Source organism: Arthrobacter sp. SD76, assembly GCF_049726125.1.
Classification (GTDB): Bacteria; Actinomycetota; Actinomycetes; order Actinomycetales; family Micrococcaceae; genus Arthrobacter; species Arthrobacter nitrophenolicus.
In genome coordinates this window covers 2,982,586-3,095,578 of sequence record NZ_JBNBLR010000001.1, presented here as the reverse complement: position 1 = coordinate 3,095,578, position 112,993 = coordinate 2,982,586, and the positions used below count along the sequence as shown (strand labels likewise).

Below are 112,993 nucleotides of genomic sequence, written 5' to 3'. Positions count from 1 at the left end.
AGCCCGACCGCGTCCTGGCGGCCGGCATGGCGGTTCCCGCTCCGGTCCGTACGGACGGGCATGCCGTGGCCCTGGAGTCCTACCTGCCCGGGCTGGCGGCCCTGGATCTGCGATTGGCACTCCGGCCTGATTTCGACTGGCCCTTGCTGGTGGACAACGACGCCAACCTTGCCGTCGTCGCCGAGCGCTGGCTGGGGGTGGCACAGGGCATCGACGACGTCGTTGTGCTCCTGTCCGGCGAACGGCTGGGCGCCGGCATCTTCCTGGGCGGGAACCTGATCCGTGGGTGCGGCGCCGCCGGTGAAATGCGGTTCCTGCAGCTTGTGGAAGGCGTGGGAAACACTGACGCCATCGGCGGCATGTGCCGTGAGCTGGGAGCAGTTGCTGCCGCCGAGGTCGTGGATGGCGAGCGTCCCGCAGCGCCGGGCGGGAGCGACCTCGTGCGTCTCTGTGCCGGTGTCCCGGCCGACGTCACAGCCGAAATGGTGCTCACTGCCGCCCGGAACGGCGATGCGGCGGCGCGGGATGTGGTGGACGTCGTGACCGAGCGGACTGCGCGGGTGGTCGCAGTCGTCGCCACCCTGCTGGACCCCCAGATGGTCGTTCTCTCCGGCGGTCCGGCAGGAGCAGGCGACGTCCTCCTACCCCTGCTCGATCAGGCCTTGGACCAGTTCGACGCCCAGCATCCCCGCCTGGCGGCCTCGACGCTAGCAGACCGTGCGGCCCTGCACGGAACGGTGCGGATCGCTTTGGACCACGCCTTCGGGGCGCTGATCTGACGCTACGCGCCGCCCTTGATCTTCCGCCAGCCGCCTGCCCGGTTGTCCGCGATCACGGCCCGGAAGATGTCCAGCAGGGCTTCCTCGTTGACAGGATCGCCCTGGTGGAAAGCGATGGTCCGCCCCGTCTGGTTGCCGTGCCCGCCGGTGATGATGTGCTGCGGGTCCGGGGCCAGGCCGCCGTCGTACAGGAACACGTTGACGTGGTCCTTCGCGGCAAGGAGCGCACAGATATTGCCGTTCAGCACGAAGTAGGGCTGCACGGTGCGCTTGATGGTCTCCTCCACCTCGGGATCCGCGGCATGCACCAGGTCGCGGACCTTTCGGCAGACCTCCTGCTGCCACTCGGGGAGGGCGTCAATGTACTGGTCAACGCGCGGGTCCTTGGCGTAGTCCATGGCCAGGATCATCTCCTGAATTCGATGCGGACGGAGTTGTCGTCCGGAAGGACGATCACCGTTCCATTCTGCGGCGTCCAGCCGTCATGGAGGAAGAAGAAGCGCCCGCCGCTGAGCACCAGCAGGCGCAGGCCGTCATACCGGTAGAGGGCCGCGTCCGCGGTGCCAACGTTCACCTCCGAGACCGCGGCCGAACCGATGCCCAACGGCGTGGGTGAGTACACCTCGGCGCGGGGCATGAACTGCACGCCCTGTTCGTAGTCCACCGCCAGCCGCCGGCCCAGTGCTTGGGCGAAGTCGGCCGTGCCCCAGAAGAGCAGCAGCGTCACGATGCTCAGGACCAGAGTGGTTTCCACCGCGTGCTGCTCGGTGGTGAGGGCCGGACGTGTATCCTCCCGGCCCAGGCGGCGGAGATGGACGCACCAGGTGGCAACCAGCACGCCCAAAGCCATCAGATACGGCGTGTAAAGCGCAGCCCTGGCACGCTCCATGATGGCCACCAGCAGGCTGATGCCCACCAGGAGCCCGCTCAGCAGGGCCGCGATCCCGGCCGCCCGGACAATCACCGCCCTGCCGCTGTCCTCGGCGATGTGCCGGCGCAGCCAGCGGTCGAGTGCCAGCCACACCACGGCCAGGACCAGGATGGACACCAGCGGCACAAAGAGCGGGTTGATGCTGATCAGGAGGTAGTCCTGCACCGAGTACCCGAACAGGCTCACGTTCAAGCCCATGTACGCGGCCTGCGCCTCCGCCCGGGCCCAGCCGAAGTAGAAGAGCAGCGCCGTTGCCACCGTCAGCGGCGGGCCGACGGCGGAGATCACGCCAAAGGCGCGCGACCAGGAGGACCGCTCGTCGCCCTTGTCCTCGGTCATGATGCCGTGCCCGACGGCGGCAGGCACGTCTGCGGGTCCGCGTAGTCAAGGGTGACGGTCCCTGCACCGTATAGTCGGCGTCGGCCACGGCGATGCTGACCGTGACGGGGCCCGCCGCTTCGATGGGCGGGGCCAGGAAGTAGAGGTCGCCGGGCGGATAGTTGAAATCGTCCGGGCTGTTCCTGAATCCCACGGCTGCGATGGCCGTTCCCACGCTGACGGACCGGACCGAACCTGCCGGCAGGCCTTCAAGGGTTCCCACCAGGACCACCGGGGCGCCCGCGCACATGGGGGCGGGCGGGGAGTTCCGCGCATCGTCCTCGAGGAATTTGAGGTCCGGCGGGCAGGCCGTGCCCGGCCTCGGGGCCAGGGTGAAGGGGACGGCCGGGTTTTGCCGCCGGAACCCGGCGATGTCCTGCAGCACTTCAAAGGCAGCCACGGACCAGCAGTCGGATGTGGCCAGGGTTGGTGCGGGGATCGTGGCGAGGGCCGCCGCGCCGCTCTCCCAGGCGGCCTGGTCGCCGTTGAGACCCAGGCACAGCGTCGGCGCCAGTTCCAGCATGGTGGTGGCTGTGGCGGGATCTCCCTGGCTGGTGCAGTTCAGGCCTTTCAGGTCTACGTACCAGACGGGGTCGCCGCGTCCCACCGGGCCGATGGGAAGCCAGTCGAGGACCACGGCCTCCGGTGCGGGCGGCTGGTTGGGCGCGGGTGGACCGGGCGGCTGCGGGGGTGGCGGGTTCGGCGCCGGAGCGGCGGGCGCCTGGCCCGGCGCCGGGGGACCGGGCGGCTGCGGGGGTGGCAGGTCCGGGGCGGGAGCGGCGGTTGCGCTCGCGGATGCCGGTGAGCCTGCGGAACTTGTGGAGCCTCCGGACGCCGGGCCACCGCCGTCGTCATTGCTGCCGGCGAAGCACCCGGACAGAAGCAGCGCGAGGACCGCCGCCCATGCTGGGGCGGCCGCGCGGCGCAGGCCCTCGTTCACTGCGGCATTATGCCGCGGAAGGCGTTACTGCGCCGTTACTGGGTGGCGGCCGGTGAGTGGCGTGCCGTGAGCCGCCGGGCCAGGAGGGCAACGGGGATGATCAGGAACCACAGGAACGGGGTGTTACTGCCCAGCACGAACGCGGCCGGAATGCTGAGCAGGAACACCGCGGGGGCAGTGAGCCTGGCCAGGAACACGCGCCGGTGCTCGGTCTCGTTCACCGTGTCATCGGTCAGGCCCTTGCGCCACGCGTAGGTCCACATGCCGGCAAGCGTCAGGTAGACGCCGGAAATGGTGGCCGCATACAGCACGCTGGGCCACGGACTGGGGTTCCCGCCGTAATCGCTCAGGACGGCGGTGGGCGCGGGGAGCATCACGATGAAGAAAAGCAGCAGCATGTTCAGCCACGCCAGCTGCGGGTTGAAGTCCCGGATGCGGAAGAAATCGTTGTGGTGGGACATCCATACCCGCGCGATGATCAGGAACGAAAGGGCGAACGCCAGCAGCTCCGGAACGGCGCCCGCCAGCTCGGCGGTCAGGCGCTCGGAAGGGATGCCCAGGGGCAGTTTCAGGTCCAGGGCCAGGAGCGTGAGGGCGATGGCGAACACCGCGTCGCTGAAGAAAACCATGCGTTCGAGCGGCACCGATTTATCCACGCCAAGACCCCCTGAGCCGAAACACCGATGGCCACATTTTGCCCTATCCCCGCCGCCGAATCGGTTCCATAATGGCTACGTAAGCTTCGGGGACTCCCGCGCTGATGATGGCTGGCGCAGCGGTTCGGATCCCAGGTGGCCGCCCCGGCAGTCGGCGCAAAGGGCGGGCACGCGGCCTGTTCCGGAAACGGCACGGCCGGCACAGGGGGAGAGCATCGCCATCAAAAGCGCAGCAAGGAGATTCGCCATGCTCAAGGATCTGGACGCAATGGCTGTACTGCCCGCGAAGGACATCAGCCGGGCCCGGGAGTTCTACCGCGACAAGCTGGGCCTTGAACCGGTCCAGGAGATGGGCCCGGAGAACCTGATCTACAAGTCCGGGAACACCACGTTCCTCCTTTACCAGACGGACAATGCCGGCACCGCAAAGAACACCCAAATGGGCTGGGTAACGCAGGACTTCGACCGCGAGGTGGAGGAACTGCGCAGCCGCGGCGTGGTCTTCGAGGAGTACGACCAGCCCGGGCTCAAGACTGAAAACGGCGTCGCCACCATGGAAGACGTGGGCAAGGGCGCCTGGTTCCTCGACAGCGAGGGCAACATCCTCAACATCTCGTCCATGTAGGCATCCCGCCGCATAAGAGACGTACGACGCCGGCGCCTCGGGCCCGCAGCACCTCCCACCCAGGTGCCGGGCCGCGGAAGTCCGGCGTCGCCGTCGTGCGTTGAAAATTCCGCGGGCAGATGCATAAGCGGCCCTGCCCCGCACAACCGTTGCTTGGCAGCGCCGGTTATGCGGGGGAGGGCCGCTTTTGTGACCGGCCGGTGCTAGACGGCGGGCTCGCGCTTGCCGCTGAACGCGATCCGGAGGGCGCTGCGGAACGTCAGCCGGCTCCTGCGGCTGACCACCACCACCGCGGCCAGACCGGTCAGCAGGACCACAATGCCGCCCGCCGCCACGGACCAGCGGGCGCCGAATTCGCTGCCGATCCAGCCCATCAGCGGCGCGCCGACGGCGGTGCCGCCCTGCAGGATGGCCAGGTAGAGCGCCAGTACGCGGCCGCGGAACTGCGGCTCCACGGAGAGCTGGATGCTGGTGTTGCAGCTGTTGAGGAATGTGATGGACGCCAGGCCAACGGGGATCAGCACGGCGGCGTAGAGCCAGAACGACGGCGACACGCTGCCCAGGAGCGTGAAGGCACCAAGGCCCAGCGCCCCGCCCAGCAGGAACCGCAGCCGGGGGCCGGACCGGCGTGCGGCGAGCAGTGCGCCGGCCAGCGTGCCCACCGCCATGATGGAGCCGAGGAGGCCGAATTCTCCCGGCCCCACGCCGAACTCGGTGGTGGCCATCAGCGCGTTGGTGATGGGGAAGTTCATGCCGAACGCGCCCAGGATGCCCACCAGGACCATGATCAGCATCAGATCCGGGCGGCGCCGGACGTAGTTGATCCCTTCGGCCACCTGGTGTTTGCCGCGCTCGGCCCGGACGGACGGGACCAGAGCGGAGGTGTTGATCAGGAACAGCGAAATGATGACGGCGGCGTAGCTGGCGGCGTTGAGCAGGAAGACCGGTCCGGTGCCCACCCAGGCGATGAGGACGCCGGCGATGGCCGGGCCGGTGAGGCGGGCGGTGTTGAACGAGGCGGAGTTCAGGGCCACGGCGTTGGAGATGTTGTCCTGGCCCACGAGTTCGGACACGAAGGACTGCCGGGCGGGGGCGTCGATGGCGCTGGCGATGCCCAGGCAGAGGGCGGCCAGGTAGGCGTGCCAGAGTTCGGCGGTGCCAGTGACCACCAGGAGCCCGATGGCCAAGCCGGTGAGGCCCATGGCCAGCTGGGTCCAGAGCAGGATCCTGCGCTTGCGGTAGCGGTCGGCCAGGACGCCGCCGTACGGGCCGAGCAGCAGCATGGGCAGGAACTGCAGGCCCGTGGTGATGCCGACGGCGGCGCCGTCATGGTTGGTGAGGACGGTCAGGACCAGCCAGTCCTGGGCGATCCGCTGCATCCAGGTGCCGATGTTGGACACCAGCGCGCCGCCCGCCCAGATGCGGTAGTTGCGGTTTTCGAGGGCACGGAACATGGCGCTCATCGGCCGCTCATCTCCTGCATGATGCGGGCGGCGCGGCTGAGGATCCCGCGGTCCTCTTCGCTGAGTCCGGCCACGCGCTGCGCCAGCCAGGCGGTGCGCTGTTCCCGCGCCTCCGCGAGGACTGCCCGGCCGGCGTCGGTGATGTCCACGCGGACCTGGCGGCCGTCGTCGGGATGCGGTGTCCTGGTGACGAAGCCCTGGTCGGCGAGGGCGTTGACGATGCGGGTCATGGACGGTGCCTGCACGTGTTCGCTGTCCGCGAGGGCGCGGAGGGTGCTGGGGCCGTCGCCGTTGAGGAGGGCCAGGACGGTGTACTGGCCGGGGGTGATCACCTCGCCGGTTGCCTCGACGCGGAGCCGGCGCGAAGTGCGCATCACGGCGGTGCGGAGGTCGATGGCGAGGGTGTCGGGGGAGGTGGTGTGCTGGGCGCGGTTTTTCGTTTGGCTGGCGGTCATCTGGTCGGGTGCGCCTCCTGGCGGTGATCGTTAGCAGTGCTAATTAGTTCTGCTAACGATTATGCTCCTTCTTGGTTGCGCAAGGCAAGCATTCTGGAGTTGACGTCCGTCACCTGCGGGTCTGGCTGCTTCTGCCGCGCGGGCGTAGGCTCTGGAGGACCATGACCGAGCAGCAGCCCTACGAACTTGTCCGGCGCTACCCGCACTTCGAGTTGCGCCGCTATCCCGATTACGCCGTGGCCGAGGTGAGGGTCAGGGCAGCCTTCGACCGCGCGGGCAACGTCGCGTTCCGTCGCCTCTTCAACTACATCAGCGGGAACAACAGGGCCGGCCAGAAGCTGGCCATGACCGCTCCGGTGATCCAGGAGGGCGGGGCGCCGCAGAAGCTCGCGATGACCGCCCCCGTGCTGCAAAGCGGCCCCTTCGTCGGGGAGCCCAACGCACCCGCGGAATACGTTGTGGCCTTCGTGCTCCCTGCGGGTACGCAGGCGGAAACGGCTCCGCCCCCACGGACCCCAAAGTGATAGTGGGGGCAGTGCCCGGGTCCCTTGCTGCGGCGGCGCGCTTCTCCGGCAGCGGCTCACGCCGTGCGTTTGAACGCCATACGGAGGGGCTGCTGGCAGCGATCGCCCTGGCCGGGCTGGCTCCGGTGGGCCCTCCCCGGTTCGCCCGCTTTGATCCGCCGTTCAAGCCCTGGTTCCTGCGCCGCAACGAGGTGGTCCAGGACGTCGCGGGACCCTAGGCGGGGCGCGCTCCCGGGCGGGAAGAACCCTGCGAGACTTGAAGCCGATTCACCGACGAAAGCAGGATCCCTTGATCACTCTTCAGCAGGACGCGGACGGCTTCGTCCGGATGACCCGGCACTACCCGGCCAGCGTCCGCATCCGGATTGACTTCGCCGACGGCAGCACCGGGGAATTCTCGGGCAGGCACTCAACAAGGCCTATGACGCCGCACTCGCGGAATTCAGGGCGAAGAACGGCCTCGACGCGCGGGGATTCGACCGGACGAAGGCCGGGCGCAAGAACCCGGGCAACAAGGTGGACTTCGTTCCGGTGCATCCCGGCATGGGGAGTAGGGGAACGTGCCGCCGGTCCTCAACCAAGGGAGTAGCCATGGCACCAACCGCCGCTGCTGTCCTGCATGACGGCAGCACCATTCCCGTCACCATCCAGGGGACCGGGCCGGACCTCCTGCTGCCGGTGCCCCTGGCTGGACACTCGGCGGAGGAAGCCGAAACCATCCGGCAGTGGGGCGCGGACCCGGACTTGGGGCCGAACCTGGTCCAGGGGCTTTCCGCGGCGAACCGGGTGATCGCCGTGGACTACGAGGCGCACCGGATGGCCTTCCCGGCCCCGGACACGCTGACCCCTGGGAACGTGACCGCCGACCTTCTTGCCATCGCCGACGCCGCCGTATCAACCACCTTCGCCTACTACGGCTACTCCTGTTGGGACTGTGCGGCCTCCAGCTCGCCCTCCGGACCGACCGGCTCGGCGCTCTTGCCATGGGAGGGTTTCCGCCCCTCGACGGGCCGTACAAAAGCATGCTGGCCGTGACCCGTGCCGCCCACCAGGCAGCGGTACGGGACGCCGCGGCGCGGACAGCCGGGGAGCCGCCGGTGCCCGCCGCGGAGGTTGAACCCGGCGACTGGGACTCGGCCTCCATCCAAACCAACGCGGACCAGACCCGCCAGTTCCTCACCCTCTACGAGGCCCTGCATGATTTCGACGACGCCGCGGCCCCGGTCCCGCGCGGCCTGCCGCGGCTGGCCTTCGCCGGAGCGGAAGACCGGATTGACTACTCGCCGCAGTGGGGCGGGGTGCAGGTGCGGATCGGTGACCCGCTGGCCACCCATGAGCACGAGCTCGTCCAGGCCGGCTGGGACGTCCGGGTCCTGCCGGGCCTGGACCACCTCGGGGCGATGCAGAGCTCGGTTGTCCTGCCGCTTCTCACGGACTGGCTCCGGAAAGTGGGCTGGGCAGCCTGAACCGCCCCCGGCCCGCCGCCGTGGAACGCGCCAGTCCACTCGGTTTTGGTCAGGCGCGTTCCACCGGCATCCACAGCTCGCAGGTTGCGGTGCTGAAGTCGGCGGCGCGCTCCAGGACAGCCACGATGGAGGGTCCGGGCCTCAGCTGCCACGGGTTGGAGGGGAACCAGTCGGCGGCGGTCGCCGCCCACGCGGACTGCAGGGCCGCCGGGTAGGGTCCCGCAATGCGGAACACCGCCCAGGTGCCCGCTGAAACCTCGATTGCATCAAGGTCCTCCGGTACAGGCGTCGCAGTGCCCACGGCGACGCCGTGGAGGTAGGTCAATTCGCTGCCCTCCGTGTAATCAGGGTCCACGTCCGCGCTCACCTGGAGCAGCCCTGCCGGCTCGGTGTCGCTCAGTGCCTTGAGGCGGAGGTGCTCGGATGCTGGCAGTGAAGCGATGTGCTCCTGGATCCGCGGATTGACGCCGTGGTGGATGAGCGGAACGCGGGCCGAGTGGCCGACGAGCCGGAAGGCGGGGCGGTCTGTGATGCGGGTGTCCAACGGGTTGTTCCCTTCTACGATCAGGCGGAACCTGAGCTGCGGTTGTGTGCGAAGGGGGCCGCCGTTCCGGCGAACCTCGCCGGGGCCGGCACCATGTACCGCCCGGAAGGCCCGGCTGAATGCCTCCGTTGAGCCGTAGCCATAGCGGACGGCGATGCCCAGCAGGTCGCCGTCGCCCAGGACCTCGGCGGCGGCGACTGCCATCCGGCGCCGCCGGACATACTCTGACAGAGGCATGCCCGCCAGTGACGAGAACATCCGGCGCAGGTGGTACTCGCTGGTGCCGAGGCTGCCCGACAGGCCGGCGAGGTCCAGTTCCTCGGTCAGGTGGTCCTCAATGAGTCCTACCAGCCGGTTGAGAATTCCGATCACCGTTACCCCTTTCCCTTCAATCCTGTTCACGGGCACCGGCTCCGCCCGACTATCCGTGCCCGATTCAATCGGGTCGGCTCCTCGCCGTCCACTGTGCTGCAGCCCACAGGAAGTATTTACGACGGCGGGTGGTGGTTTGGGGGTTGTGGTGGGTGGTTTTGGCGCGTGTTTCCGGGGTTTTGGTGGTGTGGTGGGGCCGGGTTGCGGTGGGGTTGGCGGGGGTGTATTGTTTTCTGAGTCGCCGCGAGGGAGACAGCGAAGAGCTGGTTACCGCGGGCGGCCAAACCCCCCTAAAACTAAGACCAAAACTGGTGGCTCGTCAGGGCGCCGGAAACTGGTTGGGGGCGGTTTGAGAGGGACGCGGATCGCGGAAACGCTGATTTGCAAAGTTCTTTGAAAGCCGGTAACTTTGAAAAGTTGCTCCGGAGCGATCCGCTGGCTGTGATGCTGGTGGTGGTGCCGGGTGTGTCTGTTGTTTGAGAACTCAATAGTGTGCCAAGTTTGTTGATACCGATTATGTAATGTGATTGGTTGAATTGCCGGATCGTGCCGCCCCTGTGGCATTGGTTTGGTTTTACAGCTGGTTTCAAATTTTGTGCATCCTTTGCTGGTGTTATTTCCACTGGTTTTGGTTGTGTCTGTTTTTGTTTTTCTTCAACGGAGAGTTTGATCCTGGCTCAGGATGAACGCTGGCGGCGTGCTTAACACATGCAAGTCGAACGATGACCCGGTGCTTGCACCGGTGATTAGTGGCGAACGGGTGAGTAACACGTGAGTAACCTGCCCTTGACTCTGGGATAAGCCTGGGAAACTGGGTCTAATACCGGATATGACCTTCCATCGCATGGTGGTTGGTGGAAAGCTTTTGTGGTTTTGGATGGACTCGCGGCCTATCAGCTTGTTGGTGAGGTAATGGCTTACCAAGGCGACGACGGGTAGCCGGCCTGAGAGGGTGACCGGCCACACTGGGACTGAGACACGGCCCAGACTCCTACGGGAGGCAGCAGTGGGGAATATTGCACAATGGGCGCAAGCCTGATGCAGCGACGCCGCGTGAGGGATGACGGCCTTCGGGTTGTAAACCTCTTTCAGTAGGGAAGAAGCGAAAGTGACGGTACCTGCAGAAGAAGCGCCGGCTAACTACGTGCCAGCAGCCGCGGTAATACGTAGGGCGCAAGCGTTATCCGGAATTATTGGGCGTAAAGAGCTCGTAGGCGGTTTGTCGCGTCTGCCGTGAAAGTCCGGGGCTCAACTCCGGATCTGCGGTGGGTACGGGCAGACTAGAGTGATGTAGGGGAGACTGGAATTCCTGGTGTAGCGGTGAAATGCGCAGATATCAGGAGGAACACCGATGGCGAAGGCAGGTCTCTGGGCATTAACTGACGCTGAGGAGCGAAAGCATGGGGAGCGAACAGGATTAGATACCCTGGTAGTCCATGCCGTAAACGTTGGGCACTAGGTGTGGGGGACATTCCACGTTTTCCGCGCCGTAGCTAACGCATTAAGTGCCCCGCCTGGGGAGTACGGCCGCAAGGCTAAAACTCAAAGGAATTGACGGGGGCCCGCACAAGCGGCGGAGCATGCGGATTAATTCGATGCAACGCGAAGAACCTTACCAAGGCTTGACATGGACCGGACCGCCGCAGAAATGTGGTTTCCCCTTTGGGGCTGGTTTACAGGTGGTGCATGGTTGTCGTCAGCTCGTGTCGTGAGATGTTGGGTTAAGTCCCGCAACGAGCGCAACCCTCGTTCTATGTTGCCAGCACGTGATGGTGGGGACTCATAGGAGACTGCCGGGTCAACTCGGAGGAAGGTGGGGACGACGTCAAATCATCATGCCCCTTATGTCTTGGGCTTCACGCATGCTACAATGGCCGGTACAAAGGGTTGCGATACTGTGAGGTGGAGCTAATCCCAAAAAGCCGGTCTCAGTTCGGATTGGGGTCTGCAACTCGACCCCATGAAGTCGGAGTCGCTAGTAATCGCAGATCAGCAACGCTGCGGTGAATACGTTCCCGGGCCTTGTACACACCGCCCGTCAAGTCACGAAAGTTGGTAACACCCGAAGCCGGTGGCCTAACCCCTTGTGGGAGGGAGCCGTCGAAGGTGGGACTGGCGATTGGGACTAAGTCGTAACAAGGTAGCCGTACCGGAAGGTGCGGCTGGATCACCTCCTTTCTAAGGAGCGCCTCACAATTATCATTCTCTGCTGTATGGCGGGGTGTGGTGTTGTCAGGAGTACGCCCGTTGCGCAGACGCAAGTTCTGCGGCGGGTGCTCATGGGTGGAATATCAACGAATAGGTGCCTGGTGGCACGGACCGTTTTGCTAGTACGGATGCATCCCCCTCTTTTGGGGTGTGTGTCCTGGAACGCTGGTGGTCTGGTTGCTGGCGGGTAGTGTTTGGCACACTGTTGGGTCCTGAGGCAACAGGGCCGGGGGGGGTTTTGGTTCCCCGGGGTTTGTTTGTTTCTGGTTTCCCTGCCACGTCGTTTCATGCGCTGTTGGCCTCCTTTTTTGTGGGGGGTTGGTGTGTGGGGTGTGTGGTGTGGGGTTGTTGTTTGAGAACTACATAGTGGACGCGAGCATCTTCCATGAGGAGCCTTTTGGGGTTTTCTTGTGGGAAAGCAATTTCCAAGAATTGGAACCTGGATCTGGCCGCATTGTTTGAGACTCTTTCGGGGGTTGATGGGGTGTGGACGGTTTCTGTGGTTCTCTCGAGTGTTTTTGTTGTTGATCTTTTGTGGTCAAGTTTTAAGAGCACACGGTGGATGCCTTGGCATTAGGAGCCGAAGAAGGACGTAGGAATCTGCGATAAGCCTGGGGGAGTCGATAACCGGACTGTGATCCCAGGGTGTCCGAATGGGGAAACCCCGCCAAGCGCGCGAGTGACTTGGTGACCCGTACCTGAACACATAGGGTGCGTGGAGGGAACGCGGGGAAGTGAAACATCTCAGTACCCGCAGGAAGAGAAAACAATAGTGATTCCGTTAGTAGTGGCGAGCGAACGCGGATCAGGCTAAACCGTTCCATGTGTGATAGCCGGCGGGCGTTGCATGGTCGGGGTTGTGGGACTTTCCATACCAGTTCTGCCGGGCTGGTGGGGTGTGATGTGCGCGCATAGGTGAACGGTTTTGAAAGGCCGGCCAGAGAGGGTGTTAGTCCCGTAACCGTAATGCGTTTGTGCCGCCTGTGAGAGTATCCCAAGTAGTACGGGGCCCGAGAAATCCCGTGCGAATCTGTCAGGACCACCTGATAAGCCTAAATACTCCCTAATGACCGATAGCGGACCAGTACCGTGAGGGAAAGGTGAAAAGTACCCCGGGAGGGGAGTGAAACAGTACCTGAAACCGTGTGCTTACAATCCGTCGGAGCAGTCGCGAGTAATCGCATAGTAACTGTGACGGCGTGCCTTTTGAAGAATGAGCCTGCGAGTTAGTGTTACGTCGCGAGGTTAACCCGTGTGGGGCAGCCGTAGCGAAAGCGAGTCTGAATAGGGCGTGTGAGTGGCGTGATCTAGACCCGAAGCGAAGTGATCTACCCATGGCCAGGTTGAAGCGACGGTAAGACGTCGTGGAGGACCGAACCCACTTCAGTTGAAAATGGAGGGGATGAGCTGTGGGTAGGGGTGAAAGGCCAATCAAACTTCGTGATAGCTGGTTCTCCCCGAAATGCATTTAGGTGCAGCGTTGCGTGTTTCTTGCTGGAGGTAGAGCTACTGGATGGCTAATGGGCCTACAAGGTTACTGACGTCAGCCAAACTCCGAATGCCGGTAAGTGAGAGCGCAGCAGTGAGACTGTGGGGGATAAGCTTCATAGTCGAGAGGGAAACAGCCCAGACCACCAACTAAGGCCCCTAAGCGTGTGCTAAGTGGGAAAGGATGTGGAGTTGCTCAGACAACCAGGAGGTTGGCTTAGAAGCAGCCATCCTTAAAGAGTGCGTAATAGCTCACTGGTCAAGTGATTCCGCGCCGACAATGTAGCGGGGCTCAAGTACACCGCCGAAGTTGTGGCATTCACACATGTTCTAAGCCTTTGTGGTTCAGGAGTGTGGATGGGTAGGGGAGCGTCGTGTGGGCAGTGAAGTCGCGGTGGAAACCAGCGGTGGAGCCTACACGAGTGAGAATGCAGGCATGAGTAGCGAAAGACGGGTGAGAAACCCGTCCGCCGGATGATCAAGGGTTCCAGGGTCAAGCTAATCTGCCCTGGGTAAGTCGGGACCTAAGGCGAGGCCGACAGGCGTAGTCGATGGACAACGGGTTGATATTCCCGTACCGGCGAAAAACCGCCCATGTTGAACAGGGGATACTAACTGCCCGAAACCTGCCCGACACCCCTTGTGGGTGAAGGGTTTTGGTGGAGCGCAGGACCTGATCCTGGGAGGCAAGCGTATTAACAGGTGTGACGCAGGAAGGTAGCCGAGCCGGGCGATGGTTGTCCCGGTCTAAGGATGTAGGGCGAGTGGTAGGCAAATCCGCCACTCATAATGCCTGAGATCTGATGGGACCCCCGTTTGGGGGGATTTGGTGATCCTATGCTGCCGAGAAAAGCATCGACGCGAGGTTTTAGCCGCCCGTACCCCAAACCGACACAGGTGATCAGGTAGAGAATACTAAGGCGATCGAGAGAATTATGGTTAAGGAACTCGGCAAAATGCCCCCGTAACTTCGGGAGAAGGGGGGCCCCAACCTTGAACGGACCATGCGTCCGGGAGGGGGATCGGGGCCGCAGAGACCAGGGGGAAGCGACTGTTTACTAAAAACACAGGTCCGTGCGAAGTCGCAAGACGATGTATACGGACTGACTCCTGCCCGGTGCTGGAAGGTTAACAGGACCGGTTAGCCGCAAGGCGAAGCTGAGAATTTAAGCCCCAGTAAACGGCGGTGGTAACTATAACCATCCTAAGGTAGCGAAATTCCTTGTCGGGTAAGTTCCGACCTGCACGAATGGAGTAACGACTTCCCCGCTGTCTCAACCATAAACTCGGCGAAATTGCAGTACGAGTAAAGATGCTCGTTACGCGCAGCAGGACGGAAAGACCCCGAGACCTTTACTATAGTTTGGTATTGGTGTTCGGAGTGGCTTGTGTAGGATAGGTGGGAGACGTTGAAGCCCGGACGCCAGTTCGGGTGGAGTCATCGTTGAAATACCACTCTGGTCACTTTGGACATCTAACTTCGGCCCGTAATCCGGGTCAGGGACAGTGCCTGATGGGTAGTTTAACTGGGGCGGTTGCCTCCTAAAAAGTAACGGAGGCGCCCAAAGGTTCCCTCAGCCTGGTTGGCAATCAGGTGTCGAGTGTAAGTGCACAAGGGAGCTTGACTGTGAGAGAGACATCTCGAGCAGGGACGAAAGTCGGGACTAGTGATCCGGCGGTACATTGTGGAATGGCCGTCGCTCAACGGATAAAAGGTACCTCGGGGATAACAGGCTGATCTTGCCCAAGAGTCCATATCGACGGCATGGTTTGGCACCTCGATGTCGGCTCGTCGCATCCTGGGGCTGGAGTAGGTCCCAAGGGTTGGGCTGTTCGCCCATTAAAGCGGTACGCGAGCTGGGTTTAGAACGTCGTGAGACAGTTCGGTCCCTATCCGCTGCGCGCGCAGGAAATTTGAGAAGGGCTGTCCTTAGTACGAGAGGACCGGGACGGACGAACCTCTGGTGTGTCAGTTGTACTGCCAAGTGCACCGCTGATTAGCTACGTTCGGATGGGATAACCGCTGAAAGCATCTAAGCGGGAAGCTCGCTTCAAGATGAGATTTCCATACACCCTCGGGTGTGAGAGGCCCCCAGCCAGACCACTGGGTTGATAGGCCGGATGTGGAAGCGAGGACTAACGACTCGTGAAGCTGACCGGTACTAATAGGCCAACAACTTACACCACAAACAAAACACAACTGCTTGCGTCCACTATGTGGTTCCCAACCAACAACCCAACACAACGGGAAACGGTTGAAGGAACCAACCAATAATTGAATACAACACCACAGCTCCCTAACCGGAGCACGTTGTAACCACAAAAGATTTCCCACACCACCGTCACCGGTGGTGACGGGTCGAAGGGTTACGGCGGTCATAGCGTGGGGGAAACGCCCGGTCCCATTCCGAACCCGGAAGCTAAGACCCACAGCGCCGATGGTACTGCACCCGGGAGGGTGTGGGAGAGTAGGACACCGCCGGACAACACATCACGGTCGAGGCCCCAACCAAATGGTTGGGGCCTCCCGCGATTAAAACCACCAAACCCCCGGCGAGTGGGTTTTGAAACCGCCCGCAGCGCAGGATTGGCGCAGGAGTCGGGAAGATTTGGCTGAGGTCGGCGGAAAAGGGGCCCTTTCAGCCAATGCAGGCACGTAGGCTCGTCGCTGGCGTGAGCAGTCAAGCGAACTCCGCCGCCCATCATCGCGCACACAACCTGGGAAAATCCATGTCCAGCCACACCACCTTGCCCGCCGCCACGCTGCCGTCGCCCGCGCAACGCGGCTGGGCCGCCGTCGTGCTTGCCCTTGTCCTTGCATTCCTCACCCCAGGGATGCCGGCAGTTGCCGTTGACACCCAGGACGCCACAGCCGCGCAGCCGGCGGAGGGCGTTGACGCTGCGGACCTCCTCGCTACCCTGCCCGTCAAAGGCAGGGCGCCGAAGACGGGGTACGAGCGCTCCCTATCCGGGGCCACCTGGGCGGATGTTGACCAGAACGGCTGCGACACCCGTAACGACATCCTCAACCGGGATCTGACGGACATCACTTACGTGAACAGCGTGCCGTGCAAGGTGCAATCAGGACTGTTGGCCGACCCCTACACCGCAACCCTCATCAGCTTCGTGCGGGGACAACCACCAGCAGCGCCGTCCAGATCGACCACGTGGTCGCGCTCAGCGACGCCTGGCAGAAAGGTGCCCAGCAGCTCACCACGGAACAGCGGACAGCCTTCGCCAATGACCCGCTGAACCTGCAGGCAACGGACGGCGCCACCAACCAGCAAAAGGGCGACGGCGACGCCGCCACCTGGCTGCCGCCCAGCAAGGACTTCCGGTGCGAATATGTCGCGCGGCAGGTGTCGGTGAAGGCGCGGTACAGCTTGTGGGTGACACAGGCTGAACACGACGCGTTCGCCGGTATCCTTGCCGGCTGCCCCGGCCAGCTGGCACCCACGTCCGCCGGGACCGGCCCCGCTGCCATGTACTACGCCAGCTGCGCGGACGTGGTGGCTGCCGGAGCAGCACCGCTGTACGCCGGTTCCCCCGGCTACCGTTCCGGACTCGATGGCGATTCCGACGGCGTGGCCTGCGAGGGGTAGCGTTTGGCTGGCCCACCGCCTGCTGCCACGGGCCGCGATAGCTTGAGCAGCAGCAGTGTCCGCGGGACGGGCCAGGCGATGGCCAGGGCGAGCGCCGGCACCAGGAAGAGTCCGACGTCGGGAAACTGCCGGATCACCACCAGCAGGTGCGTATCGAACCTGGCAGGGGCGTAGTCCAGGCACAGCCAAAGGACGAAGGCGTCGAGGGCGAGGGCGGCCAGCACGTAGGCGACGGGGAAGCGCGCAGGTCGCTGCCGCAGCAGGTACCGCGCGCCCAGCCAGAGGCTCAGCAACTCCGCGAGCAGCAGGACCAGGGCCACCGCCCAGCTGTATCGCTGGAGCCAGTCCTCGTGGATGACGGCCGGCACCGGCTCCTGGCCGTGGAGGATGCGCAGGACATTTGTGTCGATGGCCTTCAGCCGTGACGGTGCGGCGGCGTCGTTGGCATTGATGACCAGCGCGACGCCCAGGCCCGAGGACGGGACCATGCCCAGATAGGTGTGGCTGTTGCCCCACTCGCCCTGGTGCTCAAGGAGCCGGGGCAGCGCCGTCTCGGGTACGGCCGAGCCAGGGCCAGCGGACTCCACCAGCGGGCGGGTGTACCAGCCCATCGCGTACTCCTTGGACCCTTCGACCTGCACACGCGGTTCGAACATCGTCTCCACGCTCCCGGGCCGAAGGACCTGGGCGGTACCGTAACGGCCGCCGTCGAGCAGTGCGATCAGCTCATGGCCCAAGTCCTCCGCGGATGAGTACAGCGTGGAGGAGGGCATCCCGGACGAGGGAGCGGGCACGTCCGTCTGGCGCCAGGAGGAGCCGAACCAGCGTGAGTAGCCGGCTGCGGCGTTTCCGGCGCGGGCGGCGGCGCGGGTCGGGTGGCTGTTCGCCATGTCCAGCGGCCCGAAGACGTGGTCCTCCAGGTACTGCCCGAACGGCTGGCCGGAGACCGTCTGCACCAGCAGGCCCAGGATGTTGTAGTTGGCGTTGGCGTAGTGGAAGGTCTCGCCCGGATTCCTGGCCAAGGGGGCATCGGCCAGGGCCCGGACGCTTTCCTCCAAGGCCTCCGGGCCCTGTTCGAGGGAGGCTTCGAAGGCGGTGTCCCTGGACGCCATGCCGCTGGCCTGGTGCAGCAGGTGCCGCACCGTGATGGACGCAGACCGGCTGTCATCAAGCGTGAACCAGGGCAGGTAGGTCTGTGCCGGCTCATCCAGCCGCAGCCGGCCGGCCTCCACCTGCTGCATCACCGCGATCGCGGTCAGGGACTTGCTGGTGGACGCGAGCAGGACCGGCGTCCGGACTGTCATGGGCCGTCCGGAGTCATCGGCGCGGCCGAATGCGGCCGAGTGCACCTGCTTCCCGTCTCTTACGACGGCGACGGCGGCACCGGGGATTCCGAGGGCATCGATTTGCTCCCGGAGGAAGGCATCGAGGGTTTTATGGGTCCGTTCCGCGGTGGCGGGCTCTGCGGCGGGAGCCGAGGCAGCAGGCGAGGGGGCGGCAAGACCGAAGCCCAGCAGGCACAGGAGGAGGCAGCGTGACCACACCCCATGAGTCCGCATGCCCGCACCTGCACTTCGGCCGCTTTTCCCTTCACGGTAGGGCGCACCAAAGGCGAAGACAAGCATTACCCGGCCCAGCGGATACCCCAATTGTTAAGCCCAAAAACCCAAGTGCGACAAGCAGGATCAAGATCAGCTCAAGGGCTGCTCAATCTTCAGCGAGGAAAACAGGAATACGGGAATTCCTTACGGCAGTGCCAATAGGCTCAACGGCGAATCATTTGTCGCGTTTAGCAGCAAGCCCGGCAATTGCGGGGCCTTTTCGGGCTCAGATAAATGGGGAAATGATGTCCGAATACCAGACCCTAAGGGGTCCTTATCAACCTGCGCCCAGACCGCCGCGCAAACCGCTCGCCTCCACGATCATTGTTGGAGTTATTACCGCCCTTTTTTATGCTGTTGGGGGCGCTGAGCAGTGGACTTGGCGGTGCTCTGGTGTTCCTGGCCATCTCGGTCGGGCTCACAGGCCTGTACGTCCTCCTGACCGGACGCCGTTCCTGGGCGTGGCTGCCTGCCACACGGAAGGCCGGCGCCGTCGCACTCGCCACGTCGTTCGCCCTCCTCCTCGCCGGCGGCGCAACCATGCCGCGTGTTTCCACCGAGGACCTGGAAGCTGCCGCCTCGGGAAGCACCGCGTCGGCCGCCGCAGCCACGGCGAGGCCAACCGCCACAGCCAGTGCGGCGCCGTCGTCCGTTCCCACTGCCCAGGAGACGGGCGCACCGCTGGATCCGGAGACGCCGTACCTGGTGGCGCACGGCGTGCCGGTCACCGCTCCGAAGGAGCAGCCCGCGTTCGCCACCCGGGCGATCGACCTGCTGGCCACCCTTCCCATCAAGGGCAGGGCGCCGAAGACGGGGTACGACCGGGCGCTGTTCGGCCATGCGTGGGCGGACGTGGACCGCAACGGCTGCGACACCCGCAACGACATGCTCAAGCGTGACCTCACGGCCCTCAGCTACGTGAACAGCGTCCCGTGTAAGGTGAAGTCGGGCATGCTCGATGACCCGTATACGGGCAGGAGCATCAGTTTCCTGCGCGGGCAGGCCACCAGCAGTGCCGTCCAGATCGACCATGTGGTGGCACTCAGCGATGCGTGGCAGAAGGGCGCCCAGCAACTGACCACGGAACAGCGGACTGCGTTCGCCAATGACCCGCTGAACCTGCAGGCGACGGACGGCCCCACCAACCAGAAAAAAGGGCGACGGCGACGCCGCCACCTGGCTGCCGCCGAACAAGGGCTTCCGGTGCGAGTACGTCGCCCGGCAGATTTCCGTGAAGGCCACCTACGGGCTGTGGGTCACCCAGGCGGAGCACGACGCCATGGCCCGGATCCTGGCCGACTGCAGCGGACAGCTGGCGCCGACCAACGCCCAGCCTCCAGCCCCTTCACCGGCACCGGTTCCGGCGGAGCCTGCACCGGCGGCTGCGGCACCAGCTCCCGTGGCTCCGGCTCCCGCACCCGTTGCTCCGGCTCCGGCTCCGGCTGCACCCGCACTTGCACCTGCCCCGGTTGCTCCCGCACCCGTTGTTCCGGCGCCCGCTCCTGCTGCCGCTTACTACGCCAACTGTGCCGCCGCCAGGGCAGCCGGCGCCGCGCCGCTGTACGCCGGCCAGGCCGGTTACCGCGCCGGGCTGGACCGCGACCTCGACGGCGTGGCCTGCGAGTAGCCGGCCCATCTGTTGTGGGGTTTCGCTCGCCCCAACTGCATCACCATCACAAACATTCCTAGGGGGAAAATGACACTCAATCCGCAGGCTCCGCGAGGAGCCGTGAAGAAGACGCTGGCAGTTGTTGTGCTTGCCGGCCTGATGCTGACGGGCTGCGGCAGCAAGCAGGAGGCAACAGAACCGGCGTCGGCGGCAACTGCTGTGGCCACGGCTGCGGCCAAAGTCACCGTTCCCGGAGTCGTGGGCCTGACCCTCGACAAGGCAACGGAGCAGTTGGAAGACCTCGGATTTGAGGTCGAGGCCAAGGACATCGTGGACGGCAAGTCGATCGTCAAGAAGAGCAACTGGCAGGTCATCTCCCAGGACCCGGCTGAGAATGCCCAGGCTGAAGAGGGCTCCACCGTGAAGCTCGGGGTCAAGTCCCTCGAGAAGATCGAAGCGGAAAAGGCTGCTGCCGAGAAGGCCGCTGCAGACAAGGCGGCCGCCGAGCTGGCTGCGGCCCAGAAAGCAGCAGCTGAAAAGGCTGCCGCGGACGCCGCTGCTGCAGCGCAGGCGGCAGCGGAGCAGGCTGCACGGGACGCCGCAGCCCGCCAGGCCGTCCCGGTACCGGCACCTGCCGCTCCGGTTGCACCCGCCCCGGCACCGGCTCCGGCGGCTCCGGTAGCTCCCGCTCCGGCTGCCGTCTACTACGCAAACTGCGCTGCCGCCAAGGCAGCAGGCGCAGCGCCTCTGTATGCGGGTCAGCCAGGCTACCGTCCGGCTATGGATGGCGACTCAGACGGGGTGGCCTGCGAGCGCTAGACAAAAACACGAATGCCGTGGATACCAGCAAAGGTATCCACGGCATTCGTGGTTTAAAGCCCGTTCCGCACTACCGCTCCCTGCGCCACCACCACCCGCACCTGCTCCAGCGCCGAGGCACTGGCCAGCGGATCGGCGTCGACCACGATCGCATCGGCCTGTGCGCCGCGGACCAAGCGGCCGACGTCGCGCACGCCCAGCAGGCGGGCTGCGTGGGTGGTGGCCGCCTGCAGCGCCTCCAGCGGTGACAGCCCGGCTTCGGCGAGCAGCCGCGCCTCGGTGCCGATCGGGGTGACATCGGTGCCGAAGGAGTCCGTGCCGGCCACGATGGTTACGCCGGCCTCCTTCGCCGCCAGCACTGCCGCCTGCAGGACGGGCGTGTATTCCTGGCCGCGGGCCGCCAGGACCGGGTTGGGCGAGGACGCCATGCTGGTGATCGCATCCATCGTGGGCGTGAAGTACGTGCCGCGGCGCGCCATCTCCGCGATGGTTTCCTCGGACACGAACACGCCGTGCTCGATGCTGCGCACCCCGGCCCGGACGGCGCCGTCGATCCCCTCGGCGCTGTACGCGTGGCACAGGACGCCCGCGCCGTTGGCAGCCTTGACCACGGCTGACAGCTGCTCCCGGTTGTACACCAGCTCGCGCGGGTCCTGCTCGGGAAGGCCTGCGCGCGGATTGGCGCGGGTCTTGATGACCTGCGCACCGCGGGCGAGGTTCACGCGCGTGAGGTACGCCAGGTCGGCCGGCTCGCGGACGCCCGCGGGCAAGGTGGCGAGCGGGGCGAGGTCCGGATCGGCCAGCAGCGAGTCGCCGAGGTCGGGGGAGACGAACAGCCCGGCCGGCGTCATCCGCGGCGAGACACCCGGCGCCCAGCCCGGCAGCGCCGCCAGCGCCACGTCCTGGTAGAAGCTGCTCGACCCGCTCCGGACACTGGTCGCGCCGCCCTGCAGGATGAGCCGGGCGTCGGCCAGCGCGTTGGCGTGGACGTGCACGTCCACCAGCCCCGGCAGCACCCAGCGGCCGGTGGCGTTCAGCACCCGGGCACGGCCCGCGACGGCGGCAACGGCCCTCCGCGTTTCGTCGCGCGTTCCGACGGCGGCCACCTTGCCGCCGTCGAGCACCAGCACGCCGTCCTCCACAGCGTCGCCGGTCAGGGGGTCGACGACGGTGCCGCCTTCGATGACCAGCGGCGGATAGGTGAGGGGCCGGCCGTGGTAGTTGGGACCGGCCGGCTGGCCGGCGCGTGCGGCGGAAGCACCGCCAAGCTGGGCAGCGACGCTGGCGACGGAAATGCCTGCGAGGGCTGCGGCGCCGGCGAGGATGCCGCGGCGGGGAAGCTTTGATGACGGCGTGGGCGCCGAAGTGTGGTCATGAAGGCACATCGTTGTCTCCTTTGGGTTGCCACGGGAAAGGCGGCTCCGGACGATGCTACTGGCTGGGCACTGGCGGCTGAAGGCCTACTCCCTGGTAGGCGGCCGAAGTCCGGGATACCAAACACCGGTTCTCTCCTGACCCGCCGGCCGCAGGCGCAGTGAACCCCGTACAGGGCTACCGCGGGCCCGGCGGGACTTCTAGGGTGGGGTCATGGCTGATACATTCGCGTCCCTGATCGAATCGTTCAAGAACATCGGCGTCGCCCGGGCGTATGGAGCCCCGGTCCAGCTCGGAGGGGAGGAGGTCATCCCGGTGGCCCTGGTGTCGTTCGGCTTTGGAGGCGGCGGCGAGGCCGGGCAGGAGGGCGCGTCCGGCGGCGGGGGAGGCGGCATGGTCCTGCCGCTGGGTGTGTACCGGAATGTCGGCGGGCAGGTGTCGTTCCGGCCGAACACCGTGGTGGCACTGTTCTGCCTGGTGCCGGTCATCACCGCGCTCGGCGGCGCGGTCCGCAGGGCAATCCGCGCGGCCAAGGCGTAAAGAGGGGGACCGATGAAAACCAGTGAGCTGCTGCTGGACGCGTTCGGCAGGATCCGGGAGACCGTGGAAGCCACGCTGGAGGGGCTCGACGGCGCTTCCCTCGCCCGGCGCCCGGCCGGTACGGGGAACTCATCGCCTGGCTCATCTGGCACCTTGGCCGGGTGGAGGATGCGCAGGTCGCTGACGCGGCCGGGCTGGAGCAGGTCTGGACGGGGCAGGGGTTCGTGAAGCGCTTTGGCCTGCCGCTGCCGGAACGGGACACCGGCTACGGCCACTCAAGCGAACAGGTGGACGCGGTGCAGGCGGAAGCGGAACTGCTGCTGGAGTACTACGACGCCGTGCACCGGCAGACCAAGGACTTCCTTGAAGGACTCGGCGACGGGGACCTGGACCGCATTGTGGATAGGCGCTGGGATCCGCCCGTCACGCTCGGCGTCCGGCTGGTCAGCACACTGGCCGACTGCCTCCAGCACGTGGGCCAGGCCGCCTACGCCAAGGGGCTCCGTTAGCACCGGTACGCCGGCGGCAGCCACAAAACAGCAACCAACCCCAGGAGACGTACATGGCAGCGATACGGCGTTTTGACCACATAGGCATCACCGTGGCCGACCTGAAGAAAGTCACCGAGTTCTTCGTCGGGCTGGGCCTCGAGGTGGAGGGCGGACCGATGGAACTCGAGGGCGCGTTCCTGGACACGGTGTGCGGCATCCCCAACTCCCGCACCGAGATTGTCATGCTGCGTCCGCCCGGCGGCGGAACCATGCTGGAGCTCGGAAGGTTCATCCGCCCCGGCCACCAGCCCGGATCACCTACGGCAATGGCCAACGAGCTGGGGCTGCGCAACATCTCCTTCGAGGTGGAGGACCTCAAAGGGACGGTGGACCGGCTGGCCGCGGAAGGCTACGGGCTGGTGGGCGGAATCGGCGAATACGAGAACACCTGGCGCATGGCCTACGTGCGCGGCCCGGAGGGGCTCATCGTCTCCCTCGCCGAACGGATCGGCTGACGAGCTACCACTGAACCGCGTACGCCTTCGGCAGCTTCAGCCCGCGTTCCTCCAGAAGCGTGCGTAGCCGCGTGGGGTAGTCGGTGATGATGCCGTCCACGCCCAGGTCCATCAGGCGCTCCATGTCCGCGGTGGTGTTGACGGTCCACGGGATGACGGGCAAGCCCAGTTCATGTGCCTCGGCGATCATCCCGGGGGTGACCGAACGGAACGTGGGGGAGACGACGTCGTACCCCTGCGCGGCTGCCGCCTTGGGAAGGGAACCGTCGTAGTCGTCGATGTCGATGCCGCCCAGGTTGCGGCTGGCGCCGGGCTGGCCGACGCCCATCCAGGCGTCCCCGCTGGAGAGGGCAACCAGCGGCAGTTCGGGTGCCAGTTCCTTGGTGAGGTTCAGCGATGACCAGTCGAAGGACTGCAGGGTGGTGCGGTCGGCCATGCCGGAGGCCTGGATCTCGGCCACCACGGCCCGGGTCAGGGACTCCATGCCGGCGCCGCCCACCTGGCTGCTCTCCACCTTGGTCTCCACGTTGAAACGGACCTTCGCGGCACCGGCGGCCTCGACCAGGTGGTAAACGTCCCGAAGTTCGGCGATCCGGTTGCCCTCGACGACGTCCTGCTCCGGGTAGCCGGCCAGCTGCACGTAACCGCAGTTGAGGGTCCTGATCTGCGCGAGCGACAGTTCAGCCACGCGGTCGCCGACGTAGGGGAACTCGGGGTCGCCGGCGCTGGCGGGTGCGGTGTCGATGCACTTGGCGGCCTGGATGGTGTCGTCGTGCCAGACGACCACCTTGCCGTCCTCGGTCAGGTGGGTGTCCAGCTCCAGGGTGGTCACGCCGAGCGCCAGCGAGTTGGCGAACGCGGCGAGGGATTCCTCGGTCCATTCGCCGCGGCCGCCGCGGTGGCTCTGCAGGTCGAACGAGCCGTTGCGTTCGTTCACCTGCAGGGCGGACGTGGCGGCTCCGGCAGCGTTCGACGGCGGCGTGCCGGCCTCGTCGCTCGGGGCGGCGACGGCGGGGCCCGCCATGGCGGCGATCAGCGCGGCGGCTGCCGCTGCGGTCAGGACTGTGCGCATGGGTGGTTTCCTCCAGCAAGAAACGGGGGCGGCCTGCAGGGCCGTTGACCCGTCCACGCTAGGGAGCGCAGATGGCACAAAAGGTGCGGGAAGTTGGAGGGGAGGTTAACACAGGATGGTTGCCTGGGGAGCCTAGCTGCTGCCCGTTTCCGGTGCGCGGCGGTGCTTGTGGTGCAGCGCGTAGCTGTCGAACACGTCCAGGGATGTTGTCCCCAAATGGCCGAACTTGCCGCGGAGCACTTCCGCCAGATCATCTAGGGCTGCCTGCAGCATCCGGCCCGCGAACTGGAGTTCGGCGTTGCCGGTGCCCTGGGCGTCGGACGCCAGACCGTGGGCATAAGCGATGGTGGCTGGAAGGGAACCCCGCTGCTCCACTTCGTGGAAATAGTAGCTTTCGTGGAACGAGACCAGGTCGATGCTCACCGACGCCACGTTTTCCGCCATGGATTCCAGCAGGGTCGCAGCATGCCCGGGGTCCAGCGCGCTGATGCCGTCGGTTCCCGCTGCTTCCCTGAACAGGTTCAGCTGGTGGGCGAGTGCCCGCCGTCGGCTCAGCGCCGGGTACATCTGGAGGATCCAGGACACCGTGGCGGTCAGCAGGCCGAATCCGGCCACGGCCTGGAAAGCCATGACCAGCCGGAGCAGCGGGTGCGCCGCAACGATCTCACCGAACCCGACCGTGGAGAGGGCGACGATCGAGACGTACAGGGCCTCGGCGAAGTTGCCGCCCCGGGGTACGCCGTCGCCGTAGATGAAGCCGTCCGGCAGGTGCGGCAGGTAGAGCAGCGCCCAGCCGATTGCCGCCAGGCTGGCCCAGGCGGCGATGACGGCGGCCATGGCCAGCGGTGCTGCGATGGAGGAGGCCCCGCCCCGGACTTTCCTGGTCAACAGCCAGAACCCCCGCATGATGGCCCTGCCCACCGGGCCAGACCCGTGGGGGTACAGCAGGGTGTGGAAGACATCTGCGAGCATCAGCAGAATCAGCGCGAGGCCCAGAAGCGTCCAGAGTGTGCCCTCGAAGTCCATGCCTCATCTTATGAGCGGGGTGACGGCTTGCCCGCTCCGGTTAGAACGGGCGGTAGGGTTTGGTTCCGGCATCAGGCAGTCCCGCGGACTGTGGCCGGGAGATGCCGGGCCGGGTCGAACGTGTCGTACGAAGACGCGCCTATGAGGAAGATACCGCGCTGCGGGATCCAGAAGTCCCCCAGCCGGGACTGGATGCGGAGGGGTGCGGGGGTGCCGAAATCTTCGCCGGCCAGTGATGCTGAGCTGCGCGCGACGAACCACAACCGGCGCGGTTCGGCCCGGAAGCCCTGCCCGTTGGGCACGCTTCCGGTGAGCCCGAGTTTGCCGGCGCGGAGGACCGGGCCCGCTGCGGCGCCCATGGCGCCGAGGAATGCCTTGCGCTCCAGCAGGGACTCGGGCATGGCAGTCAGCATCCCCGTCATGGCGTTGCTGATGGAGGTCGGCTCCAGTTCAAGGTCCCAGGTGAGGGCGGCATCGGCGACGGCGACAGTCAGGGCAGTGTCGCCGGTCCAGGTGACAGTAACGGGGCATTGGACGGATGCTTCCAGCGCAGCGCCAAAGTAGCGGGCGCAGGAGAGCTCGGGCGGCGCGTCGGCGTAGACGGTCCAGGCACCGGTAGGGCGTCGCAGCCACACGGATGTGTAACCGGGCCCAACGCTGGTGACGGGGAACCGGCGCATGGCCAGGACATGCCCGGAACTGAAGGGAAGCCCCATGACGCCGTAGCCGGAGAAGCGCTCGCCGTCGCCGGTGCCAAGCGTGGCATTCTGTTCGGCTTCAAGGACCTGGGCGCGGATGCTCTTCATGGATTCCTGACTCCCGGTCGGCGGTGCGGCTCAGTCTACGCCCGGGCCCCTGCGCCGACAACGGCGCCGGCATGGGTGGGCCCCGGAACCCTGAAAAGGGGCCCGGGGCCGTGCAGCAGGGGTTATGCCCTACTTATGCGAGCGTGGACTAGCCGGTGATCGTGATGTAGTTGCCGGTGTAGTCAATGAAGTGCAGCGTGTAGGTGAAGCTGCTGAGCGTGACGCTTCCTTCGAGCATTTCCTTGGTCCAGTTGCCGTTGGGGCAGGTCGCCAGGGCCTCGAAGTCTTCATCCGACGGGACGGGCGCCGAAGTCAGCTCTGGGACGGTGAGCCGGCCGTTCTTGGGCTCGAGTTTTCCGGTGGTCGACGGCACACTCTCGACCTGAGACTTGACCTCGACGATCTTGCCACCATGGTTGCGGCATTGGACCGTGGCCGTGTAAGTTGCGGTCAAGGTTGCCTGGGCGTTGGCGTTTCCGACGCCCGCCAATTCGTACTCGGAGCAAGTGACGGACAGGTCTGTTTCGTCGACGGTACATTCGATGGTTCCCGTCTGAAGATGCGTGCCCGTCGGGGCGGCAGCGGGATCAATGGTGGTGGCGGCCAGCGCCGGTGAAGTGAAGCCGAACAACAGCATCGCCAGCGCGGCGATGATTGTAAATAGTCGCTTATACATCTGTTTCTCCTGTAGCAAAAGTGGCAAGACATGGCCTCCGCTGATCAGCGGGATGAAGGGCCCCCAGCCAGTCCCCAAACGGACGGGCTGCCAGCAACGCTGTTGGCTGGCTTTTCCGGCATCCAGGAGATTAGTGCCGTTTCCGGCTATATTTTCTTACTGACATCTTGGATTCTTCCTACGCAGGCAACGCAAATTCGAACCCACCGCCTCCCAGCTAGTGGCAGGGCGCAATGCCGTCAGTAAAGGGCGACACGGAGGCCATTTCATCACCTCCCGGCGGGTACATTCTAAGTCCGGACAGTTTAGGGGGAGCCACAGCGGCGCCAAGTAGGGGAGGCCGGAGGGGGCATTAGGTAGGGGTTGGCGTCACGCGGATCCGGGCGATCCGCAGCCGGTCCATGGCGGTGACCGTCAGGACGTGCCCGTCCGCCTCCACCCGGTCGCCCACATGGGGCAGCCGTCCCAGCCGGTCGATCATGAACCCCGCCACCGTCTCGTACTGCCCTTCAGGCAGGGAGATCCCGGACGCCGACTCGAACTCCTGGAGGATCAGCCCGCCGTCGACGTCCACTGACCCCTCACCAACGGTGACGCTGTCCTCGTGGTCCGTGCCGGCGTCGTACTCGTCGTAGATCTCGCCCACCAGTTCCTCCACCAGGTCCTCGAGCGTGACGATCCCGTCCGTGCCGCCGTACTCGTCCACCACCAGGGCGATGTGGTGGCCCAGCCGCCGCATCCGGGACAGTGTGGGCATCACCTTGTTGGTGCCCGGCAGCGGCAGGATCTCGCGGACGATGGTCCGGACCGGGGCGGCGTCGTCAGTGCCGCTGCCCGGCATGAGGTCGCGGATGTGGACGAAGCCCAGGACCTCGTCGGGGCTGCGGCCGATCACCGGGTAGCGGGAGAACGGGCCGTTCCGTGCCAGCTCGCGGGCCTCCGCGACTATCAGGCCGCCGTCGATGAACGCCACCTCGGTGCGCGGCCGCATCACCTCCTGGAGGGAGCGGTTCCGGGCCCCGAACACGTCAGTAAGGATGTCGCGGCTCTCGTCCTCGAGCGTGTCGCTCTGGGCCACCATGTCCCGCAGTTCCTCCAGGCCCACGCTCTCCTGCGTGGCGCGGGGGTCGCCGCCGAAGAGCCGGACCACGGCGTCGGTGGACACGGAGAGCACCCAGACCGCCGGCCGCATCAGGTTGGACAGGACGTGCAGGGGAGGGGCCAGGACCCTGCTGAAGCCGACGGCGCTCTGCATCGCCAGCCGCTTGGGCACCAGCTCGCCCAGCACCAGGGACAGGTAGGCCACCAGCAGCGTCATGCCGATGAACGCCAGCGGTTCGGCCGCAGCGCCGAAGCCGGCGGCTTCAAGGAGGGGCTCGACGTCGGGCGCCAGCGTGGAGGCGCCGTACGCGGCGGAGAAGAAGCCGGAGAGGGTGACGCCGATCTGCACCGTGGAGAGGAACCGGTTGGGGTTGCCGGCCAGGGATGCGATCCGGGCGCCGTGCTTGCCGGCCTTTTCCATCCGGCGCACCTGGCTTTCGCGCAGCGAGACCAGCGCCATCTCCGTGCCGGCGAACACCCCGCCCAGCAGCACGAAGAAGAGGACCAGCAGGAAGTTGACCAGGGTGTCGGCGTCCATGGTCAGACACTACCGAAAAGCCGGCGGGACGCTACGCCGTGCTGCGCTTCCTGAGCCTCGACTTCAGGACGGTGGCCGTCAGCCAGGTGACGATGCTGCACGCGGCCGCGCCCCACAGGATGTCGGTGATGACGACGACGGCGGTGAAGTCCTTGAGCACGGCGAACCCGGTCAGGGCCCAGGTGGCGTAGGTGAAGACGCCGAACAGTGCCGCTCCCGTGACGCGCTGCCGCAGCGTGGCGTCCGGATCGTTGGGCCGCACGCCGTAGTGCACCACGCCCGCCACGAAGATGAGGTAGAAGAGGACGGCGCCGGCCAAGTTGGTGCTGGGCGCCAGCAGGTGGCCGATCTGGTTCTTGTACAGCGGGCTTGCCACCGTGAGGATCCACGCGACGTCCAGGACGGCGAAGATCACGGCGCCCACCACGTAGGCGGTCAGCCAGTTTCGAAGGCGGGGGTTCATGCTGCTCCTTGGCTCGGCGGGCAGGCGCACACGTGGTGCGTCCTACTCTGCGTTCGGAGCCGGAGGGGTGGGCAGATGGCCCTGCCCGCCGTCGCCTATGCCCGCGGCAGCCCGAGGTAGCGCGGCACGTTCCCGGCGTACTCCCGGTAGGAGGCCCCGAAAAGCCCGGCCAGCGTGGCCTCTTCTTCCAGGACAAAGGGGTGTTCCACCAGCAGTTCGGCCGGCATGGTCACCAGGACCCAGGACGAGCCGGCCAGCGTTCCCGCGCCCAGTTCGATCAGCCACCAGCCTACGTACATGGGGTGGCGGGTGAACGCGTACGGGCCCGTGGTCACCAGTTCTTCCGGCCGCTCGAGCGCGAAGGGGCCCGGCGAGCGGCGCCGCCGTTCGGCCAGCGCCCAGGCGTTAAGTCCGACGCCGGCCATCACCAGCGCGGTCCCTGCCGCCCGGTGCAGGGCACGCGGTCCGGGCAGCGGCAGGGGACGGAACCGGGCAAGGAGGAGGTCCGCGGCCATCGCAGCGACCACGGGGAACGGCAGCGGAAGGTTGTCGTACGTCGCCTTGGCCCGGCGAGCCAGGGAACCGATGGCGCCAGCCACGGTCAGGAGGGTTCCGCGGCGAAGCCCAGCCCGCGCTCGGCCAGGGCCGCTTCGAGGAGGCGGATGGCCCTGGGCCCGACCCCGTGCATGGCCAGGAGCTGGCCGGAAGGGTGTTCCGCCACCTGGGCCAGGGTGGTGATGCCGGCCAGGAGCAGGGCGCTGTTGGCCGGCCTGCCGAGGGGCGGCAGGTCGCCGATCTGCGCGGGCGTGTCACGGGTGCTCATGGGGATCAGGGTACTCGCGAGAGCGGGGGGTGCGCATTCCGCGTGCACACCCCCGCCTGATTACCTGGGCCCGCTCAGCCGAGGTCGGGGATGAGCAGGACTTTGCAGGCGTCTCCGGTGAGGAGTTCCACCGCTTCATCGATCTGGCTGAGTTTCATGCGGTGCGTGATGAGCCAGTCGAGGTCCAGTTTTCCGGAGTCGAGCAGCAGCAGGCTTTGTTCCCAGGTTTCCCAGAGCCGGCGGCCGAAGATGCCGCGGAGGGTGATGCCTTTTTTTGTTGATGTGGGCTGCGATATCGACTTCCGCGGGGCGGCTGGGGTGTCCGACGGTGATGACGGTGGCTTCGCGGCGGACGGCTTCGAAGAGGGTTGCCAGGGTGCCGGGGGCGCCGGAGCATTCGAAGGCGACGTCGAAGCCGCCGCGCCGGCCGGTGAGTTCGCGGCAGCGTTCGACGATGCCGTCGTTGGGGTGCAGTGCGACGGCGCCGAGCTTTTCGGCCTGGGCGCGGCGGTAGGGGTTGGGGTCGACGGCGATGACGTGGGAGGCTCCCATGAGCAGTGCCAGGTTGACGACGACGAGGCCGACCGGTCCTGCGCCGCTGACGAGCACGGCGCGTCCTGCGACGGAGTAGTTCGCGCGCTGGATGGCGTGGACGGCGACGCCGGCGGCTTCGAGCAGGGCGCCGGATTCCAGGGACAGTCCGGTGGGGAGTTTGACGCAGATGTCCTGGGGGACCGCTGCGTATTCGGCGAAGACACCGTCGATGTGCATGCCGAGGATGCCGGTCCGTTCGCAGGCGTGTGCATCTCCCGTGCGGCAGGGGAAGCATTGTCCGCAGGTCAGGTGGCTTTCGAGGGCGACCTGGTCGCCGACCTTCAATCCGGTAACGCCGGCGCCGACTTCGACGACGGTGCCTGCGCCTTCGTGGCCGAGGATGACGGGGAGGTTGAGGTTGAAGGCCTGGGCGGAGGGGGTCCATTCGTAGAGTTCCCGGTCGGTGCCGCAGAGGGACGCGGCCCCTACCTGGATGACGACTGACCCTTCCGTGGCTTTGGGGTCTCCGGCGTCGGTGACGTACTTAACGCCTCGCTCGGCCGCGTTCTTTACTACTGCCCGCATTGGGGGCCGCCTTTCGTTGGTTCTGGTGATGCGTGGAGCATTTGCTTGTGAGTGTTAGCCGGCGGTTTGGCCGGCGAAGCGGCGCAGGATGTCGGTAGGGCCCACCTGGCCGCCCTTGAGGACGAGCCGGCAGCCGGCAACGGCGGAAGCGCCATCGGCCTGCAAGATCGGTCCTGCGGTGACGAACTGGTCGGAGACCCGGAGTTCGCGGACACCCATGGCGATGAGTGCGTGGCTGGACGTATCGCCGCCACAGACTGCGATGTCGCGGGTGAGCCCGGCGCCTGCCATTCGTGCGGCGACGCCGCCGATCAGCGCGCCGACGTAGCCGGCGTCCAAGGGTGCGGCGGTTCCGTAGCGTGGGTCCGCAGCGCCGCGGGTGGTGTGGACCACGACGTTCCGGCCGGCCCGGAGGGCAGCGGAGACCTGTTCATCCAGGGCTGCCAGGGCCGCCGGGTCGTGGTGTTGCAGCAGCCCGGCAGGGACGGGGACGTCTTCCCAGCCGTGGGTGAGGGCGTCGTTGATCTGCTCTGCCGTGGTGCTGGAGGCTGAGGCGCTGACGGCAAGGACAGGTCCCGAAGGCCGCTGCGGTCCGGGGGCGCGTGGGGCGTGGTCGGAGACGGTCCGTGCCAGGGCCGCCATGATGCCGCCGGATCCTACGACGATGGAGGGCCCGTGGCCGTGCTCTTCCCGGGTGAGGGCTTCGGCGACGGCGTCCATGTGGTGTTCGTCCACGGCGTCGACGACGAAGGCCTGCGCGCCGGGGTCCCGCCGGCGGGCCGCCCAGGCGTCCTTGAAGGTGCCGTCGTCGTAGGCGGGCAGGTGGATCGCGTCCGGTTCCCGGGCGCCGCCGAGTTGTTCGGCGAGGACCCGGCGCAGGTCGGCTTCGGCCATGGGGGTGGAGGGGTGCCGGGACATAACGGGGTGGCGGTCCAGCCGGTAGGTCTTGCCGGCGTAGGTCGCGTAGTGGTTGCTGAAGGCGGTGTACCGGCCGAACCCCGGTTGGGCCGGGACCACGGGGATCGGGCCGTGCAGGGGGAACTGCTCATGGAGAAGCTGGATGCCGCGGCCGATGCTGCCGACGGTGGTGGAGCTGTCGAAGGTGGAGCAGACCTTGTAGAGCAGCACCTCCAGGTTCAGTGGTGCGATGCCTGCCAGGTCCCTGCGGACCAGGGTGTCGAAGGCTTCCCCGGCCAGGGACCTGGAGGGCCCGGCGATGCCGACGACGTCAGCATCGGCGGGCAGCGGCCCGTCCCCGATGACGAGGACAGCTTCGAGGCCGTAGCGGTGGGACTGGGCCAGGACGTCAGCGGCTCCGGTGAGGTCGTCGGCGACGAAACCGAAAGCGGGCATGTCAGGCACCTTTCGCGAAGGTTTGGACTGCGTGCAGGAGTGCATTGTCCCCCGTTGAGGCGAGTTTGTCGGCTGCCGCCTTGAGCGGGACTCCGTCCACGGCAGCTTCCCAGGCCTGGCGCAGGCTGCGCACCCCGGCGCCGGGGCCGTCGGGGTGGGCGGCGACGCCGCCGCCGGCGAGCATCATCAGGTCCGTTGAGCCGACGGCTTCGAAGGTGGGCCCTGGGGTGGTGACGTTTTGGCCGGAGGACAGGACGGGCAGCGGGGCGATCGTCTCACCGAGGGGTTCGAACAGGCTGCGGATGTTTGCGGCCACCTCTTCGTCCAGTTCGTAGAACTTGCTGCCCAGTCCGCTGGCGTGCAGGTGGTCGGCGCCTGCGAGGCGGGCCATCTGCTGCCAGACCCGGTAGTCCATGCCCAGGGCCTTGGACCGCATCGAAGCGGCGAGGCCGGCGCGGTGGCCGTGGATCGGGACTTCGGCGAAGCTGCGCAGCATGGCCAGGGCGGGCAGGCCCATGACGGGGATGTTCAGCATCACGCAGCGGCCGCCGGCTTCGACGACGAGGTCGTGGCGTTTGCGCAGGCCCGCGAGGTCGCCGGTGATGTTGAAGGCATACATGGTGGCGTGGCCGGTGACTTGCTCGGCGGCGCGGATCTCTTCGGTGGCGACAGCGACCCGGCGTTCCAGGGGCAGGTACGCGGGGTCGGTCATCAGTTCGTCGTCTTTGATCAGGTCAATGGAGGCCATCGCCAGGTCGCGGACCACGAGCCGGAATTCCTCTTCGGAGAGTCCGACGTTGGGCTTGACGATGGTGCCCACCATGACGCCCTGGACGTCGCTGATGAGTTTGCGGGTCCCTTCGATGCCGAATGCCGGGCCGGGGTGGGCGGCAACGAAGTCTTCGTGCAGGGCTATGTCCTGCAGGCGGCAGGCGTAGAGATCGCCCAGTTCGAAGAGGTTGCCGGCGATGGCGGTCTGCAGAGTGGCCAGGTCCGTGCCGACGTTCTCCATCGGGAAATCGACGGTGACAAGGGCAGCCCGGACCTTCTCGGGAGTTGACCGTGAAGGCAGGGAGGGCCGGCAAAAGCCGAGCTCCTGAACGTTCGAGATGCGCGCGGCGTGCCGCTCACGGATCCGGGCTGACTCGCCCGGTACCGGCAGGAACGTGCCGCTGGACTGCTCGCCGGCCATGATGGCTGCGGCCTTTTCGGGGTCGATTTCGGACTCTAGGTAATAGGTGCAGCGCACCGAGCGCGGGTCGCGCATGGGTTCTCCGTCCAGGAAGGGGATGTGCAAGGAAAGGTTCAGACTGCGGCGATGACCGGGTCGGCCGGCTGCAGGCCCCCGGCCCGCTTCAGGGCCCAGGACGCGACGATCGGGGCGAGCAGCGCTGTCACGAGGACGGCGGTGGCGGCCTGGGCTGAAGCGGAGGCGACGAAGGGTTCGAACCTTGGGTCGGCGACGGCGACTACTGCAGGGACGGCGACGGCGTTGCCGGCCGTGGTGCCGGCGGCGAAACCGATGCCGCTCTTGGAGCCCCGGCGAAGGATGAACCGGTACCCGAGATAGGTCAGGCCTCCGGTGAATACGACGACGATCAACCCGAGGAAGATCCCGGCGAAACCGCCGGTGAGCACGGTTTTGAGGTTGATGCCGGTGCCAACTGCGAAGGACATGAACGGGATCACGATGTTCGGCACGTGGTCCAGGGCCTTCGTCCACTCGCGGTCCACGGCGCCGATGATCAGGCCGATGATGAACGGGATCAATGCCGCGGCAAAGGCGAGTACCGGGATGTCGCCCAGCCCGGATGCGCCCAGGAAGATCAGGGCCAGGAACGGCCCGTCATCAAAGGCGCTGGCGACGTAGGCGCCCTCGTCCCGTTCGTCGCCGTACTGGCCGGCGAACGCCAGCCACAGGGCGCCGTTGCTGTTGCCGAAGATTGCCAGCATCGCCAGGATCGATACGCCTGCGATGCCGTCGATGCCGACCATCAGGCCCAGGATCACGGCAATCGTGGCCGGGATCAGGGTCTTGCAGACCAGCACCACGGTGGTGGTGGAGGCGGCGGCCTTGCCGCTGTGGCTTCCGGTGATCTGTGCGCCGGTGGCGAGGATCAGCACGGCGATCAGCGTCAGGGCGCCCTCCTTGAACAGCGCGGTGGTGAAGCCGCCTATTTTCAGGGCTTCGGGCGCGAAGGTGTTCATCAGCACGCCCAGTACGAGCGGGATCAGCATCATGCCTGCGGGGACCTTCTGGAGGACGGCAAACATTGGGAAGCGTGAGCGCCCGGTCCTCAAGTGCATCTGTGTCATTTACTCGACCTTTCTACGTCATTGTATGTTCCAGTCGACGGAGCAAGTCCGTACAATTAGTACGTACATTACCTGTGGTTTGGATCACCCGTCAAGCAGGGGAGGCCAGGCCCCGGGGCTAAGATGTGCTCAAGCGGCAAAGGAGTCAGAGTGGGTGTGCAACCAGCCGGGGCAGAGCCCCGGGAGCGGGTCAACGGCCTGAACCGGGAGGAAGGCCCGCCCCTTCATGCGCAGATCCGGGACATCCTGCACCGGCAGATCGTGGAACGGCCCCTGCTGCCCGGGTCGCCCCTTCCCACCGAAGAGGAACTCCAGAAACAGTTCGGTGTCTCCCGCAGCGTTGTACGCCAGGCGTTGTCCGGACTCTCCGACCTTGGACTGATCCGCCGCCAGCGCGGCCGCGGCAGCGTCGTGGCCGCCGCCCCGGTCCTGCGCCGGCATCTGCAGCGGGCCGGCGGGCTGGACGAACAGGCCGCCGCCCACGGCCAGCGCCTGCGGACGCACGTCCTTTCCGTCGAGCACGAGGCCCCGCCCGAGCCGGCGGTGAACGCCCTGAATACCACCAACACGTGGAAAATCGAACGCATCCGCTACCTGGAGGACGTCCCGGTGGCATTCATGAGGACCTGGGTGCCTCGCGACCTCTTTCCGCATTTCACCAAGGAACTGCTGGAGAACGCCTCACTGCTTGGCCTCATGCGCGAGCACGGCTACCATCCGGCGGGCGGGCCCAGGCAGGTCCAGGCGGTGGCCGCAGATGCCGACCTGGCTCACAAACTCAATTCGAACGTCCGCGAACCCCTGCTCCTGCTGCAAGGGGTGACACGCGACGCGCTCGGCCACGGCCTGGAATGGTTCAACGTCTGGCACAGCCCCAATACCGTCTTCGACGTGGATGCGCAGGTCACATCGCAGCCCGGACGCGTATCCGAAGAACACCTCCGGCGCCTGCGGAACCTGACCCGTCAGCTTGAATCGGAACTGGCTGATCTTGAACGGGGCGCCGGGTAAGGCACCCGGCGGGCGCCGCCGTCGTGCCTTCCCGCAACGGCCCATACAACAGCGTTCCTGCTCCGAAGACCTAGTGGGCAGTGTGCCACGTAGCTTTAGGGAAGAGGACGGATCGAATGAAGGACGCAGACCGCAAGGCGCTCATAATCCTGCTGGTTGCGGCGGTGGTGGGGGTGCTCGTCGCCGTCGCGGGTAGCCAGGGCGGCGCAACGGTGGGCGGCTTCCCCCTGTTCGCGCTGGGGGTGGCGGCCGCGTTCCTGATCCAGTGGCTGGCGTTCATCCCGGCGTTCAAGGCCCAGACCGAGACGTACTATGATCTCACCGGCGCCCTGACCTACATTTCCATCACCGTCCTCCTGGTGCTGCTGACCCCCGGCGTGGATGCGCGGGCGCTGCTGCTCGCGGCCATGGTGGTGGCGTGGGCGGCACGGCTGGGAAGCTTCCTGTTCCGCCGCGTCCGCAGGCACGGCAAGGACGACCGGTTCGACGAGCTCAAGCCCTCCTTTTTCCGCTTCCTGAACACCTGGACGCTGCAGGGTCTCTGGGTGGTCCTCACGGCCGCCGCAGCCTGGATCGCCATCACCTCCGCCACCCGCGTGGCCCTTGATGCGTGGGCGCTCGCCGGCTTTGTGGTGTGGGCCGCAGGCTTCGGCATCGAGATCGCGGCGGACAGCCAGAAGCGCCGGTTCAAGGCGGACCCGGCCAACGAGGGGAAGTTCATTTCGACCGGCCTCTGGTCCAGGTCCCGCCATCCCAACTACTTCGGTGAAATCGTGCTCTGGATCGGCGTGCTGCTGATTGCCGTGCCGGTCCTGGAGGGCTGGCAGTGGGTTGCCCTGCTGTCCCCGGTGTTCGTCGCATTCCTGCTCATCAAGGGCAGCGGCATCCCGCCCCTGGAGAAGAAGGCCGACAAGAAGTGGGGCGGCCAGCCCGACTACGAGGCGTACAAGAAGAACACCCCGGTGCTGATCCCGGCATTCCGCTAGTCCGGCGCCCCGGCGCAGATCACGGGCGCCGGTGCGTCAGCCTCTGTTCCCGGCCCCGCCACATGGGTACGGTGTCCGCATGCAGAAGATATCGATTGACGCCCTGGCCCGCCAGCAACTCGAGGCCGCCACGGCGGTCTCCAGCGGGCGGGCCTCCGACACCGTGTTCGGCGGCCACGAAAAGAGGCTGCGGCAGACCGTGATGGCCTTCCGCGCCGGCACCCAACTGAGCGAGCACCAGAACCCGGGCGAGGCCACTGTCTACGTGATCAAGGGATCCGTGTGGCTGAAGTCCGGCGGCGAGGCCTGGCAGGGCAAGGCCGGGGACCTGCTGATCGTCCCGGACGGGCTGCACAGCCTGGAGGCCGAGGAGGACTCTGCGGTCCTGTTCACGGTGGTCAAGACGGACCGGTGATTTCAGTACGACGGCGGCGCCGGGCGTTCGCCTATTCCACCACCGCTGCCGGGACCTTGCCGCTGTCCTGGACGGCAGGGGTGCCGCGGCGCCGCCAGTAGGCGGCCAGAAGCGCGCCGGAGACGTTGTGCCAGACGGAGAAGATGGCGCCGGGCAGCGCCGACTCGGGCGTCAGGTACTGCCGCGCCAGCCCCGCTGCCAGGCCGGAATTCTGCATGCCGACCTCGATCGCCGTCGTACGCCGGGACGGGACGGGCAGCTTGAAGAGGCGCGCGGCGGCGTACCCGAGGGCGTAGCCCAGGCCGTTATGCAGGATGACGGCGGCGAGGACCAGCAGGCCTGCCGCGAATATGGCCTTGGCGCTTGCCGACACCACGGCAATCACCACGACTGTGATGGCGAGCACCGAAATCCAGGGCAGGGCGGGCAGGGCCGTGTTGACCAGGCGCGGCAGGAAGACCCGGATGACGAGTCCCAGCAGGACGGGGAACAGGACTATCTGGACGATGGACAACGCCATGGAACCGGCGTCCACCGGCATGTACTGGCCGGCCAGCCACAGGGCAAGCAGGGGCGTCAGCAGCGGAGCGATCAACGTTGACACGGTGGTCATCGCCACGGACAGGGCCACGTCGCCCTTGGCCAGGTAGGACACCACGTTGGACGCGGTGCCGCCGGGGCAGCAGCCGACCAGGATGACGCCCGCGGCGAGCGCCGGAGGCAGTCCGAGTGCCGCGGCCACCAGCCAGCCGAGGAACGGCATGATGGCGTACTGGGCCACCACGCCGATGACCACCGGGACGGGCCGCTTGGCAATGACGGCGAAATCCGGGGGAGTGAGCGTCAGCCCCATGCCGAACATGATGAGCCCCAGGAGGGGGTTGATCCAGGGGCCCGAGCCGGAGAACGCGGCCGGCGCGGCAAGCGCGACGGCACCGCCGGCAAGGATGAGAAGCGGGAAAAGCGTGACGGCGATGCGGGCGCTGCGTTCTTCGGCTGATGACGTTGTGGCGGGTCCGGATAAAGGAGGCATACCTACCGGATTATCACGGGACGGGCCCGGTTCCAGAATCAGCCGTTCCCCGCCGTAACGGTTTGGCAATTCGATGGCGTTTGTGGACCGGATGCTTAGGGGTGGACGGGTACTCCGTTCTGGTCCACGGGGAAGCTGTCGATGACGTGGCCTGTGGCTGTCTCGATAATGACCACGGAATCCGCCGGCCAGGCAGGGTCGGGGACAACGGTATAGTCCACATCCGAGACATTGGTGACCTTGCCGGCGTCGTTCAGTGCGCGGTTGAAGGCGTCGACCACTTTGCCGGTCCTGACGTTGACGGCCACGGTTTCCTGCGGCAGTCCCGTGGCGTCACCGGACAGCGGCGTCGCATTCCACCAGCCCTCGTACCCGCCAATGGTCGTCGGCTGTTCAGGCACTGCCGCCGCTGCCGGCGCGTGGGCGGGTGCGGCGGTCTCTCCGCCGGCGCAACCCGCCAGCGCGATGGCTGCAACAATTCCTGTGAGCCCCAGTCCAACTTTCACAACTTCCCCCAGAGTTGGTGCGACAAAGTTTGCACCGGCCGCAGAGCCGGGCCGGTGCATATGCTCCTAAGCCTAGGGGAAGCTATTCAGCGGCCCGTCCAGCCACTGCTCCACCTCACTCTGCGGGCGCTAGCCGCAGGCCGGGTAGGATCGAACGGTTGCCGGACTGCGGCCACAGTTTTGGGGGAAACACGTGAAAACAATGTCTTTAAGGCGCGCCGCGAAGCCGCACCGGAAACCAGGCCGACGCCGGATGCGCCCGCCGCTGCGGGCGGCGGCCACCACGCTGTCAGCCGCCGCCGCACTCCTGCTGGCTCCCGCCGTCGTCGTGCTTCCTGCCCACGCCGACGCCGGACTCGTGGTAGGCCCCGGCGTCCAGCCGCTGGGCATAGCCGAAGGGCCGGACGGCACCCTCTATGTCAGCGACTACGACTTCCATGGCAGCATCAGCGTCTACCCGCCCGGGGAGACCAGGCCGTCCCGCACCATCGCGGCCCACTTCCCGACGTCGCTGGCCGTGACGCCGGACGGGACGCTGTATGTGTCCCAGTCCGGTGGATCCGGCAAGGGGGAAATCGGGATGGTGGCCCCTGGATCGGACAAAGCCACCCTGGCGATCAAGGTGTCCGGCGGGTCGCATTGGCTGGCGGTCGGACCGGAGGGCTCCCTGTACATGGTGGACTCGGCCGAAAATTCGGTGTCCGTCGTGAAGCCCGGTGATGCCCGCGTGGAACGCCACATCCAGGCCGGGCCGTCCCCGGTGGAGGCGGCCGTGGCCGTGGACGGGACCGCCTACATCACCAATCAGTTGGCCGGCACCGTCAGTGTGGTTCCGGCCGGCGCTCCGGCACCTTCACATACCATCGACGTCGGCACCAAGGCCCAGCCCCACGGGATTGCGGCAGCGCCGGACGGGACCGTGTATGTGGCCGGCATCCTCACGAATGACCTGGCGGTGATCAGAACCCGGCGGCACCGCCGTGGCACGGCGGATTCCCGTGGGCACTGCCCCGCAGGAGGTGGTGGCCGGTGCCGACGGGACGGTGTATGTCACCAACAGCTTGGACGACACGGTCTCCGTCATTCCCGCCGGAGCGGCCGCTGCCTCCCAGACCGTACCCAGCGGGGACGATCCCGGCCGGATGGCTGTCCGCCGCGACGGATCTGTTGTGGTGGTGAACAGGGGCGACAAGTCATTGACGGTGATAGAGCCTCCGACGGCGGCACCCGCCACAGCGGCTTCGCTGGAGCAAGGCGCGGCAGGCGGTGCCGGTCCCGGTGGCGCACCAGCAGCGGCAGAACCAGCCAACCCGGGTGCCGTGCTTAGCCTTCCGGTGATGGCCGGTGTGGTTGGCGGCCTGGTGCTGTGCGCCTCAGCCGCCGTTGTCTTGCTGCTGCGCCGCCGGACAGCGCTCTGACAGCAACGGGCAATACGGTTGGGCTCGAAGAGCATATGGGCGATTCAGGCTCCGCCGGTGATGACCGGCGGAGCCCTCAGGCCCTGCTCACGGGTTACTGCTGCGCCGGGCCCAGGGGATCGGGAGTGACCGGCTGGTCGTTGGCCGTCAGGTCGATGCCGAAGTCCTTGGCGAAGACCAGGCGGGTGGACTTGTAGATGCCGGTGTGGTTCTCGTCGAGCTCGAAGACGCGGGCGCCGCGGAGCCGGTTCCGTTCGGCGCCGGGCAGGCCGTACGCGCCGAAGCCGGTACCCGGGCCATAGCCGAGTTCAACGCCGTAGTAGTTGCCGACGTAGGTGTTGACGTGGTCGTGGCCCACAAAGTAGCCGCGCACGTCGCCGCGCTCCAGGAAGGCGTTGAACAGGCCTGAGTTGAAGGGGCCAGGGCACTCGTCCTCGTTCCGTTCACCCACGATGCTGTGTTTCTTCACGGCACGCTGGTGGTCGGCGTCCGTCCGGGAGTCCAGGCTCGCGAACCACATGTTGCGGTGCTCGTGCAGGGCGATGTGGCCCCACATCAGGGACGGGATCTTCCGGCCGTACTTCTGCTCGGTGGCGATGGAGAGGTTCCGGTACCAGGTGACCTGGTCCATCCGTACCCAGTCCCAGTCCGGGTACCCCTCGAAGTCCTGCCCGTTGATGCTGTCCGGGGCGTAGCGGCCGGTGTCGATGAGCCACAGTCCGAAGGCAGGATCCTTGGACTTTGAGGACTGCACCAGCAGCAGCGAGTTGGAGGTGCCGGTGACGCCATCGGTGGTGTCGCCGTTGACGTTGTACTCGTAGCTCTGCAGGAACTGCAGCATCCTGGCTTCGGTCATGCCGGTCTTCGCCGCGGAGTCCTCGTCGTGGTTGCCGAACGTGACGGCCCAGGGGATCTTCCGGCTCTCCATCGGCTTCACCACCTGGTTCAGCGCCTGCTTGACCTCCAGTTCGGTGTCGCAGCCGCCGTTGATGACGTCCCCGTTGATCACCACGAAGTCCGGCTTTTCCGCGTCAAGCGTGCGGTCCATGAGCTCGATGGTGCGGCGGTCGGTCTGCTCGTCGTCCTGCGTGTCGTTGAACTGGACCACTTTGAACCGGCCGTCGGGCCGGAATGCCAGGGTGGGTTTGGGGGCCTTGGCGCCCGGGGCGGCGGTGGCTCCGGTGCCCGCAGCCACTGCGGCGCCCAGGGCGCCGAGGGCGCCGGCGGTCGCCAGGGCAGCCCTCCGGCTGAACGTGTGCTGGTCGATCTTGATGGTCATCGCTGCCTCTTCCGCGTCATGCGCGGCGGGATTCCCGCCGCCGTCCCAGCGACTCTAGGAAGCCGCGGGAACCGGTTCCCAAACGCAGGGTGAACAGCTGCGGCCACTCGCCCAAAGGGACACGGGATGCCGCCCCGCTGGAGTGATCCTACGACGGCGGCGGGCGGCTTCAGTCGATCGCCTCGATGCCTTGGCGCTTCAGATCCTCCAGGTGGTTCAGCATGTGCTGCAGCGCCTCGGGGGAGTGCGGCTGCCAGTCCTTGACTTCGTCGAGCACCCGGAGGGGGTCGCGGGTGCGGTAGGACCGGGTGGGGTTGCCCGGGAACTTCTTGTCCGTCAGGTTGGGGTCGTTTTCGAACGGGCCGGTGGGCTCCACCTGGTAAATCCTGCCGGCTCCCTCGCCCGTGCTGAGTTCGGCGCCCCAGGTGGCCGCATCCAGGGTGGCCGTGAAGTAGATGTGGTTCGCGGTCTTCCGTCCCCCGTAGTTGGAGGCGTAGCCGGGAACCAGCAGGTCGCCGGGCTGCAGGTCTGCCCTGGTGCCGTGGAAGAAAGGTCCTGCATCATTGGGGTTGGCCGGGTGGGATTCCATGCTGCCTCCTTGAGTGCGGGCTTCCACCCTAGCCAACCCCGCACCAAACGTCAGCGAAGGTCCGCAGGCCGGGTGCCGCCGTCGTGCGCTGCATTTCAAGGGTGATGCGGGAGCAGTGCCCTTGCGAAAGGGGCCTACGCCTGGTGCTGGTTGCGGCGTAGTCTTCAGCGCATGACCAAGGACGGGGAACGGGCGGCGCTCATCGCGTTTCTGGTCCAGGCCGTGCTCGCCGGCGGAAACGCCATTGGCATCCGCTTCAGCAACCGCGAGCTCGAGCCATTGTGGGGGGGCCGGCCTGCGGTTCGCGCTTGCCGCTGCAATACTCCTAACTGTCATGGCGGTGCTCAGGCTGGCGCTGCCGCGCGGACGGGCGCTGGCCGGTTCCATGTTGTACGGCCTGTTCAACTTCGGCCTGTCGTTCGCCCTGATCTACTACGGCCTGGTCCGCGTGCAGGCCGGCCTCGCCCAGACCTTGCTCGCGATTGTGCCGCTCGCCACGCTGCTGCTTGCGGTCCTCTGGCGGCAGGAGCGCGTCCGCGCCGCGGCAGTCATCGGCACTCTGCTCGCGCTCGCGGGGGTAGCCCTGATGTCACGTGATTCCCTGCAGCGTGACGTGCCCCTGACCTCTGTCCTCGCCGTCGTGGGTGGCGCGTTCTGCTTCGCGCAGGCCCTGGTGCTCGTGCGCCGGTTCCCGGGGGCGCACCCGGTGACCATGAACGCAGTGGGCATGACCTCAGGAGCAGCCGTCCTGCTCACCGCCGCCATGGCCGCAGGCGACCCGCTGGTGATCCCGCAACGTATCGAGACGTGGCTGGCATTGGGCTACCTGGTGGTCATCGGGTCGGTTGTGGTGTTCCTGCTCTACCTCGTGGTCCTCCAGTCCTGGCCGGCCACGCGGGCTGCGTACGGGTTCGTCATCATCCCGTTCGTAACCGTCCTGCTCTCCGCATGGCTCGACGATGAACCGGTCACCACCAACCTGGTGCTCGGCGGTCTGCTGGTCCTTGCGGGTGTGTATGTCGGCGCGCTGCGCCCGGGAAGAACGCCGCCGCCAGAGGGGCAGAATTCCGACACTGACCGGTCCGATGGCCATTGAGGGCGACGTCTGCGGGGAAGGTTCGATTCCATCTCCCACCGTGCCAGCCGCAAATCAGCGTGTCACCGCGGGCTTCGAATGCCGCTGTAGGCCACCGCCACCCCTGCCAGGAAGACCAGGACGGCGAGGTAGACCGGACCCAGGTGCCCGAGCGTGGCCAGGCCCCACGGATAGTGCGCGGGAAGGGCGACGGCGAGCCCGACGACCGGGACGGCAACAGCGGTCGCGAACGCCCACCGTTCTCCCCGGCGCACGCCGTACCAGGAGAGGCCGGCGATGGCCAGGCCGGTCGCCGCGATAAAGCCGGCAAGGGCGATATGGATATGGCTGATGTAGTGCGACAGCTGCGGGCTGAACGCCTCGATCTCCGCTTTCCCCTTGTCCACCTGCTCCGGGCCGATGCCCAGTTCAAGGAAGGCGCCGGCGAAATTGAGTACCAGGAACACCGCGGCGTACCCCACGAAGGCCAGCCCGCCCAGCGTCATGAGGGCGGCTCCCGTCCGGAGGCGGGACTGGTTCGCGGGAGGATTTTGGATGGCGGCCATGGCCACCGCCTTCTTTCGGATGGACGCAGGTACTGGCATAAGACTCCCTGGCCGTGGGGCTGTCAAGAGAGATCTTTCGGCCGCGTGCCGCAAGCCGGGCGCCGCCGTCGTACGCTGAAATCCGGACCGTAATGGATGGGGAGGCAGACGTGGCGGAAACGACGGCGGACACGCAGCTGGACGAGGTGCTGGCTGAACTGGCCGGGCTCGAGGACGCGAAGATGCGCGCGGTGAACGAGAGGCACGGCGACGACCACGGCGTGAACCTCAGCCAGCTGCGCGCGGTGGCCAAGCGGCTGAAGACGCAGCAGGACCTCGCGGTAACGCTGTGGGGGACGGGCGATACCGCGGCGCGGCTGCTGGCACTGCTCATCTGCAAACCCAAGGCGTTTGGGCGGGACGAGCTGGACGTAATGCTGCGGCAGGCGGGCGCCCCCAAGGTGCAGGACTGGCTGGTGAACTACGTGGTGAAGAAGAGCCCGCACGCCGAGGAACTGCGCGTCGCGTGGCTGGCCGACCCGGACCCGGTGGTGGCCAGCGGGGGCTGGGCACTGACGTCTGACAGGGTCGTGAAGAAGCCCGAGGGCCTGGACCTGCCGGGCCTGCTGGACACCATCGAGGCGGAGATGAAGGACGCCCCGGACCGGTTGCAGTGGGCGATGAACACGTGCCTGGCGCAGATCGGGATCGAGCACGCCGAGCACCGGGAGCGTGCGCTCGCCATTGGGGAGCGGCTGGAGGTGCTCAAGGACTATCCGACGCCGCCAGGCTGCACGTCGCCGTTCGCGCCCGCGTGGATCGGGGAGATGGTGCGGCGCAAGGGGGAGTAAGGGGGCTCTTGCCCGTGCCGCGGTCACCCAAGCGCGCGCAGGAACGCCGTGGCGTCCGCGGCCACCCGGTCGGGGTGCTCCCACAGGACCAGGTGCCCGGCGTCGGGATAGACCTTCAGTACGGCGCCCGGAATCCGGGCCGCCAGGACCTCCTGGTCCTGCAGCGGCAGCAGGTCGTCCCGGCCGCCGTAGATGATCAGCGTGGGCGCCCGGACGGCACCGGCTTCCGTGGGCGGGGCCGCTGACGTCAGACCGGCCAGGATCTTCTTCCACGCGTGGGCAGGCATCCGGACGCCGTCCCGTACCCGATCCTCCAGGTACCAGGCGGGAACGGGCTGGTGCATCGTGAACCAGGAAAGCGACCCCCGGACCCAGTCCTCGTCGATGGGGTCTGTCAGCTGGTCCACCTCGTCGGCGAAGGCCGGCCGGCCCTGCAGACTCAGCGATGATCCCACCAGGACCAGCCCGGCCACCCGCCCGGGATGCGCCGCGGCCAGCTGCTGGCCAACATAGCCGCCGCTGGAGGACCCGAGGACGAACGCGGCATCCACGCCCACGGCGTCCAGGATGGCGGCGGCGTCCTCGGCCTGCTCCGCCAGCGAGTAGCCGTCCTCGGGTTTGTCCGCCTCGCCCTGCCCGCGGAGGTCCGGCGCGTAGGTCCGGAAGCCCGCCAGCCCGGGCAGCAGGCGGTCGAAGCAGCGGCGGGATTCGCCCCAGGCGTGCAGCAGGAGCAGCGGCTTGGCCTCCGCGCCACCCTGGATCAGGCACGGCACCGTGATGCCCGTGCGCAGGGACAGGTTCCGGACCTGGGACTCCATGGCATCAGCGTACGCCGTGACTTGAGCTGCGGCGTCCTTCAATGGCCAGGGCAACCGGAACCGGGACAGCCTTCGCGGTCACGGGGCGCTGCTGATAATCCCGGTTTCGATGGCATGCGTTGCCGCCTGCGTCCGGGAGTTCACACCGAGCTTGTCGAAGATGTTGCTGACGTGGCGCTGGACGGTCCGTTCGCTGAGGAACAGCTCCGCCCCGATTGCCCGATTGGTCAGGCCATGGACGATCAGCCCGAGCACCTGGACCTCGCGAGGCGAGAGGCCGTGCTGTGACGGACTGCCGGGGCGCAGGAGCATTCCGTCGACCACCTGCTGGTCGGGACGGGCGCCGAGGCGCGTGAAAACCGCGCGCGCCGATTCGAGCTCAAGGTCCGCCGCCTCGTCGTCCCCCACACCCCGGTACGCCGTGGCCAGGAGCACCGAGCAGCGCGCCGTCTCGTAGGGGACGTCAAGGTCCCGCCATAGTCCGGCGGCCCGCCGGAGCTCGGGAAGCGCCGTCGGCCACTCATCGTTGGCCAGAGCCAGCTCGCCACGGGCCCGGGCGTGGGCGGCACGCACGCTGTCGGAATTGAAATGCCCGGCCAGGCTTCCGAGCTCGGCTGCCGCGGCCACGGCTTCCGCGCCTGCCCCCGCCGCGAGGAGGACGGTCACTGCCGCAGGCAGCAGCTCCACCCGAGCGCTCGGCCCCACGGATTCGCCGAGCGCGCGCCGGATGCCCGCTGCCGCGGCGGGCACGTCTCCCAGGCAGAGCCTGAGCAGGGCCAGCCCCGGCTGTGTCGGGCCGCCGGCGAATGCCGCAGCCCGGTAGGCGGCCTCTGCTTCGGCGAAGTTGCCGAGCAGGCGGTGCGACTCACCGAGCTCGTAACGCGGATGGCCGATGAGGCGGGCACCTGCCCCCTCAGCCAGGCCCCGGCAGGCCTCCTCCAGCTGCGTGATGGCATCCGTCCACTGGCCTGCCAGGCGGAGGTGCGCGGCCCGGTAGGTCAGGCAGTTACCGTAGAAGGGCCCGCCGAATGGAGGGACAGTATCGAGCCAGGATCCGAGGGCAGCGCTCCATTCCCGGACCCGTGAGAGGTCGCGGGCCTCCACCTGGCAGGTGCCGATCGCTGCGCAGAAGAGCAGGCTGGTGGTCCGCGGGGTCGTCTCTCCTGCCAGGACGCGGAGCATCGCGTCGTCGAGGCAGTCCAGCCCCTCCGGAAGGCGGCCGGAGCGGACCAGGGCGCGGCCGGTGAGGAGCGTCGCGAAGGCGAGCTGGTCGCCGTCGTGCACTGCTGCGGCCCCCTCGCGGGCGCGGCCGAGGAGCCCCAGAGCCTCGTCAGTAGCGCCTGTTGCGATCCGGGCGTAGGCCGTGGTGATGAGCAGCCAGCCGGGTTCCTTGCCCGCGTCGTCCGGGCCGAGCTCACGGGCCCGTGCCATCCAGCCGTTGGCCTGGGCGAACTCGCCGTTGAGGTTGTACGCCTCCCACAGCCAGAAGGCAGAGGCCACCGCCGGACGGACCTGGCCCCTCGCCGCCCGCGCCTCGAAGGAATGCATCAGCGCGGCGATCGCATCGTCCCGCAGCCCTGCGATCTGGGCGCACTCGGCGAAGCATTCAACATCTTCAATATCAAGGCCCGTGGGCCCGCCGGCGGCGCGGAACTCGTCGCATGCCTGACGCCACGCGGACGCCTTGTGGAACGCCCGGGCCCGCGTGAGGTGATTTACGTCGTCGGCCACGTCAACCTCCTGATCACCACTATGCATCGTTGGACTGGGCATAACTACCCAGTGGCGGTCGCGGAAGGTGGCGGGACCTGCCGATGTTTGCCTCCCGCGCCGGCGGGATCCTGAAAGTGATCCACAGAGTGCGGATCACATGGTTCAGGAGGCCATCATGTACGAGCCGTTTGTCTACTTGAGCACCTATACCGTGCGCGACGGGCACTTCGATGAAGCTCTTGAGGCTTGCCGCGGAGTGGCGCGCCTGGTGGAAAACCGGAAGCCCAGGATGCTCGTGTTCCAGTTCTTCGCCGATGAACCGGGCCGACAGATCACCTGCCTTCAGGTCCATGCCGATGCGGAGTCCATGACCAACCACATGGCCGTGATCAGCGAGCACCTGGCACGGTCCGGGTCCTGGCTCGAATCGTTCAGCAACGCAACGGTCCTGGGCCAGCCGCCGGCGGTCCTGTCGCAGTGGTACCGGGAGGCGGGCGAGGCCCTTGACCAGTTCCCGCGGCATGTGGCCGGGGTTCTCCGGGTCGGCTCGCCTGTTGGGTGAAGGGATGCCGCCGTCGTGATGTACGACGGCGGCCCTCGCCTTGGGTGCGGCGGCTACGCCTCCCGCTCCTCCCGCTGGAACGCCCGCACCGCCTCGCTGGTGGTGGGGTAGAAGTGTTCGGGGGAGAAGCGTGCGCCCATCCCGTACCGCAGCAGCCTGTCCTTGACCGGGCCCTTCATTTCCGCGAACACCAGGTCCACGCCGTGCCGTTCCAGCCACTCGTCCAGCTGGATCAGCTCGTCCAGGGCGGTGGTGTCGATGTTGGTGACCGGCTCGGCGGCCAGTACCACGCGTTCGGTGCCGGGCGGGGCCTCGTCCATTGCGTTGCGCACGAAGGACCCCAGCAGCGCGCCGTTGCCGAAGAACAGCGGTGCGTCGAAGCGCAGGATCAGCAGGCCGGGGACGCGCTCGCCGTCGGGGTGCCGGGTCACGTCATGGTAGCCGGGCATGCCGGGCACGTCCACCAGTTCGGCCCGGTAGGGGTCCCAGGCCCGCCGCAGGAAGTCCAGGATGGCCAGGCCGACGGCGACCACGATGCCCGGGAGGACGCCCAGGATGGCGACCCCCAGGAATGCCGCGAGCATCACCAGCGATTCGCTGCGGCTCATGCCGAGCAGCCGGCGCACCCCGGCGGGGTCGGCGATTCCCGCGGCTGCGGCGATGACGATGGCGGCCAAGGTGGTGGACGGAAGGAACTCGGTGACCCCGGGCGCCGCGAGCATGAAGCCGAGCACCAGGACGGCGCCCACAACGCCCGTGAGCTGGGATTTCGACCCCGACTCCACCGCCACCGGCGTGCGGGACGTGCTGGCCGAGACGGGGAAGCCGCCCAGCAGGCCGCTGGCCGCGTTCGCCGCGCCCAGGGCCGCCATCTCATGGTTGCCGGAGACCTTGCCGTTCCGGGCAGCGGCCAGGGACTGGGACAAGGTTCCGGTGTCAACGAAGACGATCAGGGCGATGCCCGCGGCGGCGGGCAGCAGCGCCAGCACGTCGGCCCAGCCGATCCCGCCGAGGGCCGGCGCCGGCAGCCCCTGCGGGAGGGCGCCGGTGACCTTGACGTCGTCGCGGAGCCCCAGCAGGGCCACGGCGAGGCAGGACACGACGACGGCGATCAGCACCCCGGGGACCTTCCACTTCAGCCACCGCGGCACCAGGATGAGCGCCAGGGAAGCCAGCCCCAGCAACAGCGCCGTCATGTTCGTTTCGCCGGCGAGCACCTTCGGCACCGCGGCGAAGAGCTTGTCCCAGGGCGATTCTCCTTCAACGGAGATTCCCAGGAGCGTGGGAACCTGGGAGGCCACCACCAGCAGGGCGATGCCGTTGAGGTAGCCCAGCCGGATGGGCTTGGACAGCAGGCCCGTGACGATGCCCAGCCGCAGCACCGAGCCGACCAGCATGATGGCCCCGATCAGGATAGCCAGCAGGCCCGCGAGCGCCACGGATCTCTGTTCGTCGGCCGCGGCCAAGGGCAGCAGGGCGGCAACGATCATGGGGGCGAGGGCCGAATCCGGGCCCAGCACCAGCACCCGCGAGGGCCCCACGGCAGCGTAGACAATCAGCGGAACGATGGTGGCGTAGAGGCCGGTGACCGGCGGGAGGCCGGCGGCCTGGGCGTAGGCCATGCCCGCGGGGACCAGGACCGCGAAGAGCGCGGCGCCTGCCACCAGGTCGTGCCGCAGCCACTCAGTTTTGTACCCGCGAAGGGACGGCGGGATCCACCAGGATCGGGACAGACCGGAACGGCGCATGTTCAGATCATGGCCCATCCTGCCCTGACCCGCCATCAGCCGCGGCGCGAAGGCGGCGATTTGGTGTACCGGCATATTGACTGCCCGCAGCCGGAGGAATACCTTCTCCGGTAACAGGGCCAGTTGCCCTGTTTCTACGCGATTAGGGGCCGGATCTGGGCCGCTCCTGCATGGCAACGGAGCCAGGTGAGGAGGATTCTGCGCGGACGCCATCCTGCTTCACACGTGCCCGGGCTCCGCGGGTACTTTCCGGACGGCTACAGAAACCGGGTTAGGGATCCAGGGAAGGAAAGACCATGCCGAAGTATCTGTTTGAGGCGACATACGTGGGCCAGGGCATCAAGGGGCTCATGCAGGAAGGCGGCACCAAGCGGCGCGATGCGCTGGTGGAGGCGCTGAAGTCTGTGGGAGGAACGCTGGAGTGCTTCTACTACGCATTCGGCTACTACGACGTCCTCGGCGTTTTTGAGGCGCCGGATGATGCAAGTGCTGCAGCACTGTCGCTGCTGATCAATTCGACGGGGAACGTCAACGTCCGACTGAAGCCGCTCCTGAGCGTGGAGGACATTGATGAAGCCGCGAAGAAGACGCCGTCCTACCGGGCGCCGGGGCAGTAGGGGAGTTTGGAACCTTGAGCGACAGGCCCACCGGGTGCGGCAGGGATTGCCACTAACAACGCACCTTTATAAGGCCCGGCGCAGAACAGGCTTCCCGTTGGTACAGATCAACGGCGGCCAGCCGGTTGAGGCCATCCGTCAATGGCAGCAGCCTGGCTGACAGCATGATTCACCTGAGACGGCTGCAGCTGCCCGCCAACCTCGCCATCGGCAAGCACACCGCCACCGACGTGTACAGTCGGACGTTTACCGAGGCCCTGCTCTTCCGGGGCGTCGGCTAGCGAGTACGCGTAGGACCGCTACTCAGCGGACAGAAATGCCCTGACCCGACTTTATGTGCCAGGGCATTCCTGTGTTCGCGACGAACGACGGCGGGAACGGGGCGGAGGTCAAGGAAGAACGAACCGCTGCTTATTCCGACGGTCCAGTAGCCGGAAGCAATTCGCAGGCCCTCACCTGTGACTTGATTAGCGGACTACGCCAAGATTATCTAAGAGGCGAATTCGTTATACACAATAGAAGCCTCTTCAAGGTACATTCGGATAAATTGCTATAGTTCCCGAGGATGTCCCATGAGAAAACGCTTCAACCCACCGCCAAATTGGCCCAAGCCACCAGCTAATTGGGAACCTCCTCCCGGTTGGGCGCCTGACCCTAGCTGGGGACCGGTGCCCGAGGGTTGGCAACTTTCGGTCGATGACCAACCAGGCACCGGAGGAACCACTGTAAGGCCACCAGATGCTCCTGCTTACGGTGTCATTCAGGGTGCTGTTCAGCCGAGGAAAAGAGGGCGGGCACGGTGGGTTGTGATTCCACTACTGCTTGTGCTCGTTCTCTTCGTAGGCTGCACAATAGTCCTGTCTATGGCCGGTTCTCAGTCTGGGGGGAGTCAGCTTTCTTCAAAGAACATTGACCCTGTGTCCCAGGAGCAGGTTGATTCTGCTGCTGAACTCACGGAGCGTGACCTAGCTATGATCGTAAAAAGCCCTGACGATCAGGCAGGAAAAACGGTGGTCATCTATGCGAATATCACCCAGTTTGATGCAGCTACGGGTAACTGTATCTTCCGCGCCAATGTCTCACATCAGAGGATGGAGAATTCCTGGGAATATGACGAGAATGCGATCTTTACCGGAGAAGGCGGGCGGGCCGGTTGCGCTGCCCTGAAGGAATTTGTTGATGAGGACCAAGTTAGGATTACGGCGACTTCTCTGGGGTCCATCAGCTATGACACGCAAATTGGCGGGAACACCACTGTTCCGGCGTTTCGAGTCGAAAAAATTGAAGCGCTAACTCCCTAGAAAAGCTTCCGGGTCATCTGGTTGATTGGCATGTCCCCGTGCTGCAGAGACGCGACGAGCCGTCTGGTCCGCTCCGAATGTTGGGAACCCCCTGGCAGTTTGGGGCTGGCCACGGGGAGCACAGAAGGTTCCGCTGCAAGTCGGGCAAGGAAGAGCCCTGGCACGAGATATGTGCCGGGGCTCTTCCTTGCTTCGGACGTTCAGTGATGTGGTGTTTGAACGCACCAGGGGATGCTGTTGCTTGATCGATCGATGACGAATGTCCCTGACCTGGTAGCGGTGTGAATACCCAAGCCGCTGCCGTCCTGGTTCGCACTGGACTGCCAAGCGCTCAACAATACAACCGACTTGTAGCCTCTTCCGCTGCCTGGATGCTTTCCCACCCACGTCGGCCCGCTGCAGCCGTCTCCGGATCCATGTGCATCCCCTTGTTTTGCAGAACGGCAACCAAGGTTGCGTTGATGATGTCTTCTCTGAGTTCGTTGAGCCAGGGACCTCGAATGACCGGCATGACGGGCACCCGAGCACGGACGGTCAGGAAGTGGCCACCCATCAGGGCGGCCACAACGCAAATAACACCGACGACCAGGAGCTTCAGCAGGTTGTCCTGGTCTGTAGCCAGAACAAATGCGGGTGGTGCGAATAGCGCTGCCATGAGCCCTAGACGGAGAGCCAGGACTTCCAAGGCACGACCTGAGGCTTTACGCCTTGCCATCATTCCGGCCAACCGTTTGTCCCGGATGGCTTGCGCTTTGAATCTCCATTCACGCTGGGACCCCAGATGGAGCTTGACGAGCGCACGGGCGGCGGCAAGTTCCTCCGGATTTTCGTTCCGCAGTGCCATCAAGGCTGGGTCCTGCGCGTCCGCCCAAGAGCTGCTCAGGCGGCGATCGATGGCAGCTGCCAAAGTGTCTAAGCCAAGCTGTGCTGCACCGATCGCCGCCTCTTCAACACGGGGAGCGACCGCTGTCGGCTGCTGATTTTGGCCAGGACCTGTGCGACGGCCGTAACGTGGTGTGCCGTCGGCGAGGTTGTAACCGTTGCTCATGAGTTTCCCTTGGTGACTATCTGGCCACCACTACTTGGTCACGTGAACCACAACCGCCTTATCAACGGCTTGTTCCGCTCCCGCGTTATCAATCCCCGTGACTGTCCAGTTACTAAGAAGCAAAACCGTCTTTCCGGTGTCGGAGTTGTAAATGACTTTCTTGAAGCCGAGCAGCGAGAGTTCATCGTCAAGTGCTTCAGCATTCATCCCCACGACATTGGCAGGGATAACCGCGGTTGCAGGGATGATCGCAGCCGCGGTGGGCGCAGCAGCGGCCACTGGCGCAACAGGTTCGGCTGTAACAGTTGCAGTCGCCGTAACTGTGGCTGTTGCCGTCACTGTCTGCGTAACAGTGTGCGTCACGGCGGGGGTTGCTTCAGTGGTTCCTCCGGCACAGCCCGACATTGTCAAACACAAAAAGGCTCCTGCAATTGCCGCTTTGTTAGTCTTCAATTTGTCCCCCCTGGGAAGTTCTTGCCTTGTTTTCCGGTCACCATTCGCGACTGAAGTCCGTATGGTGGATTTGTGCGCCGGCTGCGATGGTAGCCCTCAGCTCAGCTTGCGAGCATGCGGCGAGCCAGCCCAGGAGCGTATGCGCGTCGATGGCGACACTCCTGGAATTGAGCGGGATTCTTAGAGCCCGGTTGTGCTCACGCCGTACTCGGCCTGCTCCGGCGTGTATCCCTCGTAAAGCAGCTGATCGACGAGACCGGAGCGCGAGAACGAGGTGTATTCGAGGTACTGCTTTGCTGCTTTAGCTGCTTGCACATTCCAGTCGACGGTCACACGGTCAACGGCCCACGTTGCATCATCGAGCGAGTACTTCTCGTACTCCAGTTGTTCGATCAGGCCCGTGCGGGAGAACGCAGTGTAGTCGAGGTAGTCAGCGGCTGCCCGCAGGGCGTTCTGCTGGCTGAGAGTCCCCCTCTTGGCTGCGGCTTCAGCTTCCGCTGCAGCCTTAGCGGCTGCGTCTGCTTCCGCTTTGGCTTTTGCCGCCGCGTCCGCTTCAGCTTTGGCAGCTGCGTCGGCGTCAGCCTTCGCCTTGGCGGCAGCATCGGCCTCTGCTTTGGCTTTGGCTGAAGCTTCTGCCTCGGCGGCGGCAAGAGCGGGATCTTTAGTGGGCGTTGGTGTAGCCGTTGAAGTCGGACCAACAGCCGCTACCTTCGGCCCGGAACTCGTCGGCGCAGTTTCTGTTGTGGCGCCGGCCCGAGTCGAATTGATGATGATGCTCAGCAGGACGAAAGCGCCTGTGACGATCAGAGCCACCTTCTTGTGCTTGTCATAGCCTGTCAGCGGGAGGCCATTTTTGTCCCGCATCCTATTGCTGAGCACCAGGATCAGGTCAACCAGAGCCCAGATCCCCAAGCCGCCGAAGGTGACCAGTTTCAGGATGCCGGTCCCCACCTTGCCCAGATAGAACCGGTCCACCCCGAAGACGCCAAGGATCAGCGACAGCAGCCATGTTGTTAGAAATGACTTGCTGCTCGTCTGCGGCGGAGCGTAGCCGTATGTTGGCGGATAGGGAGCACTGTAGGGGTGCTGGCTCATGAGAGTCCTTTCATTGGACACCTGACCGACCTGCGTTACGAATGTGCAGGGTGGGTGCGGTGATGGACGCGCATGGTAGGAAATGCAGCATGCAGTGCGGACCGCAATTTCAGCCCATAAAAAAGCATCTTCGCTTCCCCCAATAGCGTTGTAAGTGCCCTCAATTATGTTTCGAAAAAAAACCAGTAACAAGCTACTTGACGGAAAGCTGGGGAAATCCTGATGGTCACTTGATCCTCTTTGCAGATTCCTGTGAGTATTAACAGGTCGGCCGCTGGCTCGCCGCCGCCATCCCGTCCGCCTGCGGCCTGTGGCTCAAAGGCGTGGGACACACGTTCCCATACCCCGACATGCACGAGGTGATGACCGCGATCACGAGCCACCTCGACGCCACCGAAGCCTGCGTCTCCGGAACGGCGCAACAGCCGGGGTCCGGGCCACATGGCAGCAAGTGATTCAATTCGTCCGCCTGCCGATTTCGACAGAAGGCTGAGATGATTGAACCGCACTGCCTCACCATCCGATCATCACCAACCCCGAAGACGTGGCCGGGGCGCCCGCTCCTGCCGATAGGAGCACATCGTGTCCAGACCCGGACTGCGAGCGGCGGCTGCGGTGGTCCTCGCACTCGTTGTATCGTCTTGCGCAGGCAGCACTTCGAGCGAGGCCCCGGAAGTTACCCCGGCTCCGAGTGCGAGCACTACGGCACCGGAGAGCCCGCAACCCCCGGAGAGCCCGCAACTCCCGCCGAGTCTGCCATCCAGCGCGCCGGAGCCGGGCACCATGATCACCACAGCCCCGAGCGACTTCGGCCAGATGCTCTTCGATGCCAAAAACCAGGCCATCTATATCTGGGAGATTGAGGAGAGCAGCACGCCGGAGTGTTACGACGACTGCGCTGAAGCATGGCCACCCGTGCTGACCGACGGAGCGCCGGCCGCCAGCGGTGAGGTCGACTCAGCGCTGCTGGGGACGACGGAGCGGCGGGACGGCACCACCCAGGTCACCTACAACGGGCATCCGCTCTACTTCTACGCGCACGAGGGGCCTGGCGAGGTGAAGTGCCACAACGTCTCAACTCACGGGGGGGCTCTGGTGGGTTATAGATCCGGACGGGTCCGGGCCCCGTAGCCGCAGTGAAGGCGCCGCCGCATGGCTTTGAGTCAGGCCGGGGTCTGGCTCTCCGGGAACGACTACCCCGCCACCGCAGCCTTCGCCGCCTGGGAGGCCGCCATCCACTCCGTTAGCCACGGCGCCCGAACGCTAGACGTGATCCGGCAGTCGGCCACGAACGTGCCTTTGGCTCCGGCATCGATCCAGTCCTGCAAAGCAGAAAGGTCGGACAAGGACCGGATGACCGCGGACTCGGCACCCAAAGCCCGGGCAACGCCGCTGAAGTCCACCTCCGGGATCAGCATCGGCTTCTTGGCCAGACCTTGCGAGCCGTACTGGTGGATCTCTGCCCCGTAGGCCGCGTCGTTGTAGATCACCACAATCGCGCTGCTGGCCGCGCCGATCAGCGACTCGAGGTCGGCCAGGCCCATCAGGAACCCGCCGTCGCCCGAGGCGAGCACCAGGGTGCGGCCGTCCTCCAGTGCACGGGCCGCCCCGACGGCGCTGGCGAGGCCCAGCCCGATGGACTGGAACGCGGTCCCCACCATCACCAGGTCCTGAGGCCGCGGGATGTTCCAGTACATGGGTGCCCAGCCGATGAAGTGCCCGCCGTCCTGGATAACCGTGCGGCGCTCCGGAAGCACGGCGTCCAGCGCGATGGCGAGTGCGCGCGGGTCCAGCCGTCCGTCCTCGGCCACCTCGGAACCGGGGTGGTGGGCCGGGCCTTCGGCGAGGCGGCGGCGGGCTTCCGCACGCCAGGCGGCACCCGAAGACGGGGCGTCCAGCAGCTCGAGCAGACGTCCCGTTGCCGCCTTCACGTCCGCGCTGGCGAACAGGTCCACCCGCGGGTTGGTCGGCTGCAGGGCGGTGTCGATCTGGATGACTGTGGCGTCCGGGCCGAGCAGGTGCCCGAACCGCAGGGTGAACGGGCTCAGGCTCGCCCCGGCCACCAGGACGACGTCGGCCTCGCCCATGAGCCCGGCCGCGGTGTCAGTGCCGAAACCGCCGGCGACGCCCAGGTACCCCTCGCCATTGAGGAGGTTGAGCGCCAAGGCGGTTCCGGCGGTCAGTGCGCCGAGCCGGTCGGCGAGTTCGCGGAGTTCCGGGCCGGCGCCGGCGAGGTGCGCGCCGCGGCCGGCGAGGATCAGCGGCCGCCGGGCCCCGGCGAGCAGGCGGGCCACCTGCCCAAGGCCGATGCCGCCGTCGTGCGTCGCCTGGGATGCGGACGGCGCCGGAAGGTCCTCGTCCCCGGCCTCGAGCGCGGCGAGGTCGTACGGGATGGCAAGCACGACGGCGGTGCGCCGGGTGAGTGCGTACTCCACCGCCTGCCGGGTAACGGCGCCGGCGGCGTCGCGGGTTACGGTGAAGGTGGCCGCGCCGAGGCCGGCGGCGATGGCGGCCTGGTCCACGTCCCAGGGCCGGGCGCCGCTGGTGGGGGCGTCGCCGGTGACCAGCACCACCGGGATCTGCGCCTGGACGGCCTCGGCCAGGGCGGTGAGCGCGTTGGTGTAGCCGGGGCCGTAGGTGGTGGTGCCCGCGGCGAGCCGTCCCGAGGCCCGGTAGTAGGCGTCGGCCGCGGCAATGGCGGCGCCCTCGTGCCGGACGGGGAGAAGCGCAGGCCCAGCTGCTCCGCGGCGTCCAGGAAGTAGGCGTTGCCGTTGCCCATGACGCCGAAGACGTCGCTGACATAGCTGCTGAGAACCTGGGCCACGCGGCCGGAGACGGTAAGTGAAGTCATGCAGGAATCGTGCGCGTCTGCTTTCGGATCGGCAACACCCACAAATTTTGCTGGGACTTCTGGCAGCAAAAGCAGGAAGAAGTGACAATCTGCCCACTTGTGGCCTGCATCACCTGCTATTACTCGGAAGGGCGGCCTTCCTGCTCGGACAGGCGGCTGATGAGCCCGTCGTACCGGGGCGGCATGAGTTCCATGACGGAGATGGCGGTGCTGGTCCGCTGGATCCCGTCGATCTCCAGGATCTGATTGGTGATGCGGTAGAGGTCGGCGGTGCCGCGGGCCACCACCTTGGCCATGAGGTCGGCGTCGCCGGTGGTGGCGTGCACCTCGATGACTTCCGGGATCGCTGCGAGGCCGCTTTCCACCGAGCCGAACCGCGTCTGGCTGATTTCCAGGGAGAGGAAGGCCATGAGCTCGTAGCCGAGCGCGGCGGGGTCCAGCCGCCGACTGAAGGAGCGGAGTGCGCCGCTGCGCTCCAGCCGCGCCAGCCGGGCATGGACGGTGTTGCGCGCGACGCCGAGTGTCCGGGAAAGTGCCAGGGCGCTGGCTTCGGGATCCTTGTCGAGGGCCAGGATGATCCTGCCGTCGAGCGAATCGAGGGTGCGCGGGTTCGTGATGGTCATATTTTCACCAGAGCTACTAGAAGTTGAGCAGAAGTCCCAAGCACAAAAGAGTATCTTGCTATGTGGGCCGGGTCACAACCATGATCGGTGACCATGACCCCTGAACAACTCCTAACCCGGCCGGACACCGCGCTGCCCACCCTTCGCGGCGCTGTGGCCGGGCTTCCGTCCTACGTCCCCGGCCGCCGGGGTGCCGGCGCGGACATCGCTGCCCTCGCCAGCAACGAAAGCCACTACGAGCCGCTGCCCGCAGCCATCACTGCGGTGGCCGCCGCGGCCGGCACCATGAACCGCTACCCGGACAGCGCCGCCGTCGAACTCCGCGAACGGCTCGCCCGGCATCTGGGCGTCAGCGCGGGGGAGGTCGCGGTGGGGCCCGGCAGCGTGGGCGTCCTCCAGCAGATCATCACCGGGCTGTGCGACGCCGGGGACGAGGTGGTCTTCGCGTGGCGCTCCTTCGAGGCGTACCCCATCCTGGTGGAGCTGGCCGGCGCCCGGCCTGTCCGCATCCCGCTTGACGAGGCGGAGGGCCACGACCTGGACGCGATGGCCGCGGCCGTCACGGACCGCACCAAGGTGATCCTGCTCTGCACCCCCAACAACCCCACCGGCGTGCCGATCGGCCATGACCGCGTCGAGGCCTTTCTGCAGGCCGTGCCGTCCAGGGTCCTGGTGGTGATCGACGAGGCCTACGTGGAATACGCCGATGCCGGCAGCGGCCCCGACTCCCTGGCGCTCTACCGCCGGTACCCGAACGTCTGCATCCTGCGCACCTTCTCCAAGGCCTACGGGCTCGCCGGCCTGCGCGTCGGGTATGCCATTACGACGGCGGCCATCGCCGAGGGCCTGCGCCGCACCGCCCTTCCCTTCGCCGTGAGCGCGCTCGCCCAGAAGGCCGCCGTCGCGTCGCTGGACGCGGGGGAGGAGATGGAAGCGCGGGTTTCCCTGGTGAAGCAGGAGCGCGCCCGGATGGCCGCGCAGCTGGAGACCCAGGGCTGGAAGCTGCAGCCGAGCCAGGGCAACTTCCTGTGGATCCGCGCCGACGAGGACCTCCGGGCACGGCTGGTGGACGCGTTCGACGCCGCCGGCATCCTGGTCCGCGCGTACCAGGGCGACGGCGTGCGGATCACCGTTGCCGACCCCGCCTCCAACGACCGCGTCCTCCGGCTCCTCGCAGCCCACGCGGCCTGACAACTGACTGACCCTAAATCCCCAACCCCGTTCCACCTACTAACTAGAGGAATCCCCATGGAACAACAGACAAAGACGTCTACCCGCGCCCTCGGCGCGGCCCTCAAGCCCAGGCAGCTCACCATGATGGGCCTGGGCAGCGCCATCGGCGCGGGCCTGTTCATCGGCTCCGGCGCCGGCATCCAGGCCGCCGGCCCGGCGGTGCTGATCTCCTACCTCGTGGCCGGCACCCTCATCATCCTGGTGATGTGGGCCCTCGGCGAGATGGCCGCCGCCAACCCGGACAGCGGCGCCTTCTCCGTCTACACCGCCAAGGCCTACGGGCCGGTGGCCGGCGCCACCGTCGGCTGGCTCTGGTGGCTGCAGCTGGTGGTGGTCATCGCTGCCGAGGCGCTCGGCGCGGCAGGCCTGCTGGCTACCATCTTCCCGGCGCTGCCGGTGTGGCTGATGGCCTTCGTGTTCATCGTGGTGCTCACGGCCGTGAACCTCACCAGCGTGAAGAACTTCGGCGAGTTCGAGTTCTGGTTCGCCCTGCTCAAGGTCGTTGCGATCGTCGGGTTCCTGCTGGTGGGCTTTGCGCTGCTGTTCGGCTTGGTGCCGGGCGTGCAGTCGCCGGGCCTGGCCAACTTTATGGGCGAGGGTTTCGCGCCGAGCGGTTTCGCCGGGATTGCGACGGCGCTGTTCGTGGTGGCGTTCGCGTTCGGCGGCACGGAGATTGTGTCCGTGGCGGCAGCCGAAACTGCCGAGCCGGCCCGCAGTGTGAAGAAGGCCGTCCGGACCGTGCTGTGGCGGATCCTCGTGTTCTACATCGGCGCCATCTTCGTGATCGCTGCCGTGGTTCCCGTGGGTTCGGAGGGGCTGAAGAGCCCGTTCGCGGCGGTGCTCGACGCCGCTGGCATGCCCGGCGCCGGTACCGCCATTACCCTGGTGGCCGTGGCGGCGCTGCTCTCCGCGCTCAACGCCAACCTCTACGGCGCTTCCCGGATGGCATTCTCCCTGGCCGAGCGCGGGGAGGCACCTCGTGTTCTGGCCTCCGTGTCCAAGGCCCGGGTTCCGGTGGTGGCGGTCCTGGCCAGCGTCGCGTTCGGCGTTGTCACGGTGGTCTTGGAGATGGCCTTCCCAGAGATGGTGCTGGGCGTCCTGCTCAACATCGTGGGTTCCACCTGCCTGCTGGTGTGGACGTCCGCGCTCCTGGCCCAGCTGGCGCTGCGCCTCCGCGCCGACCGCGAGGTGACGGAGCTTCCCCTGCGGATGCCCGGGTTCCCGTGGCTCACTGTGGTCGGTCTGGTTATCCTCGCCGCGATCTTCACGGTGGGCTTCATTGGCGAGGATTCCCGTCCGCAGCTCCTGAGTACGTTTGGGCTTGTAGCGGTTCTTGCAGTGGGGTGCTGGGTGAATCACCGTCGGCGGGGTACTGCGCCGGTTTCTGAATCTGCCGACGTTGCCAAGTCCCCGGTTCTCGTCGACTGAACAGGCATTAGTCCAGCTCGCAGCTTCGTTGCGCAAAAAGGGCGCGTCCTGCTTTGGCCGGGCGCGCCTCTTGCAACTAGTGATACGCTGCCTGCCCCAAATTTCTGCCTTCCCGGACCAGGTGCTGGGGCCAGCTCGCAGCCCTGATTTCCGTTCCGTGTTTCCCAGCTTGGAGGGCTCAGCAGCAATGGAGTGCCACGCTCGGAGAGCGCGGCGCGGCGTGTCCGCTTAGGTCCCTCTGGGTACCATCACCGTATGGGTGGAGCGAAGAGGGAATGGGAAGCGCGTATGGAACGCGGATGGTCGTATAGTGACGCGAGAATCTGTGCTGAGTGTGTAATCGACTACGCGCTGAAAGAAGCGGTAAGGGCACAGGAAACAGAGGGTGAGGGTCGCTGCTCCTCCTGTGAGCGTGAGCTTTCCGCTCCGTTCGATGCTCTTACGGATGCGTTCGTGGACGGTCTCAACTTCCTCTATGACGACGCCTTGAACTCTGTCTCATATGTATCGTCGGAGGGTGGCTTCGTAGGAGCAAAGACTTGGGACACTTGGGACCTTTTGGAAGACTACTATGACTGCTTCGACGACAACGTAAGCGACAAAATTATCGGGGAACTCAGGGCATGCATGGACCCCAAGGATTGGGTTGATCGTGACGACCCTGACTACGGACCACAAGTTCTACTTGACCAGGCGTGGCTGCAATTCTGTTCAGCAATCAAGCACGATACAAGATTTGTGTTCTGGCTCGAGTCCAGCCCGGAGGGCGCCGAGCAGCAGACACCTTGGGATATCAGTCCAGGAAGCGCCCTGCACCATGTGGGCAACATGATCAATGAACTCGGCTTATTCAAGGTCTACGAGCAGGGCCACGCCTTCTTTCGGGCCAGGACATTCGCCCCGGATAGCCAAGCACCGTCGGACGCGAAAGGTTTAGGAACGCCTCCCTCGCACATATCGCTTCAAGGCAATCGGATGAGCCCAGCTGGAATCCCAATGTTTTATGCCGGCGAGTCCGAGGATGTTGCGCTGGATGAAGTAAGCGTGAGGACTGAGAATCGTGCGGCGGCGGTGGGAAAGTTCGCCTCGAACAAAGGGTTTTCGGTGGTGGACCTGACGGCCATCCCTCCGATGCCTAGTCCTTTCGACCAGGACCGACGACACCAAATGTGGAAGATTTCCTTTCTGAAGTCGTTTGTCGAAAAGATCTCAGAGCCCATACAAAAGGGTCGCGACCAAGTGGACTATGTCCCCACGCAGGTGATGACCGAATACCTGCTCCGCATACATTGGGGGCGCGAGAAAGTCCACGGCATACGATATCCGTCTGCCGCCCACAAGGGCGGCCAGTGCGTCGTGTTGGATGTATCGAGCAGCGACTGCCTAACGCCTGAAGACCTGGAGGAGCCGAAGAGGCTCCAGATGAGGCTTCTGAACTGCGCCTTGTTTGAAGCAGACCTAGCCTGGAAGCCGAGAGCGAATGACGTCAGATCTTCCTGACTTGGAAGGCCGACAAGTGGACAACTCGGGCGCTGGCCTCGGGGCCGCATGAGTTAGGGCGTTACAGTCGACGCCCAGGAGCTAGGGCAGGGAGCTTCGGCATTATTGCGGTGACTCGTGGCCCGGCCCCCGGAACGCACAGTTGTACGCGTCTTCCGCGAGCCATGCTGAGCACGGCGTCCCTCATGCATCGAGTCTCTTGGTGCGGCGACACACGGGAGGCCCTTCGACAAGAACTCCGCCCTGAAAAGTGAGGGTCCTTTCGCACGAGGGGTGAACCGAGGGTGAGGAAGTTCGCGCGGGGGCATGTGCCTCGCCGCATAGAATTGCTTGGTGCAAAAAGGACTGGGCGGATACGTCTAGCAATTTCAACGCAAGTTAGTGGGGGTACAAGATGAAAGATGACGGGAAACAGGACGAAAGTGCTCCTATTTTGCCGCGATGGGGCTGGACAGGCTTAATCGGCATTCCGATACTTGCCGGCGCTTGGTTACTGAACGAGGCCGGGCAGGGTTGGTGGAACAACACCTTGACAAACGTAGGTGTCACCTCGTTGTTCATAATTCCAGCGGCCTTTATCGGTCACTCATTTTCTGACTGGAAGAAGAGTGTAAACAAGAGGACTGAGGCGGCAGAGACAAAGGCCCAAGAAGCTGTGACAGAAGCCCAGACCGCCTCTCGGGAATCCCGGGCGGCCAAAGCAGACGTCGAGATTCTGAATAATGCCTTCGCAGTCAACGACGTAAAGCTGTCCAACATAGAAACGATCCGTGACGAGCTGATGTCGGAGCAGGTCGCTGAAGCCGATAAGGAACACCGCTTCTACGCCGACCTTGCGGAGCGAGGCGACCGGTTGAGTTTGCTGCGGGTTCTCCGCCACGGTCAGGAGACAGGGCTGATTAGCGACCTTGGGTTGCGCTCACCTATTTGGGAAACTGGTCTTCATTACCGCTTCGAATTGGTCGACGACGGGTTCATGGTCAACATTGAGGATGCCGGTGGTAAGCACCTTGACGGGTACTACTGGGACGAAGGCGAGGACGCGGTTAGCTTCTACAAGCAGCTACTCAAAGCCGTCCAGAAGTTGGGGGCGTATCAGGGCGTCATGACGTTCGACCCGACGCGCAATATAGTAGCTATCTCTGAATCCCTGGAATACGCCTCGCGATTGCGGCACCAGAAGCTGCGCATGGGTGCCGAGAACGTCCACGACATCATCGAGTACGTGGATGGCTGGTACATCACTGAGGATGGGATGTTCCCCAAAGGGCGTGAGCACTACCTTATTGAGGCGCATCGACTTTGGTCTCTCGACTGGGAGGAACACATCATAGGTAAGCGGTGGGACAACGACGAAAGCAACATTGTCTCCGCGATTTCAGTGGCCCGAGCCCTTCACGCAGATAAGAAACCTGCCCAAGTTCCTGTTCTTCGTGAACATTAGGCCGTCCGCTCTATTAATCAGACGCGCGCAGGGCTAAGACATCAGCTGGAGGCCCGAGCTGCCCTACCTATCGGGCGACCCGGGACTCGTTGCTGTCCTCACGACCCGCCTAGTCTTCGACAACGTTTGGCGGTCACGCCGAGCGGGCCCTTTCGCAGTCTCGGGCGCAGGCGACGACGGCGCGGGAGAGAGCAGCGGCCGCGGCCGGGGTCGGCGGTGCCGGTGCCGACTCGGGGGCGGGCTTCACAACGTCCTTGCCCCTGGCTTCCGCCGCTGCCTCTACGCGGTAGAGCTTGGCAGCGAAACTGACGCGGCCCTCGACTTCTGGGTCGCGGATGAGGACGCGGCGGGTGGGCGCAGGCGCGCGGCGCTCGCGGGGGGTGCTCCAGCCTAGCGGGCAGGGCCCGGCGCAGGCTTGGGTTACTCGGCGTCAAACGCCGCGTAGGCCCGGTCCCTCACATGATTGCTGTGGGCGTAGCTGCCCAGGGCAGGCGAGGCGGTAAGGGAGCAGGGAGCGGGTATCCGGTGGTGTCTCGTGGAGCGCCAGAACGAAGAAACGGTCGGCGGCTGCGAGGGCTCGACAGGCCGCGGCGAAGCGGGCGTCGCGCCATTGGGTGCGGCGGGTAGGTCGTTGTCATGTGCCTTACTTCAGGGGGTAGTGGGCTTGCTGGACCGTGCGCAATAGTCCCCCTTGGACGGCAGCGAACTACTCAATTGCCGTTAAACATCACCCGTCCCCCCGCCGGCGAATGTTAGTGCGCTGTTGGTGGGCTGTAGAGTCCAATTGCACAAGGCAGATGGAAGGACGGCGATGGACGCCAATGGGGGAAAAGTAAACGCAGCAGTTCTGGTCGGAAATGGGCTTAGCGTAGCTGTAAATCCGAGGCTTAATTTGCGGACAATTACGCAGGAGTTGGTCGACCGAATCGGTGATGCAACCAGTGACGGTTCGGACGTGGTTGCGGCAATGAAGGAAATCGCTGAGCGCGCCCTTCCGGCGGGAGCGACCAGCGATGGTGATTTTGAAATACTCGTTGGTGCTTTTGGCGCTGAAAGCCGGACACTGTCCTATCTCCACGAACTTGCTTCGTTGGTTTCCCCTCAGGACGAGGACTTGAGGACAGCGATCAAACAGGTGAGCGAGTTCGCCGAGCAAGTACGTGATCAAGGCCTCAGTCATGTCTTGGAAGTGATCTTTGAAAGATCGCAGGGCTGGAGCGAAGGAACCCCGCAATTACACGATTTTGTTGAGTCGATAACCACAGCCTTCACAGGAAAGATCGCTTTTGGCAATCTCAACTACGACACCCTCCTACTGTCGGCACTGCTGGCGAAGCTCAAAAAAAAGCGAAATCGCCGACATGGGGCACGGATACAAGACGTGCACCATCACAGCCGATGACCGGGAGATGTCTGTGCCCGCGCTTCGAACCTCGACGTCTGACTTCCCCAATCGTCGAGTTCGACTCCTGCACCTGCATGGGTCATTAACGTATTGGTCGAACATGGAAAGAACCGTGTTCGCCAAAATCGATACGGCAAACCTCGCCTACTTTGATCAGTGGGGAGCGGTCAGGGAAGGAAGGACAGATGTGCGGCCTGTGGTGGTTCTTGCCAACCAACGCGACAAGTCTGCGCACGTAACGCAGTTCCCCTTCAATGTTGCATATGAAGCCTTCGAACAGGGGCTACAGGCATCATCTCATTGGTTGGTAGTTGGATACTCGTTTCGGGACATTTGCGTCAACGACATGCTGCGTAAGGAATTTTCCAACAGGACTGACAAGCCAACCGTCTTAGTTGTGACCTACGGGGATCAGCCCAGCGATCACGAGGTCGAGCGTGCGTTCGGATGGGGAGCAGAAGATGGGGATTCGTCACCGTGGCTCACCATCAACCGCGGCGGCGCGAACGACATGAAGGACTCCCTCGACTGGCAGAACTTTATACCTGCGTCCGTTCCTGCCGCTCCGTAGATCTCGCCCGGTCGCCACTGGAATGAAGTGTGGCCGCGCCGAGGCCGGCGGCGATGGCTGCCTGGTCCACGTCCCAGGGTCGGGCGCCGCTGGTGGGGGCGTCGCCGGTGACCAGCACGACGGGATCTGCGCCTGGACGGCCTCGGTGAGCGCTGTGAGGCGTTGGTGTAGCCGGGGCCGTAGGTGGTGGTGCCTGCGGCGAGCCGTCCCAAGGTGCGGTAGTAGGCGTCGGCCGCGGCGGTGGCGGCGCCCTCGTGCCGGACGGCGGTGAAGCGCAGGCCCTGCTGCTCCGCGGCGTCCAGGAAGTTAACGTTTCCGTTGCCCATGACGCCGCAGACGTCGCTGACATAGCTGCTGATAACCTGTGCCACGCGGCCGGAGACGGTAAGTGAAGTCATGCAGGAATCCTGCGGCCCGGTGTGGGGACCAGCAACACATGGAAGTGCGGCGGGACTTTTGGCAGCTAGAGAATAGGAGAATTTGCCAAAACGCACACTTGTGTTGCAGCTGCCCAACTTCGCTTAAGGAGCGATCTTTCGCAGCTGTTGCGAGCTGGATCAAGACAAGCGCAAGGATCGATCAAGTTCCACAAAGCATTTGTGGCCCGAAGGGGCTGGCCGGAATTGCAGAACTAAGCTCGACCTTATTATTTTTGTCCGGCTGAGGCATGGCCAGACGTACAGCTGCTTCCCCTGCAAAGCTTTTGTGAGGGACGACTTGCTTTCAGGGAGGGATAGGATAACCATCAACAAGGCAATTTCGCAGTGTAATTGGTGGCAATTAGGACGGAGGCGTCCTTATCGGTACTTACCACCTTTCGTCGTGGGTTCTTGGCGAACGCTCTACTAGGGAGCGTTGTGGGGCATAACGTTCATTTTAGTAGTCCCGAGATGCAGCAACAGAGTTCGAGGAAGCATCGCCGGGGTTTGGGGGGAAAATCCATGTCAACAACAGCTCATGGATGCGTTCAAGAGGAAGTTCTCATTCCTGAAATAAACGAGCAGCATGACAGCGCTGGTGAAAAGGATGACGAGCCCAAGTTTCTGGGCAGAACCGCCAGTCGGCGGAGGATCGAGTTTTAAATGGCAGTGGACGACTACGGTTTCTACTTCGAGCTGGCTGGCAGGGCAGGCTACCAAGGACCGAACGACCCGTCGGGGGAGTACTTCACTAATAAGGACCTTGAGCAGTCTCTGACGAGGGAAATCATTCAGAACTCTATGGATGCCCGCTCCGAGTCACAAGAGACGGTCATTGTCGAGTTCGATCTGCGGGAGATGAGGACCGATGAAATCCCCGGCATCGCTGGATTGCGCGTATCCGCCGCTCAAGCTTTGGAAGCGAGCCAAGACCTGCAGGGGAAGAAGTACTTGTCGGAGGCCCTTGGGGCAGCACGCCAGGAGATTGTCCCAGTGCTGCGTGTGGGGGACTCCGGCACCAAGGGGCTGACGGGAAGCGAGTCCAAGAACGACCCTCACCGCCCCTTGAGCACCTTGACTCGGAGCACCGGTGCTTCCTCCAACGATGGGGACCGCGGAGGGTCCTTCGGTATCGGTTCCGCCGTAGGACCTCTCGCATCGCGCATGCGGACAGTAGCTTACGTTTCCAAGCGGGAGGGTGATCCCGACGTCGTCTACGCGGCCATGAGCCGTCTTGCCAGTTTCGTGGACGGCGAAGGGGAGTGGCGACTGGGTACGGGTTATTTCACCCTGCTTAGCCGTGACGATGACTTCGAGTACCTGCGCAACCCTGAGCCTCTCGGCGACTTCCCCGTGCGGACCAAGGACGGCACGGACGTGTACATCTTCGATTACCGCGAGGCGGGCAGGTCCGCTGGCTTGGTAGACGTCAAGCGCGCCGCCGTTGAAAATTTCTTGGTGGCCATCCACCGCGGACGGCTCATCGTGAAGGGCCGCACTGAGAGCGGAAAATGGACCCTCGATCAGAACACCCTCGGACCCACCATCGACAGCGATGAGGAACTGGTCCGCACAACCCGACCCTTCTTCCGCGCAATAACCGAATCCTCTCCCATCATCAAGACGCTCAAGCACACCGGCGAATGTCAGCTCTTCGTGCACGTGGACGAAACACTGGAGAAGAAGCTCGGGACGCAGGTCATGCGAAAGCCTCTGATGAAAGTTCAACCTCTTCCCCATGCCATCCATGTTCCCTACGCCGCCGTGTTCATTTGCGAGGACGAGAAGGGCAACAAGCTCCTCCGCGACATCGAACCGCCCACGCACGACAAGTGGAACCACCAAGGGCCCCGGTCAAACAAGCCGGCGGTTGACGAGATCAAGCGTTTCATTAGGGAGGAACTCCAGCGCATCATCCCTCAGAAGCTGGGACAGACGGCCACCATCAAGGGACTCGCTAAGTTCCTGCCCATAGACCTCGGCACCTCAAGCGAGGGGGCCAATGGAAGTGGGCCGCGACGGTCGCAGCAGGCCGGGGTGGACAAGGAAACACCCGTTAGGTTGGGACGGCCTGAAAAATACGGCCCCTGGACTGGCGAACTCAGGGAGCCGTCAGCTTGCCCGTCGTCCGGCAAGGCAGCCCTGAAGGTGAGGATAGCGGGGCAGCGGGTGGGGCTCCCAGCCGCAATGATCCCACCGGGGGCGGCGGGACAGGTGGCGGTGCGACAGGTCCCGGCCAAGGCGGCAGCGGCGACGGAACCGTGCCGGCAACCGCCGGAGATGGCCGCAGTCGCATTCCGGCAAGGTCCGTGAAATTCAGGAGCTTCGTCGACGGACTCGACGGATATAGCACCATCGTCCTCACCGCCTTGGAGGACGTTACCGGTGACCTCGAATTGATGGCCATGGGTGCGGCGAACCGTGAAGACTTCAAAATCGCGATCGACGAGGCCGCGGCGAAGACCGACAACGGGTTGGTCCCGATATCAGCTCGGGAATCGGTATTGGAGGATATCGTCCTAGAAAAGGATGAGCAGCTGCGCATCCGGGTGAAGCTCGGACACGGCGCGCAGTACCGACTGGGGGTAAAGAATGGCTAGAACTAGGGGATCCTATCCTCATCCTGTCGTGGACGACAGCGATGATGTGGCGTCGTTCTTCCGCCTCCTTAACCCAAGGATGAACAGCCTCACCGAGAGGATGGACCTCGAATTCGAAGTCGAACTCACTGACGAGGACCTCTCCAGCCACCTTCAGGCTGGCACAGCGGAACTAGTTGTGCGGTGGAAGTGTGCCGAAACCTTCGGCCTCGGTTTCCTGAAGCCCAAGCTGATCCAGTCCTTGGAGAGGTCCAAGAGATACCTCGTTAGTCTGCCTCAGGACGACCTCGACGGCCGCGTGGAGTTCCAGCTCCAAATCCTGGCAGCTACCGATATCCCGTTTTATTGCTTAGGAAGGCAGAACCAAGACTATGGCGATGCCACCTTCCGGGTGGGGGAGGGCAGCGTTCTTGCCGTTGGCGGCATCATCACTGTCCAAGCTCGGAAACTGTACGACCCGATGCAGCCGCCTCTTGAAGCCTGCTTCGTGTTCAAGGACGCGCCGACACTTCCCTCCGGTATCGAGCTCGACTTCGGTGACTCAGAGCATGTCGTCGTCTGGATCGCCTCGGAGGCCTTCCAAGACTTCGTAGCACTCGGTGGTCGGCCAGAATTTCAGGTGGCCTCGGTCATGATGCCTGCTCTCATGGGGACCCTAGAGTATATGAAGGAGGTCGGGGAGAACGGCCTTGTCGATGACACGGCATGGCACCTCTCCCTGAGTCGGCGCATCAAGGACCTGCGAGCTGAGGACAAGTCGGTCCTAGAGCAGGCGCAGGCAATCCTTGAAGACCCTGTGGGAAGGGCAATCAAAAAGGAGACAGAAGACATGGACCAGGAGGATCAAGCATGAGCGTTACTGGAATGCTGACGATCTGCACCGAAACCGGGGTTGCTCGCTTAGCCCGGAGCTTGGCCTCCGCAGCCAACCCCGGAGAATTCCTAGCATCCATCCGGGACTTCCATGAGTCCCAAGAGGAGACCCTGCAACTGGAATGGAATTTCGGCAACAGCCTCCCGCAACTCGCGTACGAACAGCGGGGAGGGAATCTCCTTCCTGGGCTTGAGGCGGAAAATGCTGTCAAGGTATTCGAGTACTTGGGGGACATGAAGCCCGTCGAAGCCTCCGACTACCGTCTCTGGACCTACCTTGGCTGCAGCACCCTCTTCGACTACACCTCCCACCGCTGGCCATTGGACAACCAGTCGTGGAAGGGGACCGTTGAGACCCGCTGGATTATGAGAACCGGGAGCCGCTCCCAGCTGGTACGGCATGCTATCGCCCGCCTTTGGTGGGCCGCCAAGCTTACTCATGACCCTACGATGGCCCGGCCCATGGCTGCGGAACAGCAGGATCCCTATGCGTACCTTCGGGTGGCACTGTCCAAGGAGGACCGCTTCCTAGCCCTTTTCGACCGCGACACGGGCATGGTCCCGGAACTGAGGTTCGCCATCCTCGAACACCTCGGCAAGGATCCGGCTTTCTTGAAGGAGGGGTACGTGCGCGAGCTAATGAAAGAGGTTGTCCTAGTCGCCGGCTACCGCGAGCTAGCCGCCATCGACCGGGCGGGACTCCACTCGATCTTGGATGAGATCAGTTTTAGGTTAGTCGAAGCGCATGAGGCCGACAGGACAGAGCTACTAGTTTAGTGGCATCGACGTAGAAATTGCTTCTGCTGAAAAATGGTTCTTCCAGAGCCGCGGAGATGCGGCCAATCGAGCCCCCACGGGCAGGTCCTGCTACTTGCCGAGGATATTGCGCGGTTTGCGACACCTCCGGGCGTCTTCCTCTCGGCAAGCTTGCCCGCAAAGGTTTTAGCCGCAGATCGAAGGAACGGTCGTTCGACTGGACAACACGAGCTCGTTCAAGGACTTGGGCAGTCTCTCTTGGTAGTGTCTGGCAGCGGCTTCAGCGGTGACGACTGTGGCGGGCTACCGCCAGCTGCCGATACGTGCTTCCGCCAGGAAAGCGGGTTTATGATCCCTCCCAGAGTTGGAAAGGGTTAGGCACAGAACTAAATGCCGGAAATCCTGCACACCCCATACCGACGTACCGCCCCAAAGAGTTGACCTACTCCACCAAGAGATAAATTTTACGCATCCTTCGGTAGCCTGAGATGTGACTCCAATAGGGCCTGCTAACGTAAGCGTAGATACTTGCCCAGCATGTTGTGGAGGACCAGTTGCCCGGAATAAAGATTTCGTCGAAAGTGCGCCGTGAATTGCCTTCCGGTGAGGCAAACGGTCTAGATGACTACTTGTGGTCGAAAGCGAATGGTCGCTGCTACTTGTGTGAAAGAGATATGAATATTGCAACCGAGGACATTGTCGCAGATCATGTTGTGGCCATAGAGCAAAGTGGCGAAACTACCCGTGCTAACTTGAAGCTTGTTCATAGCTCTTGTAATTCTTTTAAGAAGAACTATCCCACTTTGAGTGTGACACCCTTCCTGCGGTTACGCGCTTTTTTTCCAAGATAAGGAAAATGTAGTTCGATACGCCGATGCGCTATCACATTTTAGCTTTAATCCCGCCGCCTCAGCGATCGAGGGACAAATTGAAGGGGGTGGAATCTTAAGATGGCATTTTCCTGATGGTAGCATACGCGAGTCCTCGGTTCTAGTTGACAAGGATGGGCGGGGTGATAAATACCTTTACACTTATGCTGAAGTTCCCCGAAATGCCATATTCAATGATGATGAGTGTCAGCCTAGAACGATAAAGCTTCAGCAAATCTTGGCTATATATAATGATCTCCAAATGAATCCGCTACACGAACCGCCTAGCTGTCGCTGGGTAAGCGATACCGCTGGGGAGGGCCGTCTCCTTATGTTTGACGGACAGCATAAGAGTATCGCTTCTTGGATGCATGGAAAGACGCGTCTATCAGTAAAAATCTATCTTAATATGGATCGTGATAGGACTATACAATTGGTTAATTCGATCCAATCGCGAATAAAGAAGCTGCCCCTTTCAAGCTTTGAACATGCCTTGAAGTTTAGTGAGGAGTGGAGCTCTCGCCTCTTGCAGTACGAGGATGCTGTCGGGACGGACGAGACTTCAGAACAGGGGCTTATAGACTGGCTGAAACCGGCGGAGCGGCAACGGGCTAAGTCCGCCGCCCAAGCGGCGCTAATACGTCAAATAATTGATAATGACGATATAATTTTCTCAGAATTTGTGAAGTTTGAGGGCCGGCCAGCGCCCGCGGTTCCTTTAGTGACCGAGACTACCTATCGCGACAAAGTCATCAAAAAACTTCGGCATATGGCTCCTTTACGAGAAAAAGGGGAAGAATGGTTGTTGCTACGTTCACGTGAGGCCGAAAATGTTAAGTACGCGCTTAACGCATTGGCGCGTGCAGCATTCCTTAATGCAGACGGTTCGTATGACCTAACCGCCGATGAGATCGAGCGTCGAAAGAGGATGAGCTACCAGGCATCGCTATCATATGTTTCGACATTGATCGTGCGGTTGTACATGCAGGTCCTGTCTATAGATGAAGATACGCGCGCGTTGCTAGAAAAGGAGCCTAACGATGCTCAACTCGAAAAGATCGCGGACGGTATTCAGCGTATAGCGGACCACCCTATTTGGACATGTGACTTTGACAAGTCACGTAAGACACGTGCTGTCGAAGATGCTCTCACCAAGAATCAAGATGCTGTCGCTGCCTTTCGGGCCGTTGAACTTAGGGGTGAGTATGTCTACGGGGCGGAGAGCCTGCCTGCTAGCTGGTGGCAATGATAAAAGTGAAGCCCGGTCACAGCTTGCAGTTAAGGGAATAAGGCCAGGCCAGCTTCTCCTGTCCGAGATCATCCACCAAGAATTGTTGCACTGGTGTTGCCCCAGGCTTGGGCTGCCGCTGGCTCCGGACCTACACGCAGCAGTGTCGGAATGGATTACATGTTGAAGGTTCTCCCTGTAAGCTCGAGAACTTCCTAGGCTGGGCGGCCTCCTGGACGCGTCGTCGCCACCTGAACACGGGCTTCACTGACCTGAGTGCCGCCCCACGAAAAAGGAACCTTCGCCTCCATGTACTGGACACCACACGACTTAGGCTTAGGGGCTATGCTGCTGCCAGTAACCAACCACCAGTTGTCTTCCTCCGCTAGGCCGACTGCGTACAGCCCGCCAAAACTTAACCTGCTTTTCGTGGTTGATGGGGAATTGAGTTCCTGTCGTTAAAGACAAAGGGGCCCGTGGCCCTGTTGGGATGAGCGTGTCTAACCATCCAACCTTGAACAGGACCACGAGCCTCGGGGCGCAGCCGATGCTGCCACCATCCTCTTCAACCTGCCCGACTACCGTGGCATCTCCATGAGTACATTCCGCTGGCCGGCGTCAGGTCATTGTCGAAACTGAGTCGCTACCGGGCTGCTTGAGCTGGGGGTAATCGCCTCCCGGCGGAAGGAAGGCCGCCTTCGGCGACTCCGCGATATTCCCGCCGCGGCCTAGCCATCTCTTGAATATTCGCGCTTTTGGGGTCCATCCGTCGTGTGTTCGGGGGCCAACGGCCAGAGCGCGCAGTAGCGGTCCTGGGTGCCGGTAGTGGCGTGCTTGGGGGCCAGCCCGATTTAGGCTCCTTCCGTCGTGTGTATAGGGCGCACGGCGGAAGGAGTAATCATCAATGGTACGGAAGATCAGAGCGAAGCTCGTGTTGCAGCTGCGCGCCGAGGGCCTGTCAGGCCGGGCGATCGCTGCGTCGCAGGGCATGTCCCGTAAGAGCATCACGGCGGTGCTGGAGGCTGCCGACGCGGCCGGCGTGGCGTGGGACGATATCGCCGACAGTTCGGAGGGCGAGGTCTATACCCGGCTGTTTCCTGGGCGCGGTGAGCATCAGAGTGTGTTCGCGCAGCCGGACTGGGACCAGGTGCATAGGGAGATGGCCCGGGTCGGGGTGACGCTGAAGCTGCTGCATGGCGAGTACGCGGATTCACGCGCCGCTGGCGGTGAGCCGGTGATGGGTTATGACCGGTTCTGCAGGACCTATCAGCGGCATGTGCTGGTCACTGGGGTGGCGTCCCGGGTCGGGCACAAGGCGGCGCAGACGGTGGAGGTCGACTGGTCGGGCCCGACGATGCAGCTGACAGATCCGGTGACGGGCAAGCCGAGGACGGTGTATTTGTTTGTGGCTTGCCTGCCTTTCAGCCGGTACGCGTTCGTTGAACCCGCCCTGGACATGAAGCAGGACACCTGGTTGCGGGCCCACGTGGCGATGTTCGAGGCCTTTGGCGGTTCGGTGCCGCGGATCGTTCCGGACAACCTGAAGACCGGTGTCATTAAGCATCCCCGCGAGGGCGAGGTCGTGCTCAATGACGCTTACCGGGAGATGGCGGCGCACTATTCGGCGGCGGTGCTGCCCGGCCGTATCAGGGCACCAAAGGACAAGGCGAGCGTGGAGAACACGGTCGCCCACGTGGCTACTTGGGTCATTGCCGGGCTGCGCCAGCAGCAATTCACCGCGTTGCCGGAGCTCAGGGCCGCCATCACCGATCGGGTAGCTGCGTATAACGCGGAGCCGTTCCAGAAGCGGCCGGGGTCCAGAGCCAGCGTGTTCGCGGCCGAGGAGCAGCCCCTGCTGACGGGGTTGCCGGCGGCGGCCTATGAGATCAGCCGGTGGGTCTACGGGCGCCGGGTGGGCCGGAACGGGCACGTGGTCTGGGAGAGGAACTATTACTCGGTACCCTTCGCCCATATCGGCACCACGGTGGACCTGCGGATCACCGACCGGGTGCTTCAGGCGTACCGGGGCCACGAACGGTTGACCAGCCACCTGCTGCTGCCCGAGAGCGCGGCGAACGAGTACCGCACCAATGATGCCGACCTGCCGGCCGGCGAGCAGTACCGGCAGTGGGATCCGGAGCGGGTGCGGGAATGGGCCGGACGGATCGGCCCGGCGGCGGTGACGGTGGTCAATCGGATCTTCGAGTCCGTCCCGGTCGACGAGCAGGGCCTGGACGCGGCCCTTGCCGTGTTGCGGCTTTCCCGGCGCTATTCGGCCGAACGGGTGGAGGCGGCCTGCCGGCTTGCGTTGGCAGGCCGCGTGAGATCCCCGAGGTATGCGCATCTGCAACCGATCCTTGCCACGGAGCAGGACAAAGCCGCCGGGCTCAGGCCTCCACGGGATGAAGGAGTCGAACACGGCGGATACGTGCGCGGCGCCGAGTACTACGCAGGTGGCGCCAAATGAGCGGGATCGATACTGAAACCAAACGCAAGCTCCGCGAGATGGGTGCCGTCCCGATGCTGGAAGCGCTCGAGGCCCAGGACGAGGCACTCGTGCTCGGCATGGCCTTCGAGGAACGGCTCCGCCTGGTCGTGGACGAGGCCCACTCCGGGTTCAATCACGCCAAGGTCGAGGGGCTGATCCGACGGGCCGGGCTCCGCTACCCGGGCGCGGACCTACGCCGGCTCGACCTCGTGGACGAGCGCGGCCTCGACCGGAGCCTGATCGCCCAGCTCGGCACGTGCTCCTTCATTGAACGGCAACAGAACGTCGTGTTTCAGGGATTCACCGGGTCCGGGAAGTCCTACCTCGGGTGCGCTCTGGCCAAGCAGGCCTGTCTGCACCGGATCCGGGCCCACTACGTCCGCATGCCCGACCTCGAGGAAGCCTGGGCGCTGGCGAAGGACAAGCCCTTGGGGGCCACGAAGTTCCTGAAGAAGTACGCGGCCTTCACTTTGCTGGTGATCGACGAGTGGCTTCTCGACCACCCCGACGAGGGCATGCGCAGCATGCTGCTGGAACTGCTCGAACGGCGATACGACACAGCTTCCACCGTGTTCTGCACCCAATACGCCAAGAAGGACTGGCACCAGCGGCTCGGCTCCGGGGTCCACGCCGATGCGATCATGGACCGCATCGTGCACAACACCATCTGGGTCGATACCGGCAACCACAACATGCGTGAACACGCCACCATGACGCAATAAGAAAACGCCGGTGGGGGCCGGTGGCCTCCATGCATGCGGCCGCTGGCCCCCACCGGCAATATCACTGGCCCCCTACGGCAAGATCGACTGGCCTCCAAGCCTTCAAATACTCATCTCTTTGCAAATTCTCATCAGGAAGGGCTTTGGCGGACTCAATAGATATTGCATATGCCCGCTGGATGAACGCTTCGATCTCTTTCCGCTCAATGCGCCAAACACCGCGGCCTCCAACTTGTATGCCTCTTAGCTCCCCCAACCGCAGCAATTCCCTGATAGTCGGTTGGCCGACCGACAATTCGTCGGCGACTTGCTGAAGGGTCAGAAACCGGGGTCCAGTGTCGCGCGCAGATTCATCGGTCATGGAAGGACCATAGCCTAGGTTCTGACGTTGTGTTCAAAATAAGCCCATTCCACGCTGAGCGAAGTCGTGGTATTTCGATGATCATGACTAGGCGCTAATCACGCGGATGGAGCGCGACGAACTCCTTTTCAAAACTTTTGAGCGACATCTTATAGCTACTCGTCTAGAAGACGGGTAGGTCAGCGCGGACGCACTCGTGCTGGTTCGACCGGCAGGATCAGCCTTTACGGCACTGAGTCGCTTCCCGCCAGCGCCCTGAGAGTATTCGGAGAGGTAGTCGCGTTTCACGAGCCAGCCCTTTCGACATTGCGGCTGTCGAGATAAAGCTCGGCTGCCGCCGCAAGTGCATGCTACGAACTGCATAGACTGAGTTTGATCCTAGGGGCGGAGAAAGAACTTGGCGCTCGCCGACACTTGGACGGGTTGAGGCCTGTCGGCTCGGGCAATTTGAACGTAAGCATGGCCACCACGTTTCCATGGCGACACAGCGCTGGTGGTGGACACGGAATGGGAGATTTGCGGGAAAACGAGAAGGCGCTGACAGAACGACGTTTGGCGAGTGACACTGCCTACTGCAGCGTGAACTCCAGCTGATCACCCCCAGTATCAGCAGGCATCGACGCCTGCCTCTTTCGAACTTCATCTAGGAAGTCTGAAACGCCCATCAGCCACGCTTGCTGGCGCTCAGAAAACCCGTCCGCGTGATACTGCCGAGGAATTACCAGTTGCACTTTCTCCTGCTGCATCTCGTCGGTTTGGTCCTCCGAGATGGGCGCCTGCAAGGTCAAAAGGTGCTTTAGGTCTATCCGGTTAGCTTCGTTTATCACTTGACGCCACCTGTCCTTGAGGGAAGTCTTCGAACCAAGCATCGTGAGTAGGTGGCTGGGAAAGCTTAAGTCGTGGTACTCCTTTTTGCCGGGCAGGAGGAAGTCTGGCTCCTTCTTGCCCTCAGTCTTGGCTTTTTTTTACGAACCGGATGGCGTTTGCTTTAAGGATGGCCTCCATATGGAGTTCGAGGGACAGCCCCGCTCTCGACTTCCGACGATTATTTGTCCTCAGCGACATCGAGATAAAGGCATCGACATCCACGTCACCGCTGTCGGACAGGAAGCCTTGCCGAATCTCCTCTGAAATTTTGTACTTTTCCAAGGTCCTGAAAAGTTTGTGCTCGTGCTCCACCCATGCGCTAAGGGTCGCATCAGGCTCATTAATGGCGTCCACTTCACCGAAGTGCTTTCGGGCAAAGGAGGCAAAGACCTGCGTCGTTGGCCACGTCTCGCCGGGGAAGGTATCAATGAGCAGCTCGCTGAGATTCCCGTCAGCCAGCGGGAGAGGTATTCCAAGCATGGTCAGGACACGTTCCGCGGTCACCGGGCTGACAACGGGCTGGCTTTCCATCAAGGCGTCCGTGAGAAGGTATCGACCAGGCTGATGAAAATCGAATAGCCATTCAAGCTGTGTTAGCACTTCGCTATCTTGGCGGGCGATAACCACGAGCAACGATTTATCGGGGCGCTGTGCCAATAGCAGAGTGTCACCCACTGCCGCAGCCTCGACGACAAGCTCAGCCTCTCGTGGATAATCGAGCCGCCACTCGGGCCCCCGAATGTCTTGCTTTTTACGTCGGGTGTCATACCACGTGAGATAGCACTCCACCCTGGGAGGCAGTTCCTGAATGTCGTCTACGTACAAAAAAAACTGCAGGGTAGGTAACCTTTTCGGCCGGTGTACCTAGCAGTGTTCGGAATGCTTTGGCTCCGTTGAATTCGTGCTGGTTCGAAACCATGGAATTGATATCCACTTCAGAGAGTTGCTTGGTCGCAAAGCCCGTGAAGTGATCAGCGACACTAACCATTGCTAAGCCGACTGAGCAAGTTCCGCCTGACGTTCCGCCATCACTTGTAGGAGATGAGGCTTCATGGCCCTAGCGATCTCCTTGAATACCGGCATCACCACGGAATTGCCGAATTGCCTGTACGCCTGCGTATCACTGACCGGGATCACGAAGTTGTCATCAAAGCCCATGAGCCTTGCGCACTCTCGGGGAGTAAGGCGGCGGGGCCGATCGCCATCCTGAGCAACCAAAATTTCGCTTCCATCCTTGTGGTAGCGAGCCGAAAGTGTCCGCGTGCGGCTTTCACCAGTGACCAAACCAAAGCCAAAACCGTTGCCTGCCGCCTTGTGCTTCAAGGCGTAGGTTTGCAGGTACTCCCAAAGTCCGGGCGTCAGCGTGTATTTTGGCTGTACCTTCCCCTGCTCGTGATCGAAGTACTTGGCACCATCGTGGGGGAGGAGCGGCTCCGTTCCGTCAGTGCGATGGAGAATGTCTCTCAACTTGTGGGATGTTTTGTCAGGGAGTTCCAGATCATCCCACGTAAACTTTGTCGGACGGGCAAAGCCCATGATGATGATCCGCTCACGGTGCTGCGGCGTAAAGTGCGCACCGTCGATGACCTTTTCGTGAACCTCATATCCCAGCTCATCACGAAGTACCTCCATTATGATTTTGAAGGTATTGCCACGGTCATGCGACCGCATATTCTTAACATTCTCTAGAACGAAGGCATCGGGACGGTGCATCCTAATGGCTTCCTTAATTTCGAAAAACAATGTGCCCTGGGTGGGATCGTCGAAGCCGTGAGGGCGGCCAAGCGAGTTCTTCTTGGAGACGCCTGCTATGGAGAACGGCTGGCAAGGAAAGCCGCCGAGCAGGACGTTATGGCCGGGTACCTCAGCTTGCTGACCCACGATATCTCCGATGAACTTATGACCATCGCCAAAGTTCACCGTATAGGTCTTCTTTGAGAAAGCATTCCACTCGCTGGTGAATACACATTCGCCTCCGCTCGCCTCGAACCCCTGCCTAATGCCTCCGATGCCCGCAAACAGGTCAATGAAGCTGAAGTCGGGTTCTGCGTGCTTCGTGATCGAACGCGGGGTCAGGAGGGCGTCGAGAGCGAGACCGATCAAGGGCTTAGGCTCAGTCTCGCCGGACACCCATCGGCTCACAGTCCGGCTGTCAACACCGAGCGCTGATGCGATCTCAGTCCTGCTATAACGGGCGAGAGCGAGCTTAAGGAGGGTGGCAGTGTCATGAAGAGCATGTGCAGGCATAGCGGACAGTTTGTCATGCTTTTGACCCGGCGCTGGTAGCGGCACGCCGGAGAGTCTCGAAGATGTGTTCGATCATACAGGGTCTGTATCGTTCTCTCGGAGCCGCACCAGAGAGGACGCCATGCAGCAATCACCTATCCAGACTCCTAAGCGTTGTGCTGGACAACTTCCGCGCGTCGGCAAGGACGGTTGCGGCCCGCCGCGCAGCCCGCACGGGCCGCCGACCAAAGTCAAGCAAAGCTTCTTCCTAAGATTCGGCAGTAGACGGACATTCTTGAAAGCATTCGGCAAGACCTACGCAGCTACTACGTTTCCAGAGCACCGAGAACCTCCTCGAAGGGGCGGATGCGTTGGATGCCGATGCGGGGGAGCGTGTCCGAGATGAAGCGTCCGACGCCGCGGCGCGCCCTGATGAGGCCGTCCTCCTCGAGCAGCATTAGGGCTTCGGGGGCATGGTGCGGCTGACCGTCATGTCGGCGCCAAGTTCGGTCTCGGCGGGAGCATGGAGCCGGGAGTAAGGAGCCCGTTGCGGATGTCCTCGGCAATCCGCGAGTACAACGCCCCGCGCAGCGGTGAGCCGGGCTGGGCCGCCACCGGCTCCTTCCATCAGCAGTCTTCTACTGACCCCAGGGGCCGTCAGTTCAACTACCGGATGATGCGCGAAACGCGAGGTACCGGGCATCGGCGCGTCCGACAAGCTGGCCGAAGGCTTCCACTGCGCGCGGATCCCCGGCACCCATATCCGTGGACAGCCACCGGACCAGCAGCCCTGCATCCCAGCTGGAGCGCACAGCCGACCCGACAGCCAGGTCCAGCTGGTCCCGCAGCAGCTGCACCGCGAGGGTGCCGGACCGGCTGAGCAGGGGAGCGGTGTACGCCTCCACCGCCTCAGTCGCCCGGCCCTCGCGCAGCAGACGCAGCACACGCCCCGAATCCGAACAGCCGGCTAGGCCCCCGGCGAGCCGGTACGGGTTCGACTCCACCGCATCGCCAAGCATTGACCGCACCCGGAACATCTCCGTCCGGATGGCCTGCGGCGTGCCGGCATCGCCGTGCAGCTCGTACGCCAGTTCCTCGGCGCTCCAGCCCTGCGACCGGGAATCCAGCAGCGCCAGGATCTCCGCCCGGCGCAGCGTCAGCGGCACCCGGCTTCCGTCGGCCAGCACCGCGGCTGGCTTGTCGCCCAGCAGCTCAAGTGCCGAAACGCCAGCCGAAGGCCGGCGGACACCATGCCGGGACGCACGCCCGGAAGCTGACCCGCCCAAGGAGGTTCCGCCGTCGGGCGTTCCCAGCAGGGACTCGGCCACCCGCACCGCGCACCGCACCATTCGCAGCGTGTCCGCGCTGATGGTGTCCAGCGGTCCGGAGACGTCCAGCACGCCCAGCAGCGTACCCGTCAAAGGGTCCGTGATGGGCGCCGCCGTGCAGGCCCACTCGTGGTGGGTGCGGACCAGATGCTCGGCGGAGAACAGCTGCACCGGCCCGCCGGTCACCAGCACCTCGCTGATGGCGTTGGTGCCGATGCCCGCCTCGGACCAGTCCGCACCTTCGGAGAACTCCAGCCGGTCCGCCCGGCGCAGCGCCTCCCGGCTGCCCACCCGCCACAGGATCTCCCCGGTCGCGTCGGTGAGCACCAGCAGGTGGCGGCCGGAACTGGAATCGTCGGCCAGCAGGTCCTGCAGCGCCGGCATCACCCGCTGCAGCCGGTGCTCCCGCCGCAGCTGCAGCACCTCGGACGGATCGTGCAGGTGCCGGGGGCTGTGCTGGTCCGGGCTGATCCCCAGCGCCATGGACCGCCGCCACGACTCCGCCAGCGGCACGGGGATCTCCGGGCGCGGGACACCGGCGATGACCAGCTCGTGCGCGCGGCGCAGGGCACGCGCGTACTTCGCCGGGTCCGAAAACCTCAGGCCGTAGTCCACCGTCTCCTCCTCACCGCCGGCGTCCTTGCCGGTAGTGCCCGTGTAACGCGGTTGTTACCCCCGCCGCGTTCCAATAGTGATGCAGCTCACGCCCGCCCCAGCATACCGCAGGGACCCCGGCGGGCGGGGGCGGCCCGGACCATCTGAGGGACCGCACACAAAGGAGTGGAGATGACCGAAACACCCACCGCCGCCGCGCAAGCCTGGCTGGCCAGCCTGGACGGCGCACTGCAGCGCCGCGACGTGGACGCCGCGCTGGACCTCTTCGAGGACGAGAGCTACTGGCGCGACTTCGTGGCGTTCACCTGGAACCTGAAGACACTCGAAGGCAAGGCGGACATCCGCCGGATGCTGGAAGCCACGCTGGACCACGTGCAGCCGGCCAACTGGGCGCTCGCCGAGGACGCCACCGGCAGCGCCGCCGCCGACGGAACTGTGGAAGCCTGGATCACGTTCGAGACCGGCGCCGCCCGCGGCTACGGCCACCTCCGGCTGCGGAACGGCAAATGCTGGACGCTGCTCACCACCATGCAGGAGCTGAAAGGCTTCGAGGAGAAGAAGGGCCCGCGCCGCGAGCAGGGCGTGGCGCACGAAATCATCCGCGGCCGTCGCTCCTGAAGGAGCTCAAGGAGGAGCAGGAGGCGCGGCTCGGCTACGAGGTGCAGCCCTACTGCGTGATCATCGGCGGCGGGCAGGGCGGCATCGGCCTCGCCGCGCGGCTGCGGCGGCTGGGCGTGCCCACCATCGTGATCGAGAAGAACCAGAACCCGGGCGACTCCTGGCGGAACCGCTACAAGTCCCTGCACCTGCACGACCCCGTCTGGTACGACCACCTGCCCTACCTGAAGTTCCCGGACGACTGGCCCGTCTTCGCCGCCAAGGACAAGATCGGCGACTGGCTGGAGCACTACACCCGCATCATGGAGCTGAACTACTGGTCCGGCACCGAGTGCGTGGGCGCGGAGTACGACGACGGCAGGCAGGAATGGGCGGTCAGCGTCCTCCGCAACGGGTCGCCGGTGACCCTGCGGCCCAAGCAGCTGGTCTTCGCCCTGGGCGTCTCCGGCTACCCGAACATCCCCGCGTTTGACGGTGCGCAGTCCTTCCTGGGCGAGCAGCGGCACTCCTCCCAGCACCCCGGCGGCGGGGACTGGACCGGGAAGAAGGCCGTGGTGATCGGCTCCAACAACTCGGCGCACGATATCTGCGCCGACCTCTGGGAGCACGGCGCCGACGTCACCATGGTGCAGCGCTCTTCGACGCACATCGCCCGCAGCGAGTCCCTGATGGACCTGGCGCTGGGGGACCTGTACTCGGAGCGGGCTTTGGCTGCCGGGGTGACCACGGAGAAGGCGGACCTGCTGTTCGCGTCCCTGCCCATGCGCATCCTGCCTGAGGCGCAGGTGCCCGTGTACCAGGAGATGGCCAAGCGGGACGCCGAGTTCTACTCCCAGCTGGAGGCCGCCGGGTTCGACCTGGACTTCGGCGTGGACGGGTCCGGCCTGTTCCTGAAGTACCTGCGGCGCGGCTCCGGCTACTACATCGACGTCGGCACCTCCCAGCTGATCATCGACGGCCGGGTGAAGCTGAAGAACGGGCAGGTCGCCAAGATCACCGGCAACGCCGTGGTGCTGGACGACGGAACCGAGCTGGAGGCGGACCTCATTGTCTATGCCACCGGGTACGGGTCCATGAACGGCTGGCTGGCGGACCTGGTCTCGCCCGAGATCGCTGACCGGGTGGGCAAATGCTGGGGCTACGGCTCGGACACGCCAAAAGACCCTGGCCCGTGGGAGGGGGAGCTGCGCAATATGTGGAAACCAACCAACGTCCCCAACCTCTGGATCCACGGCGGCAACCTGCACCAGAGCCGGCACTACTCCTCCTACCTGGCCCTGCAGCTCAAGGCCCGGATGGAGGGGCTGGAGACCCCGGTGTACGAACTGCAGCCCAGCCACCACACCCGCTGACCGCTGGTTGAGCTTGAAACCCCGGTGGTTGAGCCTGTCGAAACCCCGGTGGTTGAGCCTGTCGAAACCCCTGAAAGGACCATCATGAAGGCAGCACGTTTCCATGGCCGCGAGGACGTCCGGATCGAGGACATCCCGGAACCTGAGCTCCGGCCAGGGGCGGTGAAGATCGACGTCGCGTGGTGCGGCATCTGCGGCAGCGATTTGCACGAATACCTGGAAGGCCCCATCTTCGTCCCCGCCCCGGGGCGCCCGCACCCGCTCTCCCACGAGGAAGCGCCGGTGACCATGGGGCACGAATTCTCCGGAACTGTGTCAGAAGTCGGCGACGGGGTGGACGGGCTCGCGGTGGGGGACAACGTCGTCGTCGAACCGTACTTTGTGGACGGGACCTGCGACATGTGCCAGGCGGGCAGCTACCACCTGTGCCGGCAGATGGGCTTCATCGGGCTCTCCGGCGGCGGCGGGGGCCTGAGCGAAACGATCGTGGTGGACAAGCGGTGGGTGCACCCGATCGGTGACATCCCGCTCGACGAGGCCGCGCTGATCGAGCCTTTGTCCGTGGCTCACCATGCGGTGGAGCGCAGCGGCGTGAAGGCTGGCGATGTTGCGCTGGTGGGCGGCTCTGGGCCGATCGGGCTGCTGACCGCCGCTGTCCTGAAGGGCCTGGGCGTGACCACGATCGTCAGCGAACTGAGCCAGGCCCGCAAGGAGAAGGCCACGTCCAGCGGGGTGGCGGACCACGTGCTGGACCCCAGCCGGGAGGACGTCCCGGCTCGGGTGCTGGAGCTGACGAACGGAACAGGGGCCGACGTCGCGTTCGAATGCGCCGGCGTGAACGCGGTGCTGGACACCATGCTCGACGCCGTCCGGCCCGGGGGAGTGGTGGTGAACGTGGCCATCTGGGGCGCGCCGGCCACCGTGGACATGCAGAAGCTGGTGCTCAAGGAGATCGACCTGCGCGGCACCATCGCCTACGTCCGGGACCATCCCGCCGTGATCAGGATGGTGCAGGAGGGCAAGGTGGACCTCAAGCCCTTCATCACCGGCCGGATTGCCTTGGAGGACCTGGTGGAGCAGGGCTTCGACACCCTGATCAACCACAAGGACACGGCGGTGAAAGTGCTGGTGCATCCGTAGGGAAGGAATCGGCGGCGGGAGGCAAGACCCGCCGTCGTCAGCCTCCTATTCGGAATGCCTGTCCCCAGACAGACCCTCTTTGAGCCACAGGGTGTCGTCCTCCACCCGGTCCAGGTCATCCGCCGCAAAGTAGGCGTGGCCCGTCAGCAGGCCGGGCCGGTCGACTTCCACATAACCGACCCGCAGCAGCCTCTCAGCGGTATGGTGGGGCAGCTTTGACGTCGCGGCAAAAGCGGCAATCCCGGTGTTGACGAGGCCGCCGGTTTCCGGGTCGGTCTGCCCTTCCGCGGTGACGGCTTCCGGATCACCCATTTTCAGGTCTTTGACCTTGCCGACCTTTTTCCCATCAGACGCCACGACGTGCATTCCTTCACGCACCTGTTCGATGACCTCCATGGCTTCTCCTTCAGCCGCAACCAATGGGGTTAACAGCCAGTGTAGGACTGCCGGGTCACCAGTAACAGGGGCGCGACGACGGCGGGCGGCGAGTGCCGCCGTCGGCCTTTCCCTTCCTTCGGCGGGGAGCGCCGTTGTAGGGTCGGGGCGTGATTGTGCCCGATATTTCCCAGGACGCGGTGGCGGTGGCGGATCACTACGACGCGCTCGATCCCGTGTACCGCCGGGTGTGGGGGGACCATGTCCATCACGGGCTGTGGGCGACCGGCCGCGAGACGCCGGGCGAGGCCGTCGAGGCGCTGGCGGACACTGTTGGCGACCGGCTGCGCCTGGTCCGCGGCCAGGCGTGCGTGGACATCGGCTGCGGCTACGGCGCCACCGCCCGACGGCTCGCGGCGGCACGCAGGGTCAGCGTCACCGGCTTCACGCTGTCCGCCGAGCAGGCCCGCTACGCCGCCGCGCATCCGGTACCGGACGTGGAGATCCATGTCCGCGACTGGCTGGTCAACGGCCTCGCAGACGCCTCAGTTGATGCGGCCTGGGCGATCGAATCCAGTGAGCACATGGTGGACAAGCCCAGGTTCTTCGCCGAGGCGCACCGCGTGCTCACGCCCGGCGGCCGCCTGGTTGTCTGCGCATGGCTGGCCGAAACTGGCGCCCGCGGCTGGAAGGTCCGCCACCTGCTGGAGCCGATCTGCCGCGAAGGGCGGCTGCCGTCCATGGGCACCCGCGAGGAGTATGAGGCGATGGCAACGGCGGCGGGCTTCACGGTCACCGGCTACGAAGACGTCAGCCACCGCGTGGCCCGCACCTGGTGGATCTGTGCCGGCCGGCTGCTGAAGGCTTTGCTCGTCGACGGCGGGACCCGCCGCGTGGCCCTCGGGGCACGCCACCGCGGCGCCGTCCTGAGCATTCCCCGCATGATCCTGGCCTACCGCACCGGCGCGATGCGCTACGGGATCTTCACGCTGCAGAAGGCCGGGGATTAGCAGCACCCGGCGGACGGGTTAGCCGCCGCCCGGGGTGATCGTATGGAGCCCCACTTGAGTTGCTGCCCTGACGAGCTCCTTGTCGAAGGCGACGAGGGTCTGCGTTTCAAGTCTGATCGCAGCGGCGAGGTGGATCGCGTCTGCGCTGCGCAGTTTACCCGGGAGTGCGGCGGCGTAGAGGAGGTCCGAACGCGTCAGGTCCACGAGGTTGATTGCGTCCAGCACAGCGTTGACCAGTTCCGGCGGCAGTCCCCGGCGGTTGGCGGTGCAGTGCAGTTGCGTGTGGAGAAGCATCGAGGCTACAAGCCGGTCACCCCTCTGTCCGGCCAACGAGAGGAACTCCGCGGTGGGACCGGACTCCGGTTCCTCGACCACTAGCTTCAAGGCGGCCGAGGTGTCCACATAAACGATCACCGGTCGCCGCGAAGGTCGTCGATCATCTCGGCCGTTTCGACGTCAGAGGCGACGCGCCGGAGCAACCGGAAGTCGACGGGGCTTTCGGATGCCTGCCGCACGCTGCCGGACCTCAGCAGGCGCTCGAAAGGTGAGGCTGCAGGCGGGATGAGGGTGGCGGCAACTTCACCATTGTTCGTGACGTCGATGGTTTCCCCGTTCTTGACCCGTTCCAGGATCTTGCTGCTTTGGTTTCGCAGTTCGCGGTGGGGATTGTTGCCATGGCATACCTCCGTAGCAATCGTAGCATTCGGACGTTGCGGGGCTGGAGGGGTTCTTACACGCGGAGCAGGTGTGCCACGGCCCAGTCCCAGCTGACCAGCTCCTGCTCCAGACGGACCTTCGTCCCGTAGGCGTCATTGCGGAGTGCTTCATACAGCGCAGCTTCGGCGGGCGTTAGCCGGGCCAGCGCTGCCCGTGCCGGGGCTGGCTTCGTACCCCAAACCTCCTTGTGGGCCAGCAGCGTCTCCTCGTCCATCAGCACACTCTCAACATGCGGATGTACCGCCCGGAGCTGGTCCAGGATCCGGAAACCGTGGGTGTCGATGTCGCCCCAGTAGTGGACACGGCACTCCCGCAGCCAGGCCGTGTCCCGCAAGGACGAAAAACCGTAACCGCCGCCGTACAGCGCCAGCGTCCCGGGGCGGTCGGGAAGCGCCAGGAAATTCACCTGGTTCTCGGTGGCGATCACAGTGTCCGCCGGGAGGCGCAAGGTGCTGAAAGCTTCGGCCGTCACGGTGATGTCCCGGGCGCCGCCCAACAGGTCAGCGTCCGGATCCAAAAGCCGGAACCGCACCAGCTCCGGCGGGTGCAGGAATCCGTGGCGCCGGGCAAAGCGTGCGGCAGGGGTGCGGCCGGCGCCGTCACCCAGCGGCACCTCCCGTCCCGCAGCTTCGGGGTCATCCTCGCCGGCCTCCGTATCCGTCGTGCCGTCAACGCGTCCGACGGCGGCCAGCATCTGGTCGATGACCTGCCGGTTCCGCTCCACGAACTTCGTGTGCACGCCGGGCAGACCCAGCTGCCGGACGTAGATTCCCGGCTCCGGGTTGTCGCCCAGCCACAGCGCCACCCGCGCGGCCGCCAGCGCGTCCGGTCCCAGTTCCAGCAGCTTCAGGGGCCGCCGCAACGCCCACTCAACAAGCCGCGGATCCAGCTGGCCGAGGCCGCCGGCGAGCCCACGAAAGGCCGCCGCCTCCCGCGTCTTCCCAACAAACGCGATCTCGTCCTCCACCGAGGCGAACACCGCGGCCGCGGGAACCTGGTTGGTTCCGACGGTCCGCCGTCCCACCTCCGCCGTCTCCAGCGCATAGGCACCCGCTCCGGCAGAAAGCCCAGCCGCCCAGGCACGGACCGCCGCGTAGTCGCTTAGCAGTTCCGCCGCCGTCGGACGCTTCAACGGCCGGCGCCGCGGGTAAGCGCCGGACGGCTCCAAAAGCTCCCGCAACAAGGCCCCGCTGTTCCACGCCTTCAGCGACAGCGCCCGCAGCCCTGCCAGCGACGTCCACGGGTTACCCGCCACGCCGGTCCTTCTCCTCGCGGTACTCCTGGATGGTCATGTTGCGCAGCTGGGAATCGTCGCCGCTGGTGTTGGCCACGAAGCCCACGTGCGAGACGAACGGCTCGATCACGTGGATTTTCTGCAGCGGGGTAACGATCAGCAGCTGCAGCTGCATCCGCTGGAACAGCTCCAGCCCGTACCGCGCCGACTCGTCCGAGCCCCGCCCGAACGCCTCGTCAATCACCACGAACCGGAAACTCCGCCCGCTGCCGGCGTTCCTGCCGGCGCCCTTTCCGGACCCAGCCCGAACTGGAACGCCAGCGCCGCCGCAAGGATGGTGTACGCCAGCTTCTCCTTCTGCCCGCCGGACTTGCCGCCGGAGTCCGTGAAATGCTCGTACTCCTCGCCGGTCTCGGTCCACTTTTCCGAGGCGGAGAACGTGAACCAGTTCCGCACGTCCGTGACCTTCGCCGTCCACCGCTCATCCAGCGTGGTCAGTCCGTCCCGCCCCCGGAAGCGCTCGATCAGCCGCTCCACCTGCAGGTACTTCTGCTCGGAGTACTGGTCCTCGTCGCCGATGGTCCCCTCCGAGCACGCCCGCAGGTCGCTGCCGAACTCCCGCACGTCCTGTCCGACGTTGCCTGGTGCTCCAGCTGGATGTGCCGGCCCTTGTTGTAGGGAATGCCCGCCAGGGACTGGTTGATTTCGCCGATCCGGTTCATGATGTCCTGCCGCCGGCTGTCCAGGAACGCGTTGAACGCGACGACCTCGTGGATGGTGTTCTGGTTCAGCGATTCCTTGAACCGGGCCTCGAAGCGCGGCAGGTCGTTGCTTTCCAGCTGTTCGAGCAGCCGGTTGTAGTCGGGCACGGCCTCCAGTGAGGCGTCGATGTCCGTGGTCTCGGTCGGGTACTTGTTGCGGAAGTCCGCCATCTGCCGGATGGTGCTTTCGGCTGCCCGGGCGATCCGTTTGGCCAGCGCGTCGATGGTGTCCGTCAGGCCGGACCGCACCGTGCTTTCCACGGTCCCCGTGTTCCGGTACGTGAGCGGCTTGCCGCCGAGCGCGGCCTGGGTGAGGCGTCCGACGGCGGCCAGCACCACGGCGTCGTCCGTCACCGGCGTTTCTGCCAGGACAGCCCGGCATTCCTCAATGGCCTCCGCGATGTCCCTGGCATCCTTCTCGTTGGCGCCGAGCCGCTGCTGCAGCTTTACCGCCTTGTCTTCCAGCCGGCCCAGTTCCTCCGTGACCTGCGCCTGCTTGGCCATCAGCTGCTGCAGGACGTCGCTGGCGGACTCGAGTTCCCGCTTCTCGGCCTTGAGGTCCTCGATCCGGCGGGCGGTGAGCTGCCAGCCGATCTCGGCGAAGTCCCGGACCGAGCCGACGATGCCCAGCTGCCGGTTCTTCCGCCCCAGCGTGCCGAGCTGGTCGTTGACCTTGCCGAGCTCGGTGGCCAGCACCTTCAGGCGGCCCTGCACCTCATCCTGTTCGGCGCGGAAGCGGGCCATCTTGTCGTGGTTGTCCCAGCCCAGCACGTAGTTGCGCCGGTCCGCCAGGTCCTTGCGGTCGTCCTTCTCGTGCCTGCCGCGCCCGCCCTTGAGCTGGCCGTTGGCCGTCAAGGCCTTGGGGTAGCGGCGGAAGTCCGCCATGTTCTCACAGCAGAAGTAGTCGAAACGGGCGCTGAGCTCGTCCTGCAGGAAGTCGCGAAAGGGCGTGCCCTGCTTGATGGCGATCTTGGCCGCCAGCGTTCCCGGTTCCGCGGCCCTGGGCGTGTACGATTCCCCGACCCGCAGGTACACCAGGCGGCCCCGCAGGTTGTTGGAGTCCACCCAGCTGCTGACGGCGGCGCAGTGCTCCGCCGGTACCAGGAGGGAGAGGGCGAAACCGTGCAGCGTGCGCTCCGCGGCGCCCTCCCACGCCGCCTCCCCGTCACGGACCCGCAGCAGCTCGCCAACATACGGCAGCTCGGCGTCCTTGATCCCGGTTCCTTCGCAGAGCCTGCGGCGGATGTCCAGCTGGGGGAGCGGGATCAGGTTCCGCCTGGCCTGGAGGCTGGTGAGCTCGGCGGCAATATCAGCGGCCTGGCTGGTCAGCACGGTCCGCGTCATGGTCAGCTCGGTGCGCCGGTCCTGCAGGTTGTCCGAGCCCCTGGCGAGATCCTGCTCCACCCCGGCAAGCCGGGCCTTGTTGGCATCAAACAGCACGCGGTCTTCCGGTGGCTGCAGGCCCAGGTTCGCCGCGGCGGCGGAGTACGTTTCGAACCGCTGCCGCTGTGCCGCGGATTCCGCGGCGAGCCGGGACAGGTCAGCGTCAATCGCCGCCAGCCGGCCGCCGCCGTTGGTCCGGATGTCTTCCTCCACACCGGCCAAGTCCCGGCGCAGCTGCTTGATCTCATCTTTGAGCCGGGCGGCGTCCTCTTCCAGGCGCGTTCCCGTCCGTTCCAGCTCGGCCTGGTGTTCCAGGCTCAGCTGCAGCTTCTGGTCCGTGAACCACGGGTGCAGCTGGTCGCGCTGCTTCCGGGCCAGCCCGTCCTCGGCGGTCATCTTGGCGTGCTGCGCGGCTCCCTCCTTGACGGGCGACAGCAGGGAGATCTGGTCCTTGGCGCGCAGCACAGCGTCGTGGGCCTTCTTCAGGTCGTCGAAGTGGTGGATCAAGTTGGTGATCCGGGCGGCAACATCGTCCTCCTCCAACATGTTGCTGCGCACGAACGACGTGATGTTTTCCACCTGTTTCATGGACACGGTCCGGTGGAACAGCTCCATGGCCTGGTTTCCGCTGATGCCGAACTGCCGTTTGAATGCGGCCGCGTAGGGCTCGAAAGTATCCCGGACGTCAACACCCGCGGCCCGAAGCTTCTTCTTCAGTTTCAGCGGATCCTGGCCGAAGTTGCTGAAGTCGGCCGTGATGGACTGCTCCGCCTCCGCGAGCGAGTAGAACCGGCTGGGCTGCCCGGCCTCCTGCGTCGCCCACAGCGTGATGCCCAATGTGACCCATTTGCCCAGCACGGCGTTATGGAAGACGCCGAGCACCACCGTCAACTGGCCCGTCCCGCGCAGCGCCACCGGCCGGGAGTACTCGCCGCCGGTGCTGCGGGCGCTCTTGTGGAAGCCCCGGACGTAGGACATCAGGGAGCGTTCCTTCTTCTGCGCACCTGCGGCCTTGTTGTACTCGATCTTGTGCGCCGGCAGCAGCAGCGTGGTGATCGCGTCCACCACCGTGGACTTCCCGGAGCCGATATCGCCGGTGAGCAGGCTGTTGGCCCCGTCCAGCCGGAACGTGCGCACCCCCCTGGTGGAACGTGCCCCAGTTGAGCAGCTCCAGGCGGTGCAGCCGGAAGCCCGGGGGAGTGCCGCCGTCGGCCGCTGTATCGTCCAGGCTGAACAGACTCTCCTGCAGGTCCGCTCCCAGGTCCGCCGTCACTTTTCCTCCCCTGCCAGCGATGCGCGGTAGTCGGCCAGCCGGGCGTCGAACTCCTCAAGCCACTGCGCGTCCACGTACGCCTTCAGGATCCGCGCCACCTCGTACGTGTCCGCTTGGCCCTTGAGCCTGCGCAGGAAGCCGAGCTCCACCACCTTCTTGATGTCGGTGCCCAGCCGGTCCAGCACCTTGGCCTCGTTGCTCGTTTCAGGCAGGAACACCGAGACCATGTCCGCGATCTCCTGCTCCGTCATGATGAGCCGGACTTCGCTGCTGTTGGTGTCGAACTCCAGCATGCGGCCGCGGAGCAGCGCCAGCAGCAGGCTGACGTTGAACGTGAGCGTGCGGCGGGCGATCAGCCGGGGGAGCGTGCCGTCCGGGTCCTCGCGGGACCGCAGGAACGCGTAGCCCTCGGATTCGTCCAGGATCAGGTCCAGGCCCAGCACGGAGACATAGTCGCGGACGTGCGGGGTCAGGCCGAGCAGGGACTGCCAGATCTTCTCGTCGTTCTCCGCGTACAGCACGCCCTTGAACAGCCTGGTGACGACGGCGGGAAGCTCCTCCGGCGTGCGGGTCTCGGTGTCGCTGGGGTTCATGCCGGCCTTCCGAAAATGATCTGCTCGATGGTGGCTTCACGGAGCGTGCCGTCCGGCAGTTGCCACGACAGCTGCTGTGATTGGTCCGGGTTGATGGTGGCCCAGTCCGATTCCGTGGCCAGCTGATAGTACGCCACCACCTCCGCCAGGCCCTGGGAAAGCGGATAGGCGGTGGTGACGTCGGCGAGCGTGGCCTGCTCCGTATCGGCCAGGACCGCGTCGATGTTGCCGCGCAGCCGCTCCTTGTCCACGAAGAACTGGCTGAACAGGGCACCCGCGTCCACATCCAGGTCATCGGCGGCCAGGACGGCGTCGTCCACCATCACCTTCCGGCTCGGCTCGTACAGGGGCCGCTCGAACGGCAGCACCACGTCCACGGACGGCGCGTCGATCTCCATGAAGATGCCCGACGGCGGCGCCTCCCGGGTGCCCAGCGCGCCGGACTCCACGCGGCGGACCAGTTGCATGATGCGTTTGTTCTCGAGGAATACCTTGTCGTCCAGGAGCCGGCGCATCTGCTGGGAGAGCTGCCGGACGGTGGCCTGGGTCTGTTCGACGGCGGGCAGCCAGTCCTGGTGCAGGCTGGCCACCGCGTGCAGGCTGTCCGCCTGGGCGAGCGTCTCGATCTGGGTGGCTCTCTGGAGCAGGTCCTGCAGTTCGGTGCGCAGCTGCGGGGACATGAGGTAGTCCCAGAAGCCCTGGAACGTGCGGCCCTGGAGGGAGCTGCTGATGTCCTGCTGGTTGTTGAAGATGGACTCCAGCAGCTCGCCCTGCGTCCCGTCCCAGGTGGCGATCTGTTCGCGCACCTGCCGGTCCAGCTTGCGGAAGTTCTGCTCCACCTCGCGGAAATCGGACAGCAGGTCCTTGGCCAATGTGGTGAGCTGCTGGAGGTGGTCCAGCGCTTCGGGACCGGTCATCACCCGGATGTTGCCGTCGCGGATCCGCTGCATCTCGGCGTCGATCCCGTCCCGCTGGCGCTGCAGCTCGGCGAGCCGGACCTCGGGGTCGGTTTCCGACTGCTGAACCAGCTGCTTCAGCACGGCGAAGATACTGGTAAGCCGTGACTGGGTGGCCACGAAGTCGCGGCCCCGCAGGTTCTCTACCCAGCGGACCACGTCCTCGGCCGCGGCTGTCAGGTCGTAGTGCGGCTCGTCTTCGCCCGGAACGTAGTACTTCCGCAGCCAGGCCCGCTCCGGCGCGGCCCAGTCATCCAGGTAGTCGCCGGCCGCCCGCGGAAACCTGTCCTCCCCCTCGCTGTCGCGCAGATCAAAGAGGACATCGTCCAGGACGTCCACGAGCTGCTGCCGGCCCAGGTTGCGCTGGTTGGGCCCGGTGAATGCGGCGATAAAGAAGGTCAGGGCCAGCGGTGCGTTCTGCGCGCGGAGGAGCGACCAGCCTGCATGGTTTTCACGCAGGGAGTTGATGGCGTAGAAGTCCATGCATGTCCCGGGTCATATATAGGGCGCGATCAGGTAGACGGCATCTTGCACCTAACTCTAGGCGACCGCTGTGACATTCTGCCAAGCAACGGGGGGCGCTCCGCGCGTAAAGGGCCCACACCAGGATCGGGGCGTTTCCCCCTATCCCGCCGGTGCCCGGGCGGGGAAGATGGGCCTATGAAAAAACTTGTGCTGGCTGGCTTCGCCGCTGTTGTCATGGTTACTGGCACCCTCCTTGGTGCCGTCGTCCCGGCCCACGCCGCGCCTGATCCTTCGATCACGGCGGGGCAGATCCTCGTGAAGTTCCGCGACGGCGCTGCTGCCGCGGGCGTGCTGCGCCAGCACGGCCTGGGGAGGGTCCCGGCGTCGGCAGCACCGGCGCACACCTCATCACGGTGCCGGCAGGGAAGGAACTGCAGCTCATCGACGCCCTGGGCCGGAACCCGGTTGTTGAGTACGCCGAGCCGGACTACGTGGTTGCTGCGGCATCGGAGGACACCTTCTTCGGCCGGCAGTATGCGCTGCAGAATGATGGCCAGGACATTGTCAATAACCATGACACCGCTACGTCCACCAAACCGGCACCAATAAAAATCGATGGGGGCACGCCGGACGCTGACGTGGACGCCGTCGAGGCCTGGGCCATCACTTCGGGAACCGGAGTTAGGGTTGCCGTCCTTGATTCCGGCGTTGACCTGGATCATGAGGACATTTCGTCGAAGGTCATTTTACGCGCGAACTTCAGTGGCTCTAACAACAACGACGACAAATACGGTCACGGCACCCATGTGGCCGGTATCGTCGCCGCCACCGCCAACAACAACAAAGGCGTTGCCGGGGTTTGCCCGGGCTGCACCATCCTGGCGGGCAAGGTTCTCAGCGACAACGGGATCGGGACAAGCTCAGGCCTGGCAAACGGCATTAACTGGGCAGCCAGCAACGGCGCAAAGGTCATCAATATGAGCCTGGCGGTTCGCGCGTCCCGCACCCTTGAAGCCGCCGTCAACAACGCCTGGAACAAGGGCGTGGTGCTGGTTGCCGCAGCAGGGAACGGCGGCGGCCAGACCAAGATGTATCCGGGGGCATACCCGAACGTCATCGCAGTGGGAGCCACCGACAACAGTGACGCAAAGGCTTCCTTCTCAACATTTGGCGCCAGTTGGGTGGACATTGCCGCCCCCGGAGTCGCCGTCTTCTCGACCTTCCCGAACCACGAGTCCGCCTTGGCAGGGACAGGCAAGAAGCGGTCCCTGAATTACGACATCGGTGACGGCACATCGATGGCCTCGCCGATTGTCGCTGCCACCGTTGCCCTGACTTGGAGTGCCAACCCCGGTGCGAGCAATTCGGTAGTACGCGCCAAGGTAGAGTCCAGTACCGACCCCGCTGGCGACATTGGTGACTGGGCACATGGCCGGGTGAACGCGTACAACGCCGTCACATCGCCTTAGGACTGGATGTCGGACGCCCTCGTCGCCGCCCACCTCGCGGCACTCCGCGGCGACCGGTCCGATGTCCTCTGCACCTGCTCCACTCTTCCTCGCCGAGGAGGCGTCGGAAGCTGGAGCCGACATCACGTTCGAGGTCAGCGTTGCTGAAGGGGCTGGGACGCGTTCATGGCAGGCGATGCGCCCAATCCGTTGTTGAACGGCCGGGGCCTATAGTCCAGGTGCCCGCCGGGCGGTTTACACACGCCCGGCGGCCCCGATCAAGACAGGCCGGCTGTCACTTGCGGTGCTCGGCCACGGCCTGTGCTTTGGCGTTGGCTTCGCGGATCTGGTCGGTCATGTCGGTATAGAACTCGTCCTGCGGATCCTTGATGCCCCAGCCCCGGCCGAGGTTTTCGATGTAGCCGCACCAGTGCCAACCGATGATCCATGGCTCGGCCACAACCCTCGCCAGCCCGTTTGCGTAGTCCGCGCCGCGTTCGGCATGTGTGCTCATGTCACTGGTTCGGTGGGGGTTCATGTCCGTGGGTACCCAGTTGCCGATGTCAGCGATGACTACAGGCTTGCCGGTCAGGTCGTGCCAGCGGCGAAGGTCATCAATCATCGACTTGTATTCCTCGTCCGACTTCCCGGTGAAGTACTGGACGGAGAGCACGTCCACGAAGGGAACCATCGCACGCAGGGCCGCTTCCGGGATTCCCTTATTGCCGTTGTAGCGGTCGCCGAGGATCAGGTGGTTAGGGTCATACCGGCGGATGGCCTCGGTAATGGTTTTGTAGTACTGGGTGGCGACGTCGAAGAGCTTTTGGTCGTGTTCTTCCTGGCTGAGCCCCTCGAATCCGGGCCAAAACCTGCCGGCTGCGTGGGGCAGCCAGGCCGGGATGTCCACGAGAAAGTAGCCGATCAGGTTTCGGCTGTTCTTGTGGTCGGAGACCATCCGTCGAGCAATCCAGTCCGCGTACTTCTGGAAGTCCTCCCCGAAGACGTCCCGGAAGGCGGGGTGTCCGTTCCAGTCCTCGATCTCCTGCACGCGGATTTGCACGACGTAGGGCATACCTGCGTCCAGCAGGTGTTGATCGGGCCAAGGCAGGGAGTGGCCGAGATCAACGGGGTCCCCGAACCAGTCCAACGCCTCGCCCCAGCCGCCGCTGATGTACTGGGAGGTCCAGCCGATGGTGTTGAAGTTAAGGTCCTTGAGGTCACGGACGACGCCCTTTGTCCAGGACTCACGGGAGCCATACTTGCGCTCGAAGATTTCCACGTTGTGCGGGTAGCGCAGGTCAGTGTCGTCGAGGTGGTTGAGGGCAAGGGAGAGGAAGGGTTTGCCCTCGGGGTCGACGAAGCTCCACGCTCCGTCGTTGTTCCGGGCGACCCGGAAGAAACCAGTGTTCTCTGTTTCAATTGCTGACATGTGAATCGCTCCTTTGCGGGTTCTGCTATTTCTTACTGAGGGACACTGCGGCAATGATGATGGCGCCCTTGATGATCTGCTGCACCGAGGAATCGACGCCCATGAGGACCAAGCCATTGTTCATCATGCCGATGATCAGGGATCCCGCAAGGGCTCCGATGACAGTTCCCCTGCCGCCGAAGAGGCTGACACCGCCCAGGATGACTGCGGCGATGACGTCCAGTTCGAGGCCGACGCCGACGTCGGGGCGGGCCGCGTGGGCGATGCCGGTGAACAGGAGCGACGCCAGACCGACGAGGGCGCCCGTGATGACGAATGACAGAATCACGGTGCGGTGGGTCTTGACGCCGGTGAAGCGTGCCGCTTGGGGATTACCGCCGGTGGCGAAGACCCGGAGCCCGAAGACGCTCTTGTGCAGGAGCAGGAAGCCAAGCGCAACAATCACGATGGTCCAGACCACGGCGATGGGAACGCCGAGGATGTTGCTGTCGCCGAAGATGCTGAAGTACGGACGGTTGGCGATGATCACCGGGCGGGTGTCCGTGATAAGCAATGCGATACCACGTGCGACGCCGAGCATGCCCAGGGTGACCAGGAAGCTGGGGATTCCGAGCTTGACGGTCAGCAAACCATTGACGAACCCGAACAGGACACCGACGGAGATGGCTGCTAGAGCACCGAGCACCCAGAAGTTCGAGATGTGCTGGAGTGCCAAGGCGGAAGCCATTCCGGAGAGCGCGAATACGCTGCCGACGGAGAGGTCGATCTGAGCGTTGACAATGACGAGGGTGACGCCGACGGCGATGATGGACACGATCGCCGTTTGTCTGCCCACGTTGGCAAAGTTCTGCACGCTGAAGAAGACGGGCGAGGCAATGGAGAAGAAGAGCACCAGGCCCACGAGCGCGATGTACACGAAGTATTCGCGGATGAAGTCGAGGGGGGACCGGCTGCCCCATTGCGGCCGGGTCAGGCTAAAGCTGTTGGTGATCGCGCTCATGGCTCTCACGAACCCTTTCATTGAGTCTCGAATAAATGTACTGATCTGTCATGTCCGGCGTGACCTTTTCCGGCTCGCTCATGGACGTGGATGTCATGAAGTAGATTTCGTCGCACAGCTCCTGCAGCTCGACGAAGTCGGAGGAGGCGACGATGATCGCCGCTCCCTCTTCCGCGAACCTGTGGATGACCCGGTAGATCTCCTGCCGAGCGCGAACATCCACGCCCTGAGTCGGTTCGTCGAGAAGTAAGAGGTGCATGCCAGGCTGAAGCCATTTGGCGAAGACGACTTTCTGCTGGTTGCCGCCGGACAATGTCTGGACGGGGCTGTCGATCGAGTTCGTCTTCACCTGCAGTGTCTCCACGAGTCCGCTGATCAGTGACCGTGCAGCCCTGTTATCGACGAGGCCGCCCTTGCGCAGTGACTTGTAGTGTGCCAGGGCGAGGTTTCGCTGGATCGAGTGCTGCATCACGAGGCCCGAACGGTGCCGGTCCTCGGGGACGAGTGCGACTCCTGCGCTGAGCGCCTGCCAAGGGTGCTTGAAACTGACTGTCCGACCGTTGAGCCTGATTTCCCCGGCAGTGCTGCGGCGCATCCCGCCGATCGTTTCCAACAGCTCGGTGCGGCCGGTACCGATTAGACCTGCGATGCCAACAATCCGCCCGGCCTCAGCAGTAAAGCTGATGTCCGAGAAGCGGTCCCCGGCGAGCTCGGTGACCTCGAGCTTCGGCCCGCCGGAGGAGCTGGCCAGCAGCTCGGGGTGCGCGAACCGGTCAAACGCCTCCTTTGGAGGCCCTGGTTCCTGGGGTTCAGCGCCCGTGATCTCGCGGACCAACGAGCTCATCTCCAAATCGGCCACGTCAGCGGTCAGCACCTTCCTGCCGTCGCGGATGATCGTAACCCGGTCCGCCAGCTCAAAGACCTCGGTAAGCCTATGGGTAACGTAGATGATGCCCACGCCTGACTTCTGGATGTCGCGGATGCTGTTGAACAGCAGCAGCTGGTCTGCTTTGGTCAGCGTCGAGGTCGGCTCGTCCAGCACCAGGACCCGGGCGTCTCGATGGACGGCCTTGGCGATCTCGACAAGCTGGCGGGAAGCAACCGAGAGGTTCTCGACCAATTCCCCGGGCGGCAGGTGCAAACCCAGCGAGTCGATGAGTTCCTTGGCGACGGCGTTCATCTTCTTCTTCTGCACCATCCCGAAGGCGTTTCGCAGTTCGTTGCCGAGGAAGATGTTCTGTGCCACCGAGAGTGTTGGGACCAGGCTGAGCTCCTGGAAAACCGTCGCGATGTCTGATTGGACGCGTTCGCGCCCGTCCACCTCCACAACTCCTTCATCCTGGGGCTGGACGCCATCGAGGATCTTTATCAATGTAGACTTCCCGGCGCCGTTGGGCCCCAGCAGTGCGTGGACCTCGCCGGGACGCAGATCGAAGTCGACGTCCTTCAGCGCATAGACTCCGCTGAAAGCCTTGCTGACACCAAGGGCGTGGAGCAGCGGCTTACTGTTGCCCTGCCCCGCTCCGCTGGCTTCCGCCGCGTCCGTCGGGGTTCTTATGCCTGTGTCATTAATTGCTGTTTGCTTGCTGATGTTGGCCATGTCACTTACCTCCGCAGAGTCCCGAGGTCTCGCATGCGTCGAGGACTTCCTGGGCGGTTCGGAATGGAAGATCTCCTCGTACTTCTCCAGAAGGTTCCCCGGTGTCACTGCGACGGCCGGGAGGGCGACCCACGCGGGGACCTTGTTGCCGATCAGAGCGTGTGCGGCTGCCAGGCCCTCCGCGACTCCCTGGTTGTAGGGCTCCTGGGCACCAATAGCCTTGATGTAGCCGCCGCTGGCCATCTCCACGGCGACCTCTGTGCCCAGATCGATGGTCGTGATCGGGACATTGACTCCGGCGTTTCGGAGGGCGGCGACGGACTGCATAGCGGGTGAATCCCAGATAACAAAGAGCCCGTTAACGTCAGGGTTTGCCGTCATGAAATTGGCTGCGGCCGGCCCGACGGCGTTGGTGTCCGTGAAGCCGACTTCCTTGATTTTCACATCTGGGCGGTTCTCCTTGAACCATTCCTTAACGCGCTCGGTGCGCTGGTTCGTGGTGTAGAAATCAACTGCGAAGTCCACGATGCCGGCGGTACCGTTCTCCGGGATGAACTCCGACAGGGCTGCAGCGGCAATCTGGCCGTTGCCCTGGTTGTCCGGAGCGATCACTGCCTGGTAGTCGGAAGGGTATGAGAGTCCGGAGGCAGGCATGTGGATGAACACGAGCTTGATGCCGGCATCCGCGACTTTCTTGTAGGTCTGTGCGGTGGCTACGTCATCAGTGGGGATGCTGATGATCAGGTCCGGCTTCTTGGTGATCAGGTTTTCCAGGTCTGCAATCTGCTGCTGGACTTTGAACTTCGCATCCGTAACTCCGACAACCTCTACGCCGAGTTCGTCGAGGGTCTTTTGAATGCCTTCGATGGTCAGGCGGGACCAATCGATGTCCATGGTGTTCATGGAGATGCCGACAGAGAACTTGCCCTCAGCCACCTTCTTCTTGTCTTCATCGCTGAGCTTGAGGGCGTCCGCAAGGGCGGGTTCCTCCCCGTTCTTTCCCTTGCCCACGATTCCCGCGGGGGAGATCGAGGCGGCGTCGACTGCGTTGGCGCTCTGGGATGTTCCGCTGCTGCCGGCGTCGCTGGAACATCCGGTCAGCGAGATAGCGATCGCGGTAAGCAGCCCGGCCGCGGCGGAAAACGTCTTTCTGCGTGTCATGACAGTGGTCCTTCTGATGGCCAGGGAATCCGGCTGGCGGACTTCAACCTGAGGAATGAAAAGTGGTTGTGGGAATATTGCCGGCGGTTTGTCGGATGCCCCCGATCGGTCCCCGGGATGTGCGCGGGGCAGCCGGACAGCTGCCCCGCGCAGTGTGTTTCCGCTACTCCTTGAAGAACTGCAGATAGGCCTCTGCGAGAGCCTCCGGATCCTCTTCTGCCAGCTGGTGACCCCAGGGCAGGATGACGCCCCTTACGTCCTCAGCAACTTCGCGCATCTGCCGCTCGTTGTCCGCCCCGATGAAGTACTCGCTTCCCACGGCCAGGACGGGCATGGTGAGTTTGGTCTTTGCCGCCTCATGGTTCTGCTCGGCATCCTCGAGTGTGGCTCGGTAGATAGCGAACATGCTCCGCAGCCCACCCGGCGAGGAATAGCAGCGGACGTACTCATCCAAGGCGTCAGGGGTGATCGCCTGCGGGTTGTGCGTCTCATGCTTGATGAAGTAGTTGAAATACTCCCGTTCCTTGCCGGTGATCAGCAGTTCCGGGAAGTCCGGCACGTTGTAGAAGTTGATGTGCCAGAGCCATACATAGGTGCTGACGTTCTCCTTTGTCAGGAATGAGTAGTCTTCCAGTCCGAAACCGGGAAGGATCATCTCCTGGTAGACGAGTTTCTTCACCCGCTCGGGATACTGAGCGGCGACCTGGTAGGCCGTGGAGGCTCCCCAGTCTTCACCGACGAGGTAGAAGGTCTCGTAGCCCAAGTGCGTGGCCAGCTGGGCTATGTCCTCGGCCATGTTCTTCATGTCGAAGCCGCCCTGGGGGTGTTCTGAATCGCCCAGGCCCCGTAGATCCGGTGCGATGACGGTGTAGTACGGGGTGAGCAGCGGGATGACCCGGCGCCAGTGGTAGGAGGTCTTCGGCACGCCATGCAGCAGGAACAGGGGCTCACCCTCTCCGGCGATGGAGTAGTGCAGCCTGACTCCGTTGACGAATGCGCGTCCGTGCTTAGCAGGTACGCCGTTGTGGTCCTGGATGATTTCCATGAATTGCAGCTCCTTTTTCTATTGGTATTTATGGGTTTGGCAGGCGGGGCTTACGCGCAGCCCTCGGTTGACTTGCAGGCCTCGGTCAGCTGGCTGGGGGATCCTGGTGGTATACCTGCTTCCACGCGTCCAGGAGGTTATTCTGCAGAACGGGCACGGCCGGGAAAGCAAGCCAATTGGGAGCAGTGCCACCCAACAGGACCTTTACCGCCATGTCGGCCTCGGCGAGGCCCTGGTCGTAAGGGACCTGGGCGCTGAGGGCCTTAATGTTCCCTCCGGTCGCGAGGTCGGCCGCTACGTCGGAGGCAATGTTGACCGCTGTTATCGGCATCGTCTTGCCCTGCGCCCGCAGCGCCTGGTCAATTCCCACTGCCGGGACTTCCCACTCGGTGAACATTCCCTGGACGTCGGGGTTCGCGGTGAGGAAATTGCCGGCATCCTTACCGGAGTTGGCCGGATCCAGGAACTCGGCAACCTTGATCTTGATGTCGGGGCGGTTATCCTTCATCCAGTCGACGAAACCCTTCATGCGTTCCTTCGTCACGAAGAAGTCCACACCGAAGTCAAGCACGCCCACCGTGCCGCCTTCGGGGATGTACTTGGCCAGCGCCTCAGCGCAGACGGCGCCGTTGCCCTGGTTGTCCGAAGAGACCATGCCCTGGTAGTCCTTGGGGTACTCCAGCCCCGAGGGCACGTTATCCATCATGATGAGTTTGATGCCGGCAGCACCGATCTTGCGATACGCTTCGGCCGTCGCTGTGTCATCCACCGGGATGCTGATGATCGCGTCCGGCTTCAGCTGGATCATATTCTCGATGCTGGACACCTGCTTCTGGACGTCGAAGTTGGGATCGGCAACCCCTACGACCTCGGCGTCGTATTTCTTGAGCCGCTCGGTGATGCCCCGGACCTGCTCGGTGGACCACTCGATGTTCATGGTCTGCATGACGATGCCGACCCGAAACTTCTTCTGCTTGGCTTGGTTGACTTCCTCTTCAGTGAGCTTGATGTCGTCGAGGGTCCCGACTTAACGCCCTTCGGACCGAGGCCGACGATGGCCTCGGCACCAGGTCTGCTGCCTTTACCTGGGCAAGCGGATTCTCGGCGCCAGCGGGTGCACCTCCTGTGTCCGAAGCGCAGCCTGCCAGTAGCGAAGCCATTGTCGCAAGGGCAATGACCCCAGCTGTTGCGGACTTTCTCATTCTCGTTTCCCTTCAGTTGGTCGACGGTGACCCCGATGGCGCCCTTTTTGGGCATGACATTTCTCGGTGTGTGGCGTTGGTGCTGCTATTGGGTAATTGAGGAGCGACGGTTCAGGCGAGTGCCGTCGCGAGGGCAGGGGGCAGCGGCGACAGGACGAGGCCTCCCGCGGCCGATGCTGCGCGGATGGCGGCAGCCTTGTCTGAGGCCTTCAGGAACATTTCCGCGTGGTGTCTGACCAGGAAGAGGCCCAGGGAGCAAGGTCCATAGTGGGCTTGAACCCACTGGACTGCCTGTCCCGCCATTGCCCAAGGTCCCTCCGCGGCTCAACGGCACCGCTGTCCACGGTCGTGATCGACGCGGGCGAACCTTAGGAGTCAACAGAGACGACCAGGCTTGCCCACAGGACGCCGGCCTCGAAGACGCCGACGACCGCTGTGGAGTGTAGGGGGATGAAGCGCAGGATGCCGAGCGTGACGTCATCGCCCGTGCAGCCCGTCTCCGTGAGCAGTTCTTGGACGTGCGCCCCTCTGCGTCCGGGTTGCGTAGTTCGACGTAGGGACGGAGCGCCAGGATCTGCAGGATGTTCTCAACCATTTCGCGCTCCTTCCTCTTCGTCGAGTTTTTCCGTGATCGTTTACGGTCTAACCATCGTGAACGTTTACGGTCGACGTGTCAAGGGTCACACAAGAAGAATTATCGGAAGTTTGCGAAGCTAACTGCGCTGGGTAACTGCGGGGGCGGAGCTCATCCGGACAACGAGCGTCGGCGGGCTTGGGGTGCGGTCCACCTCGCGGCCGCCTATTGCGCCCAGGAGGACTTCGATGCTGGCGTCCGCGAGAGCGGTGAAATCCTGTCGGACGGTCGTCAGTGGGGGCAGGAAGTAGTCGGATCCCTCAATGTCGTCGAAGCCGACGATGCTGACGTCCTCAGGTACGCGCACACCTTTTTCAGCAAAGGCCCGGATCACCCCCAAAGCAGTGTGATCGCTGGCGGCAACTATGGCTTGGGGAATGTTGCCCTCCTCAACCAGTCGCAAGCCTGTCTCGTAGGCCCACTTGGGGCTCCAGTCTCCCTCAAGGCACAGTCCGGGGAGCAGTCCCGCATCTCGTAGCGCGGCTTCCCATCCCTGCTTGCGGACGCGCCCATCAAACCAGTCCATGGAGCCTGCGAGATGGGCGATGTCGGTGTGACCCAGTTCGATAAGATGCTCAGTCGCCAAGCGTGCCCCCAGCTCCTGGTTTTCGAAGTACGTGAAGACGTTGGGTGTCGATGTGGCCCCCGCGGCGATCATCTCGACCGGAACCCGGACCGAGGCGCTCCAGACTGCCGAGGCCATTGATACGATCGGCGCGATGACGATGATTCCGTCCACGCCGATATCGTCCAACGTGTCCAGGGCCTTTTGCACGGAGTCCCCGTAAGGCGCCTCGACTGTCACGACGGTGGTGGAGTAACCCTTCTTTCGGGCCGTGTTTTCGAGGGCCATCAGCGTGCCCACTGGTCCGAAGCGCGGGGAGCCGTCAGTGAGAATGCCAATGGACGTCGATCGGCTGGTCACCAAGGTGGTAGCTGCACGGTTGCGGCGATACCCGATGTCCTTTATGACTTGCCGGACCCGTTCACGGGTTGCAGCATTGACGTCCGGAGCATTGTTAAGGACCCGCGATACGGTCCCGTAGGAGACGCCCGCGATCCGTGCAACATCGGTGATGTTCGGCTTGCGGGGCGACGATGATCTAGGCGGTCTTGCCTCGGCGTCTTGTTGCCTCACTACTCCTGCCACGGACCCTCTCCACTCTATCCATCGATCCTCAAGGGAAGCCTGGCTGCGTGGTCAAGCCTACAGACTCACGAAGTGCAAGCTGCGACAATTTGGCATACGAGCCATAGGAATGAGCACAAACCTCGCTCGGCGCTCGCCTCCGGTGTGCCGGCACCAGTCTTATGAGGTGCCGGGAAGGCGGCGGCGGCATTTGACCCATTGCCCGGGCCGCCTTGCGCGGTGCATAGCAAGATGAGCCCGGGACGCACTAATGCTGCTGCGGCACAGTGCTGCCATGGGCGCCAGCGCGGATGGAGCTGTCGCGCACCACAAGGGTCGGCGGGATCGGCGTGCGGTCGACCTCCCGTCCCTCCATGGCCCCGAGGAGCACCTCGGTGCTCATGAGCGCCAATGCCGTGAAGTCCTGGCGCACGGTGGTCAGGGGAGGCAGGAAATAGTCTGACCCTTCAATGTCATCGAACCCGACGATGCTGACATCGTCCGGAACCCGGATGCCGTTCTCGGCGAAAGCGCGGATCAGCCCGAGCGCGGTGTGGTCGCTCGCGGCGAAAATTGCCTGCGGAACCCTTCCCTCGCGTACCAGCCGGAGACCCGTCTCGTAGGCCCACTTGGGGCTCCAATCACCTTCGATGCACAGCCCCGGCTCGAGTCCTGCATCCCGCAGCGCCGCTTCCCAGCCGCGCTTGCGGACCCGGCCATCGAACCAGTCCATGGAACCGGCAATGTGCGCGATGTCGGTATGACCCAGGTCTATGAGGTGCTGGGTGGCGAGCCTCGCTCCCAGCTCCTGGTTCTCGGAGTAGGTGAAGACGTTGGGAGTTGACGAGGCTCCGGCGGCAATCATTTCCACCGGTACGCGGCACGTGGCATTCCAGACGGCTGCTGCCATGTCCACCATTGGGGCAATGACGATGATTCCGCCCACGCCGGTATCGTCCAAGGTGTCGAGCGCTGCCTGAGCCGACTCTTCGTAAGGCTTTTCGACGCTGATGACGGTTGTGGCGTAACCCTTCTTGCGGGCAACGTTCTCGAGGGCCATCAGCGTCCCCACCGGGCCGAACCGGGGCGAGCCGTCGGACAGTATGCCGATGGACGTGGACTTGCTGGTGACCAGCGCCGTGGCTGCCCGGTTCCGCCGGTAGCCGATGTCCTTGATGATCTGAAGAACGCGTTCGCGGGTTGCGGCGCTGACATCAGGAGCGCCGTTGAGGACCCGCGAGACCGTGCCGAAGGAAACCCCGGCCATACTTGCTACGTCGTTGATGGTGGGCTTCCGGCGCCGCGGTGGGGCATCCGGCAGCTTCTCGTTTGCCTCAGGTGGAACAGTCACGCCTGCCACACTCTCTCCTGTCTTGCACCTCACGCCCGCAACCTCGAGGTTCCGTGCCTTTTGATCTTACGTCGGCCCGGACGTCACCGCCCGCTGGAATAGCCCAAGATGTGATGCTTGACACCGTTCTCCGTGAACGTTTACGATAGTGGCCGTAAACGTTCACGGTAAATTCGTAAACGCTAACGGAGCAACATTTCAATGACGAAAGGAGCGGGATGTCCCACCGCATCGCCCACGCACTCGCGCTCGATCCGGCTGCCCGGCTTCGGGATGTCGACCAGGCCCAGTGGGACCATCTCGAAGTGCTCCTGGAGGATGCGGCGCCCGGCGAGCTTGGAGCCGCTGTCAATGCGTTTGTGGCTGCCGGCACCTCGGCGGTCGTCGGAATCTTCGATGACGATCTTCTGTGGGCGAGCCTGGTCGTCTCAGTCGACAACTCGGGCAAACCCGTGTCAGTGTCCACCGTTCGCGGCCCGGCCGCCGAACCGGGCAGTGACATGGCGAAAGCGGCCAATGAGGCAGTGAAGTGGGTTCAAACCCACCACGGGCCGTGTTCCCTGGGCTTCTTCGTCGACAGAGCCCATGCAGAGGAGCTCCTGAAAGCTTCAGACAAGGCCGCTGCAATCCGCACAGCCTCGGCCTCCGGCCGACTCGTGCTTTCCCGGTTCCGGCCGCCCTGGCCATTGCCCTCGCCTGATCCATCCCAGGCATCCACCCCTACCCATCCACCCAAAGCACTGGAGAACAATGATGATCCGCAGGCTTCCCATTGTGGCCCTTGCCGCAGTCCTGTCACTTTCCGTCGCTTCCTGCAGCAGTTCGACAACAGGCACGTCTAACGCTCCCGACGCCGGCGTGTCCGAGAAGGCCCAGCAGGCCCTTGAGGAGATCAGGGGACAGGTCCTGAGCAAGGGACCCAACGGCGAGACGCCCTCCCCGGCGTCCGCAGCAGAGCTGACTCCCGAAGAGATCGAGAAGGTCAAGGCACTAAACGCAAAGGCCGCCGTCGTGATGCATTACGGCGGCAACGACTGGGCTACCGCCCAGGTCAACGGACTTAAGAGCGAGTTCGAAAAACTCGGCATCAAGGTCATCGCCACAACCGACGCGAACTTCAAGCCGGACAAGCAGGTTTCGGATATCGAAACTGTCATGACGCAGGACCCTGACATCATCGTCTCCATCCCCACGGATCCTGTGGCCACGGCCTCCGCCTACAAGAAGGTCGCGGAAGCCGGCACGAAACTCGTCTTCATGGACAACGTTCCCCAGGGGCTGACCGCCGGGCAGGACTACGTGTCTGTTGTTTCCGCTGACAACTTCGGGAACGGCGTGGTTTCTGCCCACCAGATGGCCAAGGCGCTCGGCGGCAAGGGGAAGATCGGGCTTGTCTTCCACCAGGCCGACTTCTTCGTGACCAAGCAGCGCTATGAGGGCTTCAAGGAAACGATCACGAAGGAATACCCGGAGATCCAGGTCGTCGAGGAGAAGGGCATTGCCGGTCCGGATTTCGCCGGCGACGCCCAGGCTGCCGCCAACGCAATGCTGAGCAAGTACCCTGACCTGTCCGGCATCTGGGCGGTGTGGGATGTTCCCGCAGAAGGCGTGATGGCAGCAGCACGCGCCGCCGGCCGGCAGGACCTGAAGATCGCCACCGAGGACCTCGGCAAGAACGTCGCGATTGCCCTCGCAAAGGATGAACTCGTCGTCGGCCTGGGAGCACAGGTTCCGTTCGACCAGGGTGTCACCGAAGCCCGGCTGGCTGCAGGGGCGCTCATCGGCAAGGAAGCGCCCGCTTATGTGGCGCTGAGTGCACTCCCGGTTGACCACTCCAACGTCCTGGAAGCCTGGAAGCAGGTCTACCACGAGGACGCCCCCAAGGATATCCAGGACTCCTACAAGCAGTAGCCAAAACCGGCGGTGCGGGGGCCCACCCCCGCACCGCGCCGAAAGGGCAACGATGAACACCGCAGACAATGTCGTCGAGATGCGCTCGATTTCCAAGGGCTTCAACGGCGTTCCCGTATTGAAGGACGTAGATTTCGACGTCCGCAAGGGCGAGGTCCACGCGCTCGCAGGCGGCAACGGCGCAGGGAAGTCCACGCTCATGAAGATCCTCCAGGGCGTGTACCAGGCAGACGCCGGCGAGATCCTCATTGGCGGCAAACCCGCCGCCATCAACTCCATCCACGACGCGAAGGCAGCCGGGATAGGAATGGTCTTCCAGGAGTTCAGCCTGGTACCGAGCCTGACTGTTGCAAAGAACATCTTCCTTGCCGCGGAACCGCTCGGCACTGCCGGACTCATCGATGACCGTGCCGCGGTGCGCCGGGCCAGGGAAGTCTTCAACGAGATGGAGGTCGACGTCGATCCCCGCGCCGAGGTCTCGCGGCTCGGCACCGCATATTGGCAGCTGACCGAGATCGCCAAGGCGCTCGCGCAGAACGCCCAGGTGCTGATCATGGATGAGCCCACTGCAAGCCTGGCCCGGCATGAGTCCGAGGCACTCTTCGAACTTATTGACCGCCTCAAGCAGCGCGGGATCTCGATCATCTACATCTCACACCGCATGGATGAGGTGTACAGGCTCGCGGACAGGATCACCATCCTCCGCGACGGCCGGCACCTCCTCACAGCCCCGCTGACGGACGTCACTCCCGAACAGATCGTGGAAGGCATCGTCGGCAAGAAGATCGAAGGCCAGCTTTCCTATCGTGCCCGTGACCACGCAGTGCATGACGGGGCGCCGCTGCTGGAGGTCCGAGGGCTCAACGCGGGGCCACGGGTTCGGGACGTTTCCTTCGCGCTCCGGCCCGGCGAAATCCTCGGGCTGGCAGGGCTGATGGGAAGCGGTCGAACCGAACTCGCCCGCACCCTCTTCGGCATTGACAAGGCGGACAGCGGCGAGGTTCTCCTGCGGGGCAAGAAGGTCACGCTTGGCTCGCCCCAGCAGGCCATCGACGCGGGCCTCGCCCTCATCCCGGAGGACCGCAGGGCCCAGGGCCTCGTCCTGGAGCACTCGGTCCAGGACAACCTGCTGCTTCCCCTCCTCGGGAAGATCCAGCGGGGACCCCTCCTGGACGGCGCCAAGGGCAAGGAATTGTCCTCCTCCCTGATCAAAAGGTTCGCAGTGAAGGTGGCCCACCCGCACCGCCCGGTACGGCTCCTCTCCGGCGGCAACCAGCAGAAAGTGGTGATCGCCAAGTGGCTGGGCACCGATCCGGACATCCTGATCCTGGACGAGCCAACGGCGGGCGTCGACATCGGCACCAAGAGCGAAATCCTGGACATGATCCGCGAGCTGGCCAGCGCCGGCAAGGCTGTCATCGTCATCTCTTCCGAGTACCCGGAACTACTCGCGGTCAGCGACCGCGTCCTCGTCCTGAAGGACGGCTCCATCATCCGCGATATACCCCGCAGCGACATCGCTGACGAGGAATATCTCCAACTCGCAGTACAGGGAGTCTGAAAGTGAGCAAGGCAAACACCATCGCGCCCCGGGACACCGCGGCATCCCGCAATTTCGGCGCCATCCTCAAAGACCTCGACTGGCGTCGCTACGTCATCTACATCGGCTTCGTCGTCGTCTTCCTTTTCTTCGCCGTCCTGCTCCGCGACCAGGGCTTCCTGTCGCCGAACAACCTGCTGAACATCTTCCGGCAGACCGCCACCATCACCGTCATCGCCGTCGGCATGACCTACGTGATCGCCTGTGCAGAAATCGACCTCAGCGTCGGGTCCGTGGCCGGGCTCTCAAGTGTGTGCACTGCGATGGCCCTGTCCCAGTTTGGCCTGATCCCCGGGATCCTGGCAGGGCTCGCCGTCGGACTGGTGGTCGGCTCGATCAACGGTGCCCTGGTAAGCCTCCTTGGCATACCGTCCTTCCTGGTGACACTGGGCATGCTGGGGATAGCCGTGGGCGTTGCGCAGTGGATTACGGCGTCGGCGCCCCAGCCCATCCTGAATGACACGTTCAACATGCTGTTTGGATCCGGCAACTTCGGTCCTATTCCGGGCCTGGTGGTCTGGAGCGCGGTCTTCGTGGCCATCGGCGCCGTCGTGCTGAACCGCACCAAGTTCGGCCGCCAGGTCCTGGCCACGGGCGGCAACCGCAATGCCGCGGAGTTCACCGGCATCAACACCAAGCGCATCAAATTCAGGTGCTCCTCATCTCAGCCATGGCGGCAAGCGTCGCCGGCATGCTGTACGCCGGCCGTCTCCAGTCCGGTCGCTTCCAGTGGGGATCGGGAGACGAACTCTCCGCCATCGCTGCCGTCATCCTGGGTGGAACCAGCCTCTTCGGCGGGTTCGGCTCCATCATCGGAACCCTCTTCGGTGCCCTGCTGATCGGGCTCATCAACAACGGACTGATCCTTGCCGGGCTCGACAGCAGCCAGCAGCAGGTGGTCCGCGGCGCAATCATCATCCTGGCCGTCGCCCTGGCACGGAAGAAGTAGCGCACATGCCACCCACCTCCTCCTCTTCGGCTCCTGAAAGGCAGAAGCAATGAAACTCGGTTACTGTTCCATCACCTGGGGCGGCGTCGTCGGCCACCCGCAAGGCGTAACAAGCGTGAAGGACCTCTTCTACCTGACCCACGGGTCCATGCGGGACGCCGTCCAGGACATCGCCTCAGTCGGCTACCAGGGTGTTGAAATGTTCGACGGAAACCTCGCGGAGTACGCAGATAAGCCTGAAGAACTCAAGGAAATCGCGGGTACGCCGGCGTAGAACTGACAAGCGTCTACACCGGGGCGAACTTCATCTACGCTGACATCCTTCCGGACGAGCTGCACCGGATCCACCGGGCTGCCGAGTTGGCCGCAAACTTCGGGGCCGAACGGCTGGTAGTAGGAGGCGGAGCCCGCCGCGCGGCCGGCACCACCGAGGAAGACTACCGGCGGCTCGGCGAAGGGCTGGACAAGGTAACTGACATCGCAGAAAGCTTCGGGTTGTCGGCGAGCTACCACCCGCACCTGAGCACCATCGTGGAGAGCCCGGATGAACTGGACAAACTGATGCCGCTCACCCGGATCGGCTTCTGCCCGGACACCGCCCATCTTGCCGCGGGCGGGGCCGACCCGGCCGCAGTCATCCGGAAATACCCGGACCGTATCCGGCACGTCCACCTCAAGGATTTCCAGCAGGCTCCCTTCACTTTCCTCCCTCTGGGGCAGGGCGAGCTGGACTTCCCGGACATCATCGCTGCCATCCGGGAAAGCGGGTATGACAGCTGGCTCATGGTCGAACTCGACAACTACGACGGCGACCCCCGGGAAGCAGCCGCCATCAGCAAGAAGTACCTGGAAGAGCTCCTCTCTCACTAATTTTCAACCGCAGGGCACTGCCATGGACGGCATTTGCCCTGCCTTCCGGAAGGAAAAGGATTCACATGCAGAACCTCAACGTCGGCCTCATCGGAGGCGGCTTCATGGGCAAGGCCCACTCGCTGGCCTACGCCGCCATGCCCATGTTCTTCTGGCCCGCACCGGCATTGCCGGTCCGAAAGGTCATCGCTGAAGCCAACGAGGACCTTGCTTCGGAAGCGGCCCGCCGCTTCGGCTTCGAAAAGTCCACCTCCGACTGGCGCAGCATCATCGACGATCCGGACATACACGTCGTCGACATTGCAACGCCCAACCACCTCCACGCCGAGATTGCCATTGCCGCCGCAGAGGCCGGCAAGCACATCATCTGCGAAAAGCCCCTGGCCCGTACGGGCGAAGAATCCAAGGCGATGTACGACGCGGTCAAGGACAAGAACCTCGTTCACATGGTGGCCTTCAACTACCGGAGGACCCCTGCTGTTGCGCTGGCAAAGAAATACATCGAGGAAGGCGCCATTGGCCGCATCCTCAGCTTCCGCGGGACCTACCTGCAGGACTGGAGCGCGGACCCCAACTCACCGCTCTCCTGGCGCTTCCAGAAATCCATCGCAGGTTCCGGCGCCCTCGGCGACATCGCAACGCACGTCATCGATATGGCGCGCTACCTCGTGGGCGAGTTCAGCGCCGTCAATGCCGTCCTGTCCACCTGGATTCCCGAGCGGCCGCTGCAGTCCGGTGGCGCAGACGCGCTCGGCACTGTGCGTGGCGGAGAAGGGCCCCGCGGCCAGGTTGATGTGGATGACGAAGTGATGACCATGATCCGCTTCGCCAACGGTGCCGTGGGGTCCGTGGAAGCGACCCGCAACGCCTATGGCAGGAACAACTACATCACCTTCGAAATCCATGGCACCGAAGGCAGCATCGTGTTCAACTACGAGCGGCGCGACGAGCTGCAGGTCTGCTTCGCGTCCGACCCGGGTGACCGCCGCGGATTCCGCACTGTCTACACCGGACCTTCCCACCCCTATGGTGAAGGACTCTGGCCCATCCCTGCGCTCGGCATCGGATACGGTGAAACGAAGATCATCGAGGCTTACGACTTCTTCAAGGCCATCGCAGAAGGCGGCAGTGTCAGCCCGAGTTTTGCCGACGGATACCAGGTGGCCCTCATTGACGACGCAATCGTCGAGTCCGCTGCGAAGGAATCGTGGGTCGAGGTTCAGCAGATCAACAGTTGACCAGACGGGAGGGGCGGCCGGGCCGCCCCTCCCGTCCCGGCACAGGGACAGCGGAGGACGCACAAATTGCCAGATACAACTGCCATCCAAGAAGAAGCGCAAGTCTGGCTAATGCCAGTGTTTATCGCAAAACCAGGGCAAGAAGCGGAGCTTCAGGAAGCACTCGCCAGGCTGCAGTCAGCGAGCAGAAAAGACGCCGGATGCCTCGAATACACGGTCTTCGCTGACGGTCAGAGGCCGGGTACGTTTGTCCTCTTTGAAGGCTGGGCCCGGCACGAGGACCTTGCGGCCCACAACGAAGAAGACCATGTGAAGGAATTCGTGAAAAAGGTGCAGTCACTGCTGGCCGTACCGTTCTCCGTCACTCCCATCACGCCTCTTGTCTGACCGCGGCGAAGTCCGGGTGAGGGCGCCCTAGCCACATGCCTGTTACAGTCAGGCTCCATGACCGAACTTGGCCCCGACACTGCCCCCACGGTCGGCTTCCTCCACACGGCGGAGGTCCACGTGGCGGCGTTCGAGGCCTTGGGCCGGGAGCTCCTGCCCTCCGCCGACACCGTCCACCGCGTAGATCCCGCCGCCCTCGAGCTTGCCCGGCAGGACACGACGGCGGAGGGCGTACGGGCCGTCGTCGCCGCCCACCTCACGGAACTCCGCGGCGACGGGTGCGAGGTAGTCCTCTGCACCTGCTCCACCCTGGGCGGGATCGCGGAGGAACTCGCGGGCGACGGCCTGAAGGTCATCCGGATCGACCGGCCCATGCTCCGCCGGGCCGTGACCCTCGGGCCGCGGATCGGAGTCCTGGTGGCGCTCACCAGCACCGTCGAACCAACCACCCGCCTCCTCGCCGAGGAGGCGGCGGAAGCCGGAGCCGACATCAACGTGGAGGCCAGCGTTGTGGAAGGTGCGTGGGAGTCGTTCCTGGCGGGCGATGCGGAGGCCTATCACGCAAGCATCGCCAAGGCGGCGCGTCCGCTCGCAGCCCGTTGCGACGCCGTCGTCCTCGCCCAGGCCAGCATGGAACCTGCCGCCGCCCTCCTCGCCGGGCTCGAAACACCTCTCCTCACGAGTCCCCGATCCGCCGTCGAAGCCGTCGCGGCCGTCTTGCGGCCAGCCCCCAGTCTGTGAACCCGCAGTCGGCCTAACGCACGCGGATGTTCGACGGCTGGCCTGGGACGTCCAAGGGGTTCATTCCCACGGCCCGTGCCTGCAGCACGCACCACTTGCGCAGCTGCATGCCAAGCACCTTGGGGAGTGATCCGTGGTGCTGCTTCACTAGCGGTGCGCCAACCGCTCCGAACATGGAAACGCTGATGCCGGTGTCCCCGTGAAGATGCGGATCATTAAGCACCGACCGCCATGCCCGTTCCAGCGCCTTGGCCGCGGCGTCCTTGCTGCCGTTGACACCCTTGAAGGTCCTGTCGAGATGAGCCTGCATCCGCTGCTGCTCGGTCAGCCCGGGAGCTTTGGCCGTCGCCGCCGGCGGGGTTGCGGCCTTGGCTGGTGCGGGCGCCGGTGCGGGTGTGGAAGCAGCGGGATGCCGGGCACTGTGATCATCTAGTGGGGTGCCCGCCAGCATCAGGTCGGCAAGCTCCCCGTGCAGCGCGGCGATCTGGCGGTGTATCGCGCTGATCCGCTGGGCCCGGCTCGCGTTCTCGCTCTGCTTCGACCCCTGGAGCTTGGCTTTCACATCAGCCGGAAGGCTGGTGCGGAACAGCGCACACAGGGCGGCGGCGAGGCCGAGCCGCGTGCCGCCGTCGGGCAGGATAAGCGGCGCCGGACTCGTGGCAGCCGACAGGACAGCGGCCAGGTCCGGCAGGCTGCCGTAGACCCTGCCCCAGCGGATGCGCTCAATGACGGTCCGCTCATCCACCTGCGGGGAGTACACGCTCTGCATGAGGCGCAACTGCACGGGGTCGAAGCCCGGGAAATGCTCCGGAAGGATCGAGATCCGCAGGGCTGACCGGACGGCGTCGAGTTGGCGCGATACCTGCTCCACGGGGTTGGCCATCATCAGCCCGCCCTCCAGCTCCCACCGCGCCCCCGTGTCCGCCGCACACACGACCCGCTGGGGGAAGCCCTTCCACTCGCTGACCATCAGCGTCCCGTGCCGGGCGTTGTAGAAGAACCAGTCCACCTCCGCCACCGGCCTGCCCGGTGCGTCGACCCGGCAGTTGCTGAACGCCCAGACGTCGTGGTCGAGCAGCTCGCTGAGCTTCGCAACATCGCGCGGGGAGGGACGGTGGGCAGCTGAATTGGCGGAAGGAAAGTGCAGCAACGATGGCCTTCTGGGGAGCTCAGCCAGCCAAGGGACCCCCACGCCCAAAACCAGTCGCGCCTCGTGCGCTACGTCATCATCACCGGCGCGGCGGTCCTGCCGCAAGGCCTATCCGGCATGAGTCCTCC

General features: G+C 64.6%; 102 protein-coding genes, 3 rRNA genes and 9 pseudogenes (1 of these 114 cut by a window edge). 53 read left to right on the top strand and 61 right to left on the bottom strand.

All coding sequences use genetic code 11. The features are described from left to right. A protein-coding gene (locus ACPEE0_RS14985) for an ROK family transcriptional regulator (RefSeq protein ID WP_424574779.1) crosses the window boundary here: on the top strand, positions 1–779 show its 3' portion. 397 nt of this gene lie to the left of the window's left edge; only the last 779 of its 1,176 coding nucleotides appear in the window; its start codon lies off the left edge, out of view; it ends in the stop codon at positions 777–779. A gap of 2 nt (positions 780–781) precedes the next feature. Here the strand turns inward: ACPEE0_RS14985 and ACPEE0_RS14980 are convergent, their stop codons facing one another. The 3 genes from ACPEE0_RS14980 to ACPEE0_RS14970 all read right to left on the bottom strand — a co-directional run bounded on the left by ACPEE0_RS14980 (position 782) and on the right by ACPEE0_RS14970 (position 3,672). Continuing rightward, a complete protein-coding gene (locus ACPEE0_RS14980; protein WP_407709073.1) occupies positions 782–1,189 on the bottom strand; it encodes a DUF1801 domain-containing protein in 408 nt (135 codons plus the stop codon). Further along, the gene (locus tag ACPEE0_RS14975; RefSeq protein ID WP_407709074.1) at positions 1,186–2,076 is read right to left on the bottom strand and encodes a hypothetical protein; all 891 of its coding nucleotides are present in this window, start codon (positions 2,074–2,076) and stop codon (positions 1,186–1,188) included. Before ACPEE0_RS14975 ends, ACPEE0_RS14980 begins: the two co-directional genes overlap by 4 nt. A 987-nt stretch (positions 2,077–3,063) precedes the next feature. After that, positions 3,064–3,672: a TMEM175 family protein gene (locus ACPEE0_RS14970; RefSeq protein ID WP_424574778.1), complete on the bottom strand. Its 609-nt coding sequence runs from the start codon at positions 3,670–3,672 to the stop codon at positions 3,064–3,066. A 259-nt stretch (positions 3,673–3,931) separates the two neighbouring features. Here ACPEE0_RS14970 and ACPEE0_RS14965 point away from each other — a divergent pair, with 259 nt between their 5' ends. Next, positions 3,932–4,309 carry a VOC family protein gene (locus ACPEE0_RS14965; RefSeq protein WP_407709077.1) on the top strand — a complete coding sequence of 126 codons (378 nt, stop codon included), beginning with the start codon at positions 3,932–3,934 and terminating at the stop codon, positions 4,307–4,309. Between the two features lie 203 nt (positions 4,310–4,512). On the opposite strand, the gene ACPEE0_RS14960 is transcribed toward ACPEE0_RS14965, so the two are convergent. Continuing rightward, on the bottom strand, positions 4,513–5,772 hold the full coding sequence (locus tag ACPEE0_RS14960; RefSeq protein WP_424574777.1) for an MFS transporter: 1,260 nt from the start codon (positions 5,770–5,772) through the stop codon (positions 4,513–4,515). Next, on the bottom strand, positions 5,769–6,227 hold the full coding sequence (locus tag ACPEE0_RS14955; RefSeq protein ID WP_424574776.1) for a MarR family winged helix-turn-helix transcriptional regulator: 459 nt from the start codon (positions 6,225–6,227) through the stop codon (positions 5,769–5,771). The genes ACPEE0_RS14960 and ACPEE0_RS14955 overlap by 4 nt, the downstream gene beginning before the upstream one ends. Positions 6,228–6,388: 161 nt before the next feature. Between ACPEE0_RS14955 and ACPEE0_RS14950 the strand changes: the two are divergent. The 4 genes and pseudogenes from ACPEE0_RS14950 to ACPEE0_RS14935 all read left to right on the top strand — a co-directional run bounded on the left by ACPEE0_RS14950 (position 6,389) and on the right by ACPEE0_RS14935 (position 8,217). Then, positions 6,389–6,969 (top strand): annotated as a pseudogene (locus ACPEE0_RS14950) (SOUL family heme-binding protein). Between the two features lie 71 nt (positions 6,970–7,040). Next, positions 7,041–7,300 (top strand): annotated as a pseudogene (locus ACPEE0_RS14945) (hypothetical protein); the annotation flags it as partial. Between the two features lie 42 nt (positions 7,301–7,342). Then, positions 7,343–7,786, top strand: a complete 444-nt coding sequence (locus ACPEE0_RS14940; RefSeq protein ID WP_424575338.1) for a hypothetical protein — start codon at positions 7,343–7,345, stop codon at positions 7,784–7,786. Further along, a complete protein-coding gene (locus ACPEE0_RS14935) occupies positions 7,783–8,217 on the top strand; it encodes a hypothetical protein (RefSeq protein ID WP_424574775.1) in 435 nt (144 codons plus the stop codon). Before ACPEE0_RS14940 ends, ACPEE0_RS14935 begins: the two co-directional genes overlap by 4 nt. Before the next feature lie 49 nt (positions 8,218–8,266). On the opposite strand, the gene ACPEE0_RS14930 is transcribed toward ACPEE0_RS14935, so the two are convergent. Next, positions 8,267–9,133, bottom strand: a complete 867-nt coding sequence (locus ACPEE0_RS14930; protein WP_424574774.1) for a GyrI-like domain-containing protein — start codon at positions 9,131–9,133, stop codon at positions 8,267–8,269. A 654-nt stretch (positions 9,134–9,787) separates the two neighbouring features. Here ACPEE0_RS14930 and ACPEE0_RS14925 point away from each other — a divergent pair. The 4 genes from ACPEE0_RS14925 (at position 9,788) to ACPEE0_RS14910 (ending at position 16,431) form a co-directional block, all read left to right on the top strand. Beyond that, positions 9,788–11,311 (top strand): 16S ribosomal RNA (locus ACPEE0_RS14925). Positions 11,312–11,876: 565 nt separating this feature from the next. Beyond that, positions 11,877–15,017, top strand: a 23S ribosomal RNA gene (locus ACPEE0_RS14920). Positions 15,018–15,197: 180 nt separating this feature from the next. After that, positions 15,198–15,314 (top strand): 5S ribosomal RNA (rrf, locus tag ACPEE0_RS14915). Together the 16S, 23S and 5S rRNA genes form the textbook arrangement of a ribosomal RNA operon. A 583-nt stretch (positions 15,315–15,897) precedes the next feature. Next, positions 15,898–16,431: a GmrSD restriction endonuclease domain-containing protein gene (locus ACPEE0_RS14910; protein WP_424574773.1), complete on the top strand. Its 534-nt coding sequence runs from the start codon at positions 15,898–15,900 to the stop codon at positions 16,429–16,431. Here ACPEE0_RS14910 and ACPEE0_RS14905 read toward each other — a convergent pair. Further along, positions 16,380–17,990: a serine hydrolase domain-containing protein gene (locus ACPEE0_RS14905; protein ID WP_424574772.1), complete on the bottom strand. Its 1,611-nt coding sequence runs from the start codon at positions 17,988–17,990 to the stop codon at positions 16,380–16,382. The two genes, ACPEE0_RS14910 and ACPEE0_RS14905, sit on opposite strands and share 52 nt — an antisense overlap. A 393-nt stretch (positions 17,991–18,383) precedes the next feature. On the opposite strand from ACPEE0_RS14905, the pseudogene ACPEE0_RS14900 reads away from it, so the two are divergent. The 3 genes and pseudogenes from ACPEE0_RS14900 to ACPEE0_RS14890 form a co-directional block, all read left to right on the top strand. Then, positions 18,384–19,127: pseudogene (locus tag ACPEE0_RS14900) on the top strand (calcium-binding protein); the annotation flags it as partial. 85 nt (positions 19,128–19,212) lie between these two features. Then, entirely contained in the window at positions 19,213–19,659 is a 447-nt protein-coding gene (locus tag ACPEE0_RS14895; protein ID WP_424575284.1) for an excalibur calcium-binding domain-containing protein, read from the top strand. 69 nt (positions 19,660–19,728) lie between these two features. Next, entirely contained in the window at positions 19,729–20,460 is a 732-nt protein-coding gene (locus ACPEE0_RS14890; protein WP_424574771.1) for an excalibur calcium-binding domain-containing protein, read from the top strand. Between the two features lie 53 nt (positions 20,461–20,513). Here ACPEE0_RS14890 and ACPEE0_RS14885 read toward each other — a convergent pair whose 3' ends face one another. Beyond that, positions 20,514–21,845: an amidohydrolase family protein gene (locus ACPEE0_RS14885; RefSeq protein ID WP_009358767.1), complete on the bottom strand. Its 1,332-nt coding sequence runs from the start codon at positions 21,843–21,845 to the stop codon at positions 20,514–20,516. Between the two features lie 202 nt (positions 21,846–22,047). On the opposite strand from ACPEE0_RS14885, the gene ACPEE0_RS14880 reads away from it, so the two are divergent. The 3 genes and pseudogenes from ACPEE0_RS14880 (at position 22,048) to ACPEE0_RS14870 (ending at position 23,380) form a co-directional block, all read left to right on the top strand. Continuing rightward, positions 22,048–22,374, top strand: a complete 327-nt coding sequence (locus ACPEE0_RS14880; RefSeq protein ID WP_009358766.1) for a hypothetical protein — start codon at positions 22,048–22,050, stop codon at positions 22,372–22,374. 12 nt (positions 22,375–22,386) lie between these two features. Continuing rightward, positions 22,387–22,883: pseudogene (locus ACPEE0_RS14875) on the top strand (mycothiol transferase). 53 nt (positions 22,884–22,936) lie between these two features. Further along, positions 22,937–23,380: a VOC family protein gene (locus tag ACPEE0_RS14870; protein WP_009358764.1), complete on the top strand. Its 444-nt coding sequence runs from the start codon at positions 22,937–22,939 to the stop codon at positions 23,378–23,380. Positions 23,381–23,384: 4 nt separating this feature from the next. On the opposite strand, the gene ACPEE0_RS14865 is transcribed toward ACPEE0_RS14870, so the two are convergent. The 12 genes from ACPEE0_RS14865 to ACPEE0_RS14810 form a co-directional block, all read right to left on the bottom strand. After that, the gene (locus ACPEE0_RS14865) at positions 23,385–24,452 is read right to left on the bottom strand and encodes a glycerophosphodiester phosphodiesterase family protein (protein WP_009358763.1); all 1,068 of its coding nucleotides are present in this window, start codon (positions 24,450–24,452) and stop codon (positions 23,385–23,387) included. 132 nt (positions 24,453–24,584) lie between these two features. Continuing rightward, a complete protein-coding gene (locus tag ACPEE0_RS14860; RefSeq protein WP_424574770.1) occupies positions 24,585–25,478 on the bottom strand; it encodes a potassium channel family protein in 894 nt (297 codons plus the stop codon). 71 nt (positions 25,479–25,549) lie between these two features. Next, positions 25,550–26,284: a hypothetical protein gene (locus ACPEE0_RS14855; protein WP_424574769.1), complete on the bottom strand. Its 735-nt coding sequence runs from the start codon at positions 26,282–26,284 to the stop codon at positions 25,550–25,552. Between the two features lie 148 nt (positions 26,285–26,432). Beyond that, complete coding sequence (locus ACPEE0_RS14850) at positions 26,433–26,960, bottom strand: hypothetical protein (protein ID WP_424574768.1); 528 nt, start codon at positions 26,958–26,960, stop codon at positions 26,433–26,435. Positions 26,961–27,312: 352 nt separating this feature from the next. Then, entirely contained in the window at positions 27,313–28,599 is a 1,287-nt protein-coding gene (locus tag ACPEE0_RS14845; protein WP_424574767.1) for a hemolysin family protein, read from the bottom strand. Positions 28,600–28,630: 31 nt separating this feature from the next. Beyond that, the gene (locus tag ACPEE0_RS14840; RefSeq protein WP_424574766.1) at positions 28,631–29,062 is read right to left on the bottom strand and encodes a DUF2177 family protein; all 432 of its coding nucleotides are present in this window, start codon (positions 29,060–29,062) and stop codon (positions 28,631–28,633) included. 95 nt (positions 29,063–29,157) lie between these two features. Then, positions 29,158–29,661 carry a methyltransferase family protein gene (locus ACPEE0_RS14835; RefSeq protein WP_424574765.1) on the bottom strand — a complete coding sequence of 168 codons (504 nt, stop codon included), beginning with the start codon at positions 29,659–29,661 and terminating at the stop codon, positions 29,158–29,160. 2 nt (positions 29,662–29,663) lie between these two features. Next, positions 29,664–29,885 carry a hypothetical protein gene (locus ACPEE0_RS14830; RefSeq protein ID WP_424574764.1) on the bottom strand — a complete coding sequence of 74 codons (222 nt, stop codon included), beginning with the start codon at positions 29,883–29,885 and terminating at the stop codon, positions 29,664–29,666. A gap of 135 nt (positions 29,886–30,020) precedes the next feature. Next, positions 30,021–31,004 (bottom strand): zinc-dependent alcohol dehydrogenase, encoded by a 984-nt coding sequence (locus ACPEE0_RS14825; protein WP_424574763.1) that lies wholly within the window; start codon positions 31,002–31,004, stop codon positions 30,021–30,023. Between the two features lie 54 nt (positions 31,005–31,058). Beyond that, positions 31,059–32,357: a four-carbon acid sugar kinase family protein gene (locus ACPEE0_RS14820; protein ID WP_424574762.1), complete on the bottom strand. Its 1,299-nt coding sequence runs from the start codon at positions 32,355–32,357 to the stop codon at positions 31,059–31,061. Between the two features lies 1 nt (position 32,358). Then, positions 32,359–33,624 (bottom strand): RuBisCO large subunit C-terminal-like domain-containing protein, encoded by a 1,266-nt coding sequence (locus tag ACPEE0_RS14815; RefSeq protein ID WP_424574761.1) that lies wholly within the window; start codon positions 33,622–33,624, stop codon positions 32,359–32,361. Positions 33,625–33,662: 38 nt separating this feature from the next. Continuing rightward, positions 33,663–34,673 (bottom strand): 2-keto-3-deoxygluconate permease, encoded by a 1,011-nt coding sequence (locus ACPEE0_RS14810; RefSeq protein ID WP_035753323.1) that lies wholly within the window; start codon positions 34,671–34,673, stop codon positions 33,663–33,665. Between the two features lie 150 nt (positions 34,674–34,823). Here ACPEE0_RS14810 and ACPEE0_RS14805 point away from each other — a divergent pair, with 150 nt between their 5' ends. The 3 genes from ACPEE0_RS14805 to ACPEE0_RS14795 all read left to right on the top strand — a co-directional run bounded on the left by ACPEE0_RS14805 (position 34,824) and on the right by ACPEE0_RS14795 (position 37,085). Continuing rightward, on the top strand, positions 34,824–35,684 hold the full coding sequence (locus ACPEE0_RS14805; protein ID WP_424574760.1) for a GntR family transcriptional regulator: 861 nt from the start codon (positions 34,824–34,826) through the stop codon (positions 35,682–35,684). 116 nt (positions 35,685–35,800) lie between these two features. Then, the gene (locus tag ACPEE0_RS14800) at positions 35,801–36,670 is read left to right on the top strand and encodes a DUF1295 domain-containing protein (protein WP_424574759.1); all 870 of its coding nucleotides are present in this window, start codon (positions 35,801–35,803) and stop codon (positions 36,668–36,670) included. Between the two features lie 79 nt (positions 36,671–36,749). Further along, positions 36,750–37,085 carry a cupin domain-containing protein gene (locus ACPEE0_RS14795; protein ID WP_009358750.1) on the top strand — a complete coding sequence of 112 codons (336 nt, stop codon included), beginning with the start codon at positions 36,750–36,752 and terminating at the stop codon, positions 37,083–37,085. 31 nt (positions 37,086–37,116) lie between these two features. Here the strand turns inward: ACPEE0_RS14795 and ACPEE0_RS14790 are convergent, their stop codons facing one another. The 4 genes from ACPEE0_RS14790 to ACPEE0_RS14775 all read right to left on the bottom strand — a co-directional run bounded on the left by ACPEE0_RS14790 (position 37,117) and on the right by ACPEE0_RS14775 (position 39,365). Beyond that, positions 37,117–38,118, bottom strand: a complete 1,002-nt coding sequence (locus ACPEE0_RS14790; RefSeq protein ID WP_424574758.1) for a bile acid:sodium symporter family protein — start codon at positions 38,116–38,118, stop codon at positions 37,117–37,119. Between the two features lie 95 nt (positions 38,119–38,213). Then, a complete protein-coding gene (locus ACPEE0_RS14785) occupies positions 38,214–38,624 on the bottom strand; it encodes a hypothetical protein (protein ID WP_407709107.1) in 411 nt (136 codons plus the stop codon). A 289-nt stretch (positions 38,625–38,913) separates the two neighbouring features. Beyond that, positions 38,914–39,063 (bottom strand): hypothetical protein, encoded by a 150-nt coding sequence (locus ACPEE0_RS14780; RefSeq protein WP_424574757.1) that lies wholly within the window; start codon positions 39,061–39,063, stop codon positions 38,914–38,916. Between the two features lie 14 nt (positions 39,064–39,077). Then, entirely contained in the window at positions 39,078–39,365 is a 288-nt protein-coding gene (locus ACPEE0_RS14775) for a hypothetical protein (RefSeq protein ID WP_424574756.1), read from the bottom strand. Positions 39,366–39,622: 257 nt separating this feature from the next. Between ACPEE0_RS14775 and ACPEE0_RS14770 the strand changes: the two genes are divergently transcribed. Further along, a complete protein-coding gene (locus ACPEE0_RS14770; RefSeq protein WP_424574755.1) occupies positions 39,623–40,042 on the top strand; it encodes a hypothetical protein in 420 nt (139 codons plus the stop codon). Between the two features lie 94 nt (positions 40,043–40,136). On the opposite strand, the gene ACPEE0_RS14765 is transcribed toward ACPEE0_RS14770, so the two are convergent. Together ACPEE0_RS14765 and arr are read right to left on the bottom strand one after the other, a co-directional pair. Then, complete coding sequence (locus ACPEE0_RS14765; RefSeq protein WP_407709109.1) at positions 40,137–41,321, bottom strand: metallophosphoesterase family protein; 1,185 nt, start codon at positions 41,319–41,321, stop codon at positions 40,137–40,139. Between the two features lie 169 nt (positions 41,322–41,490). Then, complete coding sequence (gene arr / locus ACPEE0_RS14760) at positions 41,491–41,910, bottom strand: NAD(+)--rifampin ADP-ribosyltransferase (protein ID WP_407709110.1); 420 nt, start codon at positions 41,908–41,910, stop codon at positions 41,491–41,493. Positions 41,911–42,244: 334 nt separating this feature from the next. Between arr and ACPEE0_RS14755 the strand changes: the two genes are divergently transcribed. After that, positions 42,245–43,006, top strand: coding sequence for a DMT family transporter (locus ACPEE0_RS14755; protein ID WP_424574754.1), 762 nt, complete (start codon positions 42,245–42,247; stop codon positions 43,004–43,006). Positions 43,007–43,068: 62 nt separating this feature from the next. Here the strand turns inward: ACPEE0_RS14755 and ACPEE0_RS14750 are convergent, their stop codons facing one another. Then, the gene (locus ACPEE0_RS14750; protein ID WP_407709112.1) at positions 43,069–43,551 is read right to left on the bottom strand and encodes a hypothetical protein; all 483 of its coding nucleotides are present in this window, start codon (positions 43,549–43,551) and stop codon (positions 43,069–43,071) included. A gap of 131 nt (positions 43,552–43,682) precedes the next feature. Here ACPEE0_RS14750 and ACPEE0_RS14745 point away from each other — a divergent pair, with 131 nt between their 5' ends. Further along, entirely contained in the window at positions 43,683–44,381 is a 699-nt protein-coding gene (locus ACPEE0_RS14745; protein WP_407709113.1) for a DNA alkylation repair protein, read from the top strand. A gap of 23 nt (positions 44,382–44,404) precedes the next feature. Here the strand turns inward: ACPEE0_RS14745 and ACPEE0_RS14740 are convergent, their stop codons facing one another. After that, a complete protein-coding gene (locus ACPEE0_RS14740) occupies positions 44,405–45,199 on the bottom strand; it encodes an alpha/beta fold hydrolase (protein WP_424574753.1) in 795 nt (264 codons plus the stop codon). 78 nt (positions 45,200–45,277) lie between these two features. After that, positions 45,278–46,930: a LuxR C-terminal-related transcriptional regulator gene (locus tag ACPEE0_RS14735; protein WP_424574752.1), complete on the bottom strand. Its 1,653-nt coding sequence runs from the start codon at positions 46,928–46,930 to the stop codon at positions 45,278–45,280. Between the two features lie 157 nt (positions 46,931–47,087). Here ACPEE0_RS14735 and ACPEE0_RS14730 point away from each other — a divergent pair, with 157 nt between their 5' ends. Continuing rightward, entirely contained in the window at positions 47,088–47,474 is a 387-nt protein-coding gene (locus ACPEE0_RS14730; protein WP_424574751.1) for a hypothetical protein, read from the top strand. Between the two features lie 53 nt (positions 47,475–47,527). On the opposite strand, the gene ACPEE0_RS14725 is transcribed toward ACPEE0_RS14730, so the two are convergent. Further along, on the bottom strand, positions 47,528–49,297 hold the full coding sequence (locus tag ACPEE0_RS14725; RefSeq protein WP_424574750.1) for a SulP family inorganic anion transporter: 1,770 nt from the start codon (positions 49,295–49,297) through the stop codon (positions 47,528–47,530). A gap of 221 nt (positions 49,298–49,518) precedes the next feature. Here ACPEE0_RS14725 and ACPEE0_RS14720 point away from each other — a divergent pair, with 221 nt between their 5' ends. Next, entirely contained in the window at positions 49,519–49,839 is a 321-nt protein-coding gene (locus ACPEE0_RS14720; RefSeq protein ID WP_009358741.1) for a GYD domain-containing protein, read from the top strand. Positions 49,840–50,756: 917 nt separating this feature from the next. Then, entirely contained in the window at positions 50,757–51,140 is a 384-nt protein-coding gene (locus ACPEE0_RS14715; RefSeq protein ID WP_424574749.1) for a hypothetical protein, read from the top strand. A gap of 331 nt (positions 51,141–51,471) precedes the next feature. Here the strand turns inward: ACPEE0_RS14715 and ACPEE0_RS14710 are convergent, their stop codons facing one another. From ACPEE0_RS14710 to ACPEE0_RS14700, 3 genes are all read right to left on the bottom strand, one after another. Next, complete coding sequence (locus tag ACPEE0_RS14710; RefSeq protein ID WP_009358739.1) at positions 51,472–52,188, bottom strand: hypothetical protein; 717 nt, start codon at positions 52,186–52,188, stop codon at positions 51,472–51,474. A gap of 30 nt (positions 52,189–52,218) precedes the next feature. Continuing rightward, positions 52,219–52,641, bottom strand: coding sequence for a hypothetical protein (locus ACPEE0_RS14705; protein ID WP_152419593.1), 423 nt, complete (start codon positions 52,639–52,641; stop codon positions 52,219–52,221). A gap of 180 nt (positions 52,642–52,821) precedes the next feature. After that, positions 52,822–53,736, bottom strand: a complete 915-nt coding sequence (locus tag ACPEE0_RS14700) for an Ltp family lipoprotein (protein WP_354176704.1) — start codon at positions 53,734–53,736, stop codon at positions 52,822–52,824. Between the two features lie 783 nt (positions 53,737–54,519). Between ACPEE0_RS14700 and ACPEE0_RS14695 the strand changes: the two genes are divergently transcribed. Then, positions 54,520–54,867, top strand: coding sequence for a hypothetical protein (locus ACPEE0_RS14695; protein ID WP_424574748.1), 348 nt, complete (start codon positions 54,520–54,522; stop codon positions 54,865–54,867). A 62-nt stretch (positions 54,868–54,929) separates the two neighbouring features. Here the strand turns inward: ACPEE0_RS14695 and ACPEE0_RS14690 are convergent. Continuing rightward, positions 54,930–56,587 (bottom strand): annotated as a pseudogene (locus tag ACPEE0_RS14690) (thiamine pyrophosphate-binding protein). Positions 56,588–56,706: 119 nt separating this feature from the next. Beyond that, complete coding sequence (locus ACPEE0_RS14685) at positions 56,707–57,210, bottom strand: Lrp/AsnC family transcriptional regulator (RefSeq protein ID WP_009358735.1); 504 nt, start codon at positions 57,208–57,210, stop codon at positions 56,707–56,709. A gap of 93 nt (positions 57,211–57,303) precedes the next feature. Here ACPEE0_RS14685 and hisC point away from each other — a divergent pair, with 93 nt between their 5' ends. The 6 genes from hisC to ACPEE0_RS14655 all read left to right on the top strand — a co-directional run bounded on the left by hisC (position 57,304) and on the right by ACPEE0_RS14655 (position 64,791). After that, the gene (gene hisC / locus ACPEE0_RS14680) at positions 57,304–58,401 is read left to right on the top strand and encodes a histidinol-phosphate transaminase (protein ID WP_424574747.1); all 1,098 of its coding nucleotides are present in this window, start codon (positions 57,304–57,306) and stop codon (positions 58,399–58,401) included. A gap of 57 nt (positions 58,402–58,458) precedes the next feature. Beyond that, a complete protein-coding gene (locus ACPEE0_RS14675; RefSeq protein WP_424574746.1) occupies positions 58,459–59,871 on the top strand; it encodes an amino acid permease in 1,413 nt (470 codons plus the stop codon). Positions 59,872–60,126: 255 nt separating this feature from the next. Next, positions 60,127–61,371 carry a HEPN-associated N-terminal domain-containing protein gene (locus tag ACPEE0_RS14670; protein WP_424574745.1) on the top strand — a complete coding sequence of 415 codons (1,245 nt, stop codon included), beginning with the start codon at positions 60,127–60,129 and terminating at the stop codon, positions 61,369–61,371. Positions 61,372–61,765: 394 nt separating this feature from the next. Continuing rightward, complete coding sequence (locus ACPEE0_RS14665; protein ID WP_424574744.1) at positions 61,766–62,815, top strand: hypothetical protein; 1,050 nt, start codon at positions 61,766–61,768, stop codon at positions 62,813–62,815. 811 nt (positions 62,816–63,626) lie between these two features. Beyond that, positions 63,627–64,217: a hypothetical protein gene (locus ACPEE0_RS14660; RefSeq protein WP_424574743.1), complete on the top strand. Its 591-nt coding sequence runs from the start codon at positions 63,627–63,629 to the stop codon at positions 64,215–64,217. Next, positions 64,177–64,791 (top strand): SIR2 family protein, encoded by a 615-nt coding sequence (locus ACPEE0_RS14655; RefSeq protein WP_424574742.1) that lies wholly within the window; start codon positions 64,177–64,179, stop codon positions 64,789–64,791. The genes ACPEE0_RS14660 and ACPEE0_RS14655 overlap by 41 nt, the downstream gene beginning before the upstream one ends. Here ACPEE0_RS14655 and ACPEE0_RS14650 read toward each other — a convergent pair. Beyond that, positions 64,778–65,189 (bottom strand): annotated as a pseudogene (locus ACPEE0_RS14650) (thiamine pyrophosphate-binding protein); the annotation flags it as partial. The gene ACPEE0_RS14655 and the pseudogene ACPEE0_RS14650 sit on opposite strands and share 14 nt — an antisense overlap. A gap of 684 nt (positions 65,190–65,873) precedes the next feature. Between ACPEE0_RS14650 and ACPEE0_RS14645 the strand changes: the two are divergent. From ACPEE0_RS14645 to ACPEE0_RS14610, 8 genes are all read left to right on the top strand, one after another. Further along, a complete protein-coding gene (locus ACPEE0_RS14645) occupies positions 65,874–67,523 on the top strand; it encodes a hypothetical protein (RefSeq protein ID WP_424574741.1) in 1,650 nt (549 codons plus the stop codon). Further along, the gene (locus ACPEE0_RS14640) at positions 67,520–67,810 is read left to right on the top strand and encodes a hypothetical protein (protein ID WP_424574740.1); all 291 of its coding nucleotides are present in this window, start codon (positions 67,520–67,522) and stop codon (positions 67,808–67,810) included. Before ACPEE0_RS14645 ends, ACPEE0_RS14640 begins: the two co-directional genes overlap by 4 nt. 28 nt (positions 67,811–67,838) lie before the next feature. Then, positions 67,839–68,663: a hypothetical protein gene (locus tag ACPEE0_RS14635; protein ID WP_424574739.1), complete on the top strand. Its 825-nt coding sequence runs from the start codon at positions 67,839–67,841 to the stop codon at positions 68,661–68,663. After that, a complete protein-coding gene (locus ACPEE0_RS14630; RefSeq protein ID WP_424574738.1) occupies positions 68,660–69,460 on the top strand; it encodes a DUF6339 family protein in 801 nt (266 codons plus the stop codon). Before ACPEE0_RS14635 ends, ACPEE0_RS14630 begins: the two co-directional genes overlap by 4 nt. Positions 69,461–69,981: 521 nt before the next feature. Beyond that, positions 69,982–70,290 (top strand): HNH endonuclease, encoded by a 309-nt coding sequence (locus ACPEE0_RS14625; protein ID WP_424574737.1) that lies wholly within the window; start codon positions 69,982–69,984, stop codon positions 70,288–70,290. Positions 70,291–70,741: 451 nt separating this feature from the next. Next, positions 70,742–71,557, top strand: a complete 816-nt coding sequence (locus tag ACPEE0_RS14620) for a hypothetical protein (RefSeq protein WP_424574736.1) — start codon at positions 70,742–70,744, stop codon at positions 71,555–71,557. Positions 71,558–72,440: 883 nt separating this feature from the next. Then, complete coding sequence (gene istA / locus ACPEE0_RS14615; protein WP_407710306.1) at positions 72,441–74,003, top strand: IS21 family transposase; 1,563 nt, start codon at positions 72,441–72,443, stop codon at positions 74,001–74,003. Beyond that, positions 74,000–74,746, top strand: coding sequence for an ATP-binding protein (locus ACPEE0_RS14610; protein WP_141002472.1), 747 nt, complete (start codon positions 74,000–74,002; stop codon positions 74,744–74,746). Before istA ends, ACPEE0_RS14610 begins: the two co-directional genes overlap by 4 nt. Before the next feature lie 61 nt (positions 74,747–74,807). Here ACPEE0_RS14610 and ACPEE0_RS14605 read toward each other — a convergent pair whose 3' ends face one another. The 6 genes from ACPEE0_RS14605 to ACPEE0_RS14580 all read right to left on the bottom strand — a co-directional run bounded on the left by ACPEE0_RS14605 (position 74,808) and on the right by ACPEE0_RS14580 (position 80,143). Then, on the bottom strand, positions 74,808–75,107 hold the full coding sequence (locus tag ACPEE0_RS14605) for a helix-turn-helix domain-containing protein (protein ID WP_424574735.1): 300 nt from the start codon (positions 75,105–75,107) through the stop codon (positions 74,808–74,810). Positions 75,108–75,676: 569 nt separating this feature from the next. After that, complete coding sequence (locus ACPEE0_RS14600; protein ID WP_424575283.1) at positions 75,677–76,030, bottom strand: type II restriction endonuclease; 354 nt, start codon at positions 76,028–76,030, stop codon at positions 75,677–75,679. Between the two features lie 25 nt (positions 76,031–76,055). Then, on the bottom strand, positions 76,056–76,649 hold the full coding sequence (locus ACPEE0_RS14595; protein WP_424574734.1) for a type II restriction endonuclease: 594 nt from the start codon (positions 76,647–76,649) through the stop codon (positions 76,056–76,058). 315 nt (positions 76,650–76,964) lie between these two features. Continuing rightward, a complete protein-coding gene (dcm, locus tag ACPEE0_RS14590) occupies positions 76,965–78,104 on the bottom strand; it encodes a DNA (cytosine-5-)-methyltransferase (RefSeq protein WP_424574733.1) in 1,140 nt (379 codons plus the stop codon). 422 nt (positions 78,105–78,526) lie between these two features. Next, entirely contained in the window at positions 78,527–78,658 is a 132-nt protein-coding gene (locus ACPEE0_RS14585) for a hypothetical protein (RefSeq protein WP_424574732.1), read from the bottom strand. 204 nt (positions 78,659–78,862) lie between these two features. Continuing rightward, on the bottom strand, positions 78,863–80,143 hold the full coding sequence (locus tag ACPEE0_RS14580; RefSeq protein WP_424574731.1) for a GAF domain-containing protein: 1,281 nt from the start codon (positions 80,141–80,143) through the stop codon (positions 78,863–78,865). A 171-nt stretch (positions 80,144–80,314) separates the two neighbouring features. Here ACPEE0_RS14580 and ACPEE0_RS14575 point away from each other — a divergent pair. Together ACPEE0_RS14575 and ACPEE0_RS14570 are read left to right on the top strand one after the other, a co-directional pair. Continuing rightward, positions 80,315–82,113: pseudogene (locus ACPEE0_RS14575) on the top strand (NAD(P)-binding domain-containing protein). Positions 82,114–82,197: 84 nt separating this feature from the next. Next, positions 82,198–83,253, top strand: a complete 1,056-nt coding sequence (locus ACPEE0_RS14570) for a 2,3-butanediol dehydrogenase (RefSeq protein ID WP_424575282.1) — start codon at positions 82,198–82,200, stop codon at positions 83,251–83,253. A 45-nt stretch (positions 83,254–83,298) separates the two neighbouring features. Here ACPEE0_RS14570 and ACPEE0_RS14565 read toward each other — a convergent pair whose 3' ends face one another. Next, positions 83,299–83,649: a hypothetical protein gene (locus ACPEE0_RS14565; protein ID WP_424574730.1), complete on the bottom strand. Its 351-nt coding sequence runs from the start codon at positions 83,647–83,649 to the stop codon at positions 83,299–83,301. Positions 83,650–83,798: 149 nt separating this feature from the next. Between ACPEE0_RS14565 and ACPEE0_RS14560 the strand changes: the two genes are divergently transcribed. After that, positions 83,799–84,638, top strand: coding sequence for a class I SAM-dependent methyltransferase (locus tag ACPEE0_RS14560; protein WP_424574729.1), 840 nt, complete (start codon positions 83,799–83,801; stop codon positions 84,636–84,638). Between the two features lie 18 nt (positions 84,639–84,656). Here the strand turns inward: ACPEE0_RS14560 and ACPEE0_RS14555 are convergent, their stop codons facing one another. The 9 genes and pseudogenes from ACPEE0_RS14555 to ACPEE0_RS14515 all read right to left on the bottom strand — a co-directional run bounded on the left by ACPEE0_RS14555 (position 84,657) and on the right by ACPEE0_RS14515 (position 92,383). Continuing rightward, positions 84,657–85,052, bottom strand: a complete 396-nt coding sequence (locus tag ACPEE0_RS14555; RefSeq protein WP_424574728.1) for a type II toxin-antitoxin system VapC family toxin — start codon at positions 85,050–85,052, stop codon at positions 84,657–84,659. A 155-nt stretch (positions 85,053–85,207) separates the two neighbouring features. After that, positions 85,208–85,291 (bottom strand): annotated as a pseudogene (locus tag ACPEE0_RS14550) (prevent-host-death protein antitoxin of TAS system); the annotation flags it as partial. 77 nt (positions 85,292–85,368) lie between these two features. Continuing rightward, positions 85,369–86,610 carry a Wadjet anti-phage system protein JetD domain-containing protein gene (locus tag ACPEE0_RS14545; RefSeq protein WP_424574727.1) on the bottom strand — a complete coding sequence of 414 codons (1,242 nt, stop codon included), beginning with the start codon at positions 86,608–86,610 and terminating at the stop codon, positions 85,369–85,371. Beyond that, positions 86,600–86,836 (bottom strand): hypothetical protein, encoded by a 237-nt coding sequence (locus tag ACPEE0_RS14540; protein ID WP_424574726.1) that lies wholly within the window; start codon positions 86,834–86,836, stop codon positions 86,600–86,602. Before ACPEE0_RS14540 ends, ACPEE0_RS14545 begins: the two co-directional genes overlap by 11 nt. After that, entirely contained in the window at positions 86,830–87,213 is a 384-nt protein-coding gene (locus ACPEE0_RS14535) for an SbcC/MukB-like Walker B domain-containing protein (RefSeq protein ID WP_424574725.1), read from the bottom strand. The genes ACPEE0_RS14540 and ACPEE0_RS14535 overlap by 7 nt, the downstream gene beginning before the upstream one ends. Further along, the gene (locus tag ACPEE0_RS14530; protein WP_424574724.1) at positions 87,114–89,870 is read right to left on the bottom strand and encodes an ATP-binding protein; all 2,757 of its coding nucleotides are present in this window, start codon (positions 89,868–89,870) and stop codon (positions 87,114–87,116) included. Before ACPEE0_RS14530 ends, ACPEE0_RS14535 begins: the two co-directional genes overlap by 100 nt. A gap of 132 nt (positions 89,871–90,002) precedes the next feature. Continuing rightward, positions 90,003–90,599: a DUF4194 domain-containing protein gene (locus tag ACPEE0_RS14525; protein ID WP_424574723.1), complete on the bottom strand. Its 597-nt coding sequence runs from the start codon at positions 90,597–90,599 to the stop codon at positions 90,003–90,005. Next, entirely contained in the window at positions 90,596–92,038 is a 1,443-nt protein-coding gene (locus ACPEE0_RS14520; protein WP_424574722.1) for a DUF3375 domain-containing protein, read from the bottom strand. Before ACPEE0_RS14520 ends, ACPEE0_RS14525 begins: the two co-directional genes overlap by 4 nt. A 141-nt stretch (positions 92,039–92,179) precedes the next feature. Then, positions 92,180–92,383: a hypothetical protein gene (locus tag ACPEE0_RS14515; protein ID WP_424574721.1), complete on the bottom strand. Its 204-nt coding sequence runs from the start codon at positions 92,381–92,383 to the stop codon at positions 92,180–92,182. 50 nt (positions 92,384–92,433) lie between these two features. On the opposite strand from ACPEE0_RS14515, the gene ACPEE0_RS14510 reads away from it, so the two are divergent. Next, positions 92,434–93,489 carry a S8 family serine peptidase gene (locus tag ACPEE0_RS14510; RefSeq protein WP_424574720.1) on the top strand — a complete coding sequence of 352 codons (1,056 nt, stop codon included), beginning with the start codon at positions 92,434–92,436 and terminating at the stop codon, positions 93,487–93,489. Positions 93,490–93,763: 274 nt separating this feature from the next. Here the strand turns inward: ACPEE0_RS14510 and ACPEE0_RS14505 are convergent, their stop codons facing one another. From ACPEE0_RS14505 to ACPEE0_RS14470, 8 genes are all read right to left on the bottom strand, one after another. After that, positions 93,764–94,897 carry an agarase gene (locus ACPEE0_RS14505; protein ID WP_424574719.1) on the bottom strand — a complete coding sequence of 378 codons (1,134 nt, stop codon included), beginning with the start codon at positions 94,895–94,897 and terminating at the stop codon, positions 93,764–93,766. A 25-nt stretch (positions 94,898–94,922) separates the two neighbouring features. Then, on the bottom strand, positions 94,923–95,897 hold the full coding sequence (locus tag ACPEE0_RS14500) for an ABC transporter permease (RefSeq protein ID WP_133351275.1): 975 nt from the start codon (positions 95,895–95,897) through the stop codon (positions 94,923–94,925). Then, complete coding sequence (locus tag ACPEE0_RS14495; RefSeq protein ID WP_424574718.1) at positions 95,872–98,658, bottom strand: ATP-binding cassette domain-containing protein; 2,787 nt, start codon at positions 98,656–98,658, stop codon at positions 95,872–95,874. The genes ACPEE0_RS14500 and ACPEE0_RS14495 overlap by 26 nt, the downstream gene beginning before the upstream one ends. Positions 98,659–98,821: 163 nt before the next feature. Continuing rightward, entirely contained in the window at positions 98,822–99,703 is an 882-nt protein-coding gene (locus ACPEE0_RS14490) for an alpha/beta fold hydrolase (RefSeq protein WP_133351269.1), read from the bottom strand. Between the two features lie 85 nt (positions 99,704–99,788). Then, positions 99,789–100,649: a substrate-binding domain-containing protein gene (locus ACPEE0_RS14485; protein ID WP_424574717.1), complete on the bottom strand. Its 861-nt coding sequence runs from the start codon at positions 100,647–100,649 to the stop codon at positions 99,789–99,791. Between the two features lie 367 nt (positions 100,650–101,016). Then, on the bottom strand, positions 101,017–101,208 hold the full coding sequence (locus tag ACPEE0_RS14480) for a hypothetical protein (RefSeq protein WP_240685113.1): 192 nt from the start codon (positions 101,206–101,208) through the stop codon (positions 101,017–101,019). A 410-nt stretch (positions 101,209–101,618) separates the two neighbouring features. After that, on the bottom strand, positions 101,619–102,677 hold the full coding sequence (locus tag ACPEE0_RS14475) for a LacI family DNA-binding transcriptional regulator (protein ID WP_424574716.1): 1,059 nt from the start codon (positions 102,675–102,677) through the stop codon (positions 101,619–101,621). A gap of 259 nt (positions 102,678–102,936) precedes the next feature. Further along, positions 102,937–104,028, bottom strand: a complete 1,092-nt coding sequence (locus ACPEE0_RS14470) for a LacI family DNA-binding transcriptional regulator (RefSeq protein WP_424574715.1) — start codon at positions 104,026–104,028, stop codon at positions 102,937–102,939. Positions 104,029–104,237: 209 nt separating this feature from the next. Between ACPEE0_RS14470 and ACPEE0_RS14465 the strand changes: the two genes are divergently transcribed. From ACPEE0_RS14465 to ACPEE0_RS14425, 9 genes and pseudogenes are all read left to right on the top strand, one after another. Next, positions 104,238–104,861 (top strand): hypothetical protein, encoded by a 624-nt coding sequence (locus ACPEE0_RS14465; RefSeq protein WP_424574714.1) that lies wholly within the window; start codon positions 104,238–104,240, stop codon positions 104,859–104,861. Further along, a complete protein-coding gene (locus ACPEE0_RS14460) occupies positions 104,794–105,930 on the top strand; it encodes a substrate-binding domain-containing protein (RefSeq protein ID WP_424574713.1) in 1,137 nt (378 codons plus the stop codon). Before ACPEE0_RS14465 ends, ACPEE0_RS14460 begins: the two co-directional genes overlap by 68 nt. A gap of 52 nt (positions 105,931–105,982) precedes the next feature. Further along, on the top strand, positions 105,983–107,491 hold the full coding sequence (locus ACPEE0_RS14455; RefSeq protein WP_424574712.1) for a sugar ABC transporter ATP-binding protein: 1,509 nt from the start codon (positions 105,983–105,985) through the stop codon (positions 107,489–107,491). A gap of 224 nt (positions 107,492–107,715) precedes the next feature. Further along, positions 107,716–108,479: pseudogene (locus ACPEE0_RS14450) on the top strand (ABC transporter permease). A gap of 49 nt (positions 108,480–108,528) precedes the next feature. Next, on the top strand, positions 108,529–108,753 hold the full coding sequence (locus ACPEE0_RS14445; RefSeq protein ID WP_424574711.1) for a hypothetical protein: 225 nt from the start codon (positions 108,529–108,531) through the stop codon (positions 108,751–108,753). 86 nt (positions 108,754–108,839) lie between these two features. Then, on the top strand, positions 108,840–109,349 hold the full coding sequence (locus ACPEE0_RS14440) for a sugar phosphate isomerase/epimerase family protein (RefSeq protein WP_424574710.1): 510 nt from the start codon (positions 108,840–108,842) through the stop codon (positions 109,347–109,349). Between the two features lie 65 nt (positions 109,350–109,414). Further along, the gene (locus tag ACPEE0_RS14435; protein ID WP_133351255.1) at positions 109,415–110,587 is read left to right on the top strand and encodes a Gfo/Idh/MocA family protein; all 1,173 of its coding nucleotides are present in this window, start codon (positions 109,415–109,417) and stop codon (positions 110,585–110,587) included. 66 nt (positions 110,588–110,653) lie between these two features. Next, positions 110,654–110,974 (top strand): putative quinol monooxygenase, encoded by a 321-nt coding sequence (locus ACPEE0_RS14430; RefSeq protein ID WP_424574709.1) that lies wholly within the window; start codon positions 110,654–110,656, stop codon positions 110,972–110,974. Positions 110,975–111,031: 57 nt separating this feature from the next. Beyond that, complete coding sequence (locus ACPEE0_RS14425) at positions 111,032–111,715, top strand: hypothetical protein (protein WP_424574708.1); 684 nt, start codon at positions 111,032–111,034, stop codon at positions 111,713–111,715. A 13-nt stretch (positions 111,716–111,728) separates the two neighbouring features. Here the strand turns inward: ACPEE0_RS14425 and ACPEE0_RS14420 are convergent, their stop codons facing one another. Further along, positions 111,729–112,865: a hypothetical protein gene (locus ACPEE0_RS14420; RefSeq protein ID WP_424574707.1), complete on the bottom strand. Its 1,137-nt coding sequence runs from the start codon at positions 112,863–112,865 to the stop codon at positions 111,729–111,731. Positions 112,866–112,993 lie beyond the last annotated feature (128 nt).

Excerpts from the sequence above, each read along its gene's own strand:
- ACPEE0_RS14980 (WP_407709073.1), bottom strand. The coding sequence starts at position 1,189 with ATGATCCTGGCCATGGACTACGCCAAGGACCCGCGCGTTGACCAGTAC.
- ACPEE0_RS14965 (WP_407709077.1), top strand. The coding sequence starts at position 3,932 with ATGCTCAAGGATCTGGACGCAATGGCTGTACTGCCCGCGAAGGACATC.
- ACPEE0_RS14960 (WP_424574777.1), bottom strand. The coding sequence starts at position 5,772 with ATGAGCGCCATGTTCCGTGCCCTCGAAAACCGCAACTACCGCATCTGG.
- ACPEE0_RS14955 (WP_424574776.1), bottom strand. The coding sequence starts at position 6,227 with ATGACCGCCAGCCAAACGAAAAACCGCGCCCAGCACACCACCTCCCCC.
- ACPEE0_RS14940 (WP_424575338.1), top strand. The coding sequence starts at position 7,343 with ATGGCACCAACCGCCGCTGCTGTCCTGCATGACGGCAGCACCATTCCC.
- ACPEE0_RS14905 (WP_424574772.1), bottom strand. The coding sequence starts at position 17,990 with ATGCGGACTCATGGGGTGTGGTCACGCTGCCTCCTCCTGTGCCTGCTG.
- ACPEE0_RS14890 (WP_424574771.1), top strand. The coding sequence starts at position 19,729 with ATGACACTCAATCCGCAGGCTCCGCGAGGAGCCGTGAAGAAGACGCTG.
- ACPEE0_RS14885 (WP_009358767.1), bottom strand. The coding sequence starts at position 21,845 with ATGTGCCTTCATGACCACACTTCGGCGCCCACGCCGTCATCAAAGCTT.
- ACPEE0_RS14880 (WP_009358766.1), top strand. The coding sequence starts at position 22,048 with ATGGCTGATACATTCGCGTCCCTGATCGAATCGTTCAAGAACATCGGC.
- ACPEE0_RS14870 (WP_009358764.1), top strand. The coding sequence starts at position 22,937 with ATGGCAGCGATACGGCGTTTTGACCACATAGGCATCACCGTGGCCGAC.
- ACPEE0_RS14865 (WP_009358763.1), bottom strand. The coding sequence starts at position 24,452 with ATGCGCACAGTCCTGACCGCAGCGGCAGCCGCCGCGCTGATCGCCGCC.
- ACPEE0_RS14860 (WP_424574770.1), bottom strand. The coding sequence starts at position 25,478 with ATGGACTTCGAGGGCACACTCTGGACGCTTCTGGGCCTCGCGCTGATT.
- ACPEE0_RS14855 (WP_424574769.1), bottom strand. The coding sequence starts at position 26,284 with ATGAAGAGCATCCGCGCCCAGGTCCTTGAAGCCGAACAGAATGCCACG.
- ACPEE0_RS14850 (WP_424574768.1), bottom strand. The coding sequence starts at position 26,960 with ATGTATAAGCGACTATTTACAATCATCGCCGCGCTGGCGATGCTGTTG.
- ACPEE0_RS14845 (WP_424574767.1), bottom strand. The coding sequence starts at position 28,599 with ATGGACGCCGACACCCTGGTCAACTTCCTGCTGGTCCTCTTCTTCGTG.
- ACPEE0_RS14840 (WP_424574766.1), bottom strand. The coding sequence starts at position 29,062 with ATGAACCCCCGCCTTCGAAACTGGCTGACCGCCTACGTGGTGGGCGCC.
- ACPEE0_RS14830 (WP_424574764.1), bottom strand. The coding sequence starts at position 29,885 with ATGAGCACCCGTGACACGCCCGCGCAGATCGGCGACCTGCCGCCCCTC.
- ACPEE0_RS14825 (WP_424574763.1), bottom strand. The coding sequence starts at position 31,004 with ATGCGGGCAGTAGTAAAGAACGCGGCCGAGCGAGGCGTTAAGTACGTC.
- ACPEE0_RS14820 (WP_424574762.1), bottom strand. The coding sequence starts at position 32,357 with ATGCCCGCTTTCGGTTTCGTCGCCGACGACCTCACCGGAGCCGCTGAC.
- ACPEE0_RS14815 (WP_424574761.1), bottom strand. The coding sequence starts at position 33,624 with ATGCGCGACCCGCGCTCGGTGCGCTGCACCTATTACCTAGAGTCCGAA.
- ACPEE0_RS14810 (WP_035753323.1), bottom strand. The coding sequence starts at position 34,673 with ATGACACAGATGCACTTGAGGACCGGGCGCTCACGCTTCCCAATGTTT.
- ACPEE0_RS14800 (WP_424574759.1), top strand. The coding sequence starts at position 35,801 with ATGAAGGACGCAGACCGCAAGGCGCTCATAATCCTGCTGGTTGCGGCG.
- ACPEE0_RS14795 (WP_009358750.1), top strand. The coding sequence starts at position 36,750 with ATGCAGAAGATATCGATTGACGCCCTGGCCCGCCAGCAACTCGAGGCC.
- ACPEE0_RS14790 (WP_424574758.1), bottom strand. The coding sequence starts at position 38,118 with ATGCCTCCTTTATCCGGACCCGCCACAACGTCATCAGCCGAAGAACGC.
- ACPEE0_RS14780 (WP_424574757.1), bottom strand. The coding sequence starts at position 39,063 with ATGGAAGTCGTAGTCGCTGACATAGAGGGTGCCGTCCGGCCCTTCGGC.
- ACPEE0_RS14775 (WP_424574756.1), bottom strand. The coding sequence starts at position 39,365 with ATGTGGCGTTCCACGCGGGCATCACCGGGCTTCACGACGGACACCGAA.
- ACPEE0_RS14765 (WP_407709109.1), bottom strand. The coding sequence starts at position 41,321 with ATGACCATCAAGATCGACCAGCACACGTTCAGCCGGAGGGCTGCCCTG.
- arr (WP_407709110.1), bottom strand. The coding sequence starts at position 41,910 with ATGGAATCCCACCCGGCCAACCCCAATGATGCAGGACCTTTCTTCCAC.
- ACPEE0_RS14755 (WP_424574754.1), top strand. The coding sequence starts at position 42,245 with ATGGCGGTGCTCAGGCTGGCGCTGCCGCGCGGACGGGCGCTGGCCGGT.
- ACPEE0_RS14750 (WP_407709112.1), bottom strand. The coding sequence starts at position 43,551 with ATGGCCGCCATCCAAAATCCTCCCGCGAACCAGTCCCGCCTCCGGACG.
- ACPEE0_RS14745 (WP_407709113.1), top strand. The coding sequence starts at position 43,683 with ATGGATGGGGAGGCAGACGTGGCGGAAACGACGGCGGACACGCAGCTG.
- ACPEE0_RS14740 (WP_424574753.1), bottom strand. The coding sequence starts at position 45,199 with ATGGAGTCCCAGGTCCGGAACCTGTCCCTGCGCACGGGCATCACGGTG.
- ACPEE0_RS14730 (WP_424574751.1), top strand. The coding sequence starts at position 47,088 with ATGTACGAGCCGTTTGTCTACTTGAGCACCTATACCGTGCGCGACGGG.
- ACPEE0_RS14725 (WP_424574750.1), bottom strand. The coding sequence starts at position 49,297 with ATGCCGGTACACCAAATCGCCGCCTTCGCGCCGCGGCTGATGGCGGGT.
- ACPEE0_RS14720 (WP_009358741.1), top strand. The coding sequence starts at position 49,519 with ATGCCGAAGTATCTGTTTGAGGCGACATACGTGGGCCAGGGCATCAAG.
- ACPEE0_RS14710 (WP_009358739.1), bottom strand. The coding sequence starts at position 52,188 with ATGAGCAACGGTTACAACCTCGCCGACGGCACACCACGTTACGGCCGT.
- ACPEE0_RS14700 (WP_354176704.1), bottom strand. The coding sequence starts at position 53,736 with ATGAGCCAGCACCCCTACAGTGCTCCCTATCCGCCAACATACGGCTAC.
- ACPEE0_RS14695 (WP_424574748.1), top strand. The coding sequence starts at position 54,520 with ATGATCACCACAGCCCCGAGCGACTTCGGCCAGATGCTCTTCGATGCC.
- ACPEE0_RS14685 (WP_009358735.1), bottom strand. The coding sequence starts at position 57,210 with ATGACCATCACGAACCCGCGCACCCTCGATTCGCTCGACGGCAGGATC.
- hisC (WP_424574747.1), top strand. The coding sequence starts at position 57,304 with ATGACCCCTGAACAACTCCTAACCCGGCCGGACACCGCGCTGCCCACC.
- ACPEE0_RS14675 (WP_424574746.1), top strand. The coding sequence starts at position 58,459 with ATGGAACAACAGACAAAGACGTCTACCCGCGCCCTCGGCGCGGCCCTC.
- ACPEE0_RS14670 (WP_424574745.1), top strand. The coding sequence starts at position 60,127 with ATGGGTGGAGCGAAGAGGGAATGGGAAGCGCGTATGGAACGCGGATGG.
- ACPEE0_RS14665 (WP_424574744.1), top strand. The coding sequence starts at position 61,766 with ATGAAAGATGACGGGAAACAGGACGAAAGTGCTCCTATTTTGCCGCGA.
- ACPEE0_RS14660 (WP_424574743.1), top strand. The coding sequence starts at position 63,627 with ATGGACGCCAATGGGGGAAAAGTAAACGCAGCAGTTCTGGTCGGAAAT.
- ACPEE0_RS14655 (WP_424574742.1), top strand. The coding sequence starts at position 64,177 with ATGGGGCACGGATACAAGACGTGCACCATCACAGCCGATGACCGGGAG.
- ACPEE0_RS14645 (WP_424574741.1), top strand. The coding sequence starts at position 65,874 with ATGGCAGTGGACGACTACGGTTTCTACTTCGAGCTGGCTGGCAGGGCA.
- ACPEE0_RS14630 (WP_424574738.1), top strand. The coding sequence starts at position 68,660 with ATGAGCGTTACTGGAATGCTGACGATCTGCACCGAAACCGGGGTTGCT.
- istA (WP_407710306.1), top strand. The coding sequence starts at position 72,441 with ATGGTACGGAAGATCAGAGCGAAGCTCGTGTTGCAGCTGCGCGCCGAG.
- ACPEE0_RS14610 (WP_141002472.1), top strand. The coding sequence starts at position 74,000 with ATGAGCGGGATCGATACTGAAACCAAACGCAAGCTCCGCGAGATGGGT.
- ACPEE0_RS14605 (WP_424574735.1), bottom strand. The coding sequence starts at position 75,107 with ATGACCGATGAATCTGCGCGCGACACTGGACCCCGGTTTCTGACCCTT.
- ACPEE0_RS14585 (WP_424574732.1), bottom strand. The coding sequence starts at position 78,658 with ATGCTGCTCGAGGAGGACGGCCTCATCAGGGCGCGCCGCGGCGTCGGA.
- ACPEE0_RS14570 (WP_424575282.1), top strand. The coding sequence starts at position 82,198 with ATGAAGGCAGCACGTTTCCATGGCCGCGAGGACGTCCGGATCGAGGAC.
- ACPEE0_RS14565 (WP_424574730.1), bottom strand. The coding sequence starts at position 83,649 with ATGGAGGTCATCGAACAGGTGCGTGAAGGAATGCACGTCGTGGCGTCT.
- ACPEE0_RS14525 (WP_424574723.1), bottom strand. The coding sequence starts at position 90,599 with ATGAACCCCAGCGACACCGAGACCCGCACGCCGGAGGAGCTTCCCGCC.
- ACPEE0_RS14520 (WP_424574722.1), bottom strand. The coding sequence starts at position 92,038 with ATGGACTTCTACGCCATCAACTCCCTGCGTGAAAACCATGCAGGCTGG.
- ACPEE0_RS14505 (WP_424574719.1), bottom strand. The coding sequence starts at position 94,897 with ATGTCAGCAATTGAAACAGAGAACACTGGTTTCTTCCGGGTCGCCCGG.
- ACPEE0_RS14500 (WP_133351275.1), bottom strand. The coding sequence starts at position 95,897 with ATGAGCGCGATCACCAACAGCTTTAGCCTGACCCGGCCGCAATGGGGC.
- ACPEE0_RS14495 (WP_424574718.1), bottom strand. The coding sequence starts at position 98,658 with ATGACACGCAGAAAGACGTTTTCCGCCGCGGCCGGGCTGCTTACCGCG.
- ACPEE0_RS14490 (WP_133351269.1), bottom strand. The coding sequence starts at position 99,703 with ATGGAAATCATCCAGGACCACAACGGCGTACCTGCTAAGCACGGACGC.
- ACPEE0_RS14485 (WP_424574717.1), bottom strand. The coding sequence starts at position 100,649 with ATGCAGACCATGAACATCGAGTGGTCCACCGAGCAGGTCCGGGGCATC.
- ACPEE0_RS14480 (WP_240685113.1), bottom strand. The coding sequence starts at position 101,208 with ATGGCGGGACAGGCAGTCCAGTGGGTTCAAGCCCACTATGGACCTTGC.
- ACPEE0_RS14465 (WP_424574714.1), top strand. The coding sequence starts at position 104,238 with ATGTCCCACCGCATCGCCCACGCACTCGCGCTCGATCCGGCTGCCCGG.
- ACPEE0_RS14455 (WP_424574712.1), top strand. The coding sequence starts at position 105,983 with ATGAACACCGCAGACAATGTCGTCGAGATGCGCTCGATTTCCAAGGGC.
- ACPEE0_RS14445 (WP_424574711.1), top strand. The coding sequence starts at position 108,529 with ATGAAACTCGGTTACTGTTCCATCACCTGGGGCGGCGTCGTCGGCCAC.
- ACPEE0_RS14435 (WP_133351255.1), top strand. The coding sequence starts at position 109,415 with ATGCAGAACCTCAACGTCGGCCTCATCGGAGGCGGCTTCATGGGCAAG.
- ACPEE0_RS14425 (WP_424574708.1), top strand. The coding sequence starts at position 111,032 with ATGACCGAACTTGGCCCCGACACTGCCCCCACGGTCGGCTTCCTCCAC.